84 protein-coding genes and 2 tRNA genes are annotated in these 115,343 nt (G+C 49.8%); 43 read left to right on the top strand and 43 right to left on the bottom strand.

Going from position 1 to position 115,343, the window contains the following annotated elements:
- Positions 1-328 precede the first annotated feature (328 nt).
- The 6 genes from ACW9SV_RS09940 to ypfJ form a co-directional block, all read right to left on the bottom strand.
- On the bottom strand, positions 329-2,050 hold the full coding sequence (locus tag ACW9SV_RS09940) for a tetratricopeptide repeat protein (RefSeq protein WP_479556607.1): 1,722 nt from the start codon (positions 2,048-2,050) through the stop codon (positions 329-331).
- A 318-nt stretch (positions 2,051-2,368) separates the two neighbouring features.
- Positions 2,369-3,589, bottom strand: a complete 1,221-nt coding sequence (locus ACW9SV_RS09935) for an alkaline phosphatase family protein (protein ID WP_479557380.1) — start codon at positions 3,587-3,589, stop codon at positions 2,369-2,371.
- 58 nt (positions 3,590-3,647) lie between these two features.
- Positions 3,648-5,108: a SusD/RagB family nutrient-binding outer membrane lipoprotein gene (locus ACW9SV_RS09930; RefSeq protein WP_479556606.1), complete on the bottom strand. Its 1,461-nt coding sequence runs from the start codon at positions 5,106-5,108 to the stop codon at positions 3,648-3,650.
- 10 nt (positions 5,109-5,118) lie between these two features.
- Complete coding sequence (locus tag ACW9SV_RS09925) at positions 5,119-8,325, bottom strand: SusC/RagA family TonB-linked outer membrane protein (protein ID WP_479556605.1); 3,207 nt, start codon at positions 8,323-8,325, stop codon at positions 5,119-5,121.
- A gap of 1,836 nt (positions 8,326-10,161) precedes the next feature.
- Positions 10,162-10,470, bottom strand: coding sequence for a hypothetical protein (locus ACW9SV_RS09920; protein ID WP_479556604.1), 309 nt, complete (start codon positions 10,468-10,470; stop codon positions 10,162-10,164).
- Between the two features lie 591 nt (positions 10,471-11,061).
- Positions 11,062-11,964: a KPN_02809 family neutral zinc metallopeptidase gene (gene ypfJ / locus ACW9SV_RS09915; RefSeq protein WP_479556603.1), complete on the bottom strand. Its 903-nt coding sequence runs from the start codon at positions 11,962-11,964 to the stop codon at positions 11,062-11,064.
- A 514-nt stretch (positions 11,965-12,478) separates the two neighbouring features.
- Between ypfJ and ACW9SV_RS09910 the strand changes: the two genes are divergently transcribed.
- Complete coding sequence (locus ACW9SV_RS09910) at positions 12,479-13,282, top strand: SDR family oxidoreductase (protein WP_479556602.1); 804 nt, start codon at positions 12,479-12,481, stop codon at positions 13,280-13,282.
- 18 nt (positions 13,283-13,300) lie between these two features.
- Positions 13,301-14,212, top strand: coding sequence for a helix-turn-helix domain-containing protein (locus tag ACW9SV_RS09905; protein ID WP_479556601.1), 912 nt, complete (start codon positions 13,301-13,303; stop codon positions 14,210-14,212).
- Positions 14,213-14,268: 56 nt separating this feature from the next.
- Here the strand turns inward: ACW9SV_RS09905 and ACW9SV_RS09900 are convergent, their stop codons facing one another.
- Positions 14,269-16,068 carry a glycoside hydrolase family 9 protein gene (locus ACW9SV_RS09900; RefSeq protein WP_479556600.1) on the bottom strand — a complete coding sequence of 600 codons (1,800 nt, stop codon included), beginning with the start codon at positions 16,066-16,068 and terminating at the stop codon, positions 14,269-14,271.
- Positions 16,069-16,317: 249 nt separating this feature from the next.
- Between ACW9SV_RS09900 and ACW9SV_RS09895 the strand changes: the two genes are divergently transcribed.
- On the top strand, positions 16,318-16,614 hold the full coding sequence (locus tag ACW9SV_RS09895; RefSeq protein WP_479556599.1) for a hypothetical protein: 297 nt from the start codon (positions 16,318-16,320) through the stop codon (positions 16,612-16,614).
- A gap of 9 nt (positions 16,615-16,623) precedes the next feature.
- Here ACW9SV_RS09895 and ACW9SV_RS09890 read toward each other — a convergent pair.
- Positions 16,624-16,697: transfer RNA gene (locus tag ACW9SV_RS09890), tRNA-Ile, on the bottom strand.
- Positions 16,698-16,771: 74 nt separating this feature from the next.
- Between ACW9SV_RS09890 and ACW9SV_RS09885 the strand changes: the two genes are divergently transcribed.
- A complete protein-coding gene (locus ACW9SV_RS09885) occupies positions 16,772-17,416 on the top strand; it encodes an HAD family hydrolase (protein ID WP_479556598.1) in 645 nt (214 codons plus the stop codon).
- Complete coding sequence (locus ACW9SV_RS09880; RefSeq protein WP_479556597.1) at positions 17,406-18,530, top strand: site-2 protease family protein; 1,125 nt, start codon at positions 17,406-17,408, stop codon at positions 18,528-18,530. The genes ACW9SV_RS09885 and ACW9SV_RS09880 overlap by 11 nt, the downstream gene beginning before the upstream one ends.
- 274 nt (positions 18,531-18,804) lie before the next feature.
- Here ACW9SV_RS09880 and ACW9SV_RS09875 read toward each other — a convergent pair whose 3' ends face one another.
- Genes ACW9SV_RS09875 through ACW9SV_RS09860 form a run of 4 tightly spaced genes read right to left on the bottom strand, consistent with a single transcriptional unit; the run spans position 18,805 to position 24,449 of the window.
- Complete coding sequence (locus tag ACW9SV_RS09875) at positions 18,805-19,110, bottom strand: rhodanese-like domain-containing protein (protein WP_479556596.1); 306 nt, start codon at positions 19,108-19,110, stop codon at positions 18,805-18,807.
- A complete protein-coding gene (locus ACW9SV_RS09870) occupies positions 19,107-20,942 on the bottom strand; it encodes a T9SS type A sorting domain-containing protein (protein ID WP_479556595.1) in 1,836 nt (611 codons plus the stop codon). The genes ACW9SV_RS09875 and ACW9SV_RS09870 overlap by 4 nt, the downstream gene beginning before the upstream one ends.
- Positions 20,943-20,950: 8 nt before the next feature.
- Complete coding sequence (locus ACW9SV_RS09865) at positions 20,951-21,745, bottom strand: PASTA domain-containing protein (RefSeq protein ID WP_479556594.1); 795 nt, start codon at positions 21,743-21,745, stop codon at positions 20,951-20,953.
- Between the two features lie 4 nt (positions 21,746-21,749).
- Entirely contained in the window at positions 21,750-24,449 is a 2,700-nt protein-coding gene (locus ACW9SV_RS09860) for a D-alanine--D-alanine ligase family protein (protein ID WP_479556593.1), read from the bottom strand.
- Between the two features lie 385 nt (positions 24,450-24,834).
- Between ACW9SV_RS09860 and ACW9SV_RS09855 the strand changes: the two genes are divergently transcribed.
- From ACW9SV_RS09855 to ACW9SV_RS09785, 15 genes are all read left to right on the top strand, one after another.
- Positions 24,835-25,173 (top strand): hypothetical protein, encoded by a 339-nt coding sequence (locus tag ACW9SV_RS09855; protein ID WP_479556592.1) that lies wholly within the window; start codon positions 24,835-24,837, stop codon positions 25,171-25,173.
- A gap of 85 nt (positions 25,174-25,258) precedes the next feature.
- The gene (locus ACW9SV_RS09850; RefSeq protein ID WP_479556591.1) at positions 25,259-25,687 is read left to right on the top strand and encodes a hypothetical protein; all 429 of its coding nucleotides are present in this window, start codon (positions 25,259-25,261) and stop codon (positions 25,685-25,687) included.
- 245 nt (positions 25,688-25,932) lie between these two features.
- Positions 25,933-26,649, top strand: coding sequence for an SGNH/GDSL hydrolase family protein (locus ACW9SV_RS09845; RefSeq protein WP_479556590.1), 717 nt, complete (start codon positions 25,933-25,935; stop codon positions 26,647-26,649).
- A 120-nt stretch (positions 26,650-26,769) separates the two neighbouring features.
- Positions 26,770-27,405, top strand: coding sequence for a hypothetical protein (locus ACW9SV_RS09840; protein WP_479556589.1), 636 nt, complete (start codon positions 26,770-26,772; stop codon positions 27,403-27,405).
- Between the two features lie 237 nt (positions 27,406-27,642).
- Positions 27,643-28,266 (top strand): hypothetical protein, encoded by a 624-nt coding sequence (locus ACW9SV_RS09835; RefSeq protein WP_479556588.1) that lies wholly within the window; start codon positions 27,643-27,645, stop codon positions 28,264-28,266.
- 7 nt (positions 28,267-28,273) lie between these two features.
- Complete coding sequence (locus ACW9SV_RS09830) at positions 28,274-28,582, top strand: winged helix-turn-helix domain-containing protein (RefSeq protein ID WP_479556587.1); 309 nt, start codon at positions 28,274-28,276, stop codon at positions 28,580-28,582.
- 75 nt (positions 28,583-28,657) lie between these two features.
- A complete protein-coding gene (locus tag ACW9SV_RS09825; RefSeq protein WP_479556586.1) occupies positions 28,658-28,990 on the top strand; it encodes a potassium transporter KefB in 333 nt (110 codons plus the stop codon).
- 53 nt (positions 28,991-29,043) lie between these two features.
- Positions 29,044-30,288, top strand: a complete 1,245-nt coding sequence (locus ACW9SV_RS09820; protein ID WP_479556585.1) for a hypothetical protein — start codon at positions 29,044-29,046, stop codon at positions 30,286-30,288.
- A gap of 6 nt (positions 30,289-30,294) precedes the next feature.
- Positions 30,295-30,573, top strand: a complete 279-nt coding sequence (locus tag ACW9SV_RS09815) for a hypothetical protein (RefSeq protein WP_479556584.1) — start codon at positions 30,295-30,297, stop codon at positions 30,571-30,573.
- On the top strand, positions 30,561-31,340 hold the full coding sequence (locus tag ACW9SV_RS09810; protein ID WP_479556583.1) for a DoxX family protein: 780 nt from the start codon (positions 30,561-30,563) through the stop codon (positions 31,338-31,340). Before ACW9SV_RS09815 ends, ACW9SV_RS09810 begins: the two co-directional genes overlap by 13 nt.
- Before the next feature lie 169 nt (positions 31,341-31,509).
- Positions 31,510-33,234 carry a serine hydrolase domain-containing protein gene (locus ACW9SV_RS09805; RefSeq protein ID WP_479556582.1) on the top strand — a complete coding sequence of 575 codons (1,725 nt, stop codon included), beginning with the start codon at positions 31,510-31,512 and terminating at the stop codon, positions 33,232-33,234.
- A 127-nt stretch (positions 33,235-33,361) separates the two neighbouring features.
- Positions 33,362-34,753: a B12-binding domain-containing radical SAM protein gene (locus tag ACW9SV_RS09800; RefSeq protein WP_479556581.1), complete on the top strand. Its 1,392-nt coding sequence runs from the start codon at positions 33,362-33,364 to the stop codon at positions 34,751-34,753.
- A 217-nt stretch (positions 34,754-34,970) separates the two neighbouring features.
- Positions 34,971-35,555 (top strand): hypothetical protein, encoded by a 585-nt coding sequence (locus ACW9SV_RS09795; RefSeq protein WP_479556580.1) that lies wholly within the window; start codon positions 34,971-34,973, stop codon positions 35,553-35,555.
- A gap of 92 nt (positions 35,556-35,647) precedes the next feature.
- Complete coding sequence (locus tag ACW9SV_RS09790) at positions 35,648-36,616, top strand: alpha/beta fold hydrolase (protein ID WP_479556579.1); 969 nt, start codon at positions 35,648-35,650, stop codon at positions 36,614-36,616.
- Between the two features lie 195 nt (positions 36,617-36,811).
- Positions 36,812-38,020: a phosphoglycerate kinase gene (locus ACW9SV_RS09785; RefSeq protein ID WP_479556578.1), complete on the top strand. Its 1,209-nt coding sequence runs from the start codon at positions 36,812-36,814 to the stop codon at positions 38,018-38,020.
- Positions 38,021-38,149: 129 nt separating this feature from the next.
- Here the strand turns inward: ACW9SV_RS09785 and ACW9SV_RS09780 are convergent, their stop codons facing one another.
- Positions 38,150-40,063 (bottom strand): RecQ family ATP-dependent DNA helicase, encoded by a 1,914-nt coding sequence (locus ACW9SV_RS09780; protein ID WP_479556577.1) that lies wholly within the window; start codon positions 40,061-40,063, stop codon positions 38,150-38,152.
- A gap of 151 nt (positions 40,064-40,214) precedes the next feature.
- Complete coding sequence (locus tag ACW9SV_RS09775; RefSeq protein WP_479556576.1) at positions 40,215-41,036, bottom strand: hypothetical protein; 822 nt, start codon at positions 41,034-41,036, stop codon at positions 40,215-40,217.
- Between the two features lie 679 nt (positions 41,037-41,715).
- On the opposite strand from ACW9SV_RS09775, the gene ACW9SV_RS09770 reads away from it, so the two are divergent.
- On the top strand, positions 41,716-42,039 hold the full coding sequence (locus ACW9SV_RS09770) for a hypothetical protein (RefSeq protein WP_479556575.1): 324 nt from the start codon (positions 41,716-41,718) through the stop codon (positions 42,037-42,039).
- A 100-nt stretch (positions 42,040-42,139) separates the two neighbouring features.
- On the top strand, positions 42,140-43,474 hold the full coding sequence (locus tag ACW9SV_RS09765) for a sigma-54-dependent transcriptional regulator (RefSeq protein ID WP_479556574.1): 1,335 nt from the start codon (positions 42,140-42,142) through the stop codon (positions 43,472-43,474).
- A gap of 50 nt (positions 43,475-43,524) precedes the next feature.
- Here ACW9SV_RS09765 and ACW9SV_RS09760 read toward each other — a convergent pair whose 3' ends face one another.
- The 3 genes from ACW9SV_RS09760 to ACW9SV_RS09750 form a co-directional block, all read right to left on the bottom strand.
- The gene (locus ACW9SV_RS09760; protein ID WP_479556573.1) at positions 43,525-46,080 is read right to left on the bottom strand and encodes an ATP-binding protein; all 2,556 of its coding nucleotides are present in this window, start codon (positions 46,078-46,080) and stop codon (positions 43,525-43,527) included.
- Between the two features lie 97 nt (positions 46,081-46,177).
- The gene (locus ACW9SV_RS09755) at positions 46,178-48,289 is read right to left on the bottom strand and encodes a ComEC/Rec2 family competence protein (RefSeq protein ID WP_479556572.1); all 2,112 of its coding nucleotides are present in this window, start codon (positions 48,287-48,289) and stop codon (positions 46,178-46,180) included.
- Positions 48,290-48,521: 232 nt separating this feature from the next.
- Positions 48,522-49,565: a PhoH family protein gene (locus tag ACW9SV_RS09750; RefSeq protein ID WP_479556571.1), complete on the bottom strand. Its 1,044-nt coding sequence runs from the start codon at positions 49,563-49,565 to the stop codon at positions 48,522-48,524.
- A gap of 110 nt (positions 49,566-49,675) precedes the next feature.
- Here ACW9SV_RS09750 and ACW9SV_RS09745 point away from each other — a divergent pair, with 110 nt between their 5' ends.
- The 8 genes from ACW9SV_RS09745 (at position 49,676) to ACW9SV_RS09710 (ending at position 55,324) form a co-directional block, all read left to right on the top strand.
- On the top strand, positions 49,676-50,455 hold the full coding sequence (locus tag ACW9SV_RS09745; RefSeq protein ID WP_479556570.1) for an SAM hydrolase/SAM-dependent halogenase family protein: 780 nt from the start codon (positions 49,676-49,678) through the stop codon (positions 50,453-50,455).
- A 138-nt stretch (positions 50,456-50,593) separates the two neighbouring features.
- Positions 50,594-50,884: a putative quinol monooxygenase gene (locus tag ACW9SV_RS09740; RefSeq protein WP_479556569.1), complete on the top strand. Its 291-nt coding sequence runs from the start codon at positions 50,594-50,596 to the stop codon at positions 50,882-50,884.
- A 75-nt stretch (positions 50,885-50,959) separates the two neighbouring features.
- Entirely contained in the window at positions 50,960-51,499 is a 540-nt protein-coding gene (locus ACW9SV_RS09735; protein ID WP_479556568.1) for an iron-sulfur cluster co-chaperone HscB C-terminal domain-containing protein, read from the top strand.
- A 43-nt stretch (positions 51,500-51,542) separates the two neighbouring features.
- Positions 51,543-51,626 (top strand) — tRNA-Leu (locus ACW9SV_RS09730).
- A gap of 248 nt (positions 51,627-51,874) precedes the next feature.
- Positions 51,875-52,753 carry a helix-turn-helix domain-containing protein gene (locus ACW9SV_RS09725; protein WP_479556567.1) on the top strand — a complete coding sequence of 293 codons (879 nt, stop codon included), beginning with the start codon at positions 51,875-51,877 and terminating at the stop codon, positions 52,751-52,753.
- Positions 52,750-53,697: an SDR family NAD(P)-dependent oxidoreductase gene (locus ACW9SV_RS09720; protein WP_479556566.1), complete on the top strand. Its 948-nt coding sequence runs from the start codon at positions 52,750-52,752 to the stop codon at positions 53,695-53,697. Before ACW9SV_RS09725 ends, ACW9SV_RS09720 begins: the two co-directional genes overlap by 4 nt.
- Before the next feature lie 278 nt (positions 53,698-53,975).
- Positions 53,976-54,503: a DUF1810 domain-containing protein gene (locus tag ACW9SV_RS09715; protein ID WP_479556565.1), complete on the top strand. Its 528-nt coding sequence runs from the start codon at positions 53,976-53,978 to the stop codon at positions 54,501-54,503.
- Positions 54,504-54,610: 107 nt separating this feature from the next.
- Positions 54,611-55,324 (top strand): RibD family protein, encoded by a 714-nt coding sequence (locus ACW9SV_RS09710; RefSeq protein ID WP_479556564.1) that lies wholly within the window; start codon positions 54,611-54,613, stop codon positions 55,322-55,324.
- A 121-nt stretch (positions 55,325-55,445) separates the two neighbouring features.
- Here ACW9SV_RS09710 and ACW9SV_RS09705 read toward each other — a convergent pair whose 3' ends face one another.
- Together ACW9SV_RS09705 and ACW9SV_RS09700 are read right to left on the bottom strand one after the other, a co-directional pair.
- Entirely contained in the window at positions 55,446-59,069 is a 3,624-nt protein-coding gene (locus ACW9SV_RS09705; protein WP_479556563.1) for an ABC transporter permease/M1 family aminopeptidase, read from the bottom strand.
- Positions 59,066-59,995 carry an ABC transporter ATP-binding protein gene (locus ACW9SV_RS09700; RefSeq protein ID WP_479557379.1) on the bottom strand — a complete coding sequence of 310 codons (930 nt, stop codon included), beginning with the start codon at positions 59,993-59,995 and terminating at the stop codon, positions 59,066-59,068. Before ACW9SV_RS09700 ends, ACW9SV_RS09705 begins: the two co-directional genes overlap by 4 nt.
- Before the next feature lie 477 nt (positions 59,996-60,472).
- Between ACW9SV_RS09700 and ACW9SV_RS09695 the strand changes: the two genes are divergently transcribed.
- Entirely contained in the window at positions 60,473-61,519 is a 1,047-nt protein-coding gene (locus ACW9SV_RS09695; protein WP_479556562.1) for a sensor histidine kinase, read from the top strand.
- Positions 61,485-62,210, top strand: a complete 726-nt coding sequence (locus ACW9SV_RS09690; RefSeq protein WP_479556561.1) for a LytR/AlgR family response regulator transcription factor — start codon at positions 61,485-61,487, stop codon at positions 62,208-62,210. The genes ACW9SV_RS09695 and ACW9SV_RS09690 overlap by 35 nt, the downstream gene beginning before the upstream one ends.
- Positions 62,211-62,501: 291 nt before the next feature.
- Here the strand turns inward: ACW9SV_RS09690 and ACW9SV_RS09685 are convergent, their stop codons facing one another.
- Entirely contained in the window at positions 62,502-64,547 is a 2,046-nt protein-coding gene (locus tag ACW9SV_RS09685) for a PKD domain-containing protein (RefSeq protein ID WP_479556560.1), read from the bottom strand.
- Positions 64,548-65,294: 747 nt separating this feature from the next.
- On the opposite strand from ACW9SV_RS09685, the gene ACW9SV_RS09680 reads away from it, so the two are divergent.
- The 3 genes from ACW9SV_RS09680 (at position 65,295) to ACW9SV_RS09670 (ending at position 68,071) form a co-directional block, all read left to right on the top strand.
- Positions 65,295-65,999, top strand: coding sequence for an Ig-like domain-containing protein (locus ACW9SV_RS09680; protein WP_479556559.1), 705 nt, complete (start codon positions 65,295-65,297; stop codon positions 65,997-65,999).
- Between the two features lie 99 nt (positions 66,000-66,098).
- Positions 66,099-66,644, top strand: coding sequence for an RNA polymerase sigma factor (locus tag ACW9SV_RS09675; RefSeq protein WP_479556558.1), 546 nt, complete (start codon positions 66,099-66,101; stop codon positions 66,642-66,644).
- Positions 66,638-68,071, top strand: coding sequence for a hypothetical protein (locus ACW9SV_RS09670; RefSeq protein WP_479556557.1), 1,434 nt, complete (start codon positions 66,638-66,640; stop codon positions 68,069-68,071). Before ACW9SV_RS09675 ends, ACW9SV_RS09670 begins: the two co-directional genes overlap by 7 nt.
- Positions 68,072-68,270: 199 nt before the next feature.
- Here the strand turns inward: ACW9SV_RS09670 and ACW9SV_RS09665 are convergent, their stop codons facing one another.
- From ACW9SV_RS09665 to ACW9SV_RS09620, 10 genes are all read right to left on the bottom strand, one after another.
- Positions 68,271-69,524 (bottom strand): DUF4185 domain-containing protein, encoded by a 1,254-nt coding sequence (locus ACW9SV_RS09665; protein ID WP_479556556.1) that lies wholly within the window; start codon positions 69,522-69,524, stop codon positions 68,271-68,273.
- A gap of 84 nt (positions 69,525-69,608) precedes the next feature.
- The gene (locus tag ACW9SV_RS09660; protein WP_479556555.1) at positions 69,609-71,177 is read right to left on the bottom strand and encodes a sialate O-acetylesterase; all 1,569 of its coding nucleotides are present in this window, start codon (positions 71,175-71,177) and stop codon (positions 69,609-69,611) included.
- A gap of 334 nt (positions 71,178-71,511) precedes the next feature.
- On the bottom strand, positions 71,512-72,744 hold the full coding sequence (locus tag ACW9SV_RS09655; protein WP_479556554.1) for a DUF4185 domain-containing protein: 1,233 nt from the start codon (positions 72,742-72,744) through the stop codon (positions 71,512-71,514).
- Between the two features lie 122 nt (positions 72,745-72,866).
- On the bottom strand, positions 72,867-73,682 hold the full coding sequence (locus tag ACW9SV_RS09650; RefSeq protein ID WP_479556553.1) for a lipocalin family protein: 816 nt from the start codon (positions 73,680-73,682) through the stop codon (positions 72,867-72,869).
- Positions 73,683-73,822: 140 nt separating this feature from the next.
- Positions 73,823-75,217, bottom strand: a complete 1,395-nt coding sequence (locus tag ACW9SV_RS09645) for a sugar porter family MFS transporter (RefSeq protein ID WP_479556552.1) — start codon at positions 75,215-75,217, stop codon at positions 73,823-73,825.
- A 7-nt stretch (positions 75,218-75,224) separates the two neighbouring features.
- On the bottom strand, positions 75,225-77,015 hold the full coding sequence (locus tag ACW9SV_RS09640) for a class I mannose-6-phosphate isomerase (protein WP_479556551.1): 1,791 nt from the start codon (positions 77,013-77,015) through the stop codon (positions 75,225-75,227).
- Positions 77,016-77,021: 6 nt separating this feature from the next.
- Positions 77,022-77,969: an ROK family protein gene (locus tag ACW9SV_RS09635; protein ID WP_479556550.1), complete on the bottom strand. Its 948-nt coding sequence runs from the start codon at positions 77,967-77,969 to the stop codon at positions 77,022-77,024.
- 13 nt (positions 77,970-77,982) lie between these two features.
- Complete coding sequence (locus tag ACW9SV_RS09630; RefSeq protein WP_479556549.1) at positions 77,983-79,464, bottom strand: RagB/SusD family nutrient uptake outer membrane protein; 1,482 nt, start codon at positions 79,462-79,464, stop codon at positions 77,983-77,985.
- A 17-nt stretch (positions 79,465-79,481) separates the two neighbouring features.
- Positions 79,482-82,538: a SusC/RagA family TonB-linked outer membrane protein gene (locus ACW9SV_RS09625; protein WP_479556548.1), complete on the bottom strand. Its 3,057-nt coding sequence runs from the start codon at positions 82,536-82,538 to the stop codon at positions 79,482-79,484.
- Between the two features lie 327 nt (positions 82,539-82,865).
- Positions 82,866-83,600 (bottom strand): GntR family transcriptional regulator, encoded by a 735-nt coding sequence (locus ACW9SV_RS09620; RefSeq protein ID WP_479556547.1) that lies wholly within the window; start codon positions 83,598-83,600, stop codon positions 82,866-82,868.
- Between the two features lie 711 nt (positions 83,601-84,311).
- Here ACW9SV_RS09620 and ACW9SV_RS09615 point away from each other — a divergent pair.
- Both ACW9SV_RS09615 and ACW9SV_RS09610 read left to right on the top strand, forming a co-directional pair.
- Complete coding sequence (locus ACW9SV_RS09615; protein ID WP_479556546.1) at positions 84,312-86,348, top strand: PAS domain-containing sensor histidine kinase; 2,037 nt, start codon at positions 84,312-84,314, stop codon at positions 86,346-86,348.
- A gap of 620 nt (positions 86,349-86,968) precedes the next feature.
- Positions 86,969-92,461 (top strand): Ig-like domain-containing protein, encoded by a 5,493-nt coding sequence (locus ACW9SV_RS09610; RefSeq protein WP_479556545.1) that lies wholly within the window; start codon positions 86,969-86,971, stop codon positions 92,459-92,461.
- 206 nt (positions 92,462-92,667) lie between these two features.
- On the opposite strand, the gene ACW9SV_RS09605 is transcribed toward ACW9SV_RS09610, so the two are convergent.
- From ACW9SV_RS09605 to gndA, 4 genes are all read right to left on the bottom strand, one after another.
- Positions 92,668-93,753: a Gfo/Idh/MocA family protein gene (locus ACW9SV_RS09605; protein ID WP_479556544.1), complete on the bottom strand. Its 1,086-nt coding sequence runs from the start codon at positions 93,751-93,753 to the stop codon at positions 92,668-92,670.
- A gap of 113 nt (positions 93,754-93,866) precedes the next feature.
- Entirely contained in the window at positions 93,867-94,595 is a 729-nt protein-coding gene (gene pgl / locus ACW9SV_RS09600) for a 6-phosphogluconolactonase (protein ID WP_479556543.1), read from the bottom strand.
- Between the two features lie 7 nt (positions 94,596-94,602).
- Entirely contained in the window at positions 94,603-96,117 is a 1,515-nt protein-coding gene (gene zwf, locus ACW9SV_RS09595; RefSeq protein ID WP_479556542.1) for a glucose-6-phosphate dehydrogenase, read from the bottom strand.
- A gap of 102 nt (positions 96,118-96,219) precedes the next feature.
- The gene (gene gndA, locus ACW9SV_RS09590) at positions 96,220-97,638 is read right to left on the bottom strand and encodes an NADP-dependent phosphogluconate dehydrogenase (protein WP_479556541.1); all 1,419 of its coding nucleotides are present in this window, start codon (positions 97,636-97,638) and stop codon (positions 96,220-96,222) included.
- Positions 97,639-97,862: 224 nt separating this feature from the next.
- On the opposite strand from gndA, the gene ACW9SV_RS09585 reads away from it, so the two are divergent.
- Positions 97,863-98,558, top strand: a complete 696-nt coding sequence (locus ACW9SV_RS09585; RefSeq protein WP_479556540.1) for an SOS response-associated peptidase — start codon at positions 97,863-97,865, stop codon at positions 98,556-98,558.
- Positions 98,559-98,745: 187 nt separating this feature from the next.
- On the opposite strand, the gene ACW9SV_RS09580 is transcribed toward ACW9SV_RS09585, so the two are convergent.
- Complete coding sequence (locus tag ACW9SV_RS09580; RefSeq protein WP_479556539.1) at positions 98,746-99,081, bottom strand: hypothetical protein; 336 nt, start codon at positions 99,079-99,081, stop codon at positions 98,746-98,748.
- 815 nt (positions 99,082-99,896) lie between these two features.
- Positions 99,897-100,739 carry a helix-turn-helix domain-containing protein gene (locus ACW9SV_RS09575; protein ID WP_479556538.1) on the bottom strand — a complete coding sequence of 281 codons (843 nt, stop codon included), beginning with the start codon at positions 100,737-100,739 and terminating at the stop codon, positions 99,897-99,899.
- A gap of 1,243 nt (positions 100,740-101,982) precedes the next feature.
- On the opposite strand from ACW9SV_RS09575, the gene ACW9SV_RS09570 reads away from it, so the two are divergent.
- The 3 genes from ACW9SV_RS09570 to ACW9SV_RS09560 all read left to right on the top strand — a co-directional run bounded on the left by ACW9SV_RS09570 (position 101,983) and on the right by ACW9SV_RS09560 (position 106,514).
- Complete coding sequence (locus tag ACW9SV_RS09570) at positions 101,983-103,614, top strand: sialate O-acetylesterase (RefSeq protein ID WP_479556537.1); 1,632 nt, start codon at positions 101,983-101,985, stop codon at positions 103,612-103,614.
- Positions 103,615-103,880: 266 nt separating this feature from the next.
- The gene (locus tag ACW9SV_RS09565) at positions 103,881-105,464 is read left to right on the top strand and encodes an endo-1,4-beta-xylanase (RefSeq protein ID WP_479556536.1); all 1,584 of its coding nucleotides are present in this window, start codon (positions 103,881-103,883) and stop codon (positions 105,462-105,464) included.
- 273 nt (positions 105,465-105,737) lie between these two features.
- On the top strand, positions 105,738-106,514 hold the full coding sequence (locus tag ACW9SV_RS09560; protein ID WP_479556535.1) for an SDR family NAD(P)-dependent oxidoreductase: 777 nt from the start codon (positions 105,738-105,740) through the stop codon (positions 106,512-106,514).
- A 66-nt stretch (positions 106,515-106,580) separates the two neighbouring features.
- Here ACW9SV_RS09560 and ACW9SV_RS09555 read toward each other — a convergent pair whose 3' ends face one another.
- On the bottom strand, positions 106,581-107,675 hold the full coding sequence (locus ACW9SV_RS09555) for an FUSC family protein (protein WP_479556534.1): 1,095 nt from the start codon (positions 107,673-107,675) through the stop codon (positions 106,581-106,583).
- A 162-nt stretch (positions 107,676-107,837) separates the two neighbouring features.
- Here ACW9SV_RS09555 and ACW9SV_RS09550 point away from each other — a divergent pair, with 162 nt between their 5' ends.
- Complete coding sequence (locus tag ACW9SV_RS09550) at positions 107,838-109,112, top strand: PQQ-dependent sugar dehydrogenase (protein WP_479556533.1); 1,275 nt, start codon at positions 107,838-107,840, stop codon at positions 109,110-109,112.
- Positions 109,113-109,388: 276 nt separating this feature from the next.
- A complete protein-coding gene (locus tag ACW9SV_RS09545; RefSeq protein ID WP_479556532.1) occupies positions 109,389-110,333 on the top strand; it encodes an alpha/beta hydrolase in 945 nt (314 codons plus the stop codon).
- 144 nt (positions 110,334-110,477) lie between these two features.
- On the opposite strand, the gene ACW9SV_RS09540 is transcribed toward ACW9SV_RS09545, so the two are convergent.
- The 6 genes from ACW9SV_RS09540 to ACW9SV_RS09515 all read right to left on the bottom strand — a co-directional run bounded on the left by ACW9SV_RS09540 (position 110,478) and on the right by ACW9SV_RS09515 (position 114,854).
- Positions 110,478-111,374, bottom strand: coding sequence for a DUF5777 family beta-barrel protein (locus ACW9SV_RS09540; RefSeq protein WP_479556531.1), 897 nt, complete (start codon positions 111,372-111,374; stop codon positions 110,478-110,480).
- Positions 111,371-111,943, bottom strand: a complete 573-nt coding sequence (locus tag ACW9SV_RS09535; protein WP_479556530.1) for a YceI family protein — start codon at positions 111,941-111,943, stop codon at positions 111,371-111,373. The genes ACW9SV_RS09540 and ACW9SV_RS09535 overlap by 4 nt, the downstream gene beginning before the upstream one ends.
- 6 nt (positions 111,944-111,949) lie before the next feature.
- On the bottom strand, positions 111,950-112,345 hold the full coding sequence (locus ACW9SV_RS09530) for a hypothetical protein (RefSeq protein WP_479556529.1): 396 nt from the start codon (positions 112,343-112,345) through the stop codon (positions 111,950-111,952).
- Between the two features lie 66 nt (positions 112,346-112,411).
- Entirely contained in the window at positions 112,412-112,882 is a 471-nt protein-coding gene (locus ACW9SV_RS09525; protein WP_479556528.1) for a CHRD domain-containing protein, read from the bottom strand.
- A gap of 93 nt (positions 112,883-112,975) precedes the next feature.
- Positions 112,976-114,310, bottom strand: coding sequence for a porin family protein (locus tag ACW9SV_RS09520; RefSeq protein ID WP_479556527.1), 1,335 nt, complete (start codon positions 114,308-114,310; stop codon positions 112,976-112,978).
- The gene (locus tag ACW9SV_RS09515) at positions 114,288-114,854 is read right to left on the bottom strand and encodes an RNA polymerase sigma factor (protein WP_479556526.1); all 567 of its coding nucleotides are present in this window, start codon (positions 114,852-114,854) and stop codon (positions 114,288-114,290) included. Before ACW9SV_RS09515 ends, ACW9SV_RS09520 begins: the two co-directional genes overlap by 23 nt.
- Positions 114,855-115,343 lie beyond the last annotated feature (489 nt).

Raw genomic sequence — 115,343 nt, 5'->3', positions numbered from 1 at the left:
GCAACAAGGGTACCACCACCACCATACGAACCTACAAATCAAGCAATTACAACCCCCTCAAACAGCCATTATGTTATTGTTATGCCACCGTTACCAAAGCATTAGGAGGTTTTGCTTTTTTGGTTTAAGGTCTGTTTTCTGGAAAACAGGTCAGAATCATGCTTACACGATAAGGCCCATCTCTTTGTCACCCATTGACTCCAAGGCTTAAAATTAAATTGAAGATCGAATAAGTTAATCCGCGCCATGGCTAAGACTTATTGCGGAGATTGCCCCCCCAGTTTTCAGGCGTTTTCCTGAAAGCCAGCCTAAAAGCAGTAGAGTTGACTTAGGATTGTAGCAGCAGGCCACCTATCGCTTCTTCCTGGGCTGGAGCTTCTTGCAGTCCATGGATAAAGGTCACCAGGTTCTCGCCCTGGGGCAAGTTGAGCTTTTTGCGCAGCCGGTACCTGGACACCCGAAGGCTGTCCAGAGAAATACTAAGCAGCGTAGAGATCTCTGTAGAGGTAAGATTCATTTTCAGCAGGGCCACCAGCCTGAGATCGGCGGCGGTTAAGTCTGGGCAACGCTGCTTCAGGTTCTGGAAAAAGGATTCATGCACCTGCTCAAAGATGCCCCGGAAATCTTCCCAGTATTTCTCCTGGCTGAAGTTCTGCTGAATAAGCATGAGCAACTGCTTGAGCTGCTTCTTCTGGTCGCGTTTGTCTTCCTTCACCATCTCCTGCAGTTTGTCGCGGAGCTGCTCCAGCAGTTGGTTTTTCTGGATCACGTGCAGGGTGTGGCTGGAGAGCTCCTTGCCCTTTGTTTCCAGCTCAGATTTGAGGAACTGCTCCCGAAGTTGTTTGTTCTTCAGCTCGGTTTCCATAAGCTCTTTCTGTGTATGATACATCTGCTCATTCTGCTCGCGCAGGGTTTGCTCGTTCTGCAGCTTAAGCTTCTGCTGGCTGATCACCACCATCCCCAAGGAAAGCAGCAGCACCAGAATGATGCCCGCTCCAATGCTGAGCAGCACATTGCGTTGGCGCGCACTCTGTAGTTGGGCAATGGAGTGGTTCTTCTTCTCTATGTCATACAAGGTATTTAGGAGGGCCGCCTGTTTGTTGTTCTCTTCAGAATAGATTTTCAGGAGGGCGTCCCGGTTTTCTTCCATGTAGAAGAAGGCGCTGTCGTCCTGATGCAGGAAGTGGTACGATTTGGCCAAATCGCGGTAGCCGCTGCTTAACTGGTAGATTTCGCCTAGTTTTTCAGCCAGCCGTACCGCCTGCCAAGAGTACGCCAGACCTTTCCGGTATTCACCTGTTTTCCGGAGCACATCGCCCATGTTGTTGAGCACTTCCAGTTGGGACAATTGGTCGTGTTGCCGCTGGTTGATGAAGAGCGATTTCTTAAAATAATATTGAGCTGAGTCGTACCGCCCCAGGTCCTCAAAGATGCTGCCCAGGTTCTCGAAGATCTTGGCGATTCCGCTGCTATCCTGGGCTTGTTTGTACAACGCCAGGGCTTGCCGTTGGTAGTGGAAAGCACTGTCATGCACCTGCCGCTTCTCATAGAAGTGCCCAATGTTTCCAAAGGTAAAAGCGGTTCCCTTCTTGTTTTCGCTTTTGCTGTAAATACTTAAAGCCTCCCTATACTCCTTTAATGCTACCTCATCTTGGCGGTTATAGTAATGCAGGGTCCCCATCTCGTTGAGGTTATGCGCCAATTGCTCTGGTAGCTTTTGTTCCCTAAAGATTTTGTCGGCCTGCAGATGGTGGTCCAGCGATTGCGCATACCGTCCCTGATGATAGAAGATCTGCCCCATCTGTTGCAGACACAATCCCTCGGTTTTACTGTTCTGCCGCTTCACCGCCTCCTGCATGACGTTCCTGAGCAACCTAAACGCAGAATCTGGCCGGTGCTGGGCTATAGCTTTGGCTTGCTTTAAAGCGGGTGCTTGTGCATTGACCGAAAAACTCAGCAGGATAGAAAAAATGAAAAGTAGGCATTGAACCATGTTCTTCTGGAGGTCCACTAATTGGTTGCGGAAAATGGTTGTGAACAGGAGTCGCATTTTGGGGCGGGTTTGCGTAAAACGTTCACAAAGAAGGGAATTGAATGTTACCTGAACATTATCATCTGCAAATGAAGGATGTAGATGGTAATTCATACCTTGAAAACTACTATCAAAGAACAAGCAGCAACTAAGGTTGAAATAACTTATTGCAGGAACATTGCTTAAAGAGCTTCCTACACAGACATCTTTCCGGCAAGCTTTTGGCTCTAAGTACTCCAACAAAAAAGGCTACCAATTAAGAGTAGCCTTTTCTTAAAGCGATAAAAGAAATCTGGTCCTTCTCCAGTTTTGGTCTTCTTTCAAGTAGGAGTCGTATTAGTTCCCACCTAGGATAACCCACCTATTTAGAGTGTTATGAGGAGCTTCCAAAACAATCTTGTATAGGCCCGAGGATAAATCCCCCACTGGAACGGTCACTTTCTCCTCCTTGACGGAAATGGATTTCAGGAGCCGGTATTCATCTTTTCCACCGGTTTTGAAATGGTTGGTGGTGGCCAGCCATACCTTTACTTTCCCTTTGTTGTCTACCGCCTTCCAGTTTAAGCTAAGTTCGCCACTGTTGTACGTGGCATTTGGCTGGGCAATGGATATGGGACCAATGAGAGGCACACCGTCAATTTCCATCAACGCTTCGCGCGGGAGCTCTACCTTAAGGAATCGGGCAATGGTGGGCATGATATCCACGATGCCTGGTTGGTTTTGCTTAAACAGAGGATTTAGGTCTTTGGCGTTGGTCACCATCCAAGTGGTGCGTTCCCTTTCCGATTGGCCGCCGTGGTGCTTCCCGGTTTTACTGTCCCGGCCATGGTCCGTGGTGATAACGATCATCCAGTCTTCCTTATGCTCCTGCTGCCGGTACTCTATGGCTTTCCATAACCGGCCCATCTGGTCATCTACTATCGCTACCGCTTTATTCAACTGTTCACTGTCTCCATAGTAATGCCCCATGTCATCTGAGTACTCCAGATACACCCAAGACAGGTCAGGGGCCTTTTCCTTTATGTGCTCCGATGCTTTCTCCACCACTCGCTCATCAATCAGGTGCATGAAATTCCGTTCTTTGTCATGGGGAAAATTAAGGGTATCCAGCTCAAGGCCGTCTACCTCATAGTCCACCACCAGATTACCTGTTTCCGGCAGACCCTCTCCTACTAACTTGGTCCGGTTATCCAGCCAGCTGGAGAACACAGCGGTTTTCTTCTCCGGATACTGGTTCTTCAAAAACCGGAAAATGCTCCAATAATTGTAATTAGGGGCTTTAATGCTATTGTCCCATACGTTGTGCTTGTTCACCCACGTACCCGTTAACAGACTGTTGTAGCCAACCGCCGAGATGGTGGGCGTTTGGCAGTAAGCTCCTTTCTCACCACCTACATAGGCCCGGGTATAGCCTCCTACTGAGGCAATCTTGTCGATGTTAGGGGTATTCTGCTTCTCCAGCACATCGGCCGGGATACCATCTACAATCACGAAAACCACTTTCTTCTTGCCTGGTTGCGCTTTTCCGGTGAAAGAAAGAAAAAGGGCCAAAATCAAATAAAGGGTTCTAAAACTGCTAGTTGCGGGGTTGTTCATCTCTAAAGTATAAAATCAGTTACTCTGGTCTCAAAATCCACATGGTACCATTGATGTTGTCTCCCTCGGGGTACTGCCGGGCTATGGCAGCCTCCACGTGTTGCCTGTTGAGGTTGAACTCGCTTTCTGGGTACATCCAGCGCTTGGGGATTCTCTTCTGGTTCAGAACGCCAGCCCCACTCACATCAAAGGAAGGCATGCCCGTACGGCGCTGTTCAAAGAAGGGCTGCCAGCCAGAGTTCATAAAGAACGAAATGTACTTTTGGGTTAGCAGGGTCTCCAATTCCTTTCCGGAGGTTAACTGCACCTCGGTTCTTTGAAGATAAGTTGTGATTACCTCCTGCGGTACGCCGTACGTGAGCATGCTTGCCTCAATGCCCTTTTTGTAGTAAACATCCGCATTACCGGAGATCCACCCTCTAAGCACGGCCTCTGCCAGAATAAACTGGATCTCGGCATATCCCAAGGCATTACTGGGTTCATTAACGGGGCTGTTGTAGTAACGTGCGTCTATTTTGGAAGCACCGCCGCTTACTACCTTGGTCTTGTTTACGTCCAGGGCTTCGCTTCCCTTCACCCCTCCGTAAGCACTAAGATCATTCTCAGGAAGGCCACTTTTGGCAGGAGCCACATCTGCCATTCTAGGTAGGCGCGGGTCCTGAAGGTTCTGCAGCAAAGCCACAAAGCCCTCTTCCATGTAGTAGGCGGTCTGCAGGTCATTGCTGTTGAAGTAAGGATACCGGTTGTCTTCCAGGTCATAGAAAGGCAAAGAGGCATTATCCCCATTTGAGGTGAAGATGGGGTATTGCGCAGGGTTACTCGCAATCTCCTGAAACCGCTGCTTCACCCTTAACCCTGCATGGTTCTGCTTCAAGGAGAGATTCATGAGCACCCTTAAAGAGAAGGAGTTCACCAGCTTTTGCCACTTTTTAAGGTCTCCTTTGTAGATGACGTCACCCGTTACGGTTTCATTTGAACCTGCCAACAAGGTATTAGCCTCCTTTAGCTCCTCCAAAACATTCAGGTAGATAGCTTCCTGTGAATCATAAACCGGCGAGAAAACCCCTTCTCCTCCCTTCAACGCCTCTGAGTAAGGAACATCGCCAAACGTTTGCGTGAGCTCCACCACAAAATAGGCTCTGAAAAACTTTGCCAATGCCGCATAGGCCGGTCTGTTGGTGCGACCCGCCTCTTCCTCCATTTTGACCACCTGTTTTAGATGATCATAGTTTTCGTACCCTGAGCGCTGCCAGCCATAATACTGGTTCAAGGATACCCCATCGGTATTGGCCAGGAAACGAGAGGCCAGAGCAGCTGATAAGCTAATCTCATTGAAGGCTTTGGTTTCAATATTGGTCAACAGCAAATCCGGAGATGCCTGTATGGTTCTGTTTGGGTCAAGCTGCAGGCTTTCAAAATCCTCACAGGAGTAAAAGCAACTGCTAAGAAGGAACAGGATTGGTATAGATAGCTTTTTCATGTCTTGGGTTTTAGAACTTTAAGTCAATGTTGACGCCCATGCTGCGGGTAGAAGGGGTTTGCAGGTTATCTACCCCGGTGTCTGGGTCTACATTTGGCAGTTTAGACCAAAGCAGAAGGTTTCTTCCTACCAGGGAAATTGCCGCCGAACGGATGGGCATTTTCTGCAATACCTTAGCCGGGATCTGGTAAGTCAGCGTTACCTCCCTTAGCTTCAGGAAAGTCTCTTTGTAGTAATGGTAATTGTTGGCAGGCCCGTTACTGGTATTGATCATGTAGTTGATATAGCTCACGGCCTTTTCATTGGGGGCAAATTGCCTAGTGTCTTCCACAATGTTGCCTTTCCCATCATACTTCACCTCTCCGCTGACTACCACTACCCCATTTCCCACGTAGGTGGCCTGTCCGGCGTTTGCTTCATCCCTGAAATGATTAACTGTGCCCGGATGCGTTCCACCCCACCACATTTTCTGGTTGGTAGTAGAGTAGATCTGACCTCCCAATCGGCCGTCAAACAGGAAGCGCAGACTGATGTTTTTATGGAAGATTGCGTTTTCTATACCGTAAATCCAGTTTGGCTCGTCATACCCAATGGCACGGGAGAAAGGATCTGTTCTGGGGAAGCCGTTGGAGTTGTAGATGATGTTACCCTGGGGATCGGTTTCATAGACGGTGGCATAAATCTTATCCGTGCGATCTCCCACCTTCAGGCGGTTCAGTTCTTCGGCTCCCCCAAAGATCTCCTTCAGGTACCTACGGTACTGGCTCACGTTGGCAGTGATGTCCCATCTTAAGTTATCGTGCTTGATTGGGGTAACCCGCGTGATAATCTCCAACCCTTTGCGTTGGAACACATTTCCGTTCTCCAGACGGGAGGCATACCCGCTGGAAAGAGAAACCGGGATGTTGGTGATGTTGTTGTAGTCCCTTGCCTGGTAATACGTCACATCAAAACCTAGCCTGTTCCGGAGCAGATTTAACTCTATCCCAGCCTCCCAGGTATCGGAAGTCTCGGGTTTAATATCCGGGTTCAGGTTATTGGATCCGTAATAGAGAGAGGGGGTACCATTCCATTTTACCCCGTTTTCATAGGCAGCCAGATGGCTATACGGGTAAACCCCGATGCGCCCTTCTGAAACACGGGACCAGGAGCCGCGCAGCTTTAGGTAAGATAAAGCAGTAGGCATGGTAATCAAGTCTGACACCACCACCGCACCTGAAACTGCCGGATAGAAGAAAGACTTGTTGTTGATGGGTAAGGTAGAAACCCAGTCATTCCGCCCGGTAAGGCTCAAGTAAACGGCCCCGAACAGTTCCAGGTCCATCACCCCGTACACGCTGTTCTTCTTTTGCTTCTCTATCATATTCTCCCCCTGAACCAGGTTGGCGGAGTTACTAAGGTTATAGAAGCCCGGTATGGTCAAGCCATCGGTATTAACAGATTGCCCTTTCAGGTTCTGGTAGTTGTTGGAACCACCCACCTGCGCTTTGATGGCTAAATTTCTATGGAATTCATGCTGGTATTGCAGGATCAGATCAGAAACCACATCAAAGTAGTTTTCCCCGCTCACATAGAAATTCCCTCTTGATTTATCATTGTAGCCTACATAGCTTTTAGGCTCTTTTGTGGTCCTTGTAAGCCCGTAGATATTCACCCCCGTTCTGTAGATGGCACTGAAGGCTGGATTAAACTTATAATCCAGGGTAACCACTCCAAAGGTGTTGTCCTTGTAATAGCCGCGCTGGTACTCATAAGCTTGAAAATACGGGTTGTTGTACCAGGACTGGTTGTAATGCCTCTGCTGCTCTCCTTCTCTCCCTTCAATCCAGTAGTTCCTCAGGTCCCTGACATCCACATCGGCGCCCGTCCATAAGATGAGGTTGTACAGGTAATTGGTGGGCCCGTAGCCGGTCTCAGGGTAATTGTCGGTATACTGGCGGTTGTAGCTGATGCGGGTGTCAGCCGTTAATTTAGGAGATAGGCTATAGTTCCCAGAGATGCTAAAGGAGCTGTTGTTCAATCCGGTATTGGGGACAATGCCCTTCTGGTAGATGTGGGAGGCAGCCGCCCTGAAGCTTCCCTTCTCCCCACCTTTGGTCAAACTCACACTGTTGGTGGAGATCATCCCGGTTTCAAAGAAATTCTTCACGTTATCCTTGCCCCTGGAAAGCCAAGGCATGGGTTGGCGGGCACCGGTGACAGGATCCACGGGGCTGTTATACTGCGGGGTCTCCCAGAAGCCACTTGGCGTGGAAGGGTTTGGTTGATCTAGTTTTGGTCCCCAAATCCAACCCGCTCCTTCTACTCCGCCCCCTGAACCGTTCACGTAGGCATATTTTCCGTTGTTACCGTTACCATAGGTGGTCTGGACCTCCGGTATTTTGATAAAACCAGGCTGAAAAAGGGTTGAGGAGTTTACCTCCACGCTCAGGTCGGTGCCTTTGCCCCGCTTGGTGGTGATCATAATAGCCCCGTTGCGCCCAATGGAGCCGTAAAGGGCTGAGGCAGTAGACCCTTTCAGCACGTTCACGCTCTCAATGTCATCTGAGTTGATTTTCCAAAGATCGGCGGTTTGGTCTGGCACGCCATCAATCACAATCAAGGGCTTTCTTCCCCTGAGGCTGATTTCAGGGTCTTGAAAAAGATCCGTAGAGCTTTTGATGGTAAGCCCGGCCACCCTTCCCGTCAGGTTACTGACCACATTGCCTTCCCTGGCTTTAGTTAGTTCCTCGCCCTGCACTTCCTGCACGGCATATCCTAACGCCTTCTTTTCCTTTTTAATACCCAAAGCAGTTATCACCACTTCCTCCAAGCTTTGGGAATCTTCTATCAAGGTCAACTCCAGAAAACTATTATTACTTAAGGCAACTTCCTGCTTCTCATAGCCAATGAAGGAAAACAGCAGGACAGGTTGCGCAACACCCGTGCTATTGAGGGTGAACTTACCTTCCGAATCGGTGATGGTACCATTGGTGGTCCCCTTCAGGATCACCGACACCCCTACCAAAGGTTGGCCAGTACTATCCTTTACACGCCCAGAAATGGGCTGATTTTGAATACTAAGGCGCTGACTTTTATGCCGGGTCAAGGCAACGGCAACATTCCCCGATTTGGAGGCAGAGCTCTCCAAGGGAACAATGCCAAGCAGGGCTAAAAGCAATAGAGAGCACCTCCCCAAGTAGTTTCCCCTTCTTTTTACTGTAGAGATTGTTATCATTCTAGATAGGTTTAGTGATAGGACAGATGGTTTAAATCGTGATTTTTAGAAAAGAGTGAAGGCAGAGTTGAAAAGCATTAGAAAAGATGACTGATGTATTATCAGTGAGGGAAGTGACAAAAGCCCCCACTCTGATAACCCTTGTAAAGGAGCCATAATGAGTAGATCAACTGTTGTCAGAGGCTTTAGAGGTTCCTACTAGGTTCTGCTTTGCACCGGGAGCTTTCCTTTGCATTCATATAATTTGATTGCAAAACTCATAAGCAGGATTTACCTCAGTATTTAGAGGAGGTTAAGTTTCTATTAAAGGAAGGAGAGATTAAGAGGAAGGCTTAACAAAGACATAACGTAAACAGGTATTTCCCTATACAGGAAAAACCCAAATATATCTTAGAATATTAATGTTATACCTACAATTAAGGTTGACCAAGTTTAAATAGGCCAAAGCTTAAAGCAAAGTGGCTTTTACCAAAGAAGACTCGTGCACCTTAAATGGCAGTCTCTGTACAAATACCCAAAAACGTCTGATACAAACCTCAACAGGAGGTAATTAATCACTCCAATCAGAAGGATAGGCAAGATCTACATTACGCAGATCGCTTTGTGCCTTTAAGAAACGCTTTGTGTTTCTATTCTTATCCCTTTTTCCGCGCGCAACTTGCCAGTTGAACTCCTTTCATTAGGAAAGATGACTAGGCTTTTAGCTAGTCCCAAGAAGGCTTTCATAAGTGGCTTGGTCTTTCTTGCAAATGACCGATGCATCCGCTAGGAGAAAAAGCAGGACACTACAAAATGCTGTGTTTAGTTCATAATGGGGGTTATGTAAGGATTTCGAGCTCCACTATCCTAATGCCTGCGATGTTTAGCTGAGGAGAATCTCATAAGCCTATTATGGGTCTTATGTAAATCAAAGGACTATCTAATTCATTTGAATCACTCTTTTGGTTTAAAAGGTGTCTGGTAGAAACTCATACCAAAATGATTTTATAGTATATAAATAGGGGGTTGTATTTGATGGGCGTGGGTGTGTTTGTCGAATAAAATTGCTTTTGGTTTGGGCAGGTGAGTCTGACTACGGCGGATTGAAACCTTGGGTGAATGCGATAAAACTGGAAGTGAAGTCCACTCGAAAGTGTTGTTTGAAGGGTCATCTCTTAGCAATCTTAAGCAGCCACACTCTTAGACTAAGTTCAGATCTACCAACTCATCCAAAACGATTTGGGGCCTTATGTGAGATGATTGACTCTTAGCATTTGCCAAGCTTGAACCTATGGAATCCTAGGGAAAACCTCTACATTAGGGCATGGTTATATTTGAGAGCCTCTTTGCTACACTGGAACATGACACTGGCCTCAATTTGCTGAAGGTCACCTATGCAGACCGGAGGAGGTATGGGCTCGCCGACGTTGCCGCCCTCATGCATCGCGTAGGGGAACGCGCCTCCGCCTACGGGGTGAAGGGCCTGCTCTTGGACTCCTCCAGGTCTTTAAACTCCATGCCAGAAGCCGAGGCTGAGGCTGCGTCTAGGCACATCGTCGACACTTGCCGAACCTCCGGGATAGAGCGTGTCGCCCGGGTGGGGTCCCCAAGCATGATTTCCGAATCGAAGGTCAGGGACGGAATAAAGCGGGTCAGCCAAACGGAGCCCCTCCCCTTTGCGCTGCGGACTTTCTTAACCAGGGCAGAGGCGATGGGTTGGTTAGTAGGTGTCTCATAAGGGATACCGTAGGTGACTAGTACTCACATCCTATTCCGTCCTCCTGCCCCAGCGTTGGCTGGTTTGCTTCAGTCCTGGAATGTTGGACCTACAAGCAACAGTTTCTTTGCCCCATGTGGCTAGATATCCTCTATCGCGAAGGGCTTCGCGGGCTTCCTTCCCTTGGGTTCCTTAAGGGGTTCTTTAAGTGATTTCTTAGGCCGGTCCTCCATCTTTTCGTCCTCTCCATCCATAGGAAGGCTAAGTTTTTTGAAAGCAGTGGCTGCGCTGTGCAGCCAATTGCCCGCTCTCTCTCCCCTTAAGGCTGCCCCTAGAACTATACCTGCCCCTACTGCGCCCAACATCCCGTACAGCACCCGGCTATCTTTGATGAATGGCTTGACGGCCGTGTAGAGCGCCCTATGCCTCTTTCCTTTTTTCTTTGACATCTTATTGGTTTTTGAACAGTCATAGATTGTGGAAGTGCTTAATGTCGGGTGAGAGAAACATCGGTCTATCCACCTTCAGGTACGTGCCGGTGGGAGTTAGGTTCCTAAGTGGGCGTGCATCCTTTCGGTTCTGCCCGTTATCATTGCCTCTTTGGTTATTTTCTCAAAAACCGCAGTTTATGTGTACACAGATAAACCGTCTTCAGGAACTATACCCGGAAAGAGGAATTACCACATTTTAGCCGCTTGCATTGTCCCTACAGAGAAAATTTGCATTGGGAGCCTTGCCTTAAGCATAGAACCCTTGACATGGCAATCTAGTTAGTGTTAACCAGCAGACCTCCCCACATCGGGTCATGGGTTATCTGAATCCGACGCCACTTCAGCCTACAAGCTAAAGGCCATAATTCGTGTTTTGCAGTTTGCGGCCGTTTTCCGGAAAGGAAGCAAGATTTAGAAATTCCCAGAAGGGTTCTTCTACCTGTCTTTTCAGAATATTGTTAGCTATACTTTACAGCACCCCTAAACGGGAAATGAAGCCAATCCTCTCCACTAAATCTACACTATATATTTCTCGTTACCACTATTGCCCTATAACTCAGCAGCGTTGAAGGTATCCCCCTGGGACATGTCGCCGGTCTCAAAGCCTTTTCTGAACCACCTTACCCTCTGGGCGGAGGTGCCGTGGGTAAAGGAGTCGGGAACCACCCTGCCGGTGGATTGCCTTTGGAGATGGTCATCCCCGATGGCGCTTGCCGCGTTCAGGGCCTCTTCCAGGTCTCCGGGCTCCAGGAACCCGGTTGCCCTTTGGGTGTGGTGCGCCCACAGGCCAGCGTAAAAATCGGCCTGCAACTCCACCCGTACCATCAGCCGGTTGAACTCCGTCTCTGACAACCGGCCTCGCATCGCGTTCACCTGGTCCATGGTGCCCAGGAGCTTCTGCACGTGGTGACCCACCTCATGACCCACCACATAGGCCTGCGCGAAATCCCCTTCGGCGCCCAGTCTGTTTTCCATCTCGCCAAAAAAGCCCAAGTCTATATACAGTTTCTCATCCCCGGGGCAGTAGAACGGCCCCGAAGCGGCCGAGGCAAGCCCGCAGGCCGAGTTCACCTGGTTGGTGAATAGCACCAGCGTAGGTTCTCTGTACCCTTGCAGTAACCTGTTCCAGACGTCCTCTGTGTCTGCCAGCACGGTGGCTGTCTGTTCGGCCAGTTGCTGTTCCTCCGGGCTCCGTTGGGAGGGGCTTGACTGGCCGTACTGCGGCTCACCGCCCACGAACTGCTGCAGGAGCGCTATTGGGTTGGTTCCCGTCAAAAAGAACACCACGGCCAGTATGCCGACAATCACCAGCCCTGCCTTCGAGAAGAGGAGTCGGAACAGGGGTAACAGCAGCATGGGGTTGATGCCCCTGCCGCCACCTCCGAACCCGCCCCCTGCTTGCCCCCTACGGTCTTCTACATTACTGCTTTTTCTTCTGCCTTGCCATTTCATTTGTATCTATTTTGAATGAAGTGAAGGGTAGCGTGTTGAGATGTCCCCAGTTTGTCGCTGGAAAAACCCCTCTTCTACCCGAGCCGTATAACGGGGCGCGCCGCCACTTGGATGCACGCAGTTCCCGCGAAATCCTTGCAAGGGTGTACAAGGGCAATAGCCCTGTACAGTATGGACTTTTTATAACATTGGGCATCCATTTGGAAAGGAATGCAGGAAAGGATAGGATAAGAAACGGAGAGAATTTAGAATTACCCTAATGCCGGTAGAACCCCGACATTATAAGTCTTAAGTGAGCCAAACCAGGGAAACGGTCAGCAGGCTAAGGAAAAATCTCACCACCCACAGGAACCCCAAGGAAAACACCTAGCCGGACCGGGGAAGATCGTGGCAGGCCTTAAAAGGAAACCCTCCCGGAAAAGACTGCTTTCTAAATTTAGATACAACTACCCTCGTTTTGGATACGAATACCTTTTAAAAGGTACCGACTTTTGCATCATCAACATAAAAAAATATGCGAAAGACAATCTTTATAACAGGTGCATCTTCAGGTTTGGGTAAGGCTACAGCAAAGTTGTTTCAATCACAAGATTGGAATGTAATTGCAACCATGCGGAATCCCGGAAAGGAGACACAGTTAAATCAATTGGATAATGTAACGCTCTTACCGCTTGATGTAACCGATTCGGCCGAAATCAAATCTACGGTAGCTAAAGCAATTGAGCTCCACGAGATAGATGTGGTTTTCAATAATGCGGGATACGGGCTTATGGGGGCAATGGAGGCATTCAGCGATGGGCAAATAGAAAGGCAGATCAACACCAATCTAATGGGAGTCATCCGGGTGACGAAGGAGTTCATCCCTTACTTCAGAGCCAGACAATCAGGGGTCTTTGTCAGCACCACTTCCATGGGCGGACTTCTCGCTTTTCCTTTACATGCTATTTACCATGCCACCAAATTCGCTGTAGAAGGCTGGTCAGAGAGTATGTCGTTTGAATTGGGATTACACAATATCCGTATTAAGACCGTTGCCCCGGGAGCTATTGCTACAGATTTCACAGGACGTTCATTAGACAAAACCTCCCATCCTGAATACACAAGATTGGAGAACAAGCTTTTCTCTAACATTGACCTTATGATGAGTAGTGCATCAAGCGCGGAACATATTGCGGCTGTGGTGTATGAAGCAGCGACCGACGGCAAGGACCAGGTATCTTATGTAGCAGGCGAAGACGCAAAAGCGATTTACGCAAGGCGTTTGGAAATAGGCAGTGATGCTTTCAGAAATGAGATAAAGACGCAATTCCTAGGTTAAACCTATATTAAATTAGTCATGCATATCATCAATTCCATCATAGAATTCCATCGTCTGTTAGCCTTGCCAGAGCCACGGCATCCCTTGGTAAGCGTTGTGCATGTTGAAGACATACATTTTACAGAGAATTCCATATGGGAGCATTTTATCCTGGATTTCTATACCATTTCGCTGAAAAGAGGGGTTCAGGCAAAAGTGAAATATGGTCAGCAGTACTATGACTATGACAAAGGTGTTATGAGCTTTACGGCTCCAAGGCAGGTCAAATCCATTGACTTTTCCGATTCAAATGCCTCTGCCGTAGATAGCGGAGCAGGTTATGTACTGCTGTTGCACCCTGACTTTCTATACGGCCACCCTATTGCAAGTACCATCAGGGACTATGGTTTCTTTTCATATGCGGTTAATGAAGCTTTGCATATTTCAGAGAGGGAAGAGAAAAGTATATTAGATACTTTCCTAACCATTGAACAAGAGAGTCAATACATTGACAAACACACACAAGGTATATTGCTTGCCCATATCGAATTGTTACTCCAATACAGCAATCGTTTCTATGAAAGGCAATTTACCACGCGCAAAAAAGCTGGCTCCGACTTGCTCGCTAAGATTGAGCAGTTACTAAACCAGTATTTGGAGCAGGAGGAAGGCCTGAGAAGTGGACTGCCGACGGTTGAGTTCCTGGCAAGTAAAACCAATTTATCATCCTCCTACCTTAGTGATATGATGCGTTCGCTCACAGGGCAAACTACCCAGCAGCACATTCACGAGAAGTTGATTGAAAAAGCCAAGGAAAAGCTTTCTGCCACAAATTTGTCAGTCAGTGAAATCGCCTACGGGTTAGGTTTTGAATATCCGCAGTCATTTAATAAATTATTCAAAAACAAAGTCAAGATCTCTCCATTGCAGTATCGACGGTCATTCAATTGAAAAGCACTACCGCTAACATTGTCAATACCTGCTTTACATAAAACCGTTTATAAGATCTACTCTGTCACCTCCATTTTATTCTGAAGTGCCTCCAAGGCTCCTGAGAGATACACCAAGGGGGCGTTCCAGCAGATGGCGATCTCGTTGGAGGCGTAGGAGCAGGCTGAATCGAGGTACATCTCGTCAGGTGAGCTGGCGGTATACCCCTCGCACCTGTCCTGCTTATTTGCCTGCCCGTTGGGCCCTCCGGCCAGCAGCCCGGGGACCGGTTCCCAGATCCCGTCCGCCACGGAGGGACCGTGGAGGGGGGCCTTTGGGGACCTTTCGCCGAAGCCAGTCACAAAGGAGAAACCCACGGCATTCCTTCCCAACAGGTAGTCGAGGTTCGCCAGCGCCGAACGCAGGTACCTTGGGTCATTGGAAGCCTTGTAGGCCTGCACCAGCGCGATCCCCTGGTGGGCCGCCACCGAGCTGCTGCCCCAGATGAAATCCTGCGCCGCCCTCCCCATTACGGTCCTGTAAGCCCCAGAGGCAGCCCCTTCCACCATCGCGCCCGCCTCCTTCAGCAACCTGGTTCTGATAAGGGCAACGTCCTGCCTGGCGATCGGTGTCAGGCCCGCGCTATGCCTGAGCAGGGTGTAATAGCCCAGCAGCCTTACCTGCTGCCAGCCGGGGAGCGGCATCCGGGCGTCAGGCAGCATCTTGACGGCCCTGTAGTAGCCTTCCTGCAGGGTAGTGGCGTACAGCTCGGAGGCCGCCCAGATAAACTCATCGCCGAAGTCCCTATCGCTGTAGGGGCCGGTCCTTATGTCCGGCTCGAACCCGGCGTTCACCCTTCCCTGGTCATACTCCACGCCGGGGTTCCCCCTGGCCCAGGCCCAGGCCTTGGTGGCGGCCTTCAGGCACGAATCCGACAGGCCCGGGAAATCCTTCGGGAAGTCCCTGTACACACGGGAGGCCTGCGCCATCACAGCCGCGAAGCCAAGAGTGGCGCCGGTTCCCTTCTGCACGACGTACCTGGGCCCGGTGGCCTTATGGGGCATGGCCATCTCGCCGAAGGTAGGGTTGGTGAGCTTGTGGTAAACCCCGCCGTCAGCGGGGTCCTGCATGGCCAGCATCCACCGCAGGTTCCAAAGGGCCTCGTCCAGAATGTCGGGCACCTTGTTGCCGCTCTCCGGGATGCCGAGCCGCTGGGCCTGGTAGAAGCGCGGGAAATCCTCGTAGGCCGACAGCAGCGTGCCCATGGTGATAGCGCTGCCCACGATGTACTTGTTGTAGTCCCCGGCGTCATACCATCCGCCCGGCGCGGAGATGGCCGTCCCGGCAGGCCGCCGGGCGGAGGCGGCGGAGGCGTGCACCAGCACGAGGGTGTCTGGGTGGCCGGCGGGCCGGTGCCACCTGCCGGCGAACTCCTCCGGCAGCCCTGCCGAGGACCGCTGGTAGTAGAAGCCTTTGAGGGCAGCCGCGGACAGGTCCCGGTGCACCCCCTCCTTTATCTCGAAAGCGTAGGATTGCCCTACCCCCGGGATGTCCAGCACGTACGCCCCGGGGGTGCGGAATACGCTAAAGTCGGCTACCCTGGTGGGTTTGCCGGAAAGTTCCGCCCGCTTAGCCTCGGACAGCTTCCCGGTAAAGACGGTATCCGTTGAGCCTGCCGGCTTCAGGTGGAAGTACCCTCCCTTGCCCTCACCAACGAGCACCGCCACCTTGGGCGCGTTGGGGTAGAACCCTATCTGGTTCAGGCGGATGCTCCCCTGGCCCGGAGCAGCCTCCATCGTTTGGGGACCCTGGGCCTTTGCGCGGGTGAGGGAGAGGCACAGCAGGAATACGCTGAGTAGTCTAAGGAAGGTATGCATGTTCTGCTTCGGATCGTAGGCCCCAAGATAGGGAAACTACCGTTGCGATGACCATTGTGTTGGCCAACTAAGTAATGGGAGTACCACTTGCCAAGGAAACTTCCACTGGGGGCCTAGGCTAGCGTGTGCCTGAGCCCTGCTGTGACGTCGCTTGCTATACTACAATGAAATATATGTTAAAAATACAAAGCCAAAGCAGGAGTCCCTGGTTTAGGATGGCCTATTGTATTCAGCAACTTGCCTGTGGGCTTGGAGGTTGTTCAATCCAGGTTAGCAAATACAACCCTTGAGGCTGTTAGACCAGAAGGATTCGTAACAAGCCCTACGTGTACTTCTTCTGGAAGCCCTTCTATAGCACCTCAGCACCCATTTAGAAAAACAAAGAAAAACATAATCAAGGAGAATGGAGAGGCTTTAAAAATAGCTTTGCTAATTGGAATATCTCCACCCTCGGTTTACTTAGATGGCCCAACACAAAAGGAATTGTTTGAAAATTGTTTGGAAACAAAAAAGCACTTACTCCAATTTAAGGATGTAAGTGCTTGATTTTCAATGTGGGCCCACTTGGAATCGAACCAAGCACCTACTGATTATGAGTCAGTTGCTCTAACCGAATGAGCTATAGGCCCGGCCAAATCTTTGATTTGGGAGTGCAATTCTACACATTTGTGTTTTAAAACACAAAACAAAACCTTCAATTAACGTGGACTTTTCTTCAGTAAAGAATATCATTTTTGACCTGGGTGGTGTCATTATTAACATTGATTACGCGAAAGGCACTGATGCCTTGAAAGCCTTCGGCAAAACAGGCGTAGAGGTAGATTTCAGCCAAAAGGCTCAATCTGAGTTGTTTGATTTATATGAACGCGGCGATATTTCATCAGAGGAGTTTCGCGAAGGCCTTCGGAGAGAATACCACTTGGAGGCCTCCGATGAGCAGATTGACGAAGCTTGGAACAGCCTGCTGCTGGATATTCCGGCGGAGCGAATAGAGTTACTGCGGGAGTTAGGAAAAAAGTACCGCTTGTTCCTGCTCAGCAACACCAACGCCATCCACATGATCGCCTTTAACAAAATAGTGTCTGACAATTTCGGCATCCCTAGCCTGGATAGTCTCTTTGACAAAGCCTACTACTCGCACCTGGTAAGAAAGCGGAAACCGGGTGCCGAGGTCTTTGAGCACATTTTAGAGGAAAACAGCTTAAACCGCGAGGAGACGTTGTTTATTGACGACAGTATCCAGCACATAGAGGGAGCCAAGCAAGTGGGCCTACAAACCATTCACTTAACTCCGCCCCTTACCATTAACAAAGTGCTGAAGGAGGCTCTTACCGAGCATGGGGCGTAAGCTTGCAATACATGTCCTGCTTTTTTTAGTAACGCTGGCCACCACCACCCTTGCGGGGGCCGAGTGGCGTTATGGCAGGGCTTTCTTTTATGGTCCTGAAGGATTCATCTGGCCTCCTGCCCTCACCTGGTCACAGGTGGCAGGGGGCATGGCCTTCTCGTTTACGTTTCTGCTTTTCCTGACAGCCCATGAGTTTGGCCATTACCTCACGGCCCGCTTTTACCGGGTGCGGGTAACGTTGCCCTATTACATTCCTATCTGGCTGGGGGTCACCTTCGGGATTGGCACTATGGGAGCGTTTATTAAGATTAAGGAACGCATTTTCTCCCGGAAAGAATTCTTTGACATTGGTATTGCCGGTCCTTTGGCGGGCTTTGTGGTGGCGTTGGTTTTATTGGCGTACGGGTTTACCCACCTTCCTCCGCTGGAGTACATTTATTCCATTCACCCAGATTATCGGGTTTGGGGGCAGAACTACGAGGCTTATGTGTATTACCGTGCCGATGATCTGGCCATTGGCCACAATATCTTGTTCTGGCTATTTGAACAGTATGTAGCTGATCCTGCGCTGTTGCCCAGCAGATACGAAATCACCCACTACCCCTTTCTGTTTGCAGGGTTTCTTTCGCTGTTCTTCACGGCTTTAAACCTATTACCCATCGGGCAATTAGACGGGGGACATATTCTGTACGGGATGATGGGGTATGAACGGTTTAACCGCCTGTCCCCTATTCTGTACACCCTCTTCATCTTCTACGCTGGCTTGGGCTTGCTTTCGCTGGACATTAACCTGGAAGAAGACTGGTGGAAATGGGCAGGCTACGCGCTTTACCTGGTGATTGTGTTCCGGCCCTTGTTTCCAGATGTCCAGAGAGGGTTTTGGGTAGCCGCCGGGGTTTTAGGGGGGCAGGTGCTGGTTCAAGTGCTTTGGCCTCAGGTACAAGGCTACAACGGATGGTTGGTTTTCGGGTTGATTTTATCCCGGGCCCTTGGGGTCTTTCATCCGCCCAGCCCCAATGAAGAACCCTTAAGCAAGGGAAGGATCTTACTGGGTTGGTTTGCTCTGGTCGTGTTTGTCCTTTGCTTCAGCCCGGCTCCTTTTATTATTGATTAAAGTCGGCTTTTGGGCCTAATTCCAGAAAATACCTTTAAAACACAGAGCTTTACCGGTTCTGTGTTTTTTTATGGGTAGATCTTCCTTAAAGAAAATCTTCTAAGATAATATTTGCCAGTCCTTTGCTTATCCAAGCACAACTTTGCCAATCCATCCCACCTACATTGTTTGGTTTCAAACAGGAGCTTACAACAAAGTTAAAATAAAAGGCCCACCCGTTTACGGGCTCTTTTCTGGAAAGAGCCTTTAAACGGGTGGGCCTTTTTGTGAGAGACTATGCTTCGTTATAGGCCAACATACCGCCAATCACGTTGCGGACGTTGGTAAAACCTTGCTGCTGCATAATGGCTTGGGCCGTGGCAGACCGCTTGCCAGAGCGGCAGTGCACCAGAATCTCCTGGTCTTTGTACTCTTCCAGTTCATGGAGGCGCTCAGGCAATGAACCCAGCGGAATCAGCTTGGCGCTGGCAATGTTTTGTTCTTCATGCTCCCAAGGCTCGCGCACGTCTAAAATGATGGGCGTTTCATGGTTGGCCAAACGTTGTTTCAGTTCGGCGGCGGTAATATCAGCAGTAATCATTTTTGAAGAATTAGTTTAGCGGTCCTAAGTTGGTTTCCTTTTCGGGCTTTTACAAGATAAATTCCGGTGGGCAGCGCGGCAGATACGGTAAGCCGCTGACCTCTGGGTACTTTATTCCAGGTCTGGAGCAGTTGGCCGGAAAGGGAGTACAGTTGCAGTTGGTCGTAGGCCTGGTTGGGATAGAACGCCCCAGTGGCGGTGGGATTGGGGTAAAACAATGCCTCGCTTTGCGCCAACTCCTCCCCCGAAGACGTCAGGGTGCCGGTCATCAGGGGCCTCAAGAGCAAAGCGCCGCCCAGTTCAGGAACAGCGCCCCAGGCGGTGGCCCCGTTCATAGCAAATAGTTTGCCCTCTGCCCGCTCATTCAGGTCAAAGCCCACGTTCACAAAGGTGCCTCCGGTGGGTTGACGGTAGCCTACGTAAAAGCGTCCCTGCACCTCCACCTGCCGCTCCAGAGGTAGATCAAGCCAGTTATTAAGCCCTCCAGCCGCCGGAAGCACAAAACGCTGCTCGTACACCGGCTGATTTCCGGGAACCCCATTGTTATCGGCCCAGATGCGCAAAAACAACTCCGTACCGGGGGTGTTAGTGGCGGTAAAGAAAATCCGGACGGTCTTGATCCGATCAGGTTTGTTTAAATCATACTGATACGCCAGCTGAACAGCTGTGCCCGAAGGATAACTGAACCCGGTTTCAGCAGAACCATCGTCGTAGGCATAGAAATCCTGCAGGTGCGTCTGCCGCCGGAGCGTATCGTTGTAGCGGGTGTAAAAATTGGGTTCCTTGGTGTTCAAAAACAAAACCGTTTCCAGGGAATACGGTTGACTTTGGCTGGCCAGGAACGCGCTGGAGGGAGTTGCCGTGATAGAAGTTTTTGTGCCTCCATTCATAGGAGCACTGCCCCGCAGGAAGGTATCCACAACACTGGTGGTCAGGTTCTGCACCGATGCCCGCCAACTGAGCGCGGCCGGAACGTTGCTGAGGTTGGCCATTTCAGACCCTACCTGCTGCCGGGTTTCTGCTGCTGGGTTCTCCAGGAACTGCCAGATGGGCATGGCAGTGTACCGCTGCAGCAACGAAGGAAGCCGCTGAGTTAAAGCCACATCAAAGGTTTGTAGTTGCCCCAACCGCCTGTTTCTATCCAGGTACACATAGTCCACGTGCCAGACATCACGCAGGCCGTTCTGCCGACCGCTGCTAACCCACCTGAACTGAAAGCCGTTGTAAAGGTAGCGGCTTTCTCTGAGAGCAATCATTACTGGGGCAAACTCGGTTGAACGGCCCGTGCCTTTTTGGGTCCAGACAGGGTTCCAGGTGCCGTTGGCTTCCTTAAACTCTAGTTGCAGGTAATAGAGGCTGCCGCTGGAAAAATCAGGGGCATCCAATAACCCACCGGCTTGCCAGTAAAAGCTTAAGTAGATAGAGTCTTGGATCTGCACGCTGCCCAAGGCCAAGGGCTTTGACGTAAGCGTGTCGGTTGGTCCCACGGCAGTTGATGCGCCGTACGGCTTACCATCGGCCTTGAGGCCGTCAAACGTTGCCGCGAAGATGGAAGGCGGATTGGCGGCGTACCGGTTGGTGATAGAAACACCCCCGGGATTTTGCCAACGGGTAGCGTCTGGCCCACCTTCGGCTAAGGCAAAATCGTCAAAAAAAGGAAGAGAGAGGGTGTCGCCGGGCCCTAGAGGCTGAGGGATGGCAGTGGGTTTTAAGACTGTTTTCCCCGAACTGGCCCCCAAACCTGGAAGCGAGTTGAGCGGGGTCAGCACCTGTGCGCGGGCTGCCCATCCCCCAAAGATTAAAATCAGAAAGATGGTCAGCCCTCTATGCATAGGTTCTTTTATTGAATAGGCGTTACCGGTTGCGGGCCGGCCACCCAGATGTCTATCAATTCTCCGGTTCTGATCTTGGTTTTCACGCTGTCACCCGAGATCGGTCTTTGCTTCAATACGGTTCCGTCCAACTCACCGTTAGGGGCTTCCATGTAGATAACGGAACCAATCTGCAAACCTTGCCCGGTTACCAACATGGTAGCTTCGTCAATAGGCATCCCAACCAAAGAAGGCACCTCTAACTCGGTATTGCCAAGGCCGTTCCCAACTTCCAGGTCAATACGGGAGCCTTTGGCCACCGGTTCTCCGGGCTTGATCTCGCGGCCGTTCACAAACTGGCGCAGGATGGAGTTCTCGGCCAAGTCTGGCACATACTTGATGTCGCCCAGGTTCAGGTCATAGTTCTTCAGAATCATCTCGGCGTTTTTCACCGATCCGTCAATCAGCTTGGGCATTTTGATGAGCGGCGGATTCTTCATGTTGATGCTCACGTAGATCTTACGGCCTTCCTTCACTTTCTCACCGGCCTTGGGCTCCTGCGTGATCACCGAAAAAGGAGCCTTGCCCTGCTCATAGGTAGAATCACTCACGTAAAAGCGCAGATCTTTGTCGGCCAGGAAATCTTCCAGCTCATCTACGCTCATGCCGGCCAGGTTAGGCACCGAAATGGTTTCACCGTGGTTAGTGGTGCTGGGCAGATACACGAAGAAAAACAGAAACAACATAAGAAACACAATGGCCGCCATAATGACCAGGTGCTTGATCAAATCGCCCAAGGTTTGGGCTCTCAGAAAACCGCTCATTTACTTAAGAAATAACTTTTTTAGTACGCTCCATGCCAAACTGCAGGATGCGGTCAATGAAATCGTAAGGTTTGTAGCCGTTGATAGCCGTCTGGTGGAAGATACACGTGGCCGGGGTCATACCAGGCAAAGAGTTCACCTCAATGATGATGGTCTCCACTTTACCGTCTTCGTGCACGCGCACAAACGCATCGATCCGGGCGTAGCCTTCAATGCGCAGAATTTCGGCTACGCGCTTCAAGTCCTGCTTCACGTGGTCAGAGATGCGTTGCCGCTCCTCAGGATCACGGGCGTAACGGGCCGGGGTAATGTTCTGCCCCTCTCCTGCCAAAAACTTCTCTTCCAGACTAAGCACCTCACCTTCGGCCAACGCTTCTGAGGCTTCAAATATTTCGTACTCGGTGCGGCCATTCGGTCCGTAGCTGGTCAGCAATCCACCTGTAATCTCCAGGAAGTGCTTCGCCCCTTCGCGGGAAATCAGGTTCTCAATGAGGAAGTAGCCTTTCATAGGCACCTCTTCCTTGAAGCTCAGTTTCAGTACCTGCGCCGGGTTTTCCGGGATTTCAATGGAGTTTCTGAAAATCAGCTCAGAAAAGGCTTCCAGTTCCTCGCGGGATTTAATCTTCTTCACCGCCGAAGAACATCCGTCATCAGCGGGCTTGGCAATGAACGGATAAGCGAACCGCTCTTCAATCAATTGGAAGAACGCATCTTTATTGTCTTGCCAGTCTTTTTTGAAGGCCAGCATGTGTTCAGCCACGTGTACCCCGTTTTCGCGCAGGATGCGGTTGGTCTCAAACTTGTTGATGGTCACCTGGCTGGACTGAATGCCTGAACCGTTGTACGGAATCAGGTATTTCTCCAATTCGGTCTGCAGTTCCCCGTCCTCACCCGGACGACCGTGCAAGGCGATAAACACCGCATCAACCAGCGTTTGCAAGTGCTCATACGTCAAGCGCTGAGGCTTCTGCAGGGAGTTACCCGCATACAGACTGGTGATGCTGGAAGCTGCTTCTTTGATCTGAGCCAACACTGGGTGCGTAGGCACGCCTGCTTCTGAGGCCTCAATTTTCTCTTTGATGTCATCAGCATTGTCCTTCAACATGATGTTGATCGGAATCTGGTACAGCTGATGCGACTCCTCATTCCCGGTCAGGAAAATTGGAATGGGTTCGTATTTGGTAGATGAGGCCAGTTTCTCGTAGATATTCCGGCCGCTTTCCACGGAGATATGACGCTCAGACGAGTAACCGCCCATGATCACGCCCACGCGCAGCTTGTCATGACGGTGCGCCCGCTCATCGGCCATGGCCGAATCCAATCTTTTCAGCAAGCTGGTCAAATAGGCCGTGTTCTTCCCGCTTTTCACCCGCTCCGCCAAAGACGTCCGGATGATGTAGGTCAAGAACTGCGAAGGGTTCAAGCCGATCTCAGCCGCCTGGTGGAAGAAAAACGAAGAAGGCAACATACCCGACGTGGTGTTCGGGTCATTCAGGAAGATTTCACCAGCCTCGGTAATAAAGCCATCCAGACGCGCATACACGTTGAAGCCAAGGCTGGTGTACAGGCGCTCGCATTGTTGTCTGATTTCCTGGATCTGCTCGGTTGGCAAATCAATAGGGGTAATCTTGCGGCTCAGGCCGGGCAAATATTTAGAACGGTAGTCAAAAACCTCTCCCCCTTTTCTGATCTCAGTGGGTGGCAAGGCAATAGGGTGACCCGCCTGGTCCTGCACCACGATGCAGGAGAACTCACGGCCGTTGATGAACGCCTCAATGAGTACCTGCGTCTCGCTCTCCACGTTGGTGAGCGTGATGGTTTCGGGACCGTTTTCGCTAAAAGTGGCTGAAAGCAGGCTCAGCAGCTCTTCCGGTGCGTAGATTAGTCCTCCGTCTTGGGTTTGTACCGGCAAGCCGATGCCCTCGCGAATATCGGTTAAGGTTTTGATGAAGTTCAACTGCTGGTTGGCGCTCTTGCTGTTCCACTCGCTTTTCTTAATGGTCAGGGAGAACAGGCTGCGCGAAATGGCTTCTTCAAACAATTGAAGGTTTTTCTCTTTGATAATGGACACGCCAATAGAAGAACCCTGGTGCGGCGCTTTCAAAACCAAAGGCAAACCCAGATCAGCTACCAGGTTGTCCAGCAATGCGGCGCGGTCTTGGGTGGAGTGCCACTCCTGCAAGCTCAGAATGCGATAATCTGGGGTGGCGAACCCATGCTGCTGCAACAAGGCTTTCTGCGCGATCTTGTCAATACCAATCGCCGACGGCAAAATACCCGAGCCGGAATACGGAATGCCATACCACTCCAGCAAGCCCTGGATGCTACCATCTTCGCCGTACGGTCCGTGCAGCGTCAGGAAAGCAAAGTCAAACAGGTTCTTGAACTGGTGCGGGTGAATACGCTGTCCTACTCTAGAGGCAATGTCATTCAGCTCCTCTTCAGATAGCTGCCCCAACGACTCCAGGTACATCTGCAGGCCGTGCTCGGTGGAAGGCAGCACGTCTACCGGCGGATAGAAATCGCGGATGGTCCCCTTGTAGATGTAGTGCCAGTCCAGCAGAATGAAGTTACCCAGGCTGTCGGCAAACACCGGAACAGCCTCAAACAGTGACTTATCTAAATTATCGAAGACGGTGCGGCCACCAGCGAAAGAGATTTCGCGCTCCCGGGACGGCCCACCAAAGATGATTCCAATTTTCATTAGGGCAAAGATACTGGTTTTTGCTCTTTCGTTCCTAGTGCCTGCGGTTTCGGTTTAAAACCTGGTTAGCAAAGGAAGCCTTTCATCTGAAAACAACGTTCTTTGCTCCCATCGCTGTTCCGCTTTCGGGCCGGAAATCCATACCTTGATCCAAAACGAAAAGCAGCTTTCTTTCACCAGAAGCTTGCGGTAGGTATATTGCTCAGGCTATATAGAATTAGCAATAATGCTATTCCGGTTACCAGGTAGTTTTAGCCTAAAAAAACGGGTGATTGGTTATATGTATAGATTTAAGAAGCGGAGTTATTCAGTTAAAAAAATTGAGCTTATTATTTCAGGCTAAGAAAATTCATAATTGTACTAAAGCTTCTTACTTTGATTAAGGATGCTAAAGAAAAAGAAGCAAAAAAGTAGAAATTGGTCATTATCAGCAATTTTTGGAGGTGTAATCATACTTGTTATGATAGCTGATACAATTTATGTAGGAACTAGACAGTGGTTAGAAGATAAACTTCTTAATTCTGATGCTAAGACGATTAACGCAGTAGTAATAAGGGAAAAGAACTTTTTTGGTAACAGCCCAGTGTCACAAAAATATACTTACTCCTATAGCTTTATCTTGAATGGCAAAACATATAAAGACGATACTCACGACACAAAATACAGCATAGGTGATTCTATTTCAATTGAATATCACCCATCTTCCCAAGCTTTAATAAAGTAGCAGAAACAAATTGAAATTAGTCCCAACAAGGCATAAATAGCATTAATCGCTTTAAGCTTAGTAAAGTAGGTTGTTGTAAAAACAAATGATTAGATACTGGATAGAAATAAGTTTGTGGGTTGCACTAACAATTTGCTGGCTTTATTTGCACGGCTTAGTTCCAGGGTTTTCAGATTCTGCAAAATTGACTGCCCTTTGTTTATGGAGCATCATTACAATACTTAACATCAATAGAATAATAAAAAATTCTAAAAAGTATTTCCTCAAAGACCACCGCCTAATCATAAAAAGAATACTCAACCCAAAAATTGAAGTTAATCTATTTGATATCTATTCTTGGAGTCAAGAAACCTACATGCTTATAGGTTATACTACAGGTAGTAAACTAATACTAAATACCAAAGAAGGGAAAACACTTGAGTTATGGAAGCGAGACAATTCAACTGAGTTTAAAAAGTTAGCTGATTATTTGAACACCAATTTTATTGGAAACTACCTTGAAAAAGCAGTTTAAAAAGTAAACTACTTGCAAGGGATTGAAGCAGGTGGCCACAGAGCTAAAACTCTGTTTCTAGGCGGGTTTTCAAAATCCATCCGCTAAGCTTAAACTGGGTAGTAGTACCCATCTTGAATAGAAGCATCAAAACTTAGACATAAGATTAGTTATTTTTACGCTTCAAGAGATAACTTAAACTTCACAATTCAGAACTGATAATGTTTAGAAAAAAATCAAGCACGCGAACTATTAAATCCATCACAATGAAAGGAATTCTGAATTATTTGGTTGTTTTATTTCTTCTAATTTCCGCAAACGCTTATTCACAAGATAAGGGTGACAAGATTCCTTTTCAGAAATCCGCCAATTATGGTAAAACAGTTGCCGTGTTTGGAGGCTCTGTTTCCGTGATACCTGAGAGCGATAGTGCCAAAATTATGTGGCAAAGATCCTTAGGAATGAAGATTACCAATTATGGAGTATCTGGTGCAGGCTTTTCTTCCTTACAAGGAAAATCTATCCAAAAACAGGTAGATGAAGCAGGGGTATTTGATATCTATGTCCTTTGGGCTTCTACAAATGACTATACAAACAAAAGAGATAATGGGTCTTATACCGATTACACAGAATTTGATGGCTTTGACAAAAAGAAGTTAACTACCCAGGCAGGCGGGATTAATTATTGTATAAAAAAGATTTACGAGAAAAACCCCCATGCCATCATCTACTTTTTTACTTCAAGCAAAGCCTTTAATGATAGAGGTGGCTATGATCCATTAGTTGCCCAAGGAATGAATGAGTATGTTGAGATGCAAAAAAAGATTTGCGCCCTTCACGGAATACCTGTTCTAGATCAGTTCTCTTTAGGCGGGTATAATGTCTACAACAAGCAATTATATTATCGTGATCCTATCCATATGAATGCTCTAGGGTATAAGAAGTTAGGAGAGTTACAGGTGTCCTTTCTTGCTTTTCCATGATTCGCTAGGGCCTGTACTTACGCCCATCAACTATGGTTTGAAGTCAAAATAAGCCTAAGGCTAATTATCCTCAGTACCTAAGTACGTAACATTAGCTAGACCATACAGTATCTTTTTCAAATGAGAACAGTCATCGTCCTTTTACTTTTAGCAGTAACTAACATAGCGTACTCCCAAAACAAGGGGAAGGATTATGAGATCTACATTAAATCTAAACCAAGCGCCACCTATTCTAAAGCCGGTAACTCTCCTCACGAGTTCAGCCTTACGATCAAGAAGACAGACAAAGCCACAAAGATTATTTACTCTAAACTAGACAGTGTTGATTATAACCGCCTGGGGCAGGATAAGGAGTTCGAGAAAATTAGCGGGTTGTATTTTGCTGAACAATCATTTAATAACCCTAACTCTCCTGAAAGTAAGGAATTCATAAACCGGCTTGATCAATTGATGCAACAGTATTCGGTCTTTACCCTAGACAGCATCCATCTGAAGAACAACAAGAACAAATCCTACCTAAAGACCCTTGAGGAATTCTACTCAGCAGATGAAGCCAGCTTAAAAAGTAAAGAAGGTAAAAACAGGATTGTGTTAGATGGATCTTTGGTTCACATCATTCAAAAGGATAAAAACGATATAGAAAAAGATATTTTTGTCAAATCACCTACTGCTGATTCACATCCTTTAATTCATAAATTGATAAATGAATCTTTGAACCTATACCGGGCCAATCAACCAACCTCCTCTTCTGAGTAGTTAACCACAATCGGTAATCACCCAAACTCACTTTTAAAGAAGCACCACCGCTACCAAGTGAGTCCGACCACGAACAACCCGTACACCAGCAAAATGGCTAATGAATAGCAGGAAGACCCAACCTTTAGTATTCGACTTTTAGGTTTTTTCCATTGGGTAAAAAATTTTAAAATTTTCTATCGTCTTTCTTGCTTATCCGTAAAGCCTTATTAACTTTGAATCGCAAAGTACTTTAATATGAATCAACAGCAAGACCAACTAGAAGCCCTGCACGAGATCCGTAACATCATGGACCGTTCGTCGCGGTTTATATCGCTCAGCGGGCTTTCGGGTATTTCGGCGGGAGTGACGGCATTGGCCGGGGCAGCTGTGGTCGTCTGGTACATGGGGAAGCATAACCTCTCCTACCGCGGAACGCAGGGGATGACCCTTAGCCAGGACAACCTCCTGTTCCTGATCTCCGTTGCTTTGGTGGTATTGGTGGTGGCGCTTGTCTTAGCCTCTTTGTTCACGATAAGAAGAGCCCGCAAAAATAACCAACGCATCTGGGACAGTAAATCACAGCGGCTGATGGTGAACATGGCTATCCCTTTAGCGGCAGGCGGGGTATTTTGCGCAGTGCTTCTTTACCATCAAATTTTGTACCTGGTGGCACCCGCCATGCTTGTCTTTTACGGCTTGGCTTTGATTAACGGCAGTAAGTACACCTTCAGTGATATCCGATACCTGGGTATCTGTGAGCTGGTACTGGGATTAGCCTCTAGTTTCTTTATAGGGTACGGGTTGCTGTCTTGGACAATTGGGTTTGGAGTGCTACATATTGTGTACGGCGCGCTGTTGTACTTTAAATACGAACGATAGACACTCTTTGAAAACGTTTCTTGAAAATATAAATAAAGCATTTGAGAGCAGAGCGCGGTTGGGCATCATGTCGGTGCTGATGGTGGAAGAAAGGGTGGATTTTAATACCCTGAAAGAAACCCTGCAACTCACCGATGGCAACCTGGCTAGCCACTTACGTGCTTTGGAGGAAGCCGAATACCTGCGTGTGGAAAAGCAGTTTGTAGGCCGAAAACCTCAGACTTCGTACCAAGCCACTGATGCGGGCCGTGAGGCCTTCAAAAGTCACTTAGACGCACTGGAGAAGCTAATTTTAAGTAACCGGCAAGGCGACTAATTTTTTTTGCCTACTTACTTTGTAAATCAAAGTACTTTAACAAATACTAAAATTCGCATTTTAACAATTATCATCATGAACCAGAACAATTTAAACACCCAGCCACACCAACCAGTCTCCTTTATGAAACCACTGCTCATGGGGGCAGGCATTGCCTTGCTGGTGATCCTCTTCTTTGTACTTGGCGCTGATCAACCGAACCCAGAATGGGGAAAATACTGGATGATCAGACCCTTGATCATTACTCCGGCCGCAGGTGCCGTAGGCGGGGCATTCTACGCCTTCATGCGCTACCAGAGTACCCGTGGTTTTAACAGATTCTTGGCTATCCTAATCAGCTTGGTTGTCTTTATCATTGGGCTGTGGCTTGGGGTTGTGCTGGGCTTAGACGGTACCATGTGGGATTAAAAACTCAGAGATACATTGTAGCGCCTCTTTAACTGCTTACAAAAACAAAAGCCATGCGAGACCAAATACTTTCAAACCTGCAAAACCCCAGCCAGCTGGAAAAGTTGTACCGGGGCAACAAAGCCCCTTTTAAGCGGGAGTTCAGCCATCTCTACCCAGATCTAAAAGGAAACCTCCTCGCCGATTACTGGAACGAACGCCTGAACTATGACTCAGATGACATTTCCTGGGGTTCCAGAAATGAGTTCCTGTTTGTGGTGGTGGCCGCTTTCATAGCAGGTCTATTTGCCAAACTGCCGGCCTTCTTCGCGATTGAGGAAGAGTTCTATTATCCGCGTAATATCAGTTTCCTGGTGTTTCCCTTTGTGGCGGCGTATTTCGCCTGGAAAAACAAACTGGCGGTAAACAAGATCCTATATCTCACCGGTATTCTTCTGGCCTGCCTGGTGTACATCAATTTCTTGCCCAACAATACTACCAGTGACACCCTGATCTTAGCCTGCATCCATCTGCCTTTGCTGCTTTGGGGAGTTCTTGGGGTTTCGTTCTCAGGTGATGAGATCAGGAGCTACCAGAAACGCCTTTCTTTCCTTCGCTTCAACGGAGATTTGGCGGTGATGTGTGCCTTGTTGGTGATAGCAGGGGTGATCATGACGGGCATTACCATTGGGTTGTTTTCCCTCATAGGGCTCAATATTGAAAAGTTCTACGGAGAGTACGTGGTGGCCTTCGGTTTACCGGCTGTGCCTATCGTGGCCACGTTCCTTACCCAGACCAATCCGCAACTGGTAAACAAGGTGTCGCCGGTGATTGCCAAGATATTCAGCCCGTTGGTTTTGGTCATGCTGATCATCTATTTGGGTGCGATCATCTTTTCCGGAAAAGACCCTTATAACGACAGAGAGTTCCTTTTACTGTTCAACCTCCTCTTGATCGGAGTCATGGCCCTCATCTTCTTCTCTGTTGCAGAAAGCTCAAACAAATCCGCCTCCACCTCAGGGGTGTGGCTCCTGCTTCTCTTGTCCATTGTTACGGTGGTAGTGAACGGCATTGCCTTATCTGCTATCTCCTTCCGGATCTCAGAGTGGGGTATTACGCCCAATCGTTTGGCGGTCTTGGGCGGCAACGTGTTGATTCTAGTGCATCTGCTCTTGGTGACCGTCATGCTGCTTAAAACCATCTCAAGGAAAGCCGCCCTTACCGAGGTAGGAAGAGCCATTGCTTTGTACCTCCCGGTTTACTTCGTCTGGACAGTTATTGTGGTATTCATCTTCCCGTTGGTATTCGACTTCAAATAAACCATCATGAACAATACACTAAGTGTAGGGAATATGGCAGGTTGGGCATTTGCCGCCCTCCTGGTAGTAATTGGCATTCTGAATCTGCTGTGGGTGCACCCCGTGCCGGGGATTGCCTACCTTGTTTTTGCCTGCCTGTACTTACCGCCGGTTAATACCCTACTTCGGGAAAGAGTTGGTTTCGCTATTCCGCTTTTGGTGAAAATCATCTTAAGCATCCTGCTGGTCATGTTCACCTTAGGGGTAAGCGATCTTGGAGATATGATTGACCAATGGGCCAGGTAGACCTTCTTCGTGACCAAACATACCCAGCCTTAAAGCAGAACCTTACCAAGGAAGACATGAGCATTTCTTCTAAGCTAGACCAACTCCATTCCCAAGCCAGGGAAAACAGATGGCTCTACTTATTTGCCATCTTCAATCGGGTGGCACTGGCAGCGGGGTTTATCCCCTCAGGCATGGTCAAGATTATGGGGGAGCGGTTCACGGTTTTATCGGTGAATCACCCCATGGGGAACTACCTGGAAGCGGTGTACAAAACGGGATTTTACTACACCACCATTGGGGTGCTGCAAGTAACGGCCGCAGTTCTGTTACTGATTCCCCGCACGGCGGTGTTGGGTGTGGTGATCTATTTCCCCATCATTCTGAACATCTGCATCTTGTCCATCGCGGTGCGTTTTGAGGGGTCCTTTGTCACCTCGCCTTTGATGGTATTGGCTAACCTGTACCTGCTTTGCTGGTATTACCACAAATGGAAGTCCCTTCTCCCCTTTAACCAGGAACCTACCCAGCATGAATTACCTAAGTGGAGGAATTTAAGCAGAAAGTTTCCTACCAAGTTCTTTGCGGGTGTGATCGCAAGTGTGGCCTTAGTAGTGCTGTTTCACCGCTTCGGGTTTGAGTTGATGCCTTACAACACCATGAAAGAATGCAGAAGGCAATGTGAAGACAGCGCCAGTCCTCAGGCATGTGAAACGTTTTGTGCGTGTATTCATCAGGAAGGCCAGCCTCTTGAAAAATGCTTAGAAGCCTATGAGAAAGCTAAATAGAGAAACCTTTTAATTAATCATTGCGCCAATAAAAATTTGACCTACCCTTAAAATCAGGAACGCAAAGCCACTTATGGCTATTTTTTTGATTTTTTACTTTGAAATTCAAAGAACTTTTAAATCACCAACACTCAGCATTAATCAACCCCAAAACTTAAAATCAAAACGTATGAAAACAGAAGTAAACAAACTCTACTGGGCCCGTAATAACAGGTCAAAGGGGTTCAAAACCCTCTTCTCTATCCGCCAAGTTGCCTTTCTGGTAACATTGCTGGCCAACCTCTTTTTTCTGGGCAACCTTAGTCATGCGCAGGACAAAACCGGTGAAGTAGACAAAATTTTTCAATGGGCTACCAAAGACAAACCGGGGTGCTCGTGCGCCGTCTCGCAGAACGGAAAGATGGTGGTAAACCGGGCTTACGGATTGGCCGATCTGGAGCGGGAAGTTCCGCTTTCCTCTAATTCCATCTTTGACATCGGCTCTGTGAGGAAGCAGTTTATCGCGGCGGCTACCCTCCTGTTGGTGGAAGAGAAGCGCCTTTCCCTTTCTGAGGACATCCACAAGTATCTGCCGGAGCTGCCTGACTATGGTCACAAGATCACGTTGGATCATTTGCTCACCCATACCAGCGGCATCCGTGACTGGACGGGCATGTTGCAACTGGCCAACGGTAACCCTGATGCTTTGACGCTTATCCTGAGGCAGAAGGGTCTAAACTTTGTGCCCGGTGAAGAGTTCTCCTACTCCAACAGCGGTTATGTCTTGTTGGTGGAGATTGTGTCGCGCACCAGCGGAATGCCCTTCGCGGAGTTTGCCCGCCAACGCTTGTTTGAGCCGCTGGGGATGAAGTCCACCGTTTACGTAGCCGACATGACCGACATGGTCAAAAACAGGGCTTTGGCTTACGAGAAAAAGAAAGACGGCTGGAAACTGGACATGTACCTTGGCAATGACCGGGGCGGCGGCGCTATCCTCAGCACGGCCGGCGACCTCGTCCTCTGGAACGATGCCCTTACCAGCAAGCGCCTGGGAACGTTCGTAACCGAAAAGCTTCAGGAACCGGCCAAGCTGAACAATGGCAGAAAACTGGGGTATGCCCGCGGCCTGTTTCTGGAGAACTACCGCGGCGTGAAGGAGGTGTGGCATTCTGGTGGTGCGGCCGGGTACCATACCTGGTTGGGCCGTTTTCCAGAGCAAGGCATTTCCATCGCAGTCTTGTGTAATTCAGACGCCATGGCCGCCACCGCAGTAGCAGAACGTATAGCCGACCTATTTGTGACTTACGATGAATCTCAGAAAGCCGAAGCCAAAATGCCGCCTGCCCTTACAGGGGAGGCATTGGAAGGAGCCAAAGCGCATTCGGGGCTGTTTATCAATGAGCGTACCGGAGAACAACTGCGCCTAGCCGTGGACCGCGACAGGTTCCGGATAGCAAATGGACCTGCTCTGGTGCCGGTGGGCAAAGACCGTTACCGCCGGCATGGCGCCTTTGTGCAATTCATGTCCCAAGACGAATTTGAGCTACACTTCTCCTCACCAGACCAACTGGAACTGAAGTCCATGGAAGGCAAGAAGACCCGTTACCGTCGGGCGCAGCCTTACACCCCCTCCCCCGCCGATCTTCAGGCTTTCACCGGTCGCTACACCAACCAAGAGATAGGGGCGTTTTTTGACATGTTTTCCGGAAACGAGGGCCTAAAAGGACGCGCCAATGATGCTCCCGGGAATGGCTTCGATTTCAAGCCGGTCCACCCAGACACCTTCCAGTTGGGAGGGATAACGGTGCGCTTCGTGCGGGACAAAGCCGGCAAAGTGGTAGCCCTGGATTATAGCAACCCGGTGGTTCGCAACATCAGATTCACCCGCCAAAACGACCTGACCAGCCGCCGTTAGCCTCCACTATTCAAACAGACCAAAGCGGTTCTGATTTGGGCTTTTTTTCCTAAAAACAAGTCCAAATCAGACGCAGGGTCTTCAGCTACTACCTGAATCTAATTTCGGAAACCTGGCAAAATAGAACATGAAAATAGACATCATCATTGCCTACGTGCAGCGGTATGAGTTTGGGCATGAACGGGATTTTGTGCCGCCTATCACGGGCATCCATTTAGCGGCCATCACGCCTTCTAAGCATGAGGTGCGGGTGTTTCACCAGCAGATTGATAAAATAGACTTCGAAACAGAGGCAGAGGTGATTGCCATCTCTTTCTTTAGTGGCTTTGCGTTGGCGGCGTACAATTTAGCAGTAGAATTCAGGAAAAGAGGGAAAATAGTAGTTGCGGGCGGGCCTCATGTCACTTATTGCCAGGAGGAAGCCCTCTCCTATTTTGACGCCATTGTGACCGGGGAAGCCGAAAACGTGTGGCCCGCCCTGCTGCAGGATCTTGAGTACGGCCAACTGCAACCGATCTATGCTGGCTCGCCCTGTGACATGGTCGGGTTGCCTACCCCCAGGTATGACCTGCTGCCCAACCGGTTCTTCATCAAGAAGGTGATCCAAGCTACCAGGGGTTGCCCTTTCTCCTGTTCTTTTTGCACGGTTCCCTCGTTGAACCCCGGTTTTAGGTTACGGCCGGTGCAGGATGTCATCCGTGACGCTTCTTATGATCATTTCATCCATTGGTGGCAACGAAAGGTGGTTTGGTTCTGGGACGACAACCTAACTATTAGAAGGCCCTACATCCGGCAACTGCTCACCCAAATGATCCCCTTGAAAAAGTGGTGGCTCACCCAAGCCAGTATGGACATTGCCAAGGACCCCGAGTTGCTGGACTTGATGAAAGCCTCTGGTTGCATAGGCGTGTTTTTAGGGATTGAATCGTTCGGCGTTGATTCTCTGGCAGACGCCAACAAAAGGCAAAACAAAATAGCCAACTACAAAGAGGCGGTAAAGGAAATAAGGAAACGGGGCATTGCGGTCATGGCGGGATTTATTGCGGGGTTTGACCATGATGATGAAGAGAGCATTCTGCACATGGCTGACCAATTGATGGAGATCGGGATTGATGTTCCCTTTCTCAGCATCATGACGCCTTTTAGGGGGACCCCCATCTACAACAAACTCCAGCAGGAAGGCCGCATGCTGCCTCAAAGAACCTGGAATTTCTACAACGGGTACAACGTGGCTTTTAAACCTAAGAAGATGAGCGAGACCCAACTGCTACAGGCGCATAGAGCCTTGTGGAAGAAGTCCTTCTCGCCCCTCTATTCTTTTAGAAGGATTCTGAAAGGCCTTTTCACCTTAAGGATGGGGGCTTTCCTGTTATCCTTCTTCATGAACACTTTTTACAGCTACAAAAGAGTAAGAAAGAATTACCCCATTAACATGAGCAAACGGACCGATTTCAACCAGGTAGCACCTGCTCCTTTGACGGTTGAAAGGCAAACCCAACCTAGGAAAGTGGCCGTCTGAACTGCGCCCGAAGACAGCCTTGAGATTTGTTTGGTTTTATGTAAAATTACAGGATAAAAGAAGTTGCTTGGCACCAAGAAGAATCCACCAGTTTACGGCCCTTTTTTAGATAATCAGCAGGAAACTCTAAGGAAAACCTTCAAGGCTGCCAGGTGGCTTCACATGTAAATTTCGCAAACTTCCAGTATCAGCCCTACACCTACCAACCCAACCCTTTATGAAAAAACTTCTACTCCTCTCTTCCCTGCTTTACCTTGGCTTTGCTCCGGCCTACGCTCAGGAACAGGAAAATGAAAAGAAACACCGACCGGTCAGACTGCTCATTGGCGGTGCGCTGGAGTTTGGCGGGGACAAAGTGGCCGAAACCTCTTTCACAAACGGAGATGTCCAATCTACCCGAGCTGGTCAGGGTGGGTCCATAGCAATTGGCGGCCAGTTTGAACTTCCTAACCTGGAGAGATTCTTAATGCGCGCAACAGTTGGCTTTAAGTACGTCACCACCAAGGCAGACAATGCCCACATCAGGCTTACCCGCATCCCGCTGCACCTGACCGCCAACTGGATGGCCACCGATAAAATACGTTTGGGGGCAGGCTTGGCTTCGCACCGCAATATTTCTTTTAACTCTGATGGATTAGGCGGAGACTTCAAGCTAAAAGGAGCCACTGGAGCCATCTTTGAAGTGGCCTATAGATTTGTGGGTTTCTCCTACACAGCCATGACTTACAAAGACGAGCAAAACACCGCCTTCTCTGCAAATGCTATTGGTATCACTTTCTCGGGCGTTATCCCCAAAAGGTAGGTAAACCAGCTAGTTTCCTGCCCTCCTTTTACAAAGAAAAACCTTTTCTTCTATTTCCTAAACTCTTAAAAAAACAAGAACGCGAACACCGCATGAGATACCTGTACTGCTTCCTGCTGATTACTTTATTTCTTTCCTGTAGTAAAGGTCCTTCCAGAAGCCCGTCCAAAAACGGAACAAGCCGCTTTGTAGACGGAGAAAGGTTCTACACGCTGAATGGCATTAAGCATTGGGTTAACATCAAGGGCAGTAAAAAGCAAACGACGCCTATTGTGGTAGTTCATGGGGGCCCCGGTGGAAATCACTATGCCTTTGAGAGAACGGTAGGGCCACTCCTGGAGGAGTTTGCCACAGTGGTGTATTATGAGCAACGAGGCTGCGGTCGAAGCGAGGCTCCCTCCAACCCTGAGGAGTACGCCCTGCCCACCCTCATCAGTGACCTGGAGGCTCTGCGTGATTCTCTGGGCGTACCCAAGATCACCTTGCTAGGCTATTCTTTCGGTGCGGAGCTTTCATTGCGCTATGCCTTGGCCCACCCGGCTCACGTAGAGAAACTGATCCTGTCCTCACCCGCCGAGCTTTCCCCGGCCAACATGCTGGTACAGATCCAAGGCTTCTATTCTATTGCTGATCCAGCTCTTAAGCCCAGAATTGAAAAGGTTTTGCAAGACACCGCTTCCTTGGCCGCCAAATACAACAGCGTCTGGAATATGAGTTCCTCGGCTACCGTGGACAGGTTTCTTTTTGTGGACCAAGGCAAGGCCCAACAGAACCGCAATCTCTGGAAAGAAAGCAACCTGACCAACAAAGGGCTCATGGCCAAGGTGTACCTTAAAAACAACAAAGCAGACTTATTGGAGAAAGCCGCGGGCCTTACAACTCCCACCCTGCTTATCAGCGGCGTGCATGATAAAAATGGAGGCCTGCATACCGGACTTGCCTTGCGGCAGATTCTGCCCAACAGCACCCATAAGTTGTACCAAAACAGCGCCCATTTTCCAGACATTGAGGAATCTGTTCGGTTTGCGGAGGATGTCAAAGCCTTTGTGAAAGCGAAATAGCCTTTCTGTTGGGAGATGCATTTTGCTTTGCTGCGGAAAAGCGCTTTTGGCTTGTTTTGGAGAAACGGGGCCGAAAGCGCTTTTTTCCGGCAGACCTTCCCTCCTTTCGCCTAAGCTTCGTATCAAAATAGAATTACTATATTTGCCCGACCTGTTTCGGCGGGAATCCGTAGCTTAAAACCAAACTTATAGACTATGATAACAATCGACCAATACAATTTCCAGGGCAAACGGGCCTTGGTGCGTGTAGATTTTAACGTGCCTCTGAACAGCAACTTTGAAATCACGGATGATACCCGCATCAGGGCGGCGGTACCTACCATCAAGAAAATTTTAAACGATGGCGGTTCTGTGGTGTTGATGTCTCACTTGGGCAGACCAAAAGGCGGACCAGAGGAGAAATACTCGTTAAAGCACCTGTTAAAGCCCTTAGAGGAAGTTTTCCAGATGCCTATCCAATTTGCCCCAGATTGTATTGGAAGTGAAGCCGTTGAAATGGCCAGCAACCTGCAGCCCGGCCAGATTCTGCTGGTGGAGAACCTGCGTTTCCACAAAGAAGAAGAGCAAGGCAACCGGAACTTCGCTGAGAAACTGAGTTTGCTGGGTGATGTGTACGTGAACGATGCCTTCGGGACCGCGCACCGCGCCCACGCCTCTACCGCTATCGTGGCAGAATACTTCCCGCATGACAAAGTATGTGGTTCTGTGATGCAGGCCGAGTTAGACAATGCCCAGCGCGTTTTAAGCTACGCTGACCGTCCGTACACCGCCATCATGGGCGGGGCTAAGATCTCAGATAAAATTCAGGTGATTGAGCAGCTGCTGGACCGCGTAGACAACCTCATCATTGGCGGCGGCATGAGCTATACTTTCGCCAAAGCCCAGGGCGGCACCATCGGGAACTCGCTTCTGGAGGAAGACAAACAAGAACTTACCCTGGAACTGCTAAAGAAAGCCGAGGAAAGAGGTGTTAAAATCTACCTCCCTACGGACACCGTGATTGCCGATGCCTTCGACAACAACGCGAACAGACAAGTGGTTACCAGCGGTACTATTCCTGACGGTTGGATGGGCCTTGACATAGGACCAGACACCATCGCTACGTTTTCAGAGGTAGTGCGCAACTCCAAGACGATCCTTTGGAACGGCCCGATGGGCGTGTTTGAGTTCGAGAACTTTGCCACCGGTACCAAGGCGATTGCCGAAGCAGTAGTGGAAGCCACTAAGAGCGGCGCCTATTCCCTCATAGGCGGTGGTGACTCTGCAGCAGCCGTTACCCAGATGGGCCACAGCCATGATGTTTCCTATGTGTCTACGGGCGGTGGTGCCCTGTTGGAATACATGGAAGGAAAGCAACTTCCTGGCGTAATTGCCTTGCAATTAGAGGAAACACCTTTGACCTAATTAGACCAGAATGATAACAGAAATGGCGGCAAGATCTCTCTTGCCGCCATTTCTGTTTTAGGTGCTTTTCTTTCAAATGAAGCCCTAAACGCTGCATTTAACTTAACATATTAAATCACCCAAAGACATCTACTTTTCTTTCCGTTGTAAATTCCCTTCGGCGGTATACCCCACTACCCCACTTTCCAGCATCTCCTGGAGCAGGCCTCCCAACAGGTCTTGCTCCGATGAACTGAAGTGCATTGCGATGGACTTCGGATGCAGCGGGGTTTCTTTCAAATGGCTGAGCACCCGGGCTTCCATGTGCAGCTTGTTTTCGGCCAGCTTCTTTTTCTTCTTTTGTGCCAGGCAGTAATCACAGATGCGGCAATCGGCTTCAGAACTTTCCCCGAAGTAGGCCAGAATCTGGCGGGTGCGGCATTGCTGCTTGTTATCCATGAAAGCCAAAACCGAGTTGGCTTTGCCAAGGGCTCGCTCCCTGAATTGAGCCAACTGTTTCTCATCTATGGGCAGAGAAGCCGCATCGTATCTGGGGGTCATGAACTGCACTTGGGGGCCATCGTGCTGGGGTTCATAAACCAACACCTTGCGTTGGTGCAGATGCTGCAACTGCTGTTTAACAGAGGCCTCGGGCAGGGCCAGGTGTTTTGCCAAGCCTTTTTCAGAGATCTTCACGAAATCACGGAACATCTCCCCGCCATACAGCCGGAGCAATGCTTTAATAATCGGTTCCAGGTTCTCGTTCAGGAGCTGGAATTCATATAGCTGCGTATTGTTCAGCAGGAAATTGACTTTGGAAGGACTGAAGAAACCTTCGTTCAGCTGCAGCAGGCCCTCTGCCTCCAACTGTTTCAGGGCAAAATGCACCTCCACCGGCGAAAGCTGATAGGTGCGGCTGAACTCAGCTAAGTCAAAGTCAAACGACTGGAAAGCTCCGCTGCCGGTTGCCAGCTGGTAGAAATTGGCCAATGCCTGGTACACCCGTTTCATGGTTTCCAGGGGTGGGTAGGCTTCCTCGGTCTTTTTCAGAAGCAAGGTTCCATCCTCCGGGCCTAGTAACACGGTAGCGTAACTGTATTTGCCATCGCGCCCGGCCCGGCCGGCTTCCTGGTAGTAGGCTTCTAAAGAATCAGGTAGGTCCAGGTGCACCACCAGCCGCACATCCGGTTTGTCAATCCCCATCCCGAAGGCATTAGTAGCCACCATCACGCGCACCCGGTCCAGAAGCCAATCGGTTTGGGCGCTGGCCCGGGTCTGGTGCGGCAGCCCGGCGTGGTAGGCGGATGATTTGATGCCTTGTTTCTGGAGCCATTGGGCCAGTTCCTCGGTACGGCGGCGGTTGCGCACGTATACAATGGCCGTACCGTTCATCTTCTGCAAAATCTCGCGCAGACGGCCTTCTTTGTCCTCGGTAGGCAAAACTGAGTAAGAGAGATTTTTGCGGGCAAAGCTCTGCTGGAAGACCTGCGGCTTTTTGAATTGAAGCTTTTCCTGGATGTCGGTTTTCACCGCTTCCGTGGCTGAGGCGGTTAAGGCAAGAATTGGTACCTCGGGCAAAACATCGCGCAGCTTGGCAATCTCCAGGTACGGTGGCCGGAAGTCATAGCCCCACTGCGAGATACAGTGCGCCTCATCCACAGCCAACAAACACACCTTCATGCGCTTCACCCGCTCCAGAAACAGGTCAGTCTGCAAGCGCTCCGGCGAAACGTACAGAAATTGCACGGCCCCATAGACGCAATTGTCTAGTATGATGTCCCGCTCCCGGTCTGGTTGCCCGGCGTGAAGAGCCGCCGCCGAAATACCACGTTTGCGGAGGTTCTCCACCTGGTCTTTCATGAGCGCAATCAAAGGAGACACCACCAGGCAAATCCCCTCCATGACCAGCGTAGGCACCTGAAAACAGATAGACTTACCGCCCCCCGTGGGCAGAATGGCCAAAGTATCCTGGCCTTTCAGAACCGAGGTAATGATCTCCTCCTGCCCCGGCCGAAACGATTCGTGCCCCCAATATTGCTTTAGAATGTCCTGAATGATTGCCATAGGTGCGCCAAAAATACGAAATAGTTGGAGGAAGAGCTTGCCGTTGCAAGCTCTTGACTTTAATCTGTTCTGAGCCCATTTTACTTAAAACCTTATAAAACAGAAAACCCGACCAAGGGCCGGGCTTCTGTACATTCATCTCTATTTAAAACTAGGCTGCGGCAGATTGCTCATGCTCGCGGTCCTCAATTACTTTCTTCAACTTCACAATAGACTGTTTGGCACGTTCCTCATCCAGTTTGTTTATGTTCAGGAGCATTTTGGTTTTCTCCTGACGGGTGATCACTGGATTGTTCAGCAGGCGGATGATCTCCTCTTTCTGCTTGGCAGTCGCGTACTTCACAGTAGCTTCTTCTGCGGCTGGTGCCGGGGTGGCAGGAGCTTGGGCGGCCACAGCAGGAACCTCGGCCACTACCGGTTCGGCCGGAACGGCTTTCATGGTTTTGGAGGTGGCTGGTTTAGCCGGCTGCTCTACTTTCTGCTCTGTCACGTTGCCCTGGTAGTCCATCTCCTCTGCAGGGGTTGGCTCATACCCGGCGGCACGGATGATCCAAGCTAAGATGTTGCGGTAAGCCTTCCCAATGGCTCTGGTCTGGGCCATGGAAGCGATAGCGTATTCCTGGTAGTACTTACGGCCTTGCTCTTTGTTAGAGCAGATGGCAAAACCAGCGCCTACAATCTGCTCAGTCCGCAGGTTCAGCAGGTTCACCTTAGCTAGGTATTTGATCTCAGTGCTATCGCTCATGTTGGTGAGCTCGTCTACCACCGGCAGGATACCTAAACGAGAACCGGCATATTGCCAACCTTCCACGTTCACATACTCTTTGCCTTGAATGTTTTGATACAATCGGTTCTCCTTAATGAACTTCGCCAAATCAACGGCCAAGTGCATGGTTTCGTCCGAGCGGGAGATATCAAAACTCTCGATTTTGTTCTTCTTAACCACTTTCTCTTCGTTGGTTTCTTGGTTCATTTTGGTTTGCATTTTTCTCTAGTTTCAGTTCAGATTCATAACAGAACTACCCTTGTAAAAGTGCCAGTTTATGCCATTTTAACACTAATTATTTTAGCTGATTATCAAGCACTTATACTGCTTTGCTAAAAAAATTTTAGCAAAGCAGCAGCTCATTGGTTTTCAGGCAGTTCAGTCCCGTGGGCTCCAAGTCTTCCTGTGTCCTGGAAGAAGCAAAAAGGTCCATTTTACTCTTGTGTAAGATACTGATTTACAGAGATTTTTAGGATGAACAAGAAATACTAAGGTCAGTCTGAAATCAAACCGTTCGTAGGAGAATTTTATCCTCCCGCAGAAGCAGTTTTGCGCGTAGAGCCAAACTTTGTTTTACGATTCTTTTAAAGAAAATGGCATCAAAGCAAGGCAGATCTTTTTCCCAGGTTATAATTTTGGTTTGCAAACCTAAGCCATTGCCAGATCGGTGAATTGGACCAAGGCAGAACATGTAGAACTGCCCCTGTTCTTCCCCAACTTTCCTCCCCAACCTGTGGAAAAATTCCACAGTTCAGATTTGCTTCGCTTCCACTAGACAACACACATACACCTGATTATAAACCACTTACTAATATTTCATTGATTTTGGCACGGCAATGGCAAATAGGAGGGCAACAGACTTTTTCATCACCTAAATCCCTCAACCATGAAGAAAGTTATCTTATCAGCCTTCGGTCTTTTTGTTTTTGCAACGGTATCAGCTAATGCCCAAACGCAATCGGCACAGACTTCCCAAACCAAACCAGCTACTGCGGCGGTGCAAGACAACAAGACTCCGGTGAAAATAGAAGAGCTTCCTGAAGCTGTTAAAACTGCGATCACCTCAGACACAGGCTTGAAAGAGTGGACTCCCACCACCGCGTTCTTAGTGAAAGACGCCGCTGGCAAAGAGTACTATAGCATTGAAATGAAGAAAGGCGAGGAAAAAGGCGCCATCAAGCTGGACAAAGACGGCAACCAAGTAAAATAAGCATCCCCAGTACGCGTTAGTCAAAGTAAAACTATGAAAATACAGAAGGCCGGGTTTTTCCCGGCTTTCTGTATTTTTACCCCAAGACAACCAGCAAGGGATGACGCGCATACTCCTCATTGAAGATGACCTAACCTTTTCCATGATCCTGGAAAGCTTTCTCAAGAAACAAGGCTTCCAGGTACAGGCGGTACATCGGGTGAAGGATGCCCAGAAAGCCCTGAAAGAGCAAACCTTTCATCTCCTGCTCGCCGATTACCGCCTGCCAGACGGCACCGGCCTGGACCTGCTCCAACATCATAAGGCTAGCCCCAACCCCTCTCCGTTGATCATGATGACCAGCATTCAGGAGGTAACCACTGCTGTGCGGGCCATGCGCTTGGGGGCTTTTGACTACATCACCAAGCCCGTTAACCCAGACGAGTTGCTGATGGTGGTGCAGGAAGCCCTGCAATTAAAAGAGAAACCCGTTTCCTCTACGCTTGTCTCCCCTTCTTCCTTTATTACCGGCCAGAGCGACGTAGCCCAGCGGCTGCACGAGATGATTCAGTTGGTGGCTCCCACCGATATGTCGGTGCTCATACAGGGCGAAAGCGGCACGGGCAAGGAATATGTGGCACGTACTATCCATGAACACAGCAAGCGGGCCGGAGCGCCGTTTATAGCCATAGACTGCGGCGCCATCTCCGGCGAGATTGCCAACAGCGAGCTCTTTGGGCACGTGAAAGGCGCCTATACCGGAGCCTTGCAGGACAAGCAGGGGCTTTTTGAAGCCGCCCAGAGCGGAACGCTCTTCCTGGACGAGGTAGGCAACCTGAGCTACGAAATTCAGATGAAGTTGCTACGTGCCTTGCAGGAGCGTGTGGTACAGCCCCTGGGTTCCACCAAGACCATTCCGGTGGATGTGCGGGTGATTGCCGCCACCAACGATGAGTTAACTTCCAGCGTGAAGAACGGCGATTTCAGGGAAGACCTGTACCACAGGTTAAACGAATTCAAATTGCGGGTACCCGCCCTGCGCGAGCGTCTAGATGATTTGTTTCTGTTCGTAAACCACTTCATCCGGCAGGCCAATGCAGAACTTTCCCGGGAAGTGCAGGCGCTTTCCCCTCAAGTGGAAGCAATCTTCCGGCATTACCCTTGGCCCGGCAACCTGCGTGAACTCAAGAATGTGGTGAAACGGGCCGTCTTGCTCACCCCCGACCACCAGATCCAAAGACAAGCCCTCCCAGAGGAAATGCATACGCTTTCTTCACCACCCCAACTGGTGCCCCAAGGCCCTGACCTGAAAGCGTTGCAGGAAGCGAATGAACGGGAACTGATCTTGAAAACCTTGCAGGAGGTGCGCTACAACAAATCCAAAGCCGCCCGGCTGCTCAACATAGACCGGAAGACGCTGTATAGCAAACTAGAGAAATACAACTTGCTAGAGTAAGTGAGCCTTGCTTTAAGCCTGTTTTTGGGAAACCAAGCTCAAAAGAAGAGTTACTCTGCCACCAAAACCTCGGCACCGGTTGCCTTTTCCTGAATAACCTTCTTCAGCAAAAGGACATCCCCGGCCAGGCCCTGCACTTCGGGCAGGAGCGGCAGAATCGGTTCCTGCGCACGTATAGCCCGTTCTGCCTTCCTTAACCTGAAGGATAATTGTTTAGCCCCAAGTTGCCCGGTGCGTCCGGCTAACCGATGGAGCACCTCCTGAATATCCTTAGGACTTTGGATAGAAAGCGCAGAAGAAAGCACCTCCAGGTCCTGTCCGGTTTCAGAAATGAACTGACTCAACACGGCTTTCAGCATTTCTTCCTCATGACCCAGCATGCTCCGCAAAGGCTCCAGATCCAGTTCCACGCCTTGGGAAAGCACCAAGGCGGCAGGCTGTAGATGGAAAGTCTCCTGCTTCACCAGGGCCATCAACTCGTGTTCCCGGAAAGGCTTCATCAGCAGCCCGTCAAAGCCTTGCGCTAAGATGGATGCTCGTTCCTCGGGCAAAGCCTCAGCGGTCAGCGCGTAAATCTGCACGCCAGCGGCTACCTTCTTTCGTAATGCCTGGCATACCTCAATCCCGCTGATGGTGGGCATGCGGATGTCCAGCAACACTAGTCTAATGGACAGGTCCCACTGCTGTTGCAGCAAAGAGGTGGCATCATGCGTGCAGGTATGAAGAACTCCGTTTTTCTGAAGAATAGAACCGCACAATTCAAGGATAAAAGCATCATCGTCTACCACCAGTACTTTCCCGGTGACCAAAGCCTCCCCTCTCTCCAGCGGCAACAAGGCAAGAGGCTCTTCTCGTTTGGGCGCTATTTTGGCAAAAGGCAGCTGAATCCGGAAAACCGATCCTACGCCGGGGGTACTTTGCACCTCCACCGTCCCGGTCTGGCCCTCGGCTAAAGCCTTGACGATGCTTAAACCTAACCCGGTTCCATCACGGGTGCGCCCCACAGAGGTATTTGCCTGTTCAAAGGAGTGGAAGATCGTTTCCAGTTTATCTGCCGGAATCCCTACCCCAGTGTCTTCTATTTGGAAGCTTAAATTGGCCTCAGTTGGAGATTCTACTGAAGAAACAGAGACAGTCACGCCTCCTACATCGGTGAACTTGATGGCGTTGCTGATCAGGTTGTAGAGCATCTGGCGCAGCCGGAAAGGGTCTCCCGAGTAGGTTTGATCTCCGGGTGCCGTGTACTCCAACTTAAGGGTTAATAGTTTCTGCTGGGCAGCCACCTGCATGGTGTCCACCACCTCGGAAACCAATTGCTTCATGTCAAAAGGTCGCTGCTCAAAGGTGAATTTGCCCGAGACAATCCGGCTGTAGTCCAACACCTCGTTCACGATGTGCAGCAGGTGCTCAGAAGATTGATAGATGGCATCTATCGCTTTGCGCGAGGGTCTTTCTTGGGTTCTGATCTGCTCTGAGAAACCTAAAATGGCCTGCAATGGCGTCCTGATCTCATGGCTCATGTTAGCCAGGAACTGCTGTTTCACCTGGCTCAATTGCTCTGCCTCCTCTTTGGCGGCAATCAGATCCTTCCGGTATTTGTTGCTGCGCGAGATGTCCAGGAAAATCAAAAACACCAGTAGTACAGTACCCAGGGAAAACAAGACCATGATGCGGTCAATGCGGTCAATGCTGCCGTTCACCAGTTCTTTGGCCGCCAAATTGTTTTGCTGGATGGTAGCCAACTCTTCGGCTTCAAGGGTGCGCAGAATATTCAGTATTTGGCTATGCAACTGGCTGTTGGCGGTGATCCATTGCAGTTCGCGGCTTAGCAGTTGGGTGGTGCGTTGGTGATGTTCCTGCTCTACCCGGCTCATCATTTTTGCCACTTTCCAGAGCACGCTGTCTTGCCGGGCCACAGAAAGCGTGTCTACGTGTACTTCCAGTTCCTCCTGTACTTCTTTCAACGCAATGGGAAGCTCCTCTTCCTTCCGGGGCCCAAACAACCGCCCGAAGAAAGAAGCTTTTTGTTTTTTGCCTGTTTCTGTTAAACCTGCCTCAGAAGGCAAGACACTGGTGGTGGTGATTTTCTTACTGGCGGTCACCACGGTACTATCTACCTGGGGTTTGCTTTTAGTAATAATCTGCGAGATGGCCGTAATTCTTTTGGAAAGTGCCTCGTTCCGGTTCATGTCGGCCCGAAGGTGCACATAGCCGGTATACAGCTTTTCCCGCTGCAGCAGCTTGGTTTCCATGGAGTCCAGCAAAAGCAGTTGCTGCTTGTTTCCGGCACAGTACCCCCGGAGCGTGTCCAGCGTCAACTGCAGTTCTTGAATCTTTTTCCTGAACAGGTTCTGGGGTTTGCCCGGACTGCGGGTGGCGTGCGCCCGCTGCAGTTGGTCTAGCTGGGCCAGGCTTTGGAAAAGGGAGTTGACGGTGCGTAGTTTCTGATTGGGCGCGGAGACGTCTTCCACGGTGAGCAGGATATTCTTGAACCCCTTTTGGGTGATGGACCAGGACATGGCCACTGCCAAGGCCCCCAACAAAACCGCGGCAATGACCTTACCTCGGATGGATTGGAGAGAGAACGTTTCTTTGACATTGGGCATCCCAGAAATACGTTAGTTCATACATCAAACGACCCATCTTACTTAAAAGTACAGAAACTTGCCCCGAAAGCCAATTTGCCTTTGCCCAAGGATTGCCTTACCAGCTGCTTAAACGCCAGGCACCTTCCTCCTCCAGCACGTGCACCCGGTAACCTGCCGTCCTGAGTTCGGCTGCTTTTCGAGAGGTGTACCGCCGGGAGTTGGTCTGGTCCAGGATCACCGTTCTGGTGGAAACCACGGCTTGTAGCCGGTCTACCGGGGACCAAGCATTGTGCTGCAACACCACTGCATCCAAAGAAAGAGGTTGCGCTAACCCACGCGGTAGTTTTCTCATCCAAAGTAGTTTCCTGCCCCGCCAGACCACCAGTTGATTTCCCTCGGACGAGGCGTTTACAGGCACTAACGGTTTTAGCTCCGTTTTACCTGAATCAGGCCCCAAAACCGATTTGGAACGTACTCCTTTGGCCCACCAATAGGGCTGCACCTGGTAGGTGAATTGCTGGTTTTGAGTTTGAAAGGCAGAATCTACCAGAAATGTGACGTGCCTGCCCTGGAGCATACTGACTGCACTGCTTCTTCTCACGCTATGAATGACCAGTTCCTGGTTGCGCTGCTGCCGATGCGCTTCAGCCAGTTCTGTACCCGTGAAAAAAGCCAGACACAAGACACACAACGTCAGGTAGAACAATCTTTTTTGCACCAGGAACAGCACCCCTGCAAAGAGCAGGAGATATAACGCGATCACCTGTCCCGGTGTAATTACAAAGCCGTCCAAAACCGCTTTGGGCCATTGCTCTAGCCACAGGAGCACTTCGTTCAAAATCCACAACGTTTTTTCCAGCAAGAAACCAAGCCAGCCGTTTACCACCGGCACCCAGAAAAGCATCATGAACGCCACCCCCAGGTACAGCCCCAGGGAGGTAAGCGGCACTGCTACCAGGTTCGCCAGCCAGAAATACACCGGGAACTGATGAAAGTAATAGAGGCTTACCGGAAACGTGGCCAACTGCGCAGCAAGGGAGATGGCCAGCAATTCCCATACCCAGCGCACCAGTTTTTGCTCAGGGTACCAAAGTTTGAGAAATAGAGGCTGAAGCAGCACGATGCCCGCCACCGCCAGAAAGGAGAGCTGAAACCCGACATCGTAGAGGTAATTAGGTTCATAAATCAGCAAGCCTAAGGCCACCACTGCCAAGGTATTCAGGATAGACAATTTACGCCGTAGCAACAACCCCAATTCCATCAGCGAGAACATGCACACCGACCGGAGCACAGAGGCAGACATGCCCGTCACAAAGGCGTAGAACCACACAATACCCACCACCAAGAGGAAGATCAGCAGTTTACTTGTTCTCCCCCGCCGAAGCGGTTTCAGGAAGAAAAGCAGCACACCATAAAGCAAGCCTACGTGCAATCCGCTCACGGCCAACACGTGCATGGTTCCGGTGCGGGCATAGGCATTCCGCAATGAGGCATCCAAATCATCCTGCACCCCTAAGACTAGGGCATTGGCAATGGTGACTTCCCGCTTAGCATGGATGTGCTCCTTGAAGGCGTTTTCCAGCTGTTTTCTGATTTTCAGGCTCAAAGCCACCACGGTGCTGGGTGGAGAGTAGCCAATGACCTGCCAGGTGCTTTCTGGCAGGTACGCCTGCCACTGGATGTGCCGCAAGGCCAGATACCGCTGGTAGTCAAACTGAAAAGGGTTGGCCGGTTTTGCCGAAGGGGAAAGTGCGCCCTGCACCAATAACCGTTGCCCATACTTTAAAGAATCAGCGGCCGCAGAATGAGGAAGAAAGACGGCCACCTGCCCTCGGGCGGGGTACCATTTTCCGTTAACCCTCACCGCCTCTACCCTTCCCACCGAACTCACCGAGGTAGGCTTTAAGGCAACCGCTTTCACCAGGGTGATGGTATAATGGGTAATGTTTTGAGCCGGTAATGGAAGGGTTTGGGACTTGTTTTTCAAAGAAGTGCCCCAAAAGGCGAAAGCAGTGATGGCCAGCATTCCGGCTATTCCGGCCCATCTTCTGTACCGAATTAAAGGTCGTTTCAAGCCCAGCGCCCCTATCCCCAAGAACAGGAAAAAGAAAAAGGCCGCTGTTTCGCCCGGCCAGGGGAAACGGCGGCCTAGGGTATGGTACAGGAGAATCCCGAGGATAAAGCTACCCAACAACCTGAACGCGCCAAGATGAAAAGCTTTTCCCATGGAGAAACCTGTTAAAAGTCCTTAATCCATTACTTCTAATTCTATTCCCCTGCCTGAAATATGTTCTATATCAAAAAAATGAAAGACAAGCGTAAACAACTTTTCCTTCATAATGAAGATTCCTTAAGCAGGAAGTATCTTCATCCTGAAACAAGGGATCTTCTTGGCAAAGAGGTTTTTTTTCACAAAAAAGGTGCTTCCCTGAGGGAAAGCACCTTTGCAAATTTACCAGTTAGTCATCATACCGGCGGAAGTTCTGGCGGCGGCGCGGGGCATCCTGCAAGTCACTTTCTCCATTCTTCTCGCGTTCTTCGCGCTCTTTCTGGCGTTTGTCGTCAAACTTGGTGTACGCTTCCACAATGCTCTTCACCAAGCGGTGACGTACCACATCCTCGGCCTGCATCTCCACAAACCCAATGCCTTTGATGTCTTTCAACACCGTCATGGCTTCAATAAGACCAGAGCGTTGGTTACGCGGTAAGTCTATCTGGGTGCGGTCACCGTTGATCATCACCTTGGAGGTAGGGCCCATACGCGTCATGAACATCTTGATCTGCATGGGCGTGGTGTTCTGGGCCTCGTCCAATAATACAAACGCGTTGTTCAGGGTACGCCCGCGCATGTACGCCAGCGGAGCTATTTCTATGATTTTGTTTTCATAGTAATATTTCAATTTCTCCACCGGAATCATCTCCTCCAAGGCATCGTAGATGGGCCGCAGATACGGATCCACCTTGTCTTTCATATCACCGGGCAAGAAACCAAGGCTTTCGCCAGCTTCCACCACCGGGCGAGAAATAATGATTTTCTTGACCTCTTTGTTTTTAAGCGCCCGCACCGCCATAGCCACCGAGATAAAGGTTTTACCGGTACCGGCTGGCCCCAGAGCAAACACTAAATCGTTCTTGGCAACGGCCTCCACCAACTTGTGCTGGCTGGGAGTTTTGGCCTTGATCACACCGCCCTTGCTGCCGTACACAATCACGTCGGGCGAGGTAATAACCACGTCATCCTCAAAATCATTATCAGCAGCTAAAAACTTGTGCACGCTTTTATCAGTGATTTTCCCGTACTGGTGGTAATGCTCAATAAGAGAGGAAAGGATTTCGTGTATTTTGGTGATCTCAGGCGTTTGCCCCTGGATCTTGATCTCGTTGCCGCGGGAGATAATCTTGCTGCTTGGGAAAGCGGCGGCCAACTGTTTTATATTCTGATTTTCCAGACCTAGGAAATCTACTAATGAGATATTCTCCAGGGTTATTGTTTTTTCTACCAAAGGCTATTTCTGTTTATATAGGTGGTTTTAAAACCAATCTACTGAAAATATAGTAGATTTGTTATAAGACAATTCTAGAAATATTTAAGTTCTTTTGACCAACCGTTCCCATGGGAATTCTCACGTTACTGTCAGATTTTGGCACCACAGATCACTACGTGGCCGCCGTCAAAGCTAAAATACTGACTATCAATCCTGCGCAAGTCATTGTAGACATTTCACACCACGTAGAGCCGTTCAATATTGCTCATGGGTACCATGTGATTCACTCCGTTTTCCAGGACTTTCCTACCGGAACGGTGCACCTGATTGCTGTTGACTCGCACGGTTCTCGCAGTGGCCGATACCAGGTAGCCCGTCATAAAGGACACTTTTTTGTTTGCGCCGATAACGGCCTTTTATCGCTTTTGACAGATGCCGATCCGGAGCAATTGGTAGACCTTCCGTTGGTTCCAGACTCCTCCTCCCCTGCCCGCGACATTATGGTACCCGCCGCGGTGGCTTTGGCCCAAGGGGCAACTATGGCCGAGGTGGGCGAACTAGCCGATGGCATGGTGCAGCTCATAAACCGCCAACTTCGCCTGAACGACCATTCCATAACCGGACACGTGGTGCATGTAGACCATTACGGCAACCTCATCACTGATATCACCAAAGAAAGTGTAGAGGCCATCGGCCACGGTCGCCCATTCACAATTCATTTCAAGCGCGAGGTCATTGACCGCCTGAGCACCCGCTTTAACCAACCCAACGAAGGCGATAGCGTGGCCTTATTTAACCGGCAGGGCTATCTCACCATTGGTATCAACAAAGGCCATGCCTCAGAGTTACTGGGCATGTACTTTGACTCTACCGTAGATGTTAGGTTTGCGCCAGATCCGGCGGAGTAATCAAGAATTGAAAATCAGGAAATAAGATTAACTGTACTGAATGGCTTAATTTCTACCTCTTTCAAGGATCCGAACGGCTAAAATCTAAGGCTCCCTCCTAAAATTCTTAGTTCCTGTTTTTTTTATTCTAGTCAAACAATGCTGATACGAGTAGTACGAATGACTTTTGTGCCCCAGCAGGTGCCTGCGTTTCTTGAAATCTTCAAAGCCTCTCGGGACAAGATCAGCGCTTTCCCGGGTTGCCGGAGCGTGGAACTGTTGCAGGACTACAACCTGCCCCATGTGTACAGCACTTACAGCCACTGGGACTCTGACGAAGCCTTGAACAACTACCGCAAGTCTGCTTTGTTTGGAAGTGTCTGGAAACCCACAAAAGCCTTGTTCGCTGAGCCGGCGCAGGCCTTCTCTTTTAAACCCGCTGAGGTGTAAGGCAGACCCAGTGTATCTTGCTGGTCTTTTCTTACGTCTAGCATTTAATGTCTAACTTCTAGCGTCTATTTAACTTTGAACTACTTCCAATTCTACCAAATACCGGAAAGCTTTCTGCCCGATGAGAAAGCCATCCAGACCAAATATTACGCCTTGAGCCGCGAGTTCCACCCAGACTTCTACACGCTGGAGTCGCAGGAAAAGCAGCAGGAGATTCTGGAGAAGTCTACCCTCAACACCAACGCCTACCGCACCCTCTCCAATTTTGACCGGCGCATGCAGTACATCCTGGAGCAGCACGGTTTGTTGGAAGAAGGGGGGCAGAACGATCTGCCGCAGGATTTCCTGATGGAGGTGATGGAGCTGAACGAGCAGCTGATGGAGCTGGAAATGGACTATGACTCTGTGCAGTTCAAGATCGTTTCTGACCAAACAAACGAAATAGAAGGTTTCCTGAAGGCTTCTATTTGGCCGGTGCTGGAAAAGTATGAAAATTTACCCCCTGACGCTCAGGCAGAAGCCTTGTTACAGGTAAAAAATTACTACTTAAAGCAGCGCTACCTCTTGCGTATAAAGGAATCATTGAATAAGTTTGCATCCTCTTCTGACAGATAAAGCGTTTCACGCGGCATTTTTCAGAATCTACCGGAAAGTAAATGCCCAGATGGCGGAATCGGTAGACGCGTTGGTCTCAAACACCAATATCTTCACGGATGTGCCGGTTCGACTCCGGCTCTGGGTACAGAAACAAAAAAGCCACTGAATTTCAGTGGCTTTTTTGTTTTATAGGAGGTTATAAAAGTGTTAAACCAATACTATACCTAACTAAATTCCCCTTCTACCAAGTTTGGCTCCAAACCTGGTAGAAGGGGAAGATCAATTAATTGTAGAGATTGTTGACTTACCGTTAAGACTTAAGATTTAGCGCTTGGTATGTTCAATTTCAAAGTGACCTAAGGGAATGAAATTTGAATTCCTTAATTTTGGGTCATGGATAAGACTTCTGACTCCCCAATTCCGAATTTCAATGCTGAATTGAAGCTTAAAGGCTTTATGGTGTATGAGATCGACAGTCGCTCTGACTCCAGCCATACCTACAGCCGGAAGGATTTCTACAAGATCAACCTGACCACCGGGAAGTTCATCTTCCACTATGCCGATAAGAGCGTGGAGACGGATGAGACCTTCCTGCTCTGCGCCAACCCCCGCATCCCCTACTCCTGTGAGACCGTTTCACCACACTTCAGCGGCTACACCTGCCTATTTACGGAGGAGTTCCTAAGCCTGGGAGAACGGTCCGACAGCTTCCGGCAGTCTCCCCTGTTCAAGATAGGCGGCACCCCCGTTTTAAGGCTGGATAGGGAGCAAAAGGAGTTTATCACGGGAGTATTCAGAAGGATGCTTGCCGAGCAGAGCACAGACTATGCCTTCAAAGATGAGTTGATACGCAACCACATACACCTGATCATCCATGAGGCGGTGAAGATGCAGCCCTCTGAGAACTACTCCACCCAGAAAAGCGCGGCAGAGCGCATTACGTCTGTCTTCCTTGAACTATTGGAAAGGCAGTTCCCGATTGAGAGTACCGACCGCCCCCTTGAGCTAAAGACGGCACAGGATTATGCCAATGGCCTGAGCGTTCACGTCAACTATCTGAACAGCGCCGTGAAGAAAGTCACCGGCAAACCGACGACTTCCCATATAGCTGACAGGATCATCAACGAGGCAAAGGCGCTTTTGCTGCATACGGACTGGAGTATTTCCCAGATTGCCTACGCACTGGGCTTTGAGTACCCCACCTACTTCAATAACTTCTTCAAGAAGAAGACCGGTGAAATACCTAAATCAATCCGGACTACCCATCTTTGATTTTTATACTTATCGCTTTGTTTTCCTTTATTTATCCGGTGGAACCGTGGCGACCTTTGCAGTCACATTTCACCTTTAATAAACAAATAGCAATAAAAATGGAAAATCAAGATAAAGTCTGGCTCATTACCGGTGCTGGTCGTGGTATGGGTGTAGACATTGCAAAGGCAGCACTTGCGGCGGGATTCAAGGTGGTGGCCACAGGCCGCGATACTAATAGGGTGGCTAAAGCCATAGGTGAGAGCGAGAACCTTTTCGTGGTAAAGCTAGACGTTACAAGCCCGTCAGACGCAGAGGAGGCAGTTAAGGCTGCTGTTGACAAGTTTGGTACTGTTGATGTGCTGGTAAATAATGCCGCTAATTTTTACGCCGGTTTTTTTGAAGAGCTGAGCCCCCGGCAGATTGAGCTTCAGATAGCCACAAATGTATTCGGACCCATGAACGTAACTCGTGCCGTTCTCCCTGTCATGCGTAAGAACCGTTCAGGCCACATCATCTCTCTTTCATCTATTGCAGGTTTAGTAGGCACTGAGTATACTTCCGCTTACAATGCCTCTAAGTTTGCCTTGGAAGGATGGATGGAAAGTCTGCAGTTAGAAGTTGCCCCGTTTGGCATCAAAACAACCATTGTGGAACCAGGTTATTTCAGGACGGAATTATTGGACCCTGCCTCTACTACCTGGCCAGAAAAATCAGTAGAAGATTATGCAGAGCGTAGTGTTATGCTTCGTTCAGCATTTGAAGGTGTAAACGGCAAACAACCCGGTGACCCAGCAAAATTAGCGGATGCATTAATCAAGATTGCAAGCCAAAGTGAACCACCTAAAAGATGGCTGGCTGGAACAGATGCAATCAATGACGCAGAAAAGAAGATTAGTGAGTTGCAGCAGCAAATCAATGCCTATCGTGACCTATCTTCATCCCTAGCCTATGTGGAGGAATAAACCGTAGACTATCTCTTTGGATGGAAGATATTGCCATAGTTTTTTTGCCTTGATAATCTTAATGGCAAAACCAAAGGCATAATATATTTACACAAAGTAAGGTAAACAAACAACACAAGTAAGTTGCTTGAATCTCTTATTTGCGGCCCTTCATCCTTTTTAAAACTTAATGAAGGACAGCTCTGGGAAAATTAAACAAGAAAGCCTTGCAAACAATGTTTTGCAAGGCTTTCTTGTTTTTAAGGTACAGCACAGGGCCCATTTTGAAATACTTTTAGTTGATTGCCAAGCTTAGAAGTATTACTTGGATATTATATCAGTGGAATACTTTAGAGGCTTGCGGCATATTTTTAATGAAGTCAAAAACAATATACCCCCTACCCATGAAAGAGAACGGCTTACAAAGATTCCTAAGTGCTCAGGAGAAGGTTTATGAGGTGGCGCTTTCTGAGATAAGGAAAGGAAGAAAACAAAGCCACTGGATGTGGTATATCTTTCCTCAGATACGGGGACTGGGTTTTAGCGAGACTTCTGTCTTTTACGGCATCAAAGACTTACAGGAAGCCGAGGCCTATTTAAAACACCCTGTTTTAGGCAGCAGGCTTGTGGAGATTTGTGAGGCACTTCTGAAATTTGAAGGAAATGACGCCTACCGCATCTTCGGAAGCCCGGATGACCTGAAGCTCAGATCTTCCATGACGTTGTTCGCTGCTTTACTAGATACAAACCTTGTGTTCAAAGAAGTTTTAAAGAAGTTCTTTAACGGCAAACAAGACGAGAAAACGTTACAACTCCTGCATCCCTAACTTTGCAGGACAGAAAGAAAGGTAAATTTTGTACTTTCTTTTTTAAGCCTTAAATCATTTCAAATGGGTTTATAGCTTTGTTTTATATTTTATAAGAGAAAACAGAAATGTTAGATACCAATAAGCCCTATGTCATTTGCCACATGCTGGGTTCAGTAGATGGCCGAATAAAACAGAATATCTGGGGATTTAAAGACCATCATAAGTACTTTGAAGAAACCGCCGAAAAAATTGAGGCAGATGCCTGGTTAGTAGGCCGGGTGACCATGCAGGAATTTTCCAGCAAAGAAACCTATCCCATAGAGGGAAATCATGATTCTATTCCAAAAGAAGACTTTGTGGCGGAGCAGGAGGCCAAAACCTATGCGGTGGTGATTGACCCATCCGGAAAATGCTTCTGGGATACCAACATGGTTTCTACGGAGCACGTGATTGAGGTCCTGACCGAAAAAGTGCCTTCTGACTACTTGGCGCACCTCAGAAGCAAGAATGTGTCGTACATATTCGGAGGGAAAGAGGAGCTAGACCTTGACTTGGTGCTCAGAAAACTCTCCAGTCTGTTTGGCATGAAGACGGTGCGCATTGACGGTGGCGGCCACGTGAACGGCTCTTTCATGGAAGCCGGACTGATAGATGAGTTCAGTCTGGTGCTGGCCCCCGTCGCCGACGGTACCATTGGCTCACCCACGGTGTTTGAAGCGGCAGAGGGGTATGAAAACCGGAAGGCCACACAGTTCAAAATCAAGTCCGTGGACCGCATTTATGATGATTTCCTATGGATTAGGTACCTGGTGGTCAAAGAGCAGGAAACTGGCAGATAAGGATTCATTGACGCAGGGGTACGATTGCATTCACCATGTTTGCTGTTATTGGCAGCTTTCCTAATTAGGATAAGAGGGGGTAAAGGCACATTTTTTAAAATGTGCCTTTACCCCCTCTCCCTTACTTCTTCACCTCTCCAATATTATTCCTCACATTCAAGTCAACCAGCAAGTGATTAGGGTCAATGCCTACCTGGACGGGTTTGCTTGGCACCGTCACCGTGATGGTCTGCTGCTTAGAACTAATAAAGTGCTTCTGTAGGTAAAGCGGTTTGCCCTGTTCCTCCCCTGCTTTGGCAGGAGCAAATACCCCTACCTCCATCCAATCCTTCAGAGGAACTTCCTTCTCTAAACCCATTGCGCTTACGACTGTTTTGAGGGACTGCACTTGAAAGGTCACCTGCCAGGAGCCTGCTTTGGTCTGCTTCACGGTAGCTTGGTTTGCCTTAAGGTCCCAAAAAGTGTTGGCGGTAAAGAGGTCGTGGAGCAGATACTGGAGAGAGTCTGGGGTGACTGCTTCCAGTTCCTGGTAGAGGTCAAGGGAAGTGGCGAACGGAACGTTGCCTGGGCGATGGTTCGCAAGCAAATTCCGGAGAGCACCGTTAACACGGTCCCAGCCTATGTACTCACTCATCGCATATAGTGCCATGGGGCCTTTGCGGTAATTTTGGTACCAGTCATCGGCTTGAAGCAGTGGTACCGCAGCTTTGGTTTGTGGGTTCTCGTATTCCTCCATCAAAAAACTTAATAGCTTTTTCTGGTGCGCAGGACTGTATTTTTCCTTCAGCATACCCATGGCAGAGTACCAGGCAAGGCTTTCCGAAATCAGACCTGCTCCTTCTACATAGGCTTGTTTAAGCTGGTTTCCCCACCATTGGTGCGCTACCTCGTGCGCCACCACGGATGTCACCAGGTCAAAACCCCGCTCATCCCCCTCTGGGTTCAGGAGAAAAAAGCCTTCCTCCGCCGTGATGTTGATGGGCGCGGCGTGGTGCCCGAAGCCGTACCCAGCATGGGTCACAAAGCGGAGCTGGCGGTGCGGATAGGGCCCAAACTGCTTCGTGTAATAGTCTAGCGAAGCCTTAGCGCTCTGTACCATACGTTCAGGGTTCATCGTTTGTCCTGGCGGATAGTAAACCTGGATGGACACCTCCTGCCCCGTGCCTGCCGACGAGTTCCGCCATTTCCCCTCCTGCACTGCATAGTTCGCGGAGAAAAAAGCATATTCATTCCGGATGGGCGCATCTGAGGCGTAATGGAAGTAACGGCGACCGTCTTTGGTCCAGGTTCGGCGCAACGTACCCGGAGCTACCACCTGTTGATTTGCATCTGTCCCCACAATAGCCTCAAAGCTGATTTGCTCCGGAAACGGAGCGTACCGGCGAGCGGCCACATCGTAGAGCGAGGCGGTGGCGGGCCGAGGTGCCAGGCCATATTCTTTTCGGGCGGCAGCTTCATCCAACTCCCGGTACGGCTGGTACCCTATGACCGGGAGCCACTCCAAATTCCGGAAGTAGGTACTGTTTTCTCCTACTTCCGCATCGGCTCCGGTGCTGGCAAAACCCTGCGCTTTATAGTTAACCTGGAAGCGCAGGCGCAATGAGTCTCCGGGGTGAAGGGGCTTTGTCAGGGCGTAAATCCGGAAGCCAAGTTCTTCGTCCAAAAGCACTTCCTTCGCCGGCTGTCCAAAATTTACAGCGGTTGTTTCAACGCCCGCCCCCGGTGCCAATTGAACTGAATCAATGGGTACTTGGCTCTTATTCACCAGCAGGTATGTGCCCTGTATCTCCACCCTCCGCTGAGAAGGATACATTTCTACCTGCAGATTTACACCGGTCAGCTTAGGTTGAGGAACGTTCTGGTATTGTTTATAGCGTTGCTCGTAAGCAGCTCGCTGTGCTGCTGAGGCGGAGGAGTTGGTGTAATCATGCAGCACATTGGTGTTATAGAAGACAAAGCCGCCAAACAGGAGTATGCCTCCTACTGCTACGGTAGTCGTCAAGGCCTTAGCGCGGGTAAAGCGATGGCGCGCCAATTGAAGCCGGGCCATCCAACTTACTTCCCGCCCCCGTACCCAAAGCAGCCTTCCCGCCACTCCAAATAGCAGCGCCCATGCCACCCAGTAGGCTTTAAACCACAGCCAGGGCGCCACAGAATTAGCATAACCACCCAGGGTCGTGTACGTCCACTTTGGGCTAGACCCGAAAATGAGGAGCTTATGCTCTACCCCCAGTTTGGCGGCAAACATCAAACAACCAAAAACAAGAAGCATCACTAAATGACCCAGGTACTTTTGATTAACCACCACGTGCACCACCAGCGCCAACATGGCAAATAGCAGGCATTCTACCAATTGAAACCCGAAGAGCGCTTTCAGATACAGTCCTAGCTCCACCTCGGCACCACCTATGGCAATTTGAGATAGTATCCCAGTGACTAGTAGAAATACAATCCCACTAAAAAGCAGGAGGCCAAGTGATAAAAACTTGCTCAGAAAAAGAACCCATTCTGGTACTGGGGCCGCGTTAGAAAGCTCACTCTGGCCGCTTTCCCTTTCGCGCCAGACCAACTCTCCGGCGTAGAAAATAACGAGCAGGAAAATGACCATCCAGAACTTTCCAGGCTCTGTAAAGGGGGCTGTGATAATAGTTAAAACCTGGTCGGTTCTGCCCAGCAGAGGAACGCCTTTGGCCTTTAGATTACCGGGCATAGCCACTCCAACCACCAAGGCAATGAGAAACAACAGCGGCAGCCCCGTCAGTTTCTTAGCAAGCGCCCAGAACGAGTTTTTGGTGATGAGTCTTACCTGGTGTAGATGGGTTGCGAAACCGTAGGTTCCCCGCCCCCGCGGTAACGCTTCCGTTCTCTCCCATTTCAGCCAACTTTCCTCTGGTAGACTGCTTTCTACTCTTTTCGTTTGCTTCCGTTTTTGGCCCGTTTCCGGTAAAATGAACTGAAAACGGAAATAGGTAAGCGCCAGCATGCCTACAGCGATGCATAACCATAGTACACGGTTAACCAGAAAAATCCCCTCCAGTTTAAGAAGGCGCGTGTTCACCTCTATGGGACTCCATTCACTGCTATAGTGGCTCATGACGGGCGTAAAACCCATGGGGTCTACCAAGGTTCCAAGGCCCCATTGCCTCATGGAAGCATCCAGCACCTGCCCTACCAGGTAAGCCGCCACAAAAAGGAGGACACCACCCAGATAGCTGGCCATGGCCTTGCGCGAAAGCGCCGCCATGGAGAACTGGATAGCTGTTGCAATAAAAGCGTTCGGCAACACCAAATAGAAATAGGAACTGAGGTAAGACGTAGCCCTGAACGGACCCAGAATCTCGGGCTCTACCCCAGTGAACTGTATGGTCAGCAGGATACTCACCGGTATGGCAAACAGTATAAGGACATTAAGCAGTAAGGCCGCCAGGAACCGTCCGCCTAAATAATCTGCTTTGCTGGCGGGCGATGTGTAGGTGAGGGAGAACATGCGGGTCTGCACATCTCTCGCTGCTGCGTCGCCCGCTACTGCCCCGCCCATCAAGAGCCAGAAAACACAGCATAAAACGGTAACTACCGCAATAATAACGGGCGAATTGAGCAGGACATACCCTTCCCGCGCATCATGTATGAAATTGCCTATAATGAACAGGAAAGCAAGCACAAACACTACCGTAAAGTACAGCCAGGTAGTGACCTGGCGAAGTTGGTAGGTGAGCTCCAACTGGAAAATCTTCTGGAACTTCATAGCTGTACCTCCTCTGCTTTCTGCTGTTGTCTGGTTTGGCCGTAGTAGCCCGTCATAGTGCTGAAATACACATCCTCCAGGTCTGGCTCCACGGGCTCAAATCCGTTGCCGGGGTCTTCCTGGCTATAGATATGTACCAGGGTGCGCCCACCAAGAAGCTTGGCAGAAATGACCTGGTGCTCCTGCGCTATATCAGGCAACTTGTTCTTCTCAATGAGCGTACGCCATACCTTCCCTTGCAGGGCAGCTACGGCCTGCTGGGTTTGCGCTTCCAGCAAAATCCTCCCATGGTTAATAATGGCTAAGTTGGTGCACAGTTCAGACACATCTTCTACAATGTGCGTGGAGAGAATCACCACACTGTTTTCTCCTAGTTCGCTCAGAAGGTTCAGGAAACGCACGCGCTCGGCTGGGTCTAGTCCTGCCGTAGGTTCGTCCACAATCAATAGCTTGGGGTTGCCTAGCAGTGCCACCGCCACGCCAAAGCGCTGTCGCATGCCGCCCGAGTAACCGCCTAATTTCTGTTTGCGCTTGTCCCAAAGGTTGGTTTGCCGGAGCAGAGCTTCGGTTACCTCTTTGCGCGCTGCACAGTTCGTGATGCCTTTGAGTACCGCAAAGTAGTCCAGCAATTCCTCAGCAGTGGCCTTTGGATATACCCCGAATTCCTGTGGCAGATAGCCCAGCGTCTGGCGCACTTCCTCTTTCTGGTTCACCACATCCACTTCCCCCAGAAATATCGTTCCCTGGTCTGGCTCCTGCAAGGTGGCCAAGGTGCGCATGAGCGTGGATTTGCCCGCTCCATTTGGGCCTAACAAGCCGTACATGCCTAGCGGGATAGTTAACGAAATGTCATGTAGGGCTTGAACGCCGTTGCCGTAGGTTTTAGAGACGTTCTTAATCAGCAGGCTTACGTTGTGGTTTTCCATATTTTTCATGCTTGTGCAGTTGAATATTGCTCTTTCTGTTTTCGGCTTGATTTTGAGGAAACAGCCTTAAAACAGAGCTATCGTCGCCTTTAGAAGTCGGCTTCAATAAATTCATCTTTTAATGTCATCCAGGAAGGAACTTGGTTGCGGACGGTAGTAGCGTTACTTAAATTTCGTTCTAGTTTGCTCGCAATATCCTTTTAGGATGACAAAACGTGAGTTTTACTTTGTCTTAACTTTCCATCTTATAGTGGAAAGAGCGAGTATGACTTTTCTTTCCCTCTCCTTTCTTGGGTAAAAGAATCGCCTTCCTTACAGAGCGCAAAAACCGATATGCAGCCGCTGGAAAGCAATCGACGAAGGGCAGCTTTTCATCCGTGAGAGCACTGGCAGGTTGGGGTTTGCTTTTCGTAGATGGAGAAAAGGAACTGGTCGAGTAGAGGTGCAGGGGCGGCGGGGAAAAGGTATCTTTGTTTTATGCAGAGAGTCAAAAAAATCTTCCGGCTGGTACATCTCTTCGTCTGGCTTCTTTTCACCTCTTTGGTGAGCCTGCAATTGCGGACGGATGACCAATCTTATTGGCTACCCCTAACCACAGGGTTTATGCTGACGGCTTTGTATGTTTTTTACAGCCACTTCTATCTCCTTACCAAGTACTCAGGCCAGAAAAAGAATAGGGAATATTTTCTAAAACTGGCGGCAATTTTCTTCACCGGTCCTTTCCCATTCGTGATTTTACACCCTAAAACTTCTGGTGCATGGGACCTGCTCCTGGGATATTATCCCGTAACGCTGTTCACCATGGTTCCCATTTTCCTCTTTCTTGGTTGGCTGGCCCGGGTTACAGAGACTCTAGTGCTGAATACCATCAGAAAAGAGCAGTTGGAGAAACAGGCAGCCGAGACAGAACTGCATTACCTGAAATCGCAGATAAACCCTCATTTTCTGTTTAATACCCTCAACAACATCCACACACTGGTTTACAAGCAAGCGCCCACTGCCCCCGAAGCCGTTTTGCGCCTGGCCTCCCTGATGCGCTACATGATTTATGAATCCAACGCACCCACGGTGCCACTTACCCGGGAGATCAACTACCTGCAGGATTATATAGGATTGCAGCAGCTCCGGTACAGAAACTCACCGGTAGTTGACCTGACCGTAAACGGTGCGCCGGAAATCTGTGAGATTGCCCCCCTGCTGTTCATTCACCTCCTGGAAAACGCGTACAAACACAGCCCCGCACGGCTGGAGCCCGGAGCTATAAAGGTGAGGGTGGAAATAAAAGCTGATTCGCTTACCTTTCAGATTCTGAACCCAAAAGGTACTAACCAGAAGCAGATGGAGGAGGAGGAACCCGGTGGTATCGGGTTGGCCAATTTCCAGAAGAGACTTCAATTACAATATCCTGAAAAGTATAGCCTAGAGATACATAACAGCGGTGAAACGTATGTGGTAAGTCTGGAACTAAAAGGCACGCAAGCGCACGTCCATGAAAAAGAAACTCAGCTGCTACATCATAGATGACGAGCCATTAGCTCAGGAGATTCTGGAAGAATACGTGGCCAAAGTTCCTTTCCTGGAGCTGAAGGGCACCTTCATGAGCCCTTTGGAAGCGGCGGAAAACCTGAAAAAAGACAAACCCGATCTGCTCTTCCTTGACATCAATATGCCGGACCTGGATGGGCTCAGCTTTATTCCCCTGCTGAACCCCAAACCCATGATCATCCTGACCACGGCCTATGACCAGTATGCGCTCAAAGCCTTTGAGTTGGAGGTGAAGGACTACCTGGTAAAGCCATTCTCTTTTGAGCGTTTTTACAAAGGGGTGTTACGGCTGTACCAGGAACATAGCGCTGGTCAGGTACCTGCTAAGAAAGAAGTGACCGCCGAGCCTAAAAATGAACCCGAGTACCTTTTCTTGAAAGTGGGCCACCGCATCCAGAAAGTTGCCACAAAGGATATCTATTTCATAGAAGGAATGAAGGACTACCTTCGGGTGCATACCGCACAGGAAAAGATCATGACCTTAACCAGCTTTGCAAAACTGGAAGAGCTGCTGCCGTCCCAGAATTTCGCCCGCGTGCACCGGTCATTTATGGTAGCCATTGACAAGATTGACCACATTGAGAAAAACAGGATCAGCATTGCAGACCAAATCATTCCTATCAGTGATACCTACGCCGATGCTTTTTATAAAATGCTGAAGGGCATTTAAGGAGAATGCTTTTAAAGTACTTGCCTTAAGCGTTTTTTTGAGTTGGCAATTTACTTTAGTACGGCCTAAGCCTTTAGGTTCTAAGGGGTTCTTTTATTGATGATTGTTCATGAACACTTACTTGATTTAATCATAAAATTCCAAACTCTAACATAATAGTAGGAGGCACATGCATCCGTTTTTCAGATCTGCTTACATGATGAAAGTGTAAATTACCAGCAAAAAAGTAAAAAGCCGCCCAGTTCATTTGAGCGGCTTTTTACTTCATTATAACCTACAACTTTAAAGCTTTCAATCTACCTTGTAGATACTGCCTTTGGCATTGTTCCCGAACCAATTGGCTGTCTGGGCATTTGCATTAAGGGTACTTGATGGGGCAGCAAATACTCCCCACCCTTTACTGTTGAATATCTCGCAGTCAACTAATTTTACGGCTCCTCTAACGGTGATATTAGCTGTCGGGCCAATTTCCCCAGGGATATTGGCTCCCCCGTAACCCACGTTCACTTCATTCAACTCATTAAGTGGGCTTCTGCTCTCAAATATAATTCCCTGCCAGTAGGCTAAATGGTTCTGACGGTGGAAACCAGTGAAAGAGACTTCAGAATCTTTCAAGCCTTTGGCAACCAAGTAACCGTTGTTTTGCACCCGCAGCACTCCGTTGTCAGCAAACTGTAAGACAATCGGCTTGCCGGGCTTAGAGATCATTCTCACTCCGGTTAGGATGTACAAATCGCTCAGGACATGTACATTCAATCCTCCAATGGGAGTTGGCCAGGTTTGCTCTCCCCCTTCACCTACCACGCCTTCGGTTTCAATGCCGTTGTAGCCGTTGTTTCCGTAGAACCGGGAGTCATTATCCAAGCGGTGGATCTGGTTTGGAGCAACATACATAGCAGCACTGGTATTGAAGCTGAAGCTATTGGCAGCAAAATCTGATATATAACCTCCGGTAGTAGCTACTACCATGCCATACCCGCCGCTGTTGGTGATTGATGAATGGGTTAGCTTCAAGACACCCCTTGAGCCAGGCTGGTTAGGATCACTCCACAGCATTATATTGGCTTTGATGTCTTTATTGCCTACTCTGTAGCTGGTTTCTCCTCCGTAAGACACCTCGGTATGGGTTAATTCGCTGGTTACCTTCTGGGTGGTGAACACAATACCTTTCCAGGAGCCCTTCAATTTACTCCAGCCGGTAAAGGTGATTTTCTTGTCTGCAGTACCTACCGCTTTCAGGTTGCCCATTCCCATTACCTGCAGTCCGTACCCTCGCATGAATTCTACTGTAACGCCGGGGGCAACGGTCAGGTCTCCTTCTACTCTGATGTCTCCAATGGCGATATACTTCACACCGTTTTTCAAAGCAGGCAGGGTTGAGGTGGCATTGTCTGGCACCGTTCCTGCAAGGGCAACTCCTTTGGAATCATTTTGCACCACAAAGTTGGAAGCAGCATCCAGCTTCTGCGCCGCATTGATGGACACCTGCAAAGGCATGGCACTGTTATGCTCAAAGGTGTTGTTGAAGAACTCCGTTAGGCTCCCCGCTGACATCCCGAAGCCATTCGCATGTTTGAAGGTTGAGTTGGTTACCCTGAAATAGGCATCCGCCTGATAGCCGCCCACAATGCCCACATTGGTTTTCACATTCATCAATACAGGGTCAAGATCACTGCTGCCGCCGTAAGCTACTTCCACATGGTCAAAGACATTCTGCTCACTGAAGGATTCTATCATGATTCCTCTCCAGAAACCAGGTGTTTTGTTTCTACCGGTGAAAACGATTTTCTGGGTAGCGTTCCCAAGTGCATTCAAGGACCCCCCGTATGCAATCCGCAATCCTTTATCAGCCTCGAATTCAACTACCACGCCAGGCTCTACCGTTACCGGCGCCGATACTCTTAGAAAACCAGTGACCACGTAATCTGGCTTGGTGGGGTCTTCTACCCTATTGGTAAGCCTCAGGGTGGAAGTAATGTCTTCACTGATGATTCCATAAGGCAGGTCCTCTCCCGAAGCGGCGGCCACGACTTTTACCTTATCCGTTTTCTGGCCGTTTTTGGTGGATACGGTCAATTCCAGTTCGTACTCTCCGACCACATCGGGCACAAAGGTGGGCTTGGCCTGGGTAGAAGCAGTAAGGATGGCCTTGCTTCCAGTCGGCTTCAAGGTGTAAGACCAAGTAAAGGTGAGCGGCTCATTTTTCGTGTTTTTTGAATTAGAGCCATCTAACGTTACCGTTTGTCCCACATGGACGGATTGGTCTGCCCCAGCATCTGCAGAGATAATGGCAGTTTCTGGCTCAGGGTCTTCTTCCTCTTCCTTACAACTAACCAAAAGCGTGCTGAAGGCAAGAAAAAAGATTACAAAGATCTTTAAACCACCTAATAAGGGGTTTACTTGATGAACTTGATTTGTATTCTGCACACCTATTGGTGGTACATTTCTGGTTGATTTCCTTAAAGTTTCCATAAATTTTGGCAAAGAAGTTCTAGTACAATCCTTTTTGGGGTTTGTAAGGGTTAAGAATAAAAATGAGTTGAATTTGCTTGCGAAGGTGTTCTGGTGGTAAGACCAGACGCTTGCAAGAAGGGTTGCCCGGGTTAGAAAAAAATTTTCAAGTGCGTAGACCAGGGGAGAACACGCTTCAGAAAGCCACCTGATCTGGGTTCACTTAAGTCGCACGACCTGACTTTTTCAAATGTGCGGTTTATCCCCGTTTTAGCACTAGACAGGTCACTTGCGGTATTACCCTACTCCCGCCGCCTGAATTTTTTCAGGAATATTGTAACGAACCTAAAGTTTACCCTCCTATTGATTTTTATTAGACGCCACACCCAACTAAAATGGGAAATAAAAAGCACGTCTGCTTTGGGGGCATTTTCTTTAATTCAAGCTTAAAAACTTAGGTAGCAATTAAACTCTGTTTTAATCGGGGGAAAGTGCTGAATGCTTGAAAGGATTATATAAGAAGTTTTGCAGCTGTATATCCCGAAGGGGAAAGGAAAGAAAAAATTTATTTTTGTCAGGCAACGGTTCGCCAAGTCGCCCTGTCTTACCATCAGAACCGCAAAACATTAGACCATGAAATCATATTCGGCAAAATTATACGCGCTCCTTGCCTTGGTAATTGGGTTGGTGGGGACAAGCTGCGATGAAGAGATCAGCGATCAATTACCTTTTTCACTCCAAGACTTCAAAGTGTATCCTGATGAAATTTATACCATAAAAAATGGAGGGTCTTTGCGCCGATTTACCCTTAGGCCTCTGATCAACGACAGCATCAAAACCGAGGTGACCATTAAATACGGCCAGCCTGTCCACGGGCAACTTACCTCCGGCTGCAATGGGGACTCAGATATGTGCTATACCTTCAAAGAAGATTACGTGGGAGATGACAGCCTCACCTATACTGTGTGCAGCGATAAAATCTGCAAAACAGAGAAAATTCTGATTCATATTGAGGAGCCTCTAACCGGTTCACAGTGCATCTCTCAACTGGGGGCCGATTCCCTTGAAACCACCATGAACACCCCCAAGGAGATCAAGCTGTTCGCCAACGATATCCTTTTCTGCCCAGACGGCAGTTCTTATGGCCCCATTGTGGTGCAGCCGCAACACGGCAGCCTCCGGTACTATGACTATGGCGGCACTTCTTACAAGAGTGTCACCTTCATTTACACGCCGCATGCCAATTTTGTAGGCGAGGATTCTTTTACCTACCGCGCCGATATGGGCTCCGGCACTTCCCAGGACATGCGCGTGAAAGTAAAAGTGAAAACGAATTAAGGATTCGCTAAAAGATAGTACATCAATCAAGAGATTATCCCAAATTCAATTGCCTATTACATTCAGCAAAATCAAACTCTCTCCTACAGAAGCAAATTGGTGGCAACGGAAGAAGAAATCATAGCGGGTTGTAAAAAGGAAAAGGCTTCTTCTCAGGAGAAGCTGTTTCAGCTATATTCCAGGCGAATGATGGCGGTTTGTGTGCGCTATACCAAATCACGGTTTGAGGCGGAAGATATTTTCCAGGAGGCTTTTGTGAAAGTTTTCAAAAACATAAACGGGTACAACGGAGGTTCTTTTGAAGGTTGGATACGCCAGATTTTTGTCAACACGGCCATTAACCACTACCATAAAAACAAGAGGTACCAGGAACAACTAGACTACAGCACCGTGGAAGAGGTGGTCCCGAATAATGACGAGGATGTCATCAGTGCCCTCTCTGGCCAAGAATTAATGGGCATCATAGACCAGTTGCCAGAAGGGTACCGGCTGGTATTTAACCTCTACATTGTGGAAGGCTACAATCACCGAGAGATAGCCGAGATGCTGCAGATAGCGGAAGGCACCTCTAAATCACAACTAGCCAAGGCGAAAAGCCACTTGAAGAAGTTGCTCCAAAAAAACTCAATCTCTGAAAAATGCTGACGGACAAAGAACAAGAAGAGATAAGGCGTAAAATGCTGGCGCTGGAAGAAGAGCCCGCTCTGGACAGTTGGAGCAAGATTTCGGCACAGATCAGACCTGCCCGGAAGCGGCGCCCCTGGGGCTGGTTGTTTTTGGCTGCTCTCCTGTTGCTGCTAGTACCCGGCGGCGTGTATTATGTAACTCATAAAAACCCTGAGGCGCAGCTTACCCAAACAGGTGATAAAAATAAGCCTAAGACAAAAGCAGATGCTGAAACTTCTGGTCTGTTTAATAGACAAGCCCCTCTTGCCTCTACCCCTACTTCGCCTGATAGAAAAATAGTAAAATCCACTCCAGAAGGAACTACTATCCCTACGGTGCCCACATCAGTTCAAGCCAAAGAGCAGGAAACAGGCCCCCTTCGGAATCTATCCGATACAGTCCGGAGGCCGAAGCGTAATACTATAATCAAAGGGGGCAAAATACGCGTTCTGGTAAGCAAGAAAGATTCAGTCTCTCAGGAACAACCCAAAGGGGAACAAAGCTTAATCAATAAAGCTGAAGTAAAAGAAATCACAGAAGCTGTTTCAATAGTCGCACTTGCGCAGGATTCTGTTGAAAGGCAGAATCCTGCTGAGGCTCTGGCTGATTCTGCCGCGCATGAAACTACCCTAGTAATAGTTGATTCAACCCAGGCAGACTCCACCAAGTCTGAGGAAGTGGAAAAGGTCAAGAAGAAAATTTCTAAACCTTGGTACCTAGGCTTAACCTTTGCACCGCGCTATGCTTTCCGGAAGTTCAAACCTGTGGCCGAAGATGATGTGTTCATTACGCAACTGACTTCTAGAAAAGGGATGGACATGGAGCGCATGGGCTACGAATTTGGGTTGAATTACGGAAAACAGCTCAAAAACAACTTGTACCTGGAAACCAGTCTCTCGTTGATGCAGCTTAGGGAGAATGTGGCGTATTCGTACACCACCGGTGCAGTAGACTCAGTCACGCAGACTATCGGGCCCGATGGCTCTATTGTGTACACTCCGTATTATGCCATAGGGGAGCGCCAATTGAAGAGTTCCTATGCCTATGGTGGCTTGCGGGTGGGCGTGACTTATTTCTTCCGGGAAAGACCTCGCAGCAGATTTAACCTCACCCTAGCTGGCGGCATGAACCTGCTGGTCAGAGGCCGTACCCGAGAGTACCTGGACGGCGTGTGGACCGAAACCATCATCTTCCCATCCAAAAACAATATTCTGGAGCAATCCAACTATAACATCCTTGTTGGCGGCGGCTACAACCTGCGGGTGCACAACCGTTTTGAACTCATGCTCATGCCTTCCCTGAATTACTTCCTGGGTTCCACGTTCAAGAAACGGGAACCCTTTGGCCTGCAGCCTTACTCCGTTGGGTTTACCATCCAGGTAAGAAGGCATTCCACCGGAAAGTAAATTACTTCTATCGATAATTAACCATCCCAAGAACGACAAAGCAGGAGGCCTGTCGTTCTTGGGATAATTTTAGAAAATCAGAAACAAAACAGCTGTATTCCGTCCTGCTGCTAGCTTGGTTCTTAAGCAAGGGGATATCTAGTTGAAAAAGGCTTTTAGTTAAAGGAATGAACCTTAGCCTTTATTAAAGGCTAAAGTTCTAATACTTCACAGAGATAAATCTTGGCCGAAGGTGATGGGGGTGTTTGTGGATATCCGCGATGAAATCAAAAGAATTGACGTTGTAGCTGATCAGCAGCTCCCCGGGTTTAGATAGGTGCGGATGGGCTTTGGCATTGTAGGTGTAGAAATCCAGGTCTTCGTAAATCTCGGGGGTTTCGTAAATCTTTTTGGCAGGTTGGAAAGGTCCGGCTGGGGTTTGCCCCGTCTGGATAGCGACGGTAGGCGAATTGGTGTCTAACTGGTACGAGGCTAGTACCCGACCGTCTTCCATGAAACTCACCCCCATTTCATTGGATACCCGGTTAGTCAGCGCGGCGGCTTTATGTACGTCGGGACCCCAGCTGCTTCCGTCCCAGTAACGCCATTGGCTGAAATCCTCAAATGCTTTGTCCTGTACCCGGGCCACCAGAAGTTCCTTTTTATCGCCTCGTACGCCATAGACATAGATGTAGCCATCGGGTTTGGGCGCTTTGGCGCCTACGGTATTGGCCAGCACGGCTACCCCAAACACCACTTTCCCTTTGCCGTTGCTGTCCTTGAGAAACAAAGGGGTATCCATTTGCCGGTGGTTGGCGAAGGGCGGCCTACTTCCTTTGGGCAGCGCTATGAGGGAAACACCTACATCTTCGAATGGGTACACGCCCTCAGGTAAGCTCTTGATCCGGTAGGCAAAAATGTAAATGGTGCTGTCTTTCTGATGATTGAAGAACCCGTCTCCTAACCAATAATAATCTCCGGGCTGGGCCTTGGGCGTGTGGGGCTCAAACATGGAGGCGGCTTTGCCCTTCTCGTCTTTCCGCCAATGAAATTTGATTTTCTTCGGGTCTGGGGTGCTACCCTGCATGTACCCCACTGAGTTGTGCACCATCTCCCAATCGGCTTGCAGTGAGTCGCCTTTAATATTCCCGATGATGGTATCACTGAACCACAGGAATGTTTCGGTGGAAGCAGTGGCTTGGCCTGATTTCTCTACCCCGTTCATGGCCACGCAGTAGATTCCGTCTGCCCCCAACCATCCCGAGTTGTGCATCAGCATCTGCTCCCACTGCGGTACCGAGGTGGCTTTCACTTGCCGGACACTGCCTACGGCAGATGGAGCATTCGTCTCCGAAGTCTCGGCCGCCATACTCTTGTTCTGCTGACAACCGCTAACCAGCATAGACAAGGCGGTAAACGGAACAAAGGCGAAAGCGATCCATTCTCTACTGCTGAGGTGGGCACTACTTTTCATATGGTTTTGAGATTTTGAGCCGAAAACACAAAACAAGAGTCCCAGACAAGTTGGGCTATATTCTAAAAAATCATCGGTAAAGATTTACTCTTCCCATATATCGGTGCGAAAAGGCATGGCGGGCAGACCTTCTTTGTTTCCGAAGTTGGTAATAGGATAGTTGGTAAAAGCATACCTAACGGCCACCGGCTTCTTCACCTTCTCTGAAGATAGTAGGACCTGATCCTTATCAATGGATGCCTCTGCCGGGTAGAAAACTTTATCCTCGCCCGCGAGGTAGAAGTGCCTGGGCTTTTGCCCGTCCGAAGTGGTGAGGCCGGTACCCAAGCTTTGAGGCAGAAAGGAGACAATCACTTTCCTTCCCCTCACCTTATACTCCCTAAACCTGGGACCCAAATACACCACATCTGATTGGGCATAGGTTTTCGCCAACGCAATTCTGGCCAAGCGCAAACCCACGTCCTTCTTGTTGCGCGGGTGGATGTCGTTCACCTCGCCAATGTCCATGGTCACGGCCATTCCGGTGTTCTTCACCTGGAGCATGGCGTCCTGGGCTTCGCGAAGCTTGGCATAATACGTGGCCGTGGAGTCCTTTTCTTCCCAGTTGTAAGGGGTGACCTGCACGTAATAAAAAGGCAAATCACCTTGTTTGAAATCCTTGCGCCAACCCTCTACCATGGCCGTACACAGGCGGGTATAGGCGCTTCCATCTTTCTTGTTAGACTCACCCTGGTACCATAAAAAACCTCTGATGGAAAGATCTTTTAAGGGATGAATCATGGCATTGTACAGCAAGGTGGGCCGGGCCAACACCTCAAACAGTTTTTCAAGCGTTTTGATGGAATCTAAGCTTTCCTGCGCTTGCGGACTGAGGTCATAAGGCGTCAGATACTTCGCTTTCACCTCGGGGTCACTTTCCAATGCATCCCGGCTGGTCCAGGCCTGGCAAGCAGATCCGCCTACCGAGGACACTACCAACCCAATAGGCACCTGTAGTTTTTGCAGCAACTCGCGCCCGTAGAAATAAGCGACACCGCTGAAGTCTCCGGCCGTTTGCGGCGAGCAGACCAACCAGGTTCCTTTCGCATTTTCCTGGGGTGTTTTCTTGAAATTGTTCTCAATGTTTATCAGCCGAATGGCGGGAAAATCAGCCGAGGCAATTTCCTTTTCATAGTCTACCACCCCCCTAAGCCAGGGCAGCGCCGGTTTCAATTCCATATCCATGTTAGACTGCCCGCTGCAGAGCCACACTTCCCCAATCAGGATATTAGATAAGGTGAGGCTTTCCTTTTTACAGGAAACCGTAATGGTGTGGGCCGAAAAGTCACCGGGTTTCACCGCCGGAACGGGCACCTGCTCCTTCCATCTGCCGGAAGCGTCTGCCACAACTTGCACCGGTGAACTGTTCCAATCTACCGCAAGCGTGATGGTATCCCCTGCCGGAGCGGTTCCCCACAAGGAAAAAGGCTTGTCTTGCTGGACCACCATATTGCTTTGGAGCACCGTAGCCACCGTGAATCTTACCTCCGTTTCGGGAAGCGGCTGCTCAAAGGAACCAACCCGTGACGCTTGGCGCCTAAACCCGTCTGCCCATGAAACGATTTTTCCACCAAGGCAAAGCAGGACCAGAAGTAGAACTTTGACGCTTTTCATGGATTGAGTTCAAAAATGCCTGACAAGTACTGTGAACGTTTTGAAGCTATTTTAGCTTGAAATAGGAAATAACCACGCATTCCGTCCCCCTTTGAAGGGGGTAGGGGGATGATTACTCGTGCAGGAAATAGCATTCCCAATGTGTAAGGGCAGTCACTTTTGGTTGGTCTTGCTTCGTAGTGCAAGCTTTCGGTTCTTCATTGGCCTTTGTCATCCCCCTACCCCCTTCAAAGGGGGACGATATGCATGCAAAACTTAGAATAAAGACAATCAATAAAGACAGCATTGCTTATCTCCTTACTTCCCGCCTTTAGGTTTTGCCTTATTCCTCCTTTTACAAAAGTTTTACTTTAATGAACCTTGGGCGGTACAGATTCGGGTGCACCAGAATGTCTTTAAAGAAGTCAAAGGAGTTCACGTTGTAGCTGATCAGCATCTCGCCGGGCTCTGACAGGTTAGAATGCACCTTGGCATTGTACACAATGAAGTCCTTGTCCATTTTAATGTCTTCTGAACAGTCCCAGATTTTGATGATCGGGCCAAAGGGGCCTTGGGGTTTCAGACCCAGACGGAGGCCTACGGTGTTCCCGATGCCATCGGTTTGGAACACCATGGCGTAGCGGCCGTCGGGCAGTGGGGTCACGCTTAGTTCGTTGGAGGCTCTGTCGGTGATGTTGGCCAGTTTAGCGAGGTCAGGGTTCCAGGTAGTGCCATCCCAGTAGCGCCACTTGCTGAAGTCCTCAATTTCACCGGGTAATATCCGTGCCACCATCACGTTTTTGGCTTTTCCGCGAACGCCATACACATACACGTAGCCATCGGGCTGGGGAGCGCCGGCTTCTTTGGTGTTCACGAAAATAGCCCCTCCCAAAGACCCATAATCATCTGGGGCGCTGCCCGGCAGAAAGAAAGGCGTGTCCAGTTGGCGCTGGTTTTTGAAGGGAGGTTTGCTTCCGGCCGGGAGCACGATCAAGGCATTACCCACTTCCTGGAAGCCAAACACCTGCGCCCCGGTGTCGCGCACGCGGTACCCGAAAATGTAGGTGTCATTGTTTTTGGCCGTGTTCACGAACCCATCGCCCAACCAGTAATACTCTCCCGGTTTTGCCGCCGGCGTTCTGGGGATGAAGTTGGCCCGGTGCTTTCCGGCTTCGTCTTTGTCCCAGTAGAAGGTGATGTTTTCCGCCGAGGGTTTATTGCCTTTGATAATGGCCACTGAGTTGTTGATCATCTTGTACCCCGGACTCAGCTTCCCGTCTTTGATATCTCCGATCATGGTGTCACTGAACAGAAGCATGGTCTCGGTGTTTCTGCCGGCCCCGGCCGAGTCTACCCCGTTTTTAGGAATGGCGAAGATGCCATCGGCGCCAAACCAACCGGAGTTCCGCTTGAAAAGCGCCGTCCACTCCGGAGCCTCCGCCACGGTAAACTTCAGGGTGGTGATGTCGGTGTTCACCGGTTTTTTTTGGGGTTCCCCGTCGGTGTCGCCTTTGTCTGAGGAGCAGGTCACCAGCGACAGGCAGACGAAAAAAGCAGTGTTCTTAAAGAAGCTATTTCTAAGAATCATAGGTCAGTTTGGGAATAAGGAAGCAAAACGGTTTGGTAAGCCATCAGCAGAAATGATAGAAGAAGCCCTTTGCCTTTTCGGGCTTGTTTTCAGAAAACTAGCCCGAAAAGGCACTTAGTTACCTACTGTTTAGGACTGGCATCAAAGGTGTACACAAACGTCTCATTGTTTGTGTAAGGAGGCCCGAATACCGACAGGTCCAAGGTGATTTCCATCACCAGGCGGTCTTTGGTCAGGGACTTCACGGTGTAGGTTTCGGTGGTCACTTGGGTAGGATCAAACACCGAGGCATAGGTCTGGGTGAAGGTTTTCTCGTCATCGCTCAAAGACCAGGTGGAGTAGGTATTGAACCCATCAAAGGTACAGGGCTTGGTGCCGTAGTTCACGGCCATGGTTCCATTCTCATTGTACACGAAAGAATCATCGGTCTCGCAATCTTTGATGTCTTCTTTGTCTGGGTTGGGCGTGGTGTGCATCTTGGATTTCAGGTTCCAGCGGTAAGTGTACAGAATCTGCTCGCCCGAAGCCGCCGTGTTCACGGTCAACACCTTCTCCCCTACTTTGCCATTGTTGTCCTCGGCCCGGAAAGTGAAACCCACCAACTTGTCTACTTCGCCTGGCGCATGGGTGTAGGTGAAGTTATAGGTATAATCGGTCTGGCCGGTAGAGGGAAGCTGCACTGTCTGTACCCCGTTGGTTCCGTAGGTATTGTCGGTCTGGAGGTTGACCTGTTTGGTGATTCTGAGCGCCTTCAAGCCTCCGGGCACCTTGATGGAAACCGTTACCTCCACGGGTTGCCCGGTTTTACCCGATACCTCTTCTTTTGACAGGGTCAATACGGGTGCATCGGGCGTGGATTCATCGTCTGAACAGGAGGTCCAGAAGGTCATGGCCACCAAGGCTAGACAGGAAAAAAGGAAAGAAGAAATCTTTTTCATATGCATACGATTTAAGGTTTAAAGGATAGGCGAACGGTTAAGCAGGTACATTCTGGGCAGCAGCAGTAGCAGCAGGTGGAAGGAGTTCTGTTTGAGGCCTACTTTTCTAAAAACAGGTCAAAAGCAGCGCCACCGGCAGGTCACCGGGCCACCACCGGATCAGGTTTAAGTCTTTCCGGCTGGCCCGCGGTCCAGGACTTTTCAATTTCCTCCAGGGTTCTCCCTTTGGTCTCGGGCACCAGGGTCCAGACAAACACAAAAGTCAATACCGACATGGCCATGAAAATCCAGAAAGTGTAGGCGCTCCCGATGGCTTCCAGCAGGATGGGAAAAAACTGGGAGACGAAGTACACGGCCACCCAAAGCGCGCCCAGGCAAATAGACATGGCTCGGCCGCGGGTGCGGTTCGGGAAAATCTCGGCAATGATCACAAAGGCCAGGGGCCCTAGTGATACAGCGAAGAAAGAGATGTACGCCAAAATGAAGACCAGCACGATGTATCCTTTGACCATGTCCAGGTAAAAGGCACCCCCGATGATGAGCAGGCAGACCGCCATGCCCGCCGAGCCGGCCAGCAACAGTCCTTTTCGCCCCCAGTTGTCTACATACTTGATGGCCACGATGGTGAAAAGTAGGTTCACGGCGCCTACCAGAATGGTCTGCAGCAAAGCAGAATCAGAACCGTCACCGGTTGATTTGAAGATCTCGGGGGCATAATACATGATGGCGTTGATGCCCGTCACCTGCGAGAGAATGGCCAATACCACCCCGATGAAAAGGGCTTTCCGTAAACCCGGCTTGAAGAGTTCCCCCACGGTGCCCGATTCTTCGGAGAGGGTATTCATAATCTGCTTCAGTTCCAGTTGGGCTTCTCTCTCGCCGTTGATTTTGGTAAGAATCGCCAGCGGCTCATTTACATACCCTTTCTTGGCGAGCCATCGGGGGCTTTCGGGCACAAAAAAGAGCAAACCCATGAAAATGAGCGAAGGAATGACCCCCGACCCAAACATCCAGCGCCAACCCGTGGTGATGTTCCAGGCTTCGTCATACAAGCCGGCTATGCCCGCATTCACGAAGTAGATGAGCAGGATGCCGGACACAATTCCCAGTTGATTCAAAGAGACTAACCTTCCCCTGATGGCCGCCGGGGCGATCTCGGTGATGTACATGGGAGCCAGAATGGAGGCAATCCCGATGCCCAACCCGCCTATCAGCCGGAAGATAACAAACCACGTCAAATCCGGGGGCATGGCCGTTCCTACGGAAGAGACCGCAAACAGCACCGCGGATAACATCAGCACTTTCTTTCGCCCTATTTTATCACTGAGCGCTCCGGCAAAGGACGCTCCTATCATGCAACCCACAATGGCGCAGGAGGCGATCCAGCCCATCATGGCCGAGGACAGATCATAGTTGATCTGCAGAAACCCAATGGCCCCAGCAATCACGGCCGTATCATACCCGAAGAGCAGCCCACCTACGGCGGCCACCAGGGTGATGCGGTACACAAACCAGTTACTTCCTGCCTTTTCCATACACGGCTTAGTTTTGGTTGAAGGAGTATTTTGCGTTAAAATCCAATGGCGTACGCACGTAGGCTTTCAGGGTAGCGCACTCCTTGCCCACGCCTTCTCCGTGCGGCCGGATGGAGTAGGCCCCCACCGCGGCGGGCACAATAAAGGTCTCGGCGTAATGGATAATAAAGGGTTCAAAGGCTTGGGTGGGGCTTTCCACAATAGCCTCGGTGCCTTCAATCAGGTTCAGGACATTCACGATGCCCTGGGTGTGGTGCGGTACTGTTTTGGTGAACCAGTGCCGGCGGGTTTCAATAAAGGAGCCTTCATGCAAGCCAGTTCTTTCTTCGCGCCAGCCATCGCCTTGGGCCACTGGCTCTACCTTGTTCAGGATGTTCTCCTGCGTCCATTGCGTGGTGCGGTCCCACTGGATCACGTTTTTACCGTGTTCCAGAGAAATAGGCCGCGGTTTCCCGTCCAAGCCCATGCGGCCCCAATCCCAAAGTTTAAAAGTGAAAATGTAGGGGGTGGCACTTATCTCCAGCACCACGCTGTTAGCGCCCGAGCAATGCACCGTCCCGGCCGGAATAAGTACATGGTCATGCTTTTTGATGGGCCATTTCTCCACGTGGTTCTCGGCCTCAAAGTACTGGCCCTGGGTTTGCGCGGCTTCCAGTTCATGGATCATGCGCTCGGGCACCACGTCTTCTTTCATGCCCAGGTACACAAAGGCATCGTCTTTGGCATCCAGCATGTAATAGCTTTCATCCTGGGTATAGGGCATCCCGAATTTCTCCTGGATGTACTCGGTGAGCGGGTGCACCTGCAGGCTGAGGTTTCCGCCTTCCATGGTATCTAGGAAATCGAACCGAATGGGGAATTCATCCCCGAACGCTTCAAATACCTCTTCGCCCAGCAGTTCTTTGGGGTGCGAAAACACCAGATCAAGCGAGGGTATTTCCAGCACGTTTTCGCCAAAACGATACAAAAGGCTGTTCTCCTCCGGCACGCAGTCAAAGCCCCAGGCGAAGTTCTGTTCTGAGCGGTCCAGGTCACAGACGTCTTTCAGCCACTGCCCTCCCCACGGACCAGGGTCAAAGAAAGGCACCACCCTGAAGGGCCGGGTGAGGGTGTGTTGCAGGGCATGGTGTAAAGCAGTTCCGGAAATTAGTTTGGGAGCATCGGGCTGGGTGGTATCCAATACATAATCCCACTTGGTCATTAAAGTCTTCTTATGCCGGTCACACACCCGCCAATCCACAAAGAAGGCTCTTTTGTAGAGGTAAGCGAAGGATTCCTCTTCATTGTTCACTCCCAGGTTCCCTACTTTGTTTCTCCTGAACCGCAATTGGATTTCCCAACGGGGCATATCGGCGTAAACCAAAAGATCGGCCTCAGGTGCTATGAGGCTGGCGCCCGTTCCTACTACCAGAATCACTCCTTGAGAGGTTTGCTGGATTTCCGTTTTGGCGGTTTCCAGTTTGTGGGCGTCAAGAAAATCAGCTAAGTGCAATGGGGCCATGTACCCGAAAACCGGATCATCGGTCACGTATTCTGCTACTAACTCATCAATCTGTCTTTCAGATTTGAAGGCGGTTGAGGCGCGGATGGTAGCAACAGGCTGTAGAGTCTGCATCAGGCCTGGAAGGACTTCCTCCGTGTCTACACCATGGTAACACTCTACCACTACCACCACTTTTTGCCTGGCTGTATTCGCTACCTTTTGCCTGATTTCTTGACCAATGTTTCCCCACCCTGCCACACACGTATGGCCTTCCACTCTGATCTCGGGATACTTATCGTAGTTTGATTTTTTCAAAGCCGTTTAGTTTTGGTGAAACACTAAATACCCAACCCCTAGGAGGGCCGCACTGTCAAAGGAGGAAGCAGCCCGCACTTCCACTTTCCCCCAGGGAGTCCAGGCCAGTTCATTTATTTTAGCCTGCAGGTACGGGATAATGTAAGCGCCGCTTCCCATAATGCCCCCGCCCAGCAGCAGCACCTCCGGATCATAGGCATGGATGAGGTTGATGGCGCAGGCTGACCATACATCTAGGCACTGGTCACGCATCTGTAGGGCCAGTTGGTCCTTTTTCTCTGCCCATTGGAACAGCACTGAGAAGTCAATCTTCGGCTCTACCCGTAACAGGCTTTTAGGGTACAGCGGCTGCGCTTTTACCTTTTCCTCCAGGCTCCAGCTGGAGGACTCTGCTTCCACACAACCGATGTTGCCGCAGTTACAGACCCCACCCGATAGGTTCACGGTGAAATGTCCTCCCAAGCAACCCGCCTGAAAATGTTTGCCTCTTAATACTTTGCCCTCAATGACCGCTGAGGTTCCTACTCCGGTACCCAAGGTCATGAGCACCACATTGTCCACGCCCTTTCCGTGCCCGTACTGCCATTCGCCCACCAAGGCAGAACGGGCATCGTTTTCTAAAATGATGGGTAAATCCCAGGCTTGCTGCGCCCAGGCCGGGAAGTCAATCTCCGGAGCGTCCCCGTACTTTTTATCAATAGACAACACCTTCCGCTGCACGCTATCTACTATGCCGGGAATGGAAACTCCTACTCCGCTAACTTGGTCTGGTGAAATGTTCTTTTCTTCCAGCAGCTTGTCAATGGTGAGTTTTACAAAAGGCAACCTTCCCCGGAGGCCCTGGTCTGAGTAGGCGTCTATCTGAGTCATGCCCAAGACTTTCCCATCCTGCACCAGTCCCAGCTTTATCTTGGTGCCGCCCAAGTCCATGGCGATGGCAATACGTTCTGTCATCTTGCGGGGCCCGTTAGTAGTTGTTCTGCGGAAGGTTGGGGTTCAGGTCGCGCTCCCGTTGCGGAATGGGGAACAGGTAATGCTTGGAAGCCGGAACTACCCCGGGTTTGGCCAAGGGCACCAGCATTTCCAGGGTTTTGGTGCGGGCCAGGTCAAACCAGCGGTGGCCTTCGGCTACAAACTCCATGGCCCTTTCCTTCAGAATGGCTTCCCGCATCTGCTCTTTGGTAAGCCCCACGTAATCAGGGACGGTGGTGCGGTAGGAGGTTCCGTCAAAGCGGGCGCGCTTGCGAACCAAGTTGATGTATTCATGCGCCAGGGCAGCATTGCCCAATTCATTGTTGGCCTCGGCGTACATTAGGAGCACATCTGCGTAGCGCAATACCGGAAAGTCATTCTCACTGCCATTTCCCTTAGGCTCCATGGCCCGGTCCCAGTACTTCTGGATGTAGGGCCGGATGGGGGTAACGGCTCCGCTTCTATTGATGTACTCGGTCAGGAAAGTGACCTCTCTTCTGCGGTCGTTGAAGTCAAAAGTATTAAACAGCTGCATAGTGGGAATTTGCCAGCCCTGGGCATTCTCCACGCCTTCGGCGCTGAGTTCAGTGGGCAACAGCCGCACCTGGAATTGGCCTACTTCCCAGAAACTGATGGCGCCTCCCTGGTCCCCGAATCCAACGGAGAAGATAGCCTCCTTACCGTTTCTGTTGGCTAATTTGAAAACCTGGTTAAAATCTTCCCAAAGGGCATATTGGTTCGAGTCAATTACCTCTTTGGCTTTCTGGGAAGCTTTGTCCCACTCCTGGCGGGTGAGATAGACTTTGGCGAGTATGCCTTTGGCCGCTCCCTGGGTGGCCCGTCCTTTTCCGCTCCCAGCCGGATAACTCAAAGGGAGCGCTTCAGCTGAGGTCAGGTCTGCGATGATCTGGGCGTAGATTTCATCTGGGGTGGCCACGGCCGGGGTCAGGGGCTCCACCTCTTTCGTGAGCAGGGGAATGCTGCCAAACATGCGTACTAGGTTGAAATACAGTAAGCCTCTCAGGAAACGGGCCTCGTTCAGGAGCCTGTCTTTCAAGGCCTGGTCCATCTGGATGGCTGGGATGCGCTCTATGGCAATGTTGGCTACTGTGATGGCCTTGTAGTGCATGGCCCAGATCTCCAGCAAGGCGGCATTCTGCGGGCCATGCGAAAAAGTGGCGATTTGATCCAGGTCTGGCGCGAAAGGGTGCTGGTTCAGTAATTCATCCGATGCCAGGCCCGCCGTTACCCATAAGGTGCTGTGATAGACTCCGGCCGTGGAGCCGGTGCTGGTGGAGTTCAGGTAGGCATAGATGGCGTTCACGGCCTGCACCGCGTCGTCGGCGTTCCGGTAGAAGTTGGTGACCGCCACAAAGTTCTTGGGGTCTTCCTCCAGAAAGTCCTGGCAGGAAGGCAAGGAGAGCAGGACCAGTAGGGCCAGGCTCGCTTTTCTGAGGATTTTAAGATACGTCTTCATGTAATCTTTCTGGAAAATTAAAACCCGATGTTTAGCCCAACTAAGTAGGTTTTCGCCTGCGGATACCCGCCCCGATCCACACCAATAATGGCCGTGCTCTGCCCGAAGGTGTTTGCCTCAGGGTCATAGCCCGAGTAGTCCGTTAAGGTCCAAAGGTTGGTGGCACTGGCGTAGATCCTGAGCGTTTTCACCTTCACTTTCTGCGTGAGCGAAGTAGGTACCCGGTAACCCAAACTCACATTCTTCAGGCGGATATAGGAAGCGTCTTCCACGATGTTGGAGGAAAACACCCCGTTGTCAAGACTGCCGGCGGCCAGTGCCCGCGGGTATTTGGTACTAGGGTTATTGGGAGTCCAGCGGTTCAGGGCGGCTTCGGCCAGGACATTGTTCTGACCGGTGAAATTCTGCAGGTCGAACAGGTTCAGGTTGGCCATCTTGTTGCCCTGCGATCCCTGGAAAAAGAAGCTAAGGTCAATGTTCTTAAAGGAAAGGGTATTGGTGAGGCCCCATGTGAAATCAGGTTGGGCGCTGCCCAGAATGGTGCGGTCTTTCTCGTCAATGACCTGGTCACCGTTGATGTCACGGTACTTGCGGTCTCCGGCTTTGGCCCTGGAGGCAGGGTTGGAAGAGGTGGCCTCCTGTCCTTTCAGCACCGGACTGGTTCTGGCTTCTTCGTCTGTTTGGAAGATCCCTTCAAAAATATAGCCGTAAAACGTACCCACCGGCTCCCCTACCCGCAGCAAGGTGCCACCACCCATGAGAATATCGGTCTCACTGTTCAGGTTGGTGACCTCGTTCCGGTTCACGGTAAAATTGAGAGAAGTTCTCCAGTCCAGGGCGCCTTTAGTGTTGATCGTCCGGACATCGAACTCAAAGCCTCGGTTGCGGATATTGCCCACGTTAAGCACGGTGGAGTTGAAACCGGTGGTATAAGGAACTGGCGTGGACAAGAGCAGATCAGAGGTTTTCTTCTCGTAGATGTCAGCGGTAACAGATAGCCGGTTGTTCCAGAAAGAGGCATCCAACCCAAGATCAAACTGAGCGGTAGTTTCCCACTTCAGGTTCTTATTGGCGAACGAGAGCGGCTCACGCCCGGTGTAGACTTCCGTCCCGTTGAAAACGCCCTGTCCGTAGGCCCCCACCAAGGACAAAGACTGGTAGGGCGGAATAGCCTGGTTCCCGATGATACCGTAACTGGTTCTCAGTTTCAGGTCAGAGATAAAGGAGAATTGCTGGATGAAGGCTTCATCTGAAAGCCGCCAGGCAACTGCCCCCGAAGGGAAGAACCCGTACTGCTTTCCGGAGGCGAACTTGGAGGAGCCGTCTACCCGACCCGTGGCAGTAAACAGGAACCGGTCAAAGAGCGTGTAGTTAGCCCGGCCCAGGTAAGACACCATGCTCCACCTGGACTCCCCGTTAGCGGGTTTCTGGGGCAACAGCCCTGCGGAAATATCATGGTACCCAGTCCGGTCATCGGGGAAGTCAAAGGCATAAACCAGCAGGCTCTCGTTATTGAACTCCTGTAGCGTGTAACCTAGCAAAAAGTCTACTTTGTGGTCTTCGTTGATGACCGGCTTGTAGGTCAAGGTGTTTTCATTGAGCCAAGTAAGCCCTGTGACAGTTCCAATGGAGGCTTCCCCTTTGCTGGCTTCGGTGCGTTTTAGGAAATTGGGGCCAAAAGCGTTCTCCTTGGAGGAAAACCCATCAATTCCGAAACTAGACCTGAACTCCAGGTTCTCCAAGATTTTATAGCGGGCGTAGACATTTCCCAGAATTCTGGACGAAACCCCGTAGGAGGTAAAGGCATCCACATCGGCCACGGGGTTGCCCAGGGTTTTGCCCAGGTAACTGCCGCCCCGGTTCTCAAAGGTATAGCCGCCGGGCTCATTAGGGTTGTACACCGGCAGAATGGGATTGAACAACAGGGCGGAAGTGGTGACACCAGGCACAATGGTCTCAGTAGTGGTCAACACGCCGGAGGAGGTTAGGCGGGAGTAACTTACGCTATTGCCTACTGCCAGTTTAGAACTCAGGTCCCGGTCTAAATTGGCTCTAAAGGAATAGCGTTTGAAGTCTGAGTTACGGATAATCCCGTCCTGGACGAAATACCCGCCGGTGATGGCGTACCTGGTTTTCTCATCGCCGCCGGAGAAGGAAAGCTGGTAATTGGCGATGGGTGCCGTCCGGAAAATTTCACCTTGCCAATCGGTGCCGGCTCCCAGGCTGGCGGGGTTGTTATAGATGGGGGTTTGGTTGGCGTTGATCTTGGCTTCGTTGACAAAATCGGCGAACTGGGCCGCGTTCAGGACCTCCAGTTTGTTGGCCACCTCCTGCACCCCGTAATAGGTGTCAAAGGTAACGGTTCCCGTACCCGACTTACCGCGTTTGGTCGTGATCAGCACCACGCCGTTGGTTCCCCTTGATCCGTAAATGGCCGTTGCCGAGGCGTCTTTCAACACCTCAATCGATTCAATGTCATTCGGATTGATGGTAGACAAGGCACTGATGCGGGGTCCTAGGTTCACGCCCAACGACATGTCATTGGCGTCACTGCTCACCAACATACCGTCTATGACATACAAGGGCTCGTTACCGGCATTGATGGAGCTGGTTCCCCGGATTCGGATGGAAGCCTCTGCACCCGGTTTCCCGGAGGTTTGGGTGACCTGTACGCCGGCAGCCCTTCCCTGCAGGGCTTGTTCAAACGAGGTGGTCGGCGTAGCCAGAATCTCCTCTGACTTCACCGAGGCCACTGATCCTGTTAAATCACTTTTAGTAGTGGTGCCGTAGCCAATTACCACGATTTGGGACAGTTCCTGGCTATTCGGGCTTAAAACGACAGAAAGCGAATTTTGATTTTTTACGGGTATTTCCCGCGAAACGTACCCAATGTAGGAAAACACTAGCACCGCATTCTCATCTGGTACCGAAAGGGTGAATACTCCCTGCGCGTCCGTGGACGTGCCGTTAGTAGTGCCTTTCACCGTCACACTAACGCCCGCCAAAGGCTCATTCCCATCACGGGAAGTTACTTTCCCTTGGATTGTTCTTTCTGAGGTTGCTCTCCAGGCCATGGAGAATGAATCCCCTTTCGCCTGATGAAAGCAGGTGCTGAAAGCGCAGCACACCAGTAATTTAAAGACGACAAGCCTTGTCTTGAGGTGAATCATATGAAGACAAAAAGTAAAAGGTGAAGCGGTACTTTACTCCTGTGCTATGTTCATATGTCCCTACATACCTACAATCAGAGGTAGGACGGGAATCTGAAACCTGGGTTCAAAAAGGCACTGAAAAAGGGTATGTTAAAAGCTGATAGATTCCCTAAGAGCTAAAAGCCCCTGCAACCTACCGCTGCTAAAACGGGGGAAGTACTTCAAAAGAATTCTCAGGAAAGGGACAGATTACCCTCTCTCTATTTCAATGGTGTAGGTAAACCGATCGGCCCGGTAGTAGCCTATATTATATTCAATGGGTCTGCCCCCTGGGTCACATACCACCCGTTTCCGGAACAGCACCGGATCACCCACCTCAATTTCCAGTTTCTCAGATAGTTCTTTATCTGCTAGAATAGCGCTGATTCCCTCTTTTGACACCGCTGCCACCGTATGGTACGTTCTCTCCAGCATGTCATAGAGGGGCTGGGTGAAATCCTCATTGCCGGTTAACCCCACCCGCGGGTGGAAATAAGAGATAAACAGCACCACAGGGCCAGAGTCAAGACCACGCAGTCTTTCTAGTTTCACTACTTTAGACTTGCGGGTGATGTTGAAGAGCCTTCTGATTTCGTCATCGGCATCTACCAGGCTCACTTCAATCTCATAGTTGCGGAAGGTGACGCCCTTCTCCCCCATCTCGTGGGTGAAACTTGACCACTTGTCAAGTTTGGTGGTGATGTTGTCTTTGGAGACCGTAGTACCCACCCCCTTCTTCCGGATGAGCAGGCGCTCAAAAACCAATTTGTTCGTGGCTTGGCGCACAGTGTTTCTGGAAATGCCCAATTGTTTAGCCAAGGCCACCTCGTTGGGTAATAGTTTCCCTTCCTGGTACTCCGGATTCTTGATAAGTTCCCGTAGCAGGTCCTCTACCTGCAAGTGGAGAGGAATGGCACTGCCATGATTTATATTGAATACCTTCATACCAGAGGCGCCTTATATGTCTATATGTCCATACATATTCAACTATCTAAAGGTAGCATCAAAATAGATATTCCCTAAATATTTTATTAATTTTTTATGGAAAATAAAAAAATGACTTTATATAAGATCAAGCATCTATTATAATCATAAATACACCTTAATAAATGCTCTTTCCTATTAATACTCACTAGGTGGTAAATACACTTTTGAGTTGTTGGTGTTGCAAGCTGGTTGATAGCTTACCCTTCAATTAAGGCACCTGCTTTTTTAGGATCTCATGAAATTTCAAAAGCGCACGCCCTCCCATCAATTTTACACCGATGCACAAGTTCTACTCCAGAAAATCTTGATCCAGAGTCTACCTTATGAAACAGGTGATGATTTTAAAAATATCCCAAAACAAAATGGCTATCAGATGTTCAGGCCTTTAAAGATGGGGAAAAGCACCTATGCAAAATTTTCCCAAGAATGTTCATGAATAAGCCTGCCACAATCTAAAAGAGGAAGGTAGGTGTATCAAAATGGTCTAATTTATGATTAGAAGTAACCCTAATACTGCTCGGTATATCACTATTCAATCTAATTAACCCTAATAAAACTCATATAAACTATTGCAATGTATTATTTTTCTATTATATTCATGAATCCATAAGCCAATAAAGACAATTTAAACTAAGGAGGTGTCCATTGAAAGAGTCCCAATTCAGAGAATTGAAAACCAACATACGTTGGGAACGAATGGCGGAAGTATCCTTAGACCTGCTTTGCACCCTGGATCATAGTGGGTGCTATACTTATGCCAGCGAGGCTAGTGCAGGAATGTTAGGATACGAGGGTTGGGAACTGGAAGGGCAACACTTCACCAAACTGTTGCACCCAGAGGACATCGACAAAACCCAACGGGCTTTACAGGGGGCCGTCAAAGGGGCAAAGTGCCGGGACTTAGTGAACCGCTTACTCCATAAAAACGGAACCGAGGTTCATGTCCTTTGGTCCACGGCCTGGTCTGAAGAAGACGAAGTCATGTTCTGCGTTGGGCGTGACATCACCGGGCTTGAGGTCAGCAGCCAGAAACAACCAGACACAAACCCAAAAGGCACCTCCGCCCAGAAAGAAGATTCAATCAAACACCCCTGCACCTCGTTTCTTTTATCGGGGTTAGCGCCTAAAGCAGAGGAAAAACTAACCGATTGGCTACGGGAAAGCAAAGAGAACGGGGTGACAGGCCGTGGCCTTGACACAAAGCGCCGGTTATTTGACTCCTTACGCTATCCGGTATTTGTCAACGGAGGCATGGTGGGCGGACCAAAAGATTTCACCCCCATGTTTAGCGCTTATGAGAAGAATAAGCCCCAAGAAACCATTACCCACGCCTTTTTAATGGTAAGCTGGGACTGGCGAATCACCTTCCTGAGCAAAGAAGCCGAAAAACTGATGCCATCGGTGAAAGGGCAGCACATGGGAGTCAGCCTTTGGAACATCCTGCCCCAGGAGTTTGGCGGCGAGTTCTACTCTAAATGCCACAGCTCCATGGCCACCGGCAGAACGGTAGACTTTACCGCTTTTCTGAAAGAACACGGAAAATGGCTGCGGGCCAAAGCCTATCCGGCCACCCAGGGCCTTTCCATTTACGTGGATGATGTCACCGGTCAGGTAGAGACGCAAGACGAACTCAGAAAGCTCTCCTTTGTGGCGAGCAAAACAAACAACAGCGTCCTGATCACCGATAAAGACTGGAAAATAGAATGGGCAAACGAGGGGTTCACTAGACTATTTGGTTATACCTTGGAAGAATCAATGGGGCAGGAACCCTCTGCCCTGCTACATCGGCCACAAGCCTGCAAAGACACGTTTGCCTCCTTGCAGGAAAAACTGCTCTGCGGAGAACCCATTACGTTTGAGATCCAAAGCCTGAAAAAATGCGGCGAGGAGGTCTTAGTGTCAGTAGAGGTTTTACCCATTTTTGACCAAATGGGTTCTATATCCCGGTACGTGGAAATCCAGACTGATATCACCTGCCTCAAGCGGTCAGAACAGGAACTTTCAAAACTCACCAAAGACCTTTACCGGAAAAACAGCGACTTACAGCAGTTCACGTACATTGTCTCCCATAATTTGCGCACCCCTGTGGCCAACGCCATGGGCTTGGCCAACCTGCTGTCTACCGCAGACCGCAACTCGGCAGCATTTGACAAATCTTTATCTTACTTAAGGCTGAGTTTGTTTAGGATGGACACCGTCTTGCGGGACATGAACACCATCCTGAGTGTGAGAGACAGGCGCGGCGATATCCAGCGGGAGCAGGTAGACGTCAACGATGTGATTTTGCAAGCCATGTCGGGGTTAGAGGAGCAACTCAGGAGCGCGGGAGCTACCGTCAACGTAGACATAAACGATGACCTTAAGTTGAAGACAAACAAGGCCTACCTGTACAGCATCCTCTACAATTTGCTCTCCAATTCTGTTAAATACCGTGCCGAGGGACGCAGGCTGCAAGTGGATATCAAGTGCTACAACACCCCAAAAGGAGGCACAGCCATCACCTTCACCGACAACGGCTCTGGCTTTGACATGGCTAAGAACCGAAAAAACGTCTTCAAGCTGTACAAGCGCTTCCACACCCACACTGAGGGCCGCGGCATGGGCTTGTTCCTTATTAAAACCCACTTGGATTCAATGGGGGGACGTATAGAGGTCAACAGCCAGGTAGGACAGGGCACCAGCTTCCTGATCAATTTACCCAAGTAGCAAGTAATCTGACCAAAGATTTACTCTTTAGGTTATAGTAAAACAGCCGCTCAACTTTCCTGTTGAGCGGCTGTTTTGTTTTCTGTGTGGCCAGCAAGCTGGTTACTTATCATTAGTGTTGAATATGGTACCACCTCGGGGCTTTACCTTGCTTATTGGAATTCAGAATCTCACATAAAACCTTTGAGGGTTTTGCGTCACCACTTCACAGATATAAAATCTTCAACATAAAAGGCTTAATACAGCCCTCTTTTACCAAAAACATACCTAAAGCGCAAAACCCTTAACATATCCTTCATTTTAGTCTAAAAAAGGGTCCTTTACCCCTTTGTAGTAATTCTGATGTATCTGTTCAGATAGGGCTGATGTAGTATTGATGTAGGCAAAGATTAGGAGCCACCTGCCCATCTTCCCTACATTTAATCCATCTTATTCCTTAAAGCACTCTTCTACAATACCTTATTACAACAAAGAATCAGGTTTTCTCTTTCTGCATTTAAAATGTGCGGCAGGAATTACATAACTGGAATACAACAACTTCTTCTATAGATTTAAATTTTCTGCCTCAAAGGCAGAATCTATACCTCTTAATATTTCTAACATTTAATCCTTAAACCTTTATGAAGATTCTATACTATGCCAGGACTACCCTGCTTAAAAAGGGTAAGTCACTCCTTCTGTTGGGGCTCCTGTTATGTAGTTCTTTCTTGTCCAGGGCCCAAACCTTGGTCTGGGAAGAAAACTTTGACGGAACCACCATCAACCCCGATAACTGGACCTTCGATTTTGGCGATGGCTGCGAGCGAGGTATCTGCGGTTGGGGGAACAACGAGCTAGAGTATTATACTAGTCGGCCCGAAAATGCCCGGCTCGAAAACGGCAACCTCCTGATTGAGGCCCGGCGTGAAAACTTCCAAGGGAAACCCTTTACCTCCGCCCGGATGAAAACCTTTGGGCGAGTCCATTTCAAATACGGCACCCTAGAAGCCAGAATCAAGGTACCCAATCTGGAGAACGGTTTATGGCCCGCTTTCTGGATGTTAGGCACCACCGGCAGGTGGCCTGCTAGTGGCGAGATTGACATCATGGAAATGGGTTCGGCAGCAGCCATCCGGGACGGCATGACCAATAAACGCGCGGGAGCCGCCGTGCATTGGGAAAGCGGCAATGCCCAGGCAGACTATGGCAAAGACTACAACAGCCCTACCAATTTAACCGACGACTACCATGTCTATAAAATGACTTGGGATGCCGAATTCATAAAGGTTTTCATAGACGGGACTGAGTTCTTCAGCTTCAACATTGCCGGGGCATCTGCGTCAGACCTGGAAGAATTCCATCAGTCGCAGTATATCATATTGAATTTGGCGGTGGGTGGTATTTACACCGGCATTCCTACCGCTGCCGGAGTTACCGCTCCTCTCCCTGGCAAAATGTACGTGGACTATATTAAACTGTACCAGAACGCCGGAGATGAGCTGTACTTGGGCAAGGACAATGCTTTTGCCGGTACTTTCGGAATTTACACCGAAAACCCGCAGGTTAACAACAAACTCACCTACGGGCAAGACGCCAACCTCTACATCTGGAACAACCTGACCACCATTCCTGATGCTACTGCCTTTGAGGGAAACGAGGTGCTGGCATTACGAGCCTTGGCCGGAAACTGGTTTGGGTTAGGCGTGGAAAACAAAGCCATCAACCTCCTCAACTTTGCCGATGGTTTCCTGAAATTCAACCTAAAAACCTCCTACGCCGGTCAATTCAAGGTAGGCATCACGAGTGGGCACGGAGAAAGCTGGATAAATTTTCCGCCTGGGGCTACTCAGTTTGGGTTGGTTCGAGATGGGCAGTGGCACGAGGTAAGCATCCCGTTGAGTGCCTTCAACAACCCTAACATGGGCATGCACATTGACCTGGCCTCCATTACCCAGTCGTTTATGCTGGCTGGGGATGCGCCGGGTGCCACCGCAGATTTCTACATAGACAATATCCATTACAGCGGCGGAGTAGCGGCGAACCCGTATCCCGAGGTGTCTCTTACTTCACCGGCAAACGAGGCGGTATTTTCTACCTCCGCCGCTATTACGTTGAACGCCTCGGCCACCGATGCCAACGGAAGCATCACCAAGGTAGACTTCTTCCAAAACAACGTACTGCTGGGATCAGATGACACCAGTCCGTATAGCTTCACCTGGAACAACGCCCCGGCAGGAGTCCATACCATCACAGCAAAGGCCACTGACAACGAAGGTGCGGTCACTACCTCTAAACCGGTCACCCTGTTTGTAGCAGCTCCCAACAACACGCCACCGGTAGTATCCATCACCAGCCCCACGGCAAGCTCCAGCTTCACTACTCCGGCTACGGTGACCATCAATGCCACTGCCACCGATGATGGCTCTATCTACAAAGTGGAGTTCTACAACGGCACTACCCTGCTGGGAACCGATCTCACTAGCCCTTTCAGCTATACCTGGTCTGGAGTGGCCGCCGGCACCTATAACCTCACCGTAAAAGCCACCGACAACGGAAAGCTGACCACCACCTCTGAGGCGGTAGCTGTGGTAGTGAAAGACAATTCTGTGGTAGCCAATGAATTTGGTATCTACACAGAGAACGCTGCCATCACCCAGAAACTAGTGTACGGGCAGGATGCCAACCTCTTTATCTGGAACGGCCTTACTGCCATTGCCGGGGCTGCTCCTTTAGAAGGTTCTGAAGTACTGGCTTTCCGGGCTACGCCAGGTAACTGGTTTGGCTTTGGTATTGCCCATGATGTTAAAAACATCAGCCATTTTAAGACCGGTTCTCTGAAATTCCACTTCAAAACGGCTTTCACCGGTCCGTTCAAACTTGGCATCATCACCAGCGGCGGCGAAAGTTGGATTGAGTTTCCGGCCAATGTCCAGAAGTTTGGCTTGGTGCGTGACGGCGAATGGCATGAAGTGGTGATCCCGATGTCAAATTTCGCCAACGTTGATTTAACCAACCTGACCCAGGCCTTCGTGTTTGCCGGAGATGCCCCCACCGTCAATGCTGATTTCTACCTGGATAATATGTATTTCAGCACCCAGGCACCAGCCAACACTGCTCCGGTGGTAACCATTACCTCCCCTGCAGCTTCGGCCATCTTTACCGCGCCTGCCAGCATCTCCATCAGCACCGATGCCTCTGACCCAGATGGCACCGTCTCTAAAGTGGAATACTTTAGTGGCACCACCAAGATTGGGGAAGATGTAACCGCTCCTTTTGCCTTCACCTGGACCAATGTAGCCGCAGGAGAGTACACCCTTTCTGCCAAAGCCACAGACAACGGAGGCTTGGTCACTACCTCTTCTGAGGTGAAGATCACCGTGCAGGAGGCTGCCAGCCGTGGACCTAACCTGGCCCTGAATAAATCGGTTACGGTTTCATCCGTTGAGAACCCTTCCAACCCAGGTTCAAACGCCGTGGACGGAAATGCCACTACTCGCTGGGCCAGTGCTTTCAGCGACCCGCAATGGCTTTCCGTGGATTTAGGGGCCGCCTACAACATTAACGAAGTAAAGATCACCTGGGAACCAGCCTTCGCCAAAGACTATGAAGTACAGACTTCCTTAGATGGAACTACTTGGACTTCCGTTAAGACCATCACTGGCAATACCACCTTGGTGAACGACCACGCAGGATTAACTGCCAACGGCCGGTACGTTCGGATTTACGGCACCCAGCGGGCATTACCTTACGGGTACTCCATCTTTGAACTGGAAGTGTATGGAGCCGCTCCGGATGCTTATTGCGCAACTGCCGCCAACGGAGATTACAGCTATAAAGCCGTTACTACTGGTGAAAACGTGAACTTCACGTTCCATCCACTAGGCGCAACAGCCGGAGGGAATTTGGCCATCATCTACATCAGGGAAGGCGCCGCTGGTGCTTACCCAGGATATACCATGACCAAGAATGCCGCCGGTGACTTTACCTTCTCCAAACCTATTGCTGCGGGCACACCCCTGAGTATCTACTTCACCTACCAAGTGGGCGCGAATGGTCCGGAAAGAAACTCAGCGGCTACCCCTCACAGCTACACCGTGGGTGAAACCTGTGGTGGCACTCCAGACACCACTGCACCAACCGTTAGTATTACCTCACCCGCGGCTTCTGCCACCTTCTCGGCCCCGGCTAGCATTACCATCACAGCCGATGCAGCAGATGCCGATGGCTCCGTGAGCTTGGTCGAGTTCTACAACGGCACCAATTTGCTAGGCTCAGACAACACCGCTCCCTATTCTTATACCTGGAACAACGTTGCGGCCGGCACCTACTCGCTCTCTGCCAAAGCCATGGACAACAGTGGTCTAAACACCAGCAGCACGGCGGTGTCTGTGACGGTGAACTCGTCTAACCCTTTCGCTTCCAATCTGGCCCTGAACAAACCAGTGACTACTTCTTCCAATGAGGCCCCGGGTACCGCCGGTGAGAATGCCGTAGACGGAAACCTGGGAAGCCGGTGGTCCAGCACCTTCAGTGATCCGCAATGGTTGGCCGTTAACCTGGGCAAAACTTACAAGGTGAACCAAGTGAGAATCACCTGGGAACCTGCTTATGCCAAAGACTATCAGGTACAGATCTCTAACGATGGCCTGACCTGGAATACCATTAAAGACGTGGTCGGCAATTCAACCCTGGTGAATAACCATACCAGTCTGGAAGCCATTGGCCAGTACATCCGGGTGTACGGTACCCAACGCGCCTTGCCGTACGGGTATTCCATTTTTGAACTGGAGGTCTACGGCGAAGAAACCACAGTACCTGTCAATACCCCACCTACCGTGGCTTTCACCAGTCCCACCTCTTCTACCTTTACCGCACCGGCCACCATTTCTCTGACGGCTGCCGCCACTGATGAAAATGGGTCCGTTACCTTAGTGGAGTTCTTTAATGGTACCACCAAACTGGGAGAAGACGCGACGGCTCCTTACACTTTCAATTGGCAGAATGTAACTCCGGGCACATACGTTCTGACCGCGAAAGCTACCGATAACGAGGGCTTGTCTACCACTTCCTCACCGCTCACCATTCAAGTACTTTATCCAGACGCGGACGGTGATGGCGTGACAGCAGAAACCGATTGCAACGATCAAAATGCCTCGGTGTACCCCGGCGCTCCGGAAGTTTGCGACGGTGTGGACAATGACTGCAATGGCCAGACAGACGAAGGGGTGAAAACCACGTTCTACGCAGATGCTGATGGCGATGGCTTCGGAAATGCGGCGGTAACCACCTTGGCCTGCGAGGCACCTATCGGTTACGTTACCCAAGCCGGAGACTGCAACGACCAGGACAACTCCATCAACCCGGCCGCCACAGACCTGTGCGATGGGATTGACCGCAACTGTGATGGCAAGGTAAAAGCGCCGCTTCAAACGCCTACCATATCCGTTACGCCTTCTTCTACTGTTTACACCGGGGGCAATGCCAACACGCTTTACTTGGGGTATGGCGCCAAAAGTGTAACGCTCACGGCCCAAACTCCCAAAGCGGTTAAATTTACCTGGAATCCAGCACCTGGGTTGAAAAATACAAATCAGGCCAGTGCCACCTTTACGCCAACCGCCGCCGGGACTTACACCTTTACCGTAGTTGGTTCCAATAGTGATGCCTGTACCGCCAGTGCCTCGGTGACCATTACCGTGATTGATGCCAGAGGCGGTAAGAAAATGGACAAAGTAGTGCTTTGCCATAAAGGAGTAGCTACCACCGTGGGAACAGAGGAAGTGCAAATCCACTTAGCACACGGCGATAAATTAGGGGCTTGTACCACAACCAGCCTGGCTACCAGCCAAACTGCTTCCTTAAAACAAGAGCTTCCTGTTGCCTTAAGGGTGTTTCCTAACCCGGCCCAAAGCAAGGCAGTGATTGCCTTTACTTCAAGCAAAGCAGGTCAGTTTGAGGTAGCCGTGTATGACTTGAAAGGAACCCTGGTAAAAACCGTAGCCAAAGGAAAAGCCCAGGAGAATCAGTCCTTCTCCTATGAGGTAGACGCCACTACGCTCGCTGAAGGGGTTTACCTGATCAAGCTAGTCTCTGAAAAAGAAGTAGCCACCCAGCGCCTGATGGTACGCCATTAACAGCCTGGTTTTACCAAAACACCAAAAAAGCTCTGGCATAAGCCAGAGCTTTTTTATTTGAAGGTACTTTACGCCCTTAGCCAATGTCTAAATTTCAAAGCCTTTACGCAGGTATAGTTAACCATAGGATTAGCGATTGTAGAAACCTGGAAAGGATAATTATCCGCTTTTAACTCGCTTTCCGAAAACAGCACTGAACTCCTCTCCTATTTCAGGAAGACTGTTTTCTTCTGCTTAGCTGATTCCTTTGCTGCTTCCAGAATCTCCACCACTGTGACATTTACGGGTAGGCCATATTGGTCATTTTTGTCTAAGGTAAGTTTACCGCGCACCACCGAGGCCAGAAAGGAAAATGGATCGGTGTAAGGTTCTGGCCGGGGCTCCAGTTTTGTTTCCTTCTCCGGCGCATCGTTGCTTAACCGCTGCCGCACGGTGGTGGCATCCACGGCTATAGCATAGCCTTTGTTTCCGTACACCTCCATGTCTTTGCGCGGGAAAGTCCAGTTCCAGGAACCCTGGATGATGCACTGGGCTTTGGGGTACTGCAGAATGATGGAGGCTTCGTCATCCACGTTCGGGTATGTTTCGGGCTTGTTTTGCTGAATCACGGCCGTAACCGAAACCGGTTTTTCGCCCTGCAAAAGCCAGGTCATCAAGTTGGCCCCGTAGCACCCAAAATCCATCAATGCCCCGGCCCCGTTCTTAGCCGGATCAGTCAGGATGTCCAGGAACTCCTTGCTGACGCCAATTTCCTTTGGCCCCTGGTGCCCATCATTTACCATCACTTTCCGGATATCGCCCAACTGCCCTTTCCGCACCAGGTTATGTACATACTGGTTGCTGGCGTACCATGAAGTTTCAAAATTGGTCAGCACCTGGATGCCGTGTTTGGCCGCCAATGCCTGTATCTCCTTTGCCTCAGCCAAAGAGAAAGCCAGCGGTTTTTCCACCATGACATGAATCTTGCGGGGAGCGCAGGCCCTCACCACCATGATGTGCTCACTAATTGCCCCAAAAGCCGAAACCGCTTCAGGCTTCACCTGATCCAACATCTTGTTGAGGTCGGTGTAAAACAGCTTCTGGTTGAGCTTGTACCGCTTGGCGTATTTGTCTGCCAGTTCTTTGTTAGGTTCGTAGATTCCCACCAGGGTGATGTCCTGCTTTCCGGGCCGATTGAAGAACCAGTCCACATGGCCGTGGGTGAGGCCGGCTATGGCCACTTTCACCGGAGTTTGGGCAAATGCCTGCGAAAACAACATAACACAAAGAAGACTGAGGAGGAAAGATTTCATAAGCTGTGGTTCTAAGAATGTAGTAGTAGAAAAGGATGGAAAAAGCCAGCGCGTCTCTAAAGGTCCTATTTAGAAACACGCTGGCTTAGAGTAGCTTCCTTGCTTTATCGGGGTTAAGCTTTCTTGGTCAGGAGGCTGGTAGCAGCTTCATCCACGAGCCAGATGGGTTCTGCCTGTACCGCCCGGATGAGTTGGGTCGGATACAGTTCTGGGTTAGGCTCCCCTTCCAGAACTTCGTGCAGGGCCTTGGCTTTCTTCTGGCCGTACGTCATGAACACGATCTTTTTGGCCTGGTTTAGACAAGGGGCCGTTAACGTGATGCGGTACATAGACTGGGGCTCCAGGTAGTAGGCTTGCACCATCCTTTCCTTTTCGTGCAACACCGCCGTGCCCGGAAACAAAGAAGCGGTATGCCCGTCGTCACCCATACCCAGCAAGATCAGGTCAAATTGCGGAGTGTTGCTGCCGAAATGGTTTTGGAGCTGTTTTTCGTAAACCTGGGCAAAAGCCTCGGGGGTACCTTCTCCCCACATCGGGAAGATATGGCTCTTGGAAATGGGCACATGGTACAGGAGGGTCTCAAAGGCCATCTTGGCGTTGCTCCGGTCATCGGTGAGCGGTACCCAGCGCTCGTCTCCCCAGAAAATATAAGTATGCTCCCAGGGCACCATGTCACGGTACAGGGGATGAGCCAATAACTTATACAATTGCTCCGGCGAGGAGCCCCCGGTGAGGGCCACGGAAAAGCGGCCGTTTTCCTGTACTGCTTCCTGCGCCGTCTGCACAAAAATTTCCGCCGCCGCTCTGCTTAGTTGAGCAGGAGAATCAAACACCTTGATCATGGTACCTCTATTTTTGGCTTTGATAGTAATTGGTGACGGTCCAGGTATGGCCGTCACGGGCAATAAGGGCCTCGGCATTCTCTGGTCCCCACATGCCAGCCGGATAATTGGGGAACTCCAACGAAGGACGTGACTCCCAAGTCTCCAGAATAGGCATCACCACCTCCCAGGCAGCCTCTACCTGGTCAGAGCGCATGAACAAGGTGGCATCTCCTTGTAAGGCATCTAGCAGCAGAGTTTCGTAGGCTTCGGGCGTTTGGGTGGAGCAGTTGTCGTAGTCAAACACCATTTCGGCGGGGGTAAGCTGCATTTCCAAACCGGGCCTTTTGGCCGTAAACCGCAGCCTGATATCCATCTGGGGCTGAATGTTGATGGTTAACCGGTTAGGCAGGAGGCTTTCGGCCATGGAGTTGGAAAAAGTGGAGTGCGGCACGGGTCTGAACTGCACGGTGATGGAAGAGGTCTTTTCCTGCATCCTTTTGCCGGTACGCAGGTAAAACGGTACGCCCTGCCACCGCCAGTTGTCCAGGTAGAACTTTACGGCGGCGTAGGTCTCGGTATTGGAGTTGGGGTTCACGCCCTCTTCTTCGCGGTAGCCGGGCACTTTCTTGCCTTGCTGCCACCCCGGCCCATATTGGCCTCTTACCGCATAACGGGTCACCTGCTCGTGAGTCAACGGACGGATGGCCCGCAGCACGTCTGCCTTGCGGTTCCTGATTTCCTCTGCCTCAAAAGACACCGGCGGTTCCATGGCCACCATGCACAGGAGTTGCAGCAGGTGGTTCTGGATCATGTCGCGCAGGGCACCGGCTCCCTCATAGTAGCCGCCCCGGTCTTCCACGCCCACTTCCTCGGCCACGCTGATCTGCACGTAATCAATGTAATTCCGGTTCCAGAGAGGTTCAAACAGGGCATTGGCAAACCGAAAGGCCAGAATGTTCTGCACGGTCTCTTTGCCCAGGTAATGGTCTATCCTGAAAATCTGGCTTTCCTGAAAGTGCTGCGTTAACAGCTTGTTCAGGCTGCGGGCCGTCTCCAGATCTTTCCCGAAAGGCTTCTCCACGATAATGTGGTCTTTCTCCACATCATTGGCTAACTGGGCATTATGCAGATTAACGGTAGCGGCCTCAATGAACTGGGGAGCCACCGACAAGTAGAATAACCGATTGGCGCGCAGCCCCCAAGCCTTGTCCAGAGAATCCATTTTCTCGGCCAGCCGCTTGTAGGCCGCAGGGTCGTTGATATCGGAACGCAGGTAGGAAATGTTCTCGTGGAAGGCTTCCCAGCTTTTCTTTTCTGGTTGGCCGGTACGGGAGAATTCAGTTAAGCCTTCGTATAAATGGGTGCGGTAGTCAGGGTCACTGAACTCGGAACGCCCTAACCCGATGATCGCAAATTCATCCGGAAGCCAGCCTGCCAGGGAAAGATTGTAAAAGGCCGGCAACAGTTTGCGTTTCGTTAAATCGCCAGTCCCGCCAAAAATGACCACAATGGTAGGGGCTGCTTTCTTAACTGATTTCATAGTGGAATTTACTTTTATTCACTTCTCCCCGAGCCCTACATAAGGCATAAGACTAGGGGGTATTTGCTTTAAAACGATGGTAAATGGTTTGACAGGCCTACCCTAATCCCATTGGGTGTGGAAAATGCCGGATTGGTCAACGCGCTCGTAAGTATGCGCCCCGAAATAATCGCGTTGGGCCTGGATCAGGTTAGTAGGTAAGACAGCACTGCGGTACGCGTCAAAATAGGCCAGAGAGGTCATCATGGCCGGCACCGGAATGCCTTTGTCAATGGCCAGTTTCACCACCTTGCGCATATCTTCCTGCCGGTTGAGCAATTCCTGCCCAATGGTTGGGTCCAGCAACAGATTTGGAAGCTCCGGATTGGTTTCAAATGCCTGACGGATGTCTTCCAGGCAAGCGGCTCTGATAATGCAGCCCCCGCGCCAGATTTTAGCTACTTCCTGTAATTCGAGCTCGTAATTATAGGTAGCCGAAGCCACGCGCAGCTGCACCAAGCCTTGGGCATAGGTTACCAGCATGGCAAAATAGAAGGCATTCTTAAGTTGTTGCTCCAACACGTACCACTCGGGGGTTTGCTCTTCTCCCATGGGGGCACTGGCCAGGCTCTGGGCGGCCAATACGCGCTCCTCTTTGTACGCCGACATGTCACGCATGGTCACGGCAATATCTACGGTAGGCAGCGGCACCTGCAGGTCCATGGCGTTCTGCGAAGTCCATTTACCGGTTCCTTTCTGGCGGGCCCGGTCAGAGATGAGGTTCACTAAATTCTGGCCGGTCACTTCGTCCTTCTTTTTCAGAATCTGGCCGGTAATCTCAACCAGGAAAGACTGCACCTCGCTTGCGTTCCACTCCTCAAACATGCGCTGCATTTCCTCATCGGGGTTGCCCAGGCCCCGTTTCATCAGGTCATAGGTCTCCGCAATAAGCTGCATGATGCCGTACTCAATACCATTGTGCACCATTTTCACGTAGTTCCCCGCTGATCCGTTACCCAGGTAGGTCACGCATGGTTCACCGTCCACTTTAGCGGCCACTGCCTCAAATATGGGACGTAACCGCTCGTAGGCCTGGCGGTCACCGCCCGGCATCATACTTGGGCCAAAACGCGCGCCTTTCTCCCCGCCCGAGATGCCCATGCCAAAGAAATGGATGTTCTTCTGGGCCAATTCCACCACCCGTCGGTCGGTGTCAGGGAAGTAGGAGTTTCCGCCGTCAATCACAATGTCGCCGGGCTCCAGCAAAGGAACCAAACTGGCAATGGCGGCATCCACCGCTTTTCCGGCGGGCACCAGCAACATCACCGCCCTAGGCTTTTGCAAGGAACCCACAAATTCCTCAATGGAAGTGGTGCCTTTCACGGCTTTTCCGGCTTCAGCTTCGGTTTCCAGCGCGGAGGCTTTCACCGGATCAAGGTCCAATCCTACCACCGAAAAGCCGTGGTCAGCTATATTTAAAAGTAAATTCCGGCCCATTACTCCCAACCCAACCATTCCAAAATCAAATTCCATATTGGTCATGTCTGCTTTTATGTAGTAGTTTAGAAATGAGATACGCGTATAATTGGGTTAAACTTAACTTTATTTCTCTAAAATTAGGCAAAACCTTAGGTTAGGAATAGGTTTCTTCTGCTCTAAAGACTGTCAGTGAAGACGATGGACACCCTCAAAAGGCAGCCTCTTTTCCTGTCCTTTTTCTGAAAACCAGCCGTAAACCCAAAGGAGGCCCTTTAACTAGATTTCTTATGTGCGGACGATACTCAGTGATTCCCCGGAAAAAAGGGAAAGAACCCAAACACCCTAGTACGGTCTCCCAGATTCTGGACAAGTACCAGCAGGAGCCCCGTTTCAATGCCGCCCCTTCCCAGCTTCTGCCCGTGATCACCAACCAGGCTCCTGAGGAAGTGCAGTTCTTTTCATGGGGGTTGCTGCCCAGCTGGGCCAAAGAAAAAGAGCATGGGTTGCGTCCTATCAATGCCCGCACCGAGACCATTCTGGAGAAATCAACCTTTAAGCGGCTAGTGGCCCACAAAAGATGCCTGGTACCCGCCGATAGTTTTTTTGAATGGAAGAAAGTGGGCAAAGACAAAACACCCTATCGCATTTTGATGAAGGAAGAGCAACTTTTCACTTTTGCCGGGCTCTGGGATGAATGGGTAGACCCCGGCACGGGAGAGATCCTCCATACCTTCACCGTCATCACCACTGAGCCCAATGAACTCATGGCCGGCATCCACAACCGCATGCCTGCGATCTTACACCCCGAGGAGGAGAAAATCTGGCTCTCCAACTCTGACGATGTGCCCCGCCTGGTAGAACTGCTCCGCCCCTACCCTGCCGAGGAGATGATGGCGTACCCCGTTTCTGCCCTGGTGAATTCCACCAGCCACGACGTACCCGCTGTGTTGGAACGTGTTTCTGAGCAGGGCAGCCTTTTCTAAAGGTCAGGGACCCTAACAAAATGGCGTAATGGTAGGAGGTTTGATCAACACTGCCCATAAATGCAAAGCCCCGCCAGAAGCGGGGCTTTGCATCATCATCTGCGCTTGTTAACTACATCTCGTTTCAGGCCTGTTTTCCTTTAACTGGGGCCTAAACGGTTTTTAAGACAATCTGGAACGGACTTACTTACTTCCGTTTTTTAGCTAACGCTACTGCTGGTCCCGCCGGGGACTGCGCTTTCCGATTGGTCAGTTCACTGAAAAGAACATATCCAGCTTTGTCGCCTACGCTCACCACTGCCCAATGGCCGTTTATTGTGTGGTGGTACAGCACTTCATCGGTGGTATTCAAACTGGCGATAATCTCAGAGGAGGTACCTGCCTGACGGTACATTTTCACATCGTTACAAGTAACCTGGGCTTCAATGCATTTCTTGTTTTTGGGAGCTCCTGCTTTGTTTTTTTGGGCAAACCCCAAAAAAGGCAGGGTAATAAGGGTGAGTAAAAGCATTAATTTTTTCATGATTTCAGGGATAAACTAAGGTAAGTTGATCTGGAATAGCAATTAGAAAAGCCTCTTTGAATAGGCGAAGGGAGTGAAAACCCGCTAAATAGGATAGCGCTTGATGGTGCTGTTTTGATCGCGTTTTTGGATACAGATCATCCTGTAGCCTTTGGTAAAAGGGTTGGCGGGTCAGAAGCCATTTTTTGGGCAGAACACCCTAAAAGCTTCTTGTCTAATTATCAAAGGCGTTTGGTCTGGATTGCCAAATTGGGGTAAGGCGCAACTGCTGCCCAATTTCTGGGTGGCAGGTGGAAGGACGCTGGCCGATAGGTTTTCGGCAAAATGTTGGCGTTTGTGTTAGGTGGGTTGACACCCAGTCTGGCAAAATCACCTTCTTTTCTGCTCAGACAGGAACGTTAAGAATGTTTGACCTATCTATATCGAAGACGTTTGAATTTGAACTTATGGGCCGTGGTCAGAAGTAAATTCAAGTGCCGTGGGTAAGGGTAAACCTTTAGTAAACCTACCCTAAGGCTCTTCAATAAGGTCATTTAGTCTTTTTCTGCTACCTTCTTCCTTTCTCTTTCAAGGAGGAAGGCTGCCTCTTGCTTCTACTTTCTTGCCGCTGACACTTAGTGGTGAAAGCTAACTTGTTTCTTACCGCATCATCTAAAGGCCTTGTCTGCCTTTACGCTGGAAGAGGTACTTTGCGCATCTTTCTTCCCCCCTTGGTACCCGGTTTTTGCTTGTATTCGGTTGTGGCTTCCCGGTAAATCTATAACAAAAGTACATCCTTATTCTAGCTTAGGATAGTACGAAAGTGCCATTTTTTGTTAAAATTCTACTCTTGAGGTATAATTTTCATCCGTTAAGGGGGTTTCTTTTAAGAAATTGGAAGGACTTCCGCCCGCAAACCTTTTAAAGTCTTTGATCAGGTGCATCTGGTCAAAATATCCGCAGTCAGCTGCAATGGCCGTCCATTCTTTGGTGGGGCATTGGAGTTTCTGGGTAAGCGCGTGGTTAAACCTGGCAACGCAGTAAAAGAGCTTGGGCGCCATACCTACCTGCTCGGTGAACCGGCGCTCAAAATTACGCCGGCTCATGTTGGCCTCGGAGGCCAACTGCTCTATGGAATTCAACTTACCACCTCGCAAAAGATAATTGGCGATTTGTATAATGCTGTCTTCGTGCTCACGGCCCTTCTGTTTTGTAAGAAAGTAAATCAGAAAGACATCTGCCAGAGCTCCCATCTGTGGTAAGGATCGGGCGGCGCATAGTTGCTCATAAAACCACTCTACCCGTTGATCCAGCACCTCCTCCGTATTAAAAACATAATTGGTGAACTCGACCCCGGGATGATGAAAGATCCTGGTGAACCCGCCGGGCCGGAAGATAATCTCAAAGAAGGCGTACTCTCCCCTGAAAGTCATTTTTCCATTGGACTGCGTGCCTAGCCCTACAATTCCCCCGTAGCTGCCGCCTTTCAGCATCTGTCCGGTCTGGGGGTTTTGCAGGTCAACAGGTTTGGATTTGAAAAAAAAGGGCATACTTATCTCGTGCGAGGCGTGCCAGGGTTTGATGAGATCTTCCCCTTGGGTATTGAACTCCCGAAAGGTATAACACCGCACATAAGGTGCCAGGACCAGGGCAGGCGGAATCTCAGAGGTGGTAATCATTAGACTAGGAAGGGAAGTAATCTGAAATTTGCCTGTTCTTCATGGCCCCATTTAAAGCAGGGCACAAAATCCTTGTAGGGTCACCGTTGGTTTTTGCGGTTGTTTTTAGTTGGTTGGTTGTGGTTGCAGGACTTTTCGGTTTAACGCCCTTAAAGCTCGAAGGCTCCACTTCGCTTTTCATCGGAAGAGGTCTTTTTCTGCTTTAAGCCGATTACTTTAGAAAGAACTCTAAAGCACCATAGCGTTATTTTACATAATTATACCACCAAAAAACTTTTATGTTGCTTTGGGTTTGCTTGTTGGCAGAAGATCTCTTGCTTTTTTTCATAAGGTGCAGCGCACCTAGGGTAAAGGTCTACCCTTCTTCTTACGATTCATTAAGTTTTTGCTCCAACAATTCAAAAAGATGAAACTGATTCTTTTTGTTCATCCACCCTCTCTTTTCTCAACCGACAATATATTTCTTTGAAATAGGTCTGACTATCTCAACTTACATCTATTCAAATTTTATCAACACACCTTATCACAAAGGGTAATATTTTATTATTTTTTAAATTTATTCACAAACCAAACACCTTTTTACAATTATTACGTAAAAGGTCTATTTCCCTGAGTTTGCTTTTTATTTTTTTTATAAGGCTTTCCTGAAGAAAGGAATAGGCCAAGAACCGGCTGCTTCCACAAGAAAACACAGAGACCTCTTACGCTTCTCCTTTTTAGTACCTTTTCTGATAATAATTCAGCCACTGTGCTTCGGCCAATGCTTTCACAGGCTCCATAGGTTGGTTGTTTTTTTTTGCGCTTACCTCTTGAAGTTCAAATCTCTTCTGGAAACAGGAAGTTACCCTAGTTCTTTATCCACCTCTAAAAAATCAAGTATGTTGAAAATGATGAATCTGTTAAGGATTGTTTCTAATTCAGCCACTCCCATGCCAACGATGGCATAGATTGAGAATTAAGGTAAAAAGACAGAAAAACCAAAGGTAGGCTATCGCCAATCTTCGTTCCTCGCTTTACCTACATCGAGTTTTAAACAACCATAATTCTTTTCTCCAGAAGTGCTGTTTCAAAGGGCATTTCTGGAAAACAGGGCTGAAACAATCGCTTCGCTGATAAACCACAACCCGAAAAGTATTCTCTAACTCCTACCCTATCTCTCATGTTCAACCTCAAGCCACCTTAAAAGCCTCCTGCTTCTATAAAGCTTTTGAAATGAAATTTCTCACCTTAAACACCAATGTTTATGAATAGAATTCTATCTAAAATTTTAGCGTGTGTTTTAGTATCCTTTCTGTGGGTGCCTTCTGCCTTCGCCGCCCTGTCGCTTTCTCCTATTTTTGGGTCAAACATGGTCTTACAGCGGAATGCCACCGTTCCGGTTTTTGGGACATCTACTGCCGGGGCTACCGTTACAGTGCAGTTCATGGGCCAAAATAAAACCGGCGTTGCCGATGCCACCGGTAAATGGCGGATTGATCTGGCCAGCATGACCGCAAGTATGGATCCCAGTTCCATGACTGTTACCTCAGGCAACGAGACCGTAACCTTGACAGGGGTTCAGGTAGGCGAAGTTTGGCTGTGCAGCGGCCAGTCTAACATGGGCTGGTCACTGGCCGAGGCCAACAACAGTGCCTCCGCTATTGCCGAGGCCGGCAACCATAATATTCGCCTTTTCAGAATGACGGCCGGAAACGGACCTAGCACCACCACCTGGAAAGTTTCCAACTCCAGCACCGTGGGCAACTTCTCGGCGGTAGGATATTGGATGGGGTTGGAACTCTCCCAATGGATGGTGAACGTACCTATCGGATTGATCCAGGCCACGCATGACGGAACCGCCATAGACCAGTGGCAGCATACAAGCGGGGGCGTGGGCACGGACTACGATGCCATGGTAAAATCTATTCAACCGTTTGCGGTAAAGGGAGTGGCCTGGTACCAGGGCGAAAGCAACGGCGGGGACACCGGCTATAAGACTAAACTCACCAACATGGTGCGCGAGTGGCGCTCAGACTGGGGACAAGCTAGTTTGCCCTTCGGGATTATCCAGTTGGCGTACCGCTCGGGTTGGAATGGCGCCCGTAACGCCCAGTTAGAGGTAGCTGATACCGAGCCTAGCTGCTTTCTGGTGGTAATCAGAGACCTTCCGGGTGGTTCCCTGCACCCCACTGAGAAAAAACCAGTAGGCATCCGGACCGCTATTGGTGCCAGAGGATTGGTGTACGGTGACAACATCCCCTATTCTGCCCCAGTCCGGGATATCCCTAACTCCTATGTCTCCGGCAATAAGGTCATCCTTAAATGGAAACACTTGGGCAACGGACTGTTCACTGATAATGGGTTAGCCCCGGGTGAGTTCAAGATAGCCGATGCTAGCGGCCGTTTCCAGACGGCTACGGCAGTGATTGTGGGTTCCACCGTGGAAGTAAGCAGTTCGCGGGTGACCAAGCCCACCATGGTGCAGTACTCCTACAGCAGCGTGGGGAACCTGTACAGCAGGGTCAGCATCCCAACCGAAGGGGGCAAAACCATTGTGGATCGTCTGAAAGTTTCTGAGTTCCAAATCACGGTACCAACAGTAGTGGCAACCACGGCTTCTACTGCATTAGCTGGCCCCTCCCTGGATCGTTCAACCTTGACGGTCTATCCAAACCCATCCCCTAATGGCCAATTCCAGATCAGAACCAACGGCCAAAAGGTGGATGGTGCCCTTACTATTCAGGTAGTGGATCTGCTGGGAAGAGTAGTGTACAGAAAAGAGGCTTCTTCAGACGGAAACCTGCCAGTGACCAGCAACCTGAAGCCAGGCACTTACATTCTTCAGGTAAGAGACCAAGCTAACGTTCTGGCAAAACAACAACTGGTGATCCAATAAGAAATTGATGCCAAACAGAACCACCAGGCACTTGTCAGGTGGTTCTGTTTTTAAGCTGCTTTTTTGAATTCAATACTAACCTTTTTGATGAAAGCCGGGGCCATGAGGTAGACAAGATAAACTCAATTTGTCTCGTTTTGTCCCTCCATTTAAGAAAAGTGGTTGAGTCAAAATTTTGCATATCAAGGTTCAACTTCCTCAAAATAAGAGCTTTCATTTGGTGCGTTTTCTTCTATCTTTAGACACCAATTCACAAATATTTCTGCATGACAAAATCTTTACTCTCTGTTTTCCTTCTGGTGCTTACCCTTTGCGCTTTCCGGGTGCAGGCACAGAACAACACCCCTCCTTCCTGCGTGATTACCGCCCCACATAACAACGCCTATTTTGAGGCGGGAAAGGCCATGACCATTCTGGTGTATGCCTCAGATATTGGGGGAAGCTTTGCCAATGGCACGGTGAGCAAAGTGGAGTTCTTTAACGGCACCGCCAAACTGGGTGAGGCTACCACGGCCACCAACAACACCTACACTTTTGTTTGGGCTCCCCTGAGCGAAGGAACCTACACCCTTACCGCTAAAGCCACCGATAACCTGAACACCGTGAGTACTTCAGCGGGCGTGCAAGTGACAGTGGGGCAAGCCCCGGCCACTAGCATTGGGCTGAGTGCCTGTAAAGGAAAATACCTGGGCAATATCATTGCCGGCAGCGTACCCTCCAACTACAACTCATTGTGGAACGGCGTCACCCTGGAGAACAACACCAAATGGGGCGTGGTGGAATCTACCCGCGATGTCATGAACTGGAACGGGGCCGATGTAGGGTATAACCACGCCAAGAACAATCACCTTATGTTCCGGTACCATGCCTTTGCCTGGGGAAGCCAGTTTCCCACCTGGGCTATTAACTCCAATAACCGTCTCCTGCTCTCCCCAAGTGAGTTTCAGGCAGAAATGGAGGAATACTTAGCTGCCGTTGCAGCCAAATACCCTACCGGCATAGACCAGATTGATGTCCTGAACGAGAACCTGAGAACGCACGCGGCTGCCACTGCCGCTGTACGAGAAGGGTTAGGCGGGGCCGGTGCCACCGGGTATGACTGGATCATCTGGATCTTTACCAAAGCCCGGCAATACTTCCCTAACTCCAAGCTGATCCTGAACGATTACGGCTTAGAGAACGACCCATCGGCCATTAACGAGCAACTGCTGGTGATCAAACTGCTGCGCGACCGCAACCTGATTGACGGCTTTGGCACGCAGGCCCACGAGTTCAACATCAACACCCTTACTGCCGTCCGACTGAAAGACGCCCTTGATTTAATGGACAATGCCGGGGTCCCAATCTATGTGACCGAACTGGATATCTCAGGGAATGACAATACCCAGAGCACCCGGTACCAGACGCTGTTCCCGGTGTATTGGGAGCATCCAGCCGTAGCGGGGATTACCTTATGGGGATATGAATCTGGCCGTACCTGGAAACAAGATACCCATCTGTTAAACAGCTCCGGATCTGACCGTCCAGCCATGACCTGGCTGCGGCAGTACCTTGCGGGTAGACCCGATGTAGGATATCCGTTCTGCACTCAGCAATCTAACGTTACCGGCATTGAGGACGAAGTTAGTACCGCTACTTCTAACGCTTACCCTAACCCTTTCCAGCAGGATTTCACCTTTAAGCTAGCAGGACGGTTTAGCTACCAACTGTACAGCAGCACCGGGGTGTTAATGGCTTCTGGTACCTCCATCGACAAAGTAACCCTGGGCGACAACCTGGCAAAGGGCATGTACATCCTGAGGGTTACCCAACGCGATATAAACAAAACCATCAAACTTATCAAGAATTAACCCGCCTCACACAAACACCAACATGATGTAAAACAGGAAGCCCTGGCAGTTGTCAGGGCTTCCTGTTTTATAGGGCATTTCCGTAAACTGCCTTGTTGTGACGGTCTAATGTTCTTTGCCTCACTCTGCCCCTCGTTTCTGAGCTACTTTACCTAAAACAACTTAAAAGCCAACCGATATTACATCTTAAGAATCTAAACAATAAGTACAGCCTACCGGCCAAACCAACCGTTTAAATTAATCTTCAACAAATAACCGAACAAGTAAACCAACATGGCACGAATCTTTATCACCGGCTCCGCCGATGGCCTGGGCAAAATGGCGGCACAGTTGCTTGTACAGGAAGGACACGAGGTGGTTCTGCACGCCCGCAATGAGCAAAGAGGCCAAGATGCCTTGGCTGGCGTCCCGGGGGCGCAAACAGTGGTAGTGGGCGATTTTTCCAGCATTGCCGATACCGTGAGCGTGGCGGATCAGGTAAATGAGTTACCTCCTTTTGATGCCGTGATCCATAATGCTGCCCTGGGGTATCGTGAGTCGCGCAAGGTCCTAACCCCAGATGGCTTGCCGCAGGTCTTTGCCGTGAACAGCCTGGCCCCATACATCCTGACGTGTCTCATCCGCAGGCCGGAGCGTTTGGTGTACATCAGTTCGGGGCTGCACCAGAGCGGCGATGTGAGCCTGAAAGACCTCACCTGGAGCAAAAAGACCTGGAGCGGATTTACCGCTTACGCAGATTCTAAACTGCACAATGTGCTGCTAGCGTTTGCAGTGGCCAGAAAATGGCCCAACGTCCTGTCCAATGCTTTGGAACCCGGTTGGGTCACCACCAAAATGGGCGGAGCCGGTGCCCCTGACAGCCTGGAAGAAGCCCCTAAAACGCAAGTTTGGCTAGCCACCAGCCAGGATCCCGCGGCCTTGGTATCGGGCAAGTACTTCTACCACCAGAAGTTAAAGCAAAGCATGCCGGCAGCCCACGACCCAGAGTTACAGGAGCGTTTTCTCAATGAATGTACCCGCCTTTCTGGTATAGCTTTCCCAGCAGCATAGCCGCACCTGTTAACTGCCTTTCAGAAGTTTCCTATTGGTTTGATTAATACAGCCTGAAAACACCTTTTAGGGCAGGCTTACTTCTTCTGCTTTTTGGTGGACCTCCTGAACGAGCTGCGTTTCAGATACAATCCGGCCTAAATCGGTGAGGATGCTGCCCATATCTCTTACCGTAGCCAGCGAGCTGATGCTGTGCAGGCTGTCTAAACAGCGGGCCTGCGCTTCCTGGGCGTTCTGGATGGCCTTCTCCAACCGGGTTATGTTCTCAGGCGTTTCTTCAATGGTCACTAAACCGTAAGCAGTAATACACTCTGCCGTCGCCTCCATGGCGAGTTTCAGGTTTTGCAGGTACGTTTGCTCTGGCTGCAGATGCTGGTTCAGCTGGATATCGGCGAGGCTTCTCCTGATGCCCCTGATCTGGATGGTGATGCTCTCCAGTTGCAGAATGGTTTCGGTGAGTTGGGTGAGCCTGCTTCGTTTGTGAGTTAACAAGAAATTATACTTCAAGCTTTGCTCGGCCAGCCCCAGGGTTTTCCGGCATTCTTGGGCTTCCTTGATCAAGGCATCTACTTCAGAGCGACCCGTTTTACGCCTCGGGCCCAGATCAGCCAGCAGGGAGGCCAGGCTGATGAGCGTTTTCGCCGACAAGGCACTGTAGGAAAGGATGCTACGCTCTACCTGCGGTATGGCGTTCTGCGGAACAATCAAGGCATTGATCACAACGGCAATAAAGGAACCCAGCACCGTTTCCACGATCCTTTCAAAGGCATACCCCTCCCGCATCTGCCCAAACGCGAGCACCAACAAAGAGCTGATGGCCACCTGTGAGATAATCTGCGGGTTCATGCGCAGGGCCTTGGCAATGCCCATGCCAATCAAGATGATGAAAAAAATGGAGATGGCCCCAATCTGGAACCAATGTCCCAGTAACATACTCACCAGCACCCCGCCAATGATCCCGATGATGCGTTGCGTGGCCTTGTCCACCGAATCGGCGACGGTGACCTGCACGGTGATGATGGCGGCCACCGCAGCGAAATAAGGATATTCAGAGTGCAGCAAATTCGAAGCCACAAACCACGACAGGGCGGCTGCGAAAGCCGTTTTGGCAATCTGCAAGGTTAGGCCCAGTTTCTCAAGTATGTGCACTATTCTATCCACCAGTTCTTCTTACTCCTGATTAAATTTTTGGTTAACACCCAAAGAAAACACCTTCTTTCTGAAAAACAGGTATAAAACAATGTGCCAGTCCAAAGAGTTAAGTAAACAAACGAAGAAGCAAGGCACAAAGCCAGTTCATTTTTCCCTAAACCAAGCAAAGACATGTTAAGCGACCTCCGATTGAGCAGCACCAGAAGGGCCATCCTTTCAATTGCTCTTACCGCTACTTTGGCCAGCGCCTGTAGCCAGAAAGAGATTGCACAGGATGACCCTGACCAGACACCCACCTCCCCTACCAATTGTACTCCCCTTGAAACCCGGCAAGCCAACGCCCCTGAGCAAAAGCCCGCTTTTGCCAACCAAACCCGTGCCTGCGCCATCAAGACCCAGACCGCTCTGGAAGTCACCGTACTGACCAAGGGGCTAGAGAAACCCTGGGCGGTGGAGCCGTTACCAGACGGGGCACTTTTGGTTACCGAGAAACCGGGCAGGTTGCGCATTGTTTCCGCCACCGGGGCGCTAAGCCAACCCATCTCGGGGCTGCTTCCGGTAGACGCCCGCGGGCAGGGTGGTTTGCTGGATGTAGCCTTAAGCCCCAACTTCTCCTCTGACCGAACTATCTTCTGGAGTTTCTCAGAACCCAGAACCGGCGGAAACGGCACCAGCGTGGCTCGCGGGGTTTTATCTTCTGACCGTAGCAGCCTCTCCGATGTAAGAATAATTTTCAGGGCCTTGCCCACGTACAACGGCACCATGCACTATGGCTCCCGGTTGGCCTTTGGTCCCGATGGCATGCTGTATGTGACCTTAGGCGAACGGTCGGTGCTGGAGATCAGGCCACAGGCGCAGCACATGAACAGCCACATGGGCAAGACCCTTCGGATTACCCCAGACGGAGCGGCTGCCCCGAGCAACCCATTCACGGGTCAGGCGGGCGCCCTGCCCGAGATTTGGACGGTGGGCCATAGAAATGTGCAGGCCTCGGCCTTTGACTCGGAAGGAAAGTTCTGGGTGGTGGAAATGGGTCCGCAAGGCGGGGATGAACTGAACTTGGTAGAAAAAGGCAAAAACTACGGGTGGCCCCTGGTGACTTACGGTGAGGAGTACTCGGGTAGTCCGGTGCCTAATTCCGTGACCGCCAAAGCCGGATTTGAACAGCCCGTTTACTATTGGGATCCCGTGATTGCCCCCTCAGGTGCCCAATTCTATACTGGAACAGCCTTCCCCGAGTGGCAAGGAAGCCTCTTTGTGGGTGGCTTGAAAGACAAACAGCTGGTACGGCTTAAAATTGAGAATGGAAAGGTCACCGGGGAAGAACATCTCCTGGAAGACCTTGGCCAACGCATCCGGGATGTACGGCAAGGACCAGACGGAGCCCTCTATGTGGTCACAGACCAAAGCAACGGAGAACTCTGGAAGATTTCTCCCCGCCGTTAGAATCAAGCCTTTACTAGGGTAATCTCACTTTACTCCTTTCAAAATCCTCGGCTCCGTTTTAATCCTGTTTTTAAAGAAATGGAGGTAAAACGAAGGCGAGGATTTTTCTTGAAAAGGTACTAACCTGTTTTCAGTACTGTTTTCTGAAATGAGGCGGAAAAGCAGGCACTCTCCCTACCTATTTGTAGCAGGATTCTTTGAACCAACGGCAGTCCCCATCGTTACTCTAAGTTCCTGAAAACAGAAAACCAGAAATTACTTCTGAAGGAATTGCTGATGAAACATAAGAACACTCTTGCAGCAGCCGGCGCAGCCTCTGTCCTCCTGCTGACCTCCCTGGCGTTTGGGGTTGGAAAGAAAAGAACCGCAATGGTAAAGGAGTACATCCGGAGGAAGGTGGCCAAAGGTAGCTTTAAGATTAAGAGCTTACCAGACCCTCCCAAGAAGTTAACCCGGAAGTACGCCTTTGAGAAAATAGACGCCAACGGGGTACCGGGTTACTGGATTAACCGGAACAAGGCCCAGAACGGAGTGTTGGTTTATCTTCACGGCGGAGGCTATTTGTTTGGCCCCGTGCAGTTACAGTGGAGATACATTGCGCGCCTCAGCAGGCTAACGAACATGGCAGCGGCAGTGGTAGATTACCGGATGGCTCCGCAGCATCCGTTCCCAGCGGCGTTGGAAGATGTGCTTACCTTTCTTTCTACCCTGCAGGCCCGTGGCGAACTGCCACACTATACTTTGGTAGGCGATAGCGCCGGCGGTGGCTTGGTGGTAGCGACTACTTACCGTCTGAAGGAACTCAACGCCCAGCTACCTCAGAAACTGTTGCTGCTTTCCCCTTGGCTGGACATTAGCCTTACCAACCCAGCCTCGCAACTCACGGCTTCGCAAGATGTCATTCTAGGCTTTGACAATGTGCGGGGAGCGGCTAAGAAATACATTCAGGACCAGGATCCCCTCAATCCGCTTATCTCTCCCGTGTTTGGAGATGTATCGGGTTTGCCGCCTACCTTAATCCAGATCGGCACCTCAGAAATCTTTTTATGGGATAGCCGCAGCTTTGTGCAGAAACTCGCCAATGCTCACGTGCCGGTGCAATATGAAGAATACGAAAACATGTTTCATGTATTCCCACTGGTCCCTTTTCTGCCTCAAAGCAAAAAGGCCATTCAATCTCAGGTAACGTTTTTATCTCAGGGCTCCACAGTACAGGTTTAGAGTTTATCTGGCAGGTACCCGGATTTTTTGTTTGAAGGCTTTTTCAGAAACCAATGCCAAAATTAGCTTCGGGTGTTTGATTGGTAAACGGGTACAAAAAAGGCCTCCGAAAATCAGAGGCCCTTTCCCAGGTAAACCTTTACATTACCATTCTCTTTTTTCCCTGCCCAGGTTAAATACCCGTGAGATGTTAAACCCGAAGTAGATATCGCCGGTAGACCATCCGCCCACGTTCCTGGGGACGAAGAACTTTTCAATCATCCCCTGTGAGTTGGTGAACATCAGCTGAAAAACGTGTCCCCCGGTTTCAATGTCAAACCCCAAGGATAAGCTGTTCTTGAAGGTATCGGCGGTGGCGCCGGGTAACAGGTAGAAATACTCGGCATTGAACGAGGTGCGTTTGGTTAGTTTAAACCGTCCGCCAGTGCCTATTGCATAGACATCGGTATCTCCAAAGCCCGTCTCCACCAGGTTGCGGTGCACTAACGTGGGGGCAAGTTGCAGTGACAGTCTTTCAGAGAACTTGCGGGCTAGCAGCACTTGGAAGCTGTACGTGAGCCGGTGGGCAAATTCGAAATCCTTTTCCTGATCTGCCCAATCCAAGGTTTTCACCGCCACACTGGTAAAGCCAGTGACAGTCACCGGCGAACCGGTCGTTTTCTGCTGCAGAATTTTGTACTTCAGAAAACTGTCATAGGTCTTCTCCAAGGAGCTTCTGCCCACCCCCACCGTCAGCCTGTCGGTTATTCCATATTCCAGCGCCAGCCTGATGGTAGACTGATCAAGGCCCCAGAAGTTGTAGGCTCCGCTGTTGATCGTTCCGAACCGGTGCGAAATCAGGAAAAGCAAGGAACCTGCCCCGTTTGTCTCAACAGAGTGCCCATTGATAAGGCGAGTAGTTTTGAACGTTGCGCTTACCGTTTCACTTTTCACACTGTCTCCTTCCTCGGCTAGTTTAAGAAGGTCGTCTTGCGCCATGATGGCGGAGGTGCTCCCTACGGAGAGAAAAGCCACCAGAAAGATCATCTTCCACACTTTCATAGGCTCTTCTCCACGTAAGGTACATACACTACATTCACGGTAATGTCAATGCGCTTGGCAATGTGCTCTTTCACAAGAAACGGGATCTCAATATTGAATTCCTGGGGAGTAACCGAAAACGTGGACTTCCCCACGATCTGCTTATTCCTTACCTCCAGAGTTCCCTCAGTCCGGACAGGGCGATCTACACCATGGATGGTGAGAACGCCCTCAATGAGTACCTTGTAAAGATTGTCTTGGGTCAGGTTCACACTTTGCATGTTCACCACCTTCCCCTTGAAAGTAGCTTTTGGGTATTTGTCTGACTCTACATAGTTCTCATTGAAATGTTCCTGCATCAAGGACTTTTTGAATTGAAACGATTTCATGGGCACGGTAAACACCATCTCCCCGGTTCTGGTATCCAAAAAGGAAACTACCTGTTTTGTGTTGGCCTCTATGTCTTCCAAAGGGGCTTTGGAGTAGAAAGAGATGTACCCTGTTCTGGTAAAAAACCTTGCCTGGCCAGTGACTGGTGAGGAAAGCCCTACCAGCAGAACTGCCACCACTAAGAGTAGAAATTTAAACATGGTATCTCAGTTATTAGGGGCGCCAGCATCTACCCACTTCTTGATTTTGGCAATGTTGCAGTCAGAGAGCTTGGTTCCTCCCTTAGGCATGGCCGAGAAACCTGCGGCGTGCGTGATCACGCCCATGAGTTTGCCATTGTCTGCCACCGCTTTCACCCGGGCATAGGTATCCAGAATCATCCCTCCTTCTGCCATGGAGGCGCTATGGCAGGAAAGGCAGTTGGTACTAATTATACCGGAGACCGTGCTAGAGTATGTAACGGCGTTAGTATCGCATTGCTGCGGCTGAGGATTATTGGGGTTGTTGGGGGTAATCTCTTCTTCCTTATCGTCTTTACAACCTGCCAGAACTGCCAAGGATAAAGTGACTACCATAAGCGGAAAGCGTACAATACTTTTCATAAGAACAGAGTTAAAGTTGACTTGAAATGGAAGAAAAGAGCATCACCCTACTGGAAGCAGAAGTTCTTACTGCGGCAGAACCTGTCCCCTTATTTCTCCGGTTGGGTAAGCGTTGCTATGGATATTCACGTACCATAACCCCCCCAACATGTCTGCTTCTTGGGCCGGCGTCAATGGTGGAGTTTGAGCGTTGATAGGACTTGTATAAGGCTGAGCCCCGATAGGAATCACTATTGGGCCTGACTTTTCCAGCTCCCCTTTATGAAAGTGCATGTTGGTAGCGTTCACCCCCGACCAAGTAATGGTGTAATTCAAAATCTTAGTGTCCTTATCATAGGTTCCGGTAAAAGTACCAGTGGCGGAAGACGTGACAGGGTGCTCTTCCTGATCAGCGGTCAAGGTGCTTTCCCGCATCTGTACAATGTTATCTGGGGTTTGGTCATCCTCATCGTCATCACTGCAGCTACTGCTGCCTACAAAGAAGAAAACAACAAAAAGCCGCACGGCCCAATGGGTAAGAAATGGAAAGGTTTTCATGGTTTTTTGAGGATTAGTAATGGAAAGTAAAGGCAAGGTCATTCCACCCAGCGCCAGTGGAGGCGCTGTCCAAGGTAGGGTCAATATGAATTATTATGGTTTGATTTTTATCTTATAACCAGCAGAAAAGAAAACCCCGGCACTTGTTAAATTCACTTTTCCTGCCCCGATTCCTGAATAAGGAATCTTCACAAAAGGCTCCACCCCAACTGAAAAAACCGGTGAAACGGCACGGGTATACACCAGAGACACATTCTGCACCGTAAACCAGTGCTTGTTTTCATTTTTCACCTCGTAGCTGTAGTAGCCATAACCGCTATACTCAGAGCCATATTTCTCGCTGAGCATAATATAGGAAGATACTCCAGCCTGCACAGCTACTTTGTTTTTTCCAGACTCAAAAACCTGGTACCGAAGGTTCAAAGGAATGTCTAGCACCTTACAGGTAGCTTCAATTTCAGAGGTATAGGTATACCCTCCTGAAAAATGGTAGTCTTCTGGCTGAGCACTATACACCTTGTTTGCCCAAACTACGCCCGAAACGAAACTTAACTTACGGGTAATTGGGACCCCTATCAGCACCCCGGCATTGGCACTTAAAGATTCGGGGTTCTTAAACCTGATCGTGGTAACGTCCGGCGCAAAAGCAATCGCAACTTGAATTGAATTCAGGAAAGCCGAAGCTTTATGCCCCTCTAAGTTTCGGTTAGAGGAAGAATCCTGAGGAATGAACTCCAACTCTTCTTGTGATAAGGGTTCCAGACTCTCCGGGTACAGGGTATCCAAAGGGTTCACATACAATGCACCCCGTGCTGTTAAACTAGAAATCTCTCCATAACTTCCTTCAGAGGTAGAATCTCTATATGTTAAAGAGCTTTCTTGCCTTCCGTATTCAGTAGAGCTTGTTATCACTAAGTCTTGGTTTGACTTGAGAGGTACACCTTTACCGATTGAATCCGAAACCAGTTTTCGGTTTAAAGGAAGAAACGTTCTTTTGCCAATTGAAGGGGTGATGGTTTGGCTTTGCTTGGCCTTTATATCAAAAAATTTCTTTGACTCCAGAGTAGAAGCGTTTATAGATGATTTCACTTTAGGCACATCTGAAGCATTCTCTGTTTTGAGGCTATTTTGGCTGTTCTGCTTATGAAACGCTTCTTCTTTAAGAGGTATTAAACCCACTTGTTGACTTTCGTTACTCCTTTCAGTTTCTGTATATGAAATACGTTTATAGATGAAAGGGATACTTATTAATAGAAACAATGCAAGCAGAACTGAGGAGATTTTAAACCATTTTGTGCGCGTATCTACCTGATCCAACTTTTTCTCCATCGCTTTCCAAGCCTCCGGATCAAAGTTGGGGTCGAAGTTTTCTGCTGTTGCTTTGAACAAGCGATCCAGCTCTTCGTCAGATATATTGTTCGAGTTCATCTACTCTATTTTTTTTTAAAACTTCTCGCAAATTAGCTCTAGCCTTGGAGAGGTTAGATTTTGAAGTACCAGAAGATATACCCAACATTTCTGCTATCTCTTCGTGGGTGTACCCATCAATCACGTACAAATTGAAAACTGTTCTATAGGCGGGTGAAAGCTGTTGAATCAGCCCCATCAGGTATTCATAATTCAAATCACCTTCTATGTCAGAACCATCAGATAAAGACGGGGCAGATTCAAGGTCAGCGGCATGGTAATGTTTTAGGTTATGCCGGTAATTGTCCAAAGCAGTATTAATCATTATGCGCCGAATCCATCCTTTCAAAGATTTACTTTGGTCAAACTGCTTGAGCTTTGTGAATACTTTCATGAACCCATCGTTCATCACTTCTCTCGCTTCTTCAGCATCTTTCGAGTATCGAACACATACACTCATAGCATACCCGTAGAAATGCTGGTAAAGCTTTCTTTGTGCATCACGATTGTTTAGCAAACAACCCTGCACGATCTCTACAAGTATGGTGCTTTCTGTTCCTATCACAGATTACTGATTTGCGTACCCATCACGGAGGTAATTCAAAAAGGGTTGCTTTGCCTTATGATAAAATAAGGAATAATTTTGATTCAGAAGTATAGAAAGAAAATTGAAGAAGGTTGATCAAAGAATAGCTCCAAAAGAAAGGGTAATCTGAAAAGCTATTTGTAAGAAAAAGGGTAAGAAAGTCTTTTTAGAAGAGAATGAAGTAATCTTAAGATGAATCAAGTTGTAAAACAACCGATCTTCAGAGTTTAGGTGGCTGTTTGTTGAAGAAGGCTTGAAAAGGAAAACAATAAGCCAAAAACTCAAACTAAATAAAGAAAAGAACTAACATTAAGTTAAAACAGGAAAAGCCCGGGCTCTTAGATGGGCCCGGGCTTTTCCGTTATTGGTCATAGAGTATCACAACTTTCCCCTCCCCTCATCCCCCTCCTCTCCCTGCTATACAAACGAGGAACGCCCCCCCGTCAATTCTGCGGGTGGGGCGTTCTG

Source organism: Rufibacter sp. JT20002 (genome assembly GCF_056491185.1).
This window is presented reverse-complemented; position numbering and strand designations above follow the sequence as displayed.

Coding starts and splice junctions, on each gene's coding strand:
- ypfJ (WP_479556603.1), bottom strand. CDS start 11,964: ATGAAATGGCAAGGCAGAAGAAAAAGCAGTAATGTAGAAGACCGTAGG.
- ACW9SV_RS09770 (WP_479556575.1), top strand. CDS start 41,716: ATGAAGAAAGTTATCTTATCAGCCTTCGGTCTTTTTGTTTTTGCAACG.
- ACW9SV_RS09725 (WP_479556567.1), top strand. CDS start 51,875: ATGGATAAGACTTCTGACTCCCCAATTCCGAATTTCAATGCTGAATTG.
- ACW9SV_RS09585 (WP_479556540.1), top strand. CDS start 97,863: ATGTGCGGACGATACTCAGTGATTCCCCGGAAAAAAGGGAAAGAACCC.
- ACW9SV_RS09560 (WP_479556535.1), top strand. CDS start 105,738: ATGGCACGAATCTTTATCACCGGCTCCGCCGATGGCCTGGGCAAAATG.
- ACW9SV_RS09845 (WP_479556590.1), top strand. CDS start 25,933: ATGAAAGGAATTCTGAATTATTTGGTTGTTTTATTTCTTCTAATTTCC.
- ACW9SV_RS09525 (WP_479556528.1), bottom strand. CDS start 112,882: ATGAAAACCTTTCCATTTCTTACCCATTGGGCCGTGCGGCTTTTTGTT.
- ACW9SV_RS09870 (WP_479556595.1), bottom strand. CDS start 20,942: ATGCATAGAGGGCTGACCATCTTTCTGATTTTAATCTTTGGGGGATGG.
- ACW9SV_RS09645 (WP_479556552.1), bottom strand. CDS start 75,217: ATGGAAAAGGCAGGAAGTAACTGGTTTGTGTACCGCATCACCCTGGTG.
- ACW9SV_RS09660 (WP_479556555.1), bottom strand. CDS start 71,177: ATGAAAAGCGTCAAAGTTCTACTTCTGGTCCTGCTTTGCCTTGGTGGA.
- ACW9SV_RS09630 (WP_479556549.1), bottom strand. CDS start 79,464: ATGAAGACGTATCTTAAAATCCTCAGAAAAGCGAGCCTGGCCCTACTG.
- ACW9SV_RS09855 (WP_479556592.1), top strand. CDS start 24,835: ATGCTAAAGAAAAAGAAGCAAAAAAGTAGAAATTGGTCATTATCAGCA.
- ACW9SV_RS09655 (WP_479556554.1), bottom strand. CDS start 72,744: ATGATTCTTAGAAATAGCTTCTTTAAGAACACTGCTTTTTTCGTCTGC.
- ACW9SV_RS09795 (WP_479556580.1), top strand. CDS start 34,971: ATGAAAAAACTTCTACTCCTCTCTTCCCTGCTTTACCTTGGCTTTGCT.
- pgl (WP_479556543.1), bottom strand. CDS start 94,595: ATGATCAAGGTGTTTGATTCTCCTGCTCAACTAAGCAGAGCGGCGGCG.
- ACW9SV_RS09520 (WP_479556527.1), bottom strand. CDS start 114,310: ATGAACTCGAACAATATATCTGACGAAGAGCTGGATCGCTTGTTCAAA.
- ACW9SV_RS09920 (WP_479556604.1), bottom strand. CDS start 10,470: ATGTCAAAGAAAAAAGGAAAGAGGCATAGGGCGCTCTACACGGCCGTC.
- ACW9SV_RS09765 (WP_479556574.1), top strand. CDS start 42,140: ATGACGCGCATACTCCTCATTGAAGATGACCTAACCTTTTCCATGATC.
- ACW9SV_RS09710 (WP_479556564.1), top strand. CDS start 54,611: ATGTTAGATACCAATAAGCCCTATGTCATTTGCCACATGCTGGGTTCA.
- ACW9SV_RS09805 (WP_479556582.1), top strand. CDS start 31,510: ATGAAAACAGAAGTAAACAAACTCTACTGGGCCCGTAATAACAGGTCA.
- ACW9SV_RS09705 (WP_479556563.1), bottom strand. CDS start 59,069: ATGAAGTTCCAGAAGATTTTCCAGTTGGAGCTCACCTACCAACTTCGC.
- ACW9SV_RS09575 (WP_479556538.1), bottom strand. CDS start 100,739: ATGATTACCACCTCTGAGATTCCGCCTGCCCTGGTCCTGGCACCTTAT.
- ACW9SV_RS09925 (WP_479556605.1), bottom strand. CDS start 8,325: ATGATAACAATCTCTACAGTAAAAAGAAGGGGAAACTACTTGGGGAGG.
- ACW9SV_RS09625 (WP_479556548.1), bottom strand. CDS start 82,538: ATGGCCTGGAGAGCAACCTCAGAAAGAACAATCCAAGGGAAAGTAACT.
- ACW9SV_RS09800 (WP_479556581.1), top strand. CDS start 33,362: ATGAAAATAGACATCATCATTGCCTACGTGCAGCGGTATGAGTTTGGG.
- ACW9SV_RS09775 (WP_479556576.1), bottom strand. CDS start 41,036: ATGAACCAAGAAACCAACGAAGAGAAAGTGGTTAAGAAGAACAAAATC.
- ACW9SV_RS09835 (WP_479556588.1), top strand. CDS start 27,643: ATGAATCAACAGCAAGACCAACTAGAAGCCCTGCACGAGATCCGTAAC.
- ACW9SV_RS09820 (WP_479556585.1), top strand. CDS start 29,044: ATGCGAGACCAAATACTTTCAAACCTGCAAAACCCCAGCCAGCTGGAA.
- ACW9SV_RS09550 (WP_479556533.1), top strand. CDS start 107,838: ATGTTAAGCGACCTCCGATTGAGCAGCACCAGAAGGGCCATCCTTTCA.
- ACW9SV_RS09565 (WP_479556536.1), top strand. CDS start 103,881: ATGACAAAATCTTTACTCTCTGTTTTCCTTCTGGTGCTTACCCTTTGC.
- ACW9SV_RS09740 (WP_479556569.1), top strand. CDS start 50,594: ATGCTGATACGAGTAGTACGAATGACTTTTGTGCCCCAGCAGGTGCCT.
- ACW9SV_RS09665 (WP_479556556.1), bottom strand. CDS start 69,524: ATGAAAAGTAGTGCCCACCTCAGCAGTAGAGAATGGATCGCTTTCGCC.
- ACW9SV_RS09850 (WP_479556591.1), top strand. CDS start 25,259: ATGATTAGATACTGGATAGAAATAAGTTTGTGGGTTGCACTAACAATT.
- ACW9SV_RS09540 (WP_479556531.1), bottom strand. CDS start 111,374: ATGAAAGTGTGGAAGATGATCTTTCTGGTGGCTTTTCTCTCCGTAGGG.
- ACW9SV_RS09610 (WP_479556545.1), top strand. CDS start 86,969: ATGAAGATTCTATACTATGCCAGGACTACCCTGCTTAAAAAGGGTAAG.
- ACW9SV_RS09785 (WP_479556578.1), top strand. CDS start 36,812: ATGATAACAATCGACCAATACAATTTCCAGGGCAAACGGGCCTTGGTG.
- ACW9SV_RS09875 (WP_479556596.1), bottom strand. CDS start 19,110: ATGATTACTGCTGATATTACCGCCGCCGAACTGAAACAACGTTTGGCC.
- ACW9SV_RS09910 (WP_479556602.1), top strand. CDS start 12,479: ATGCGAAAGACAATCTTTATAACAGGTGCATCTTCAGGTTTGGGTAAG.
- ACW9SV_RS09815 (WP_479556584.1), top strand. CDS start 30,295: ATGAACAATACACTAAGTGTAGGGAATATGGCAGGTTGGGCATTTGCC.
- ACW9SV_RS09905 (WP_479556601.1), top strand. CDS start 13,301: ATGCATATCATCAATTCCATCATAGAATTCCATCGTCTGTTAGCCTTG.
- ACW9SV_RS09940 (WP_479556607.1), bottom strand. CDS start 2,050: ATGCGACTCCTGTTCACAACCATTTTCCGCAACCAATTAGTGGACCTC.
- ACW9SV_RS09605 (WP_479556544.1), bottom strand. CDS start 93,753: ATGAAATCTTTCCTCCTCAGTCTTCTTTGTGTTATGTTGTTTTCGCAG.
- ACW9SV_RS09690 (WP_479556561.1), top strand. CDS start 61,485: ATGAAAAAGAAACTCAGCTGCTACATCATAGATGACGAGCCATTAGCT.
- zwf (WP_479556542.1), bottom strand. CDS start 96,117: ATGAAATCAGTTAAGAAAGCAGCCCCTACCATTGTGGTCATTTTTGGC.
- ACW9SV_RS09570 (WP_479556537.1), top strand. CDS start 101,983: ATGAATAGAATTCTATCTAAAATTTTAGCGTGTGTTTTAGTATCCTTT.
- ACW9SV_RS09860 (WP_479556593.1), bottom strand. CDS start 24,449: ATGAAAATTGGAATCATCTTTGGTGGGCCGTCCCGGGAGCGCGAAATC.
- ACW9SV_RS09790 (WP_479556579.1), top strand. CDS start 35,648: ATGAGATACCTGTACTGCTTCCTGCTGATTACTTTATTTCTTTCCTGT.
- ACW9SV_RS09700 (WP_479557379.1), bottom strand. CDS start 59,995: ATGGAAAACCACAACGTAAGCCTGCTGATTAAGAACGTCTCTAAAACC.
- ACW9SV_RS09670 (WP_479556557.1), top strand. CDS start 66,638: ATGCTGACGGACAAAGAACAAGAAGAGATAAGGCGTAAAATGCTGGCG.
- ACW9SV_RS09620 (WP_479556547.1), bottom strand. CDS start 83,600: ATGAAGGTATTCAATATAAATCATGGCAGTGCCATTCCTCTCCACTTG.
- ACW9SV_RS09755 (WP_479556572.1), bottom strand. CDS start 48,289: ATGGGAAAAGCTTTTCATCTTGGCGCGTTCAGGTTGTTGGGTAGCTTT.
- ACW9SV_RS09745 (WP_479556570.1), top strand. CDS start 49,676: ATGGGAATTCTCACGTTACTGTCAGATTTTGGCACCACAGATCACTAC.
- ACW9SV_RS09900 (WP_479556600.1), bottom strand. CDS start 16,068: ATGCATACCTTCCTTAGACTACTCAGCGTATTCCTGCTGTGCCTCTCC.
- ACW9SV_RS09880 (WP_479556597.1), top strand. CDS start 17,406: ATGGGGCGTAAGCTTGCAATACATGTCCTGCTTTTTTTAGTAACGCTG.
- ACW9SV_RS09545 (WP_479556532.1), top strand. CDS start 109,389: ATGAAACATAAGAACACTCTTGCAGCAGCCGGCGCAGCCTCTGTCCTC.
- ACW9SV_RS09810 (WP_479556583.1), top strand. CDS start 30,561: ATGGGCCAGGTAGACCTTCTTCGTGACCAAACATACCCAGCCTTAAAG.
- ACW9SV_RS09760 (WP_479556573.1), bottom strand. CDS start 46,080: ATGCCCAATGTCAAAGAAACGTTCTCTCTCCAATCCATCCGAGGTAAG.
- ACW9SV_RS09650 (WP_479556553.1), bottom strand. CDS start 73,682: ATGAAAAAGATTTCTTCTTTCCTTTTTTCCTGTCTAGCCTTGGTGGCC.
- ACW9SV_RS09695 (WP_479556562.1), top strand. CDS start 60,473: ATGCAGAGAGTCAAAAAAATCTTCCGGCTGGTACATCTCTTCGTCTGG.
- ACW9SV_RS09635 (WP_479556550.1), bottom strand. CDS start 77,969: ATGACAGAACGTATTGCCATCGCCATGGACTTGGGCGGCACCAAGATA.
- ACW9SV_RS09680 (WP_479556559.1), top strand. CDS start 65,295: ATGAAATCATATTCGGCAAAATTATACGCGCTCCTTGCCTTGGTAATT.
- ACW9SV_RS09825 (WP_479556586.1), top strand. CDS start 28,658: ATGAACCAGAACAATTTAAACACCCAGCCACACCAACCAGTCTCCTTT.
- gndA (WP_479556541.1), bottom strand. CDS start 97,638: ATGACCAATATGGAATTTGATTTTGGAATGGTTGGGTTGGGAGTAATG.
- ACW9SV_RS09930 (WP_479556606.1), bottom strand. CDS start 5,108: ATGAAAAAGCTATCTATACCAATCCTGTTCCTTCTTAGCAGTTGCTTT.
- ACW9SV_RS09780 (WP_479556577.1), bottom strand. CDS start 40,063: ATGGCAATCATTCAGGACATTCTAAAGCAATATTGGGGGCACGAATCG.
- ACW9SV_RS09535 (WP_479556530.1), bottom strand. CDS start 111,943: ATGTTTAAATTTCTACTCTTAGTGGTGGCAGTTCTGCTGGTAGGGCTT.
- ACW9SV_RS09865 (WP_479556594.1), bottom strand. CDS start 21,745: ATGAGCGGTTTTCTGAGAGCCCAAACCTTGGGCGATTTGATCAAGCAC.
- ACW9SV_RS09580 (WP_479556539.1), bottom strand. CDS start 99,081: ATGAAAAAATTAATGCTTTTACTCACCCTTATTACCCTGCCTTTTTTG.
- ACW9SV_RS09530 (WP_479556529.1), bottom strand. CDS start 112,345: ATGAAAAGTATTGTACGCTTTCCGCTTATGGTAGTCACTTTATCCTTG.
- ACW9SV_RS09840 (WP_479556589.1), top strand. CDS start 26,770: ATGAGAACAGTCATCGTCCTTTTACTTTTAGCAGTAACTAACATAGCG.